This window comes from Halobacteriovorax sp. XZX-3 (genome assembly GCF_043196495.1).
GTDB lineage: Bacteria > Bdellovibrionota > Bacteriovoracia > Bacteriovoracales > Bacteriovoracaceae > Halobacteriovorax_A.
Genome location: NZ_JBEBMO010000001.1, coordinates 288,358 through 403,700 on the forward strand (window position 1 = coordinate 288,358; position 115,343 = coordinate 403,700).

Annotated in this window: 103 protein-coding genes, 1 tRNA gene and 1 riboswitch (2 of these 105 only partly in view); of the genes, 44 read left to right on the top strand and 60 right to left on the bottom strand. The window is 36.5% G+C overall.

Annotation, left to right across the window (positions count from 1 at the left end; genetic code table 11):
• The 6 genes from ABMA70_RS01325 to ABMA70_RS01350 all read right to left on the bottom strand — a co-directional run.
• Window positions 1-1,890, bottom strand: the 5' portion of a protein-coding gene (locus ABMA70_RS01325; RefSeq protein ID WP_103217193.1) for a hypothetical protein. The gene continues 969 nt to the left of window position 1, outside the view; the window shows 1,890 of its 2,859 coding nt (coding positions 1-1,890); the start codon lies at window positions 1,888-1,890; the stop codon falls past the left edge of the window.
• Window positions 1,877-3,067 carry a hypothetical protein gene (locus tag ABMA70_RS01330; RefSeq protein ID WP_392992007.1) on the bottom strand — a complete coding sequence of 397 codons (1,191 nt, stop codon included), beginning with the start codon at window positions 3,065-3,067 and terminating at the stop codon, window positions 1,877-1,879. Before ABMA70_RS01330 ends, ABMA70_RS01325 begins: the two co-directional genes overlap by 14 nt.
• A 258-nt stretch (window positions 3,068-3,325) precedes the next feature.
• Window positions 3,326-3,910 carry a hypothetical protein gene (locus tag ABMA70_RS01335; protein ID WP_392992005.1) on the bottom strand — a complete coding sequence of 195 codons (585 nt, stop codon included), beginning with the start codon at window positions 3,908-3,910 and terminating at the stop codon, window positions 3,326-3,328.
• Between the two features lie 11 nt (window positions 3,911-3,921).
• Complete coding sequence (locus ABMA70_RS01340; RefSeq protein WP_392992003.1) at window positions 3,922-4,740, bottom strand: TIGR02147 family protein; 819 nt, start codon at window positions 4,738-4,740, stop codon at window positions 3,922-3,924.
• Between the two features lie 22 nt (window positions 4,741-4,762).
• Window positions 4,763-5,356, bottom strand: coding sequence for a hypothetical protein (locus ABMA70_RS01345; RefSeq protein ID WP_392992002.1), 594 nt, complete (start codon window positions 5,354-5,356; stop codon window positions 4,763-4,765).
• Between the two features lie 320 nt (window positions 5,357-5,676).
• A tRNA-Met gene (locus tag ABMA70_RS01350) sits at window positions 5,677-5,753 on the bottom strand.
• A 91-nt stretch (window positions 5,754-5,844) separates the two neighbouring features.
• On the opposite strand from ABMA70_RS01350, the gene tilS reads away from it, so the two are divergent.
• The 6 genes from tilS (at window position 5,845) to ABMA70_RS01380 (ending at window position 12,947) form a co-directional block, all read left to right on the top strand.
• Window positions 5,845-7,002 (top strand): tRNA lysidine(34) synthetase TilS, encoded by a 1,158-nt coding sequence (gene tilS, locus ABMA70_RS01355; protein ID WP_393022087.1) that lies wholly within the window; start codon window positions 5,845-5,847, stop codon window positions 7,000-7,002.
• Window positions 7,003-7,146: 144 nt separating this feature from the next.
• Window positions 7,147-9,057 carry an ATP-dependent zinc metalloprotease FtsH gene (gene ftsH / locus ABMA70_RS01360; protein ID WP_392991998.1) on the top strand — a complete coding sequence of 637 codons (1,911 nt, stop codon included), beginning with the start codon at window positions 7,147-7,149 and terminating at the stop codon, window positions 9,055-9,057.
• Window positions 9,058-9,063: 6 nt separating this feature from the next.
• Entirely contained in the window at window positions 9,064-9,909 is an 846-nt protein-coding gene (locus ABMA70_RS01365; RefSeq protein ID WP_392991996.1) for a dihydropteroate synthase, read from the top strand.
• A gap of 61 nt (window positions 9,910-9,970) precedes the next feature.
• On the top strand, window positions 9,971-10,909 hold the full coding sequence (locus tag ABMA70_RS01370) for a trypsin-like serine peptidase (RefSeq protein WP_392991994.1): 939 nt from the start codon (window positions 9,971-9,973) through the stop codon (window positions 10,907-10,909).
• A gap of 3 nt (window positions 10,910-10,912) precedes the next feature.
• Window positions 10,913-11,305, top strand: coding sequence for a glyoxalase/bleomycin resistance/dioxygenase family protein (locus ABMA70_RS01375; RefSeq protein WP_021267033.1), 393 nt, complete (start codon window positions 10,913-10,915; stop codon window positions 11,303-11,305).
• A 241-nt stretch (window positions 11,306-11,546) separates the two neighbouring features.
• Window positions 11,547-12,947, top strand: a complete 1,401-nt coding sequence (locus ABMA70_RS01380; RefSeq protein ID WP_103217199.1) for a S8 family peptidase — start codon at window positions 11,547-11,549, stop codon at window positions 12,945-12,947.
• Here ABMA70_RS01380 and ABMA70_RS01385 read toward each other — a convergent pair.
• From ABMA70_RS01385 to ABMA70_RS01395, 3 genes are all read right to left on the bottom strand, one after another.
• A complete protein-coding gene (locus ABMA70_RS01385) occupies window positions 12,934-13,551 on the bottom strand; it encodes a response regulator (RefSeq protein WP_103217200.1) in 618 nt (205 codons plus the stop codon). The genes ABMA70_RS01380 and ABMA70_RS01385 overlap by 14 nt on opposite strands.
• Before the next feature lie 109 nt (window positions 13,552-13,660).
• Window positions 13,661-14,341, bottom strand: coding sequence for a response regulator transcription factor (locus tag ABMA70_RS01390; protein WP_158246814.1), 681 nt, complete (start codon window positions 14,339-14,341; stop codon window positions 13,661-13,663).
• 86 nt (window positions 14,342-14,427) lie between these two features.
• Window positions 14,428-15,399, bottom strand: coding sequence for a 2-hydroxyacid dehydrogenase (locus ABMA70_RS01395; protein ID WP_392991989.1), 972 nt, complete (start codon window positions 15,397-15,399; stop codon window positions 14,428-14,430).
• A gap of 153 nt (window positions 15,400-15,552) precedes the next feature.
• On the opposite strand from ABMA70_RS01395, the gene ABMA70_RS01400 reads away from it, so the two are divergent.
• Window positions 15,553-16,914: a S8 family serine peptidase gene (locus ABMA70_RS01400; protein ID WP_392991987.1), complete on the top strand. Its 1,362-nt coding sequence runs from the start codon at window positions 15,553-15,555 to the stop codon at window positions 16,912-16,914.
• A 38-nt stretch (window positions 16,915-16,952) separates the two neighbouring features.
• On the opposite strand, the gene ABMA70_RS01405 is transcribed toward ABMA70_RS01400, so the two are convergent.
• Window positions 16,953-18,557, bottom strand: a complete 1,605-nt coding sequence (locus ABMA70_RS01405) for a hypothetical protein (RefSeq protein ID WP_392991986.1) — start codon at window positions 18,555-18,557, stop codon at window positions 16,953-16,955.
• Window positions 18,558-18,632: 75 nt separating this feature from the next.
• Window positions 18,633-20,834, bottom strand: coding sequence for a penicillin acylase family protein (locus tag ABMA70_RS01410; protein ID WP_392991984.1), 2,202 nt, complete (start codon window positions 20,832-20,834; stop codon window positions 18,633-18,635).
• 83 nt (window positions 20,835-20,917) lie between these two features.
• On the opposite strand from ABMA70_RS01410, the gene ABMA70_RS01415 reads away from it, so the two are divergent.
• On the top strand, window positions 20,918-22,264 hold the full coding sequence (locus ABMA70_RS01415; protein ID WP_392991982.1) for a KamA family radical SAM protein: 1,347 nt from the start codon (window positions 20,918-20,920) through the stop codon (window positions 22,262-22,264).
• A gap of 183 nt (window positions 22,265-22,447) precedes the next feature.
• Window positions 22,448-26,707 carry a hypothetical protein gene (locus ABMA70_RS01420; protein ID WP_392991980.1) on the top strand — a complete coding sequence of 1,420 codons (4,260 nt, stop codon included), beginning with the start codon at window positions 22,448-22,450 and terminating at the stop codon, window positions 26,705-26,707.
• Between the two features lie 42 nt (window positions 26,708-26,749).
• On the opposite strand, the gene ABMA70_RS01425 is transcribed toward ABMA70_RS01420, so the two are convergent.
• The 3 genes from ABMA70_RS01425 to ABMA70_RS01435 form a co-directional block, all read right to left on the bottom strand.
• A complete protein-coding gene (locus ABMA70_RS01425) occupies window positions 26,750-28,102 on the bottom strand; it encodes a TldD/PmbA family protein (RefSeq protein ID WP_392991978.1) in 1,353 nt (450 codons plus the stop codon).
• On the bottom strand, window positions 28,102-29,487 hold the full coding sequence (locus tag ABMA70_RS01430; RefSeq protein WP_103217567.1) for a TldD/PmbA family protein: 1,386 nt from the start codon (window positions 29,485-29,487) through the stop codon (window positions 28,102-28,104). The genes ABMA70_RS01425 and ABMA70_RS01430 overlap by 1 nt, the downstream gene beginning before the upstream one ends.
• Before the next feature lie 82 nt (window positions 29,488-29,569).
• Entirely contained in the window at window positions 29,570-30,922 is a 1,353-nt protein-coding gene (locus ABMA70_RS01435) for a cyclic nucleotide-gated ion channel (RefSeq protein WP_103217209.1), read from the bottom strand.
• Window positions 30,923-31,114: 192 nt separating this feature from the next.
• Here ABMA70_RS01435 and htpX point away from each other — a divergent pair, with 192 nt between their 5' ends.
• The gene (gene htpX, locus ABMA70_RS01440; RefSeq protein WP_103217210.1) at window positions 31,115-31,999 is read left to right on the top strand and encodes a protease HtpX; all 885 of its coding nucleotides are present in this window, start codon (window positions 31,115-31,117) and stop codon (window positions 31,997-31,999) included.
• On the opposite strand, the gene ABMA70_RS01445 is transcribed toward htpX, so the two are convergent.
• Window positions 31,996-33,120 carry a succinylglutamate desuccinylase/aspartoacylase family protein gene (locus ABMA70_RS01445; RefSeq protein ID WP_392991976.1) on the bottom strand — a complete coding sequence of 375 codons (1,125 nt, stop codon included), beginning with the start codon at window positions 33,118-33,120 and terminating at the stop codon, window positions 31,996-31,998. The genes htpX and ABMA70_RS01445 overlap by 4 nt on opposite strands.
• Window positions 33,121-33,274: 154 nt before the next feature.
• Between ABMA70_RS01445 and ABMA70_RS01450 the strand changes: the two genes are divergently transcribed.
• Window positions 33,275-37,450 (top strand): hypothetical protein, encoded by a 4,176-nt coding sequence (locus ABMA70_RS01450; protein ID WP_392991975.1) that lies wholly within the window; start codon window positions 33,275-33,277, stop codon window positions 37,448-37,450.
• A gap of 9 nt (window positions 37,451-37,459) precedes the next feature.
• Here the strand turns inward: ABMA70_RS01450 and ABMA70_RS01455 are convergent, their stop codons facing one another.
• Genes ABMA70_RS01455 through lysC form a run of 5 tightly spaced genes read right to left on the bottom strand, consistent with a single transcriptional unit; the run spans window position 37,460 to window position 42,406 of the window.
• A complete protein-coding gene (locus tag ABMA70_RS01455) occupies window positions 37,460-38,656 on the bottom strand; it encodes a PLP-dependent decarboxylase (protein ID WP_103217213.1) in 1,197 nt (398 codons plus the stop codon).
• Between the two features lie 12 nt (window positions 38,657-38,668).
• Window positions 38,669-39,424, bottom strand: coding sequence for a 2,3,4,5-tetrahydropyridine-2,6-dicarboxylate N-succinyltransferase (locus ABMA70_RS01460; RefSeq protein ID WP_103217568.1), 756 nt, complete (start codon window positions 39,422-39,424; stop codon window positions 38,669-38,671).
• Window positions 39,425-39,429: 5 nt separating this feature from the next.
• The gene (gene dapA / locus ABMA70_RS01465) at window positions 39,430-40,326 is read right to left on the bottom strand and encodes a 4-hydroxy-tetrahydrodipicolinate synthase (RefSeq protein ID WP_392991973.1); all 897 of its coding nucleotides are present in this window, start codon (window positions 40,324-40,326) and stop codon (window positions 39,430-39,432) included.
• A 29-nt stretch (window positions 40,327-40,355) separates the two neighbouring features.
• Window positions 40,356-41,036, bottom strand: a complete 681-nt coding sequence (locus ABMA70_RS01470; RefSeq protein ID WP_392991972.1) for a 4-hydroxy-tetrahydrodipicolinate reductase — start codon at window positions 41,034-41,036, stop codon at window positions 40,356-40,358.
• Window positions 41,036-42,406: a lysine-sensitive aspartokinase 3 gene (lysC, locus tag ABMA70_RS01475; RefSeq protein ID WP_103217216.1), complete on the bottom strand. Its 1,371-nt coding sequence runs from the start codon at window positions 42,404-42,406 to the stop codon at window positions 41,036-41,038. The genes ABMA70_RS01470 and lysC overlap by 1 nt, the downstream gene beginning before the upstream one ends.
• 105 nt (window positions 42,407-42,511) lie before the next feature.
• A riboswitch (Lysine riboswitch) is annotated at window positions 42,512-42,724 on the bottom strand.
• A gap of 90 nt (window positions 42,725-42,814) precedes the next feature.
• On the opposite strand from lysC, the gene asd reads away from it, so the two are divergent.
• The 5 genes from asd (at window position 42,815) to ABMA70_RS01500 (ending at window position 47,386) form a co-directional block, all read left to right on the top strand.
• The gene (asd, locus tag ABMA70_RS01480) at window positions 42,815-43,912 is read left to right on the top strand and encodes an aspartate-semialdehyde dehydrogenase (RefSeq protein WP_392991971.1); all 1,098 of its coding nucleotides are present in this window, start codon (window positions 42,815-42,817) and stop codon (window positions 43,910-43,912) included.
• 7 nt (window positions 43,913-43,919) lie between these two features.
• Window positions 43,920-44,663, top strand: coding sequence for a phytanoyl-CoA dioxygenase family protein (locus ABMA70_RS01485; RefSeq protein ID WP_103217218.1), 744 nt, complete (start codon window positions 43,920-43,922; stop codon window positions 44,661-44,663).
• A 91-nt stretch (window positions 44,664-44,754) separates the two neighbouring features.
• On the top strand, window positions 44,755-46,317 hold the full coding sequence (locus tag ABMA70_RS01490; RefSeq protein WP_103217219.1) for a DUF1254 domain-containing protein: 1,563 nt from the start codon (window positions 44,755-44,757) through the stop codon (window positions 46,315-46,317).
• An 8-nt stretch (window positions 46,318-46,325) separates the two neighbouring features.
• Window positions 46,326-46,502, top strand: a complete 177-nt coding sequence (locus ABMA70_RS01495) for a hypothetical protein (RefSeq protein WP_392991969.1) — start codon at window positions 46,326-46,328, stop codon at window positions 46,500-46,502.
• A gap of 77 nt (window positions 46,503-46,579) precedes the next feature.
• Entirely contained in the window at window positions 46,580-47,386 is an 807-nt protein-coding gene (locus ABMA70_RS01500; protein ID WP_392991967.1) for a hypothetical protein, read from the top strand.
• A 10-nt stretch (window positions 47,387-47,396) separates the two neighbouring features.
• On the opposite strand, the gene ABMA70_RS01505 is transcribed toward ABMA70_RS01500, so the two are convergent.
• Window positions 47,397-48,767 (bottom strand): sodium:alanine symporter family protein, encoded by a 1,371-nt coding sequence (locus ABMA70_RS01505; protein ID WP_103217221.1) that lies wholly within the window; start codon window positions 48,765-48,767, stop codon window positions 47,397-47,399.
• A gap of 72 nt (window positions 48,768-48,839) precedes the next feature.
• On the opposite strand from ABMA70_RS01505, the gene ABMA70_RS01510 reads away from it, so the two are divergent.
• Both ABMA70_RS01510 and ABMA70_RS01515 read left to right on the top strand, forming a co-directional pair.
• Window positions 48,840-49,091, top strand: coding sequence for a hypothetical protein (locus tag ABMA70_RS01510; RefSeq protein ID WP_392991965.1), 252 nt, complete (start codon window positions 48,840-48,842; stop codon window positions 49,089-49,091).
• A gap of 134 nt (window positions 49,092-49,225) precedes the next feature.
• Entirely contained in the window at window positions 49,226-52,558 is a 3,333-nt protein-coding gene (locus ABMA70_RS01515) for a hypothetical protein (RefSeq protein WP_393022090.1), read from the top strand.
• Between the two features lie 13 nt (window positions 52,559-52,571).
• Here the strand turns inward: ABMA70_RS01515 and ABMA70_RS01520 are convergent, their stop codons facing one another.
• Together ABMA70_RS01520 and ABMA70_RS01525 are read right to left on the bottom strand one after the other, a co-directional pair.
• Window positions 52,572-53,405: a MipA/OmpV family protein gene (locus ABMA70_RS01520; protein ID WP_158246817.1), complete on the bottom strand. Its 834-nt coding sequence runs from the start codon at window positions 53,403-53,405 to the stop codon at window positions 52,572-52,574.
• A complete protein-coding gene (locus tag ABMA70_RS01525) occupies window positions 53,360-54,484 on the bottom strand; it encodes a DegT/DnrJ/EryC1/StrS family aminotransferase (RefSeq protein WP_392991962.1) in 1,125 nt (374 codons plus the stop codon). Before ABMA70_RS01525 ends, ABMA70_RS01520 begins: the two co-directional genes overlap by 46 nt.
• 225 nt (window positions 54,485-54,709) lie before the next feature.
• Here ABMA70_RS01525 and ABMA70_RS01530 point away from each other — a divergent pair, with 225 nt between their 5' ends.
• The 3 genes from ABMA70_RS01530 to ABMA70_RS01540 all read left to right on the top strand — a co-directional run bounded on the left by ABMA70_RS01530 (window position 54,710) and on the right by ABMA70_RS01540 (window position 56,891).
• Window positions 54,710-55,669, top strand: coding sequence for a hypothetical protein (locus tag ABMA70_RS01530; RefSeq protein ID WP_392991960.1), 960 nt, complete (start codon window positions 54,710-54,712; stop codon window positions 55,667-55,669).
• A gap of 78 nt (window positions 55,670-55,747) precedes the next feature.
• Window positions 55,748-56,251 carry a hypothetical protein gene (locus ABMA70_RS01535; protein ID WP_103217226.1) on the top strand — a complete coding sequence of 168 codons (504 nt, stop codon included), beginning with the start codon at window positions 55,748-55,750 and terminating at the stop codon, window positions 56,249-56,251.
• A gap of 76 nt (window positions 56,252-56,327) precedes the next feature.
• A complete protein-coding gene (locus ABMA70_RS01540; RefSeq protein WP_392991958.1) occupies window positions 56,328-56,891 on the top strand; it encodes a hypothetical protein in 564 nt (187 codons plus the stop codon).
• Between the two features lie 224 nt (window positions 56,892-57,115).
• On the opposite strand, the gene ABMA70_RS01545 is transcribed toward ABMA70_RS01540, so the two are convergent.
• From ABMA70_RS01545 to ABMA70_RS01555, 3 genes are all read right to left on the bottom strand, one after another.
• Window positions 57,116-57,754, bottom strand: a complete 639-nt coding sequence (locus tag ABMA70_RS01545) for an HNH endonuclease signature motif containing protein (RefSeq protein WP_392991956.1) — start codon at window positions 57,752-57,754, stop codon at window positions 57,116-57,118.
• Window positions 57,755-57,927: 173 nt separating this feature from the next.
• Window positions 57,928-58,815 carry a CPBP family intramembrane glutamic endopeptidase gene (locus tag ABMA70_RS01550; RefSeq protein WP_393022093.1) on the bottom strand — a complete coding sequence of 296 codons (888 nt, stop codon included), beginning with the start codon at window positions 58,813-58,815 and terminating at the stop codon, window positions 57,928-57,930.
• Complete coding sequence (locus ABMA70_RS01555) at window positions 58,788-59,582, bottom strand: hypothetical protein (protein WP_392991953.1); 795 nt, start codon at window positions 59,580-59,582, stop codon at window positions 58,788-58,790. Before ABMA70_RS01555 ends, ABMA70_RS01550 begins: the two co-directional genes overlap by 28 nt.
• 157 nt (window positions 59,583-59,739) lie before the next feature.
• Here ABMA70_RS01555 and ABMA70_RS01560 point away from each other — a divergent pair, with 157 nt between their 5' ends.
• Window positions 59,740-60,624, top strand: a complete 885-nt coding sequence (locus ABMA70_RS01560; protein ID WP_103217230.1) for a LysR family transcriptional regulator — start codon at window positions 59,740-59,742, stop codon at window positions 60,622-60,624.
• Here ABMA70_RS01560 and ABMA70_RS01565 read toward each other — a convergent pair.
• Window positions 60,613-61,035, bottom strand: coding sequence for a hypothetical protein (locus ABMA70_RS01565; protein ID WP_393022096.1), 423 nt, complete (start codon window positions 61,033-61,035; stop codon window positions 60,613-60,615). The genes ABMA70_RS01560 and ABMA70_RS01565 overlap by 12 nt on opposite strands.
• A gap of 357 nt (window positions 61,036-61,392) precedes the next feature.
• Here ABMA70_RS01565 and ABMA70_RS01570 point away from each other — a divergent pair, with 357 nt between their 5' ends.
• Window positions 61,393-61,986 (top strand): LemA family protein, encoded by a 594-nt coding sequence (locus ABMA70_RS01570; RefSeq protein ID WP_392991949.1) that lies wholly within the window; start codon window positions 61,393-61,395, stop codon window positions 61,984-61,986.
• Complete coding sequence (locus ABMA70_RS01575) at window positions 61,986-62,855, top strand: hypothetical protein (RefSeq protein ID WP_392991947.1); 870 nt, start codon at window positions 61,986-61,988, stop codon at window positions 62,853-62,855. The genes ABMA70_RS01570 and ABMA70_RS01575 overlap by 1 nt, the downstream gene beginning before the upstream one ends.
• A gap of 11 nt (window positions 62,856-62,866) precedes the next feature.
• Here the strand turns inward: ABMA70_RS01575 and ABMA70_RS01580 are convergent, their stop codons facing one another.
• On the bottom strand, window positions 62,867-63,301 hold the full coding sequence (locus ABMA70_RS01580; RefSeq protein ID WP_392991945.1) for a thioredoxin family protein: 435 nt from the start codon (window positions 63,299-63,301) through the stop codon (window positions 62,867-62,869).
• Between the two features lie 157 nt (window positions 63,302-63,458).
• Between ABMA70_RS01580 and ABMA70_RS01585 the strand changes: the two genes are divergently transcribed.
• Window positions 63,459-64,184 carry a hypothetical protein gene (locus ABMA70_RS01585; protein ID WP_392991943.1) on the top strand — a complete coding sequence of 242 codons (726 nt, stop codon included), beginning with the start codon at window positions 63,459-63,461 and terminating at the stop codon, window positions 64,182-64,184.
• A 33-nt stretch (window positions 64,185-64,217) separates the two neighbouring features.
• Here the strand turns inward: ABMA70_RS01585 and ABMA70_RS01590 are convergent, their stop codons facing one another.
• On the bottom strand, window positions 64,218-64,556 hold the full coding sequence (locus ABMA70_RS01590; RefSeq protein WP_392991941.1) for a hypothetical protein: 339 nt from the start codon (window positions 64,554-64,556) through the stop codon (window positions 64,218-64,220).
• A 197-nt stretch (window positions 64,557-64,753) separates the two neighbouring features.
• Between ABMA70_RS01590 and ABMA70_RS01595 the strand changes: the two genes are divergently transcribed.
• Window positions 64,754-65,062 carry a hypothetical protein gene (locus tag ABMA70_RS01595; RefSeq protein WP_392991940.1) on the top strand — a complete coding sequence of 103 codons (309 nt, stop codon included), beginning with the start codon at window positions 64,754-64,756 and terminating at the stop codon, window positions 65,060-65,062.
• A 32-nt stretch (window positions 65,063-65,094) separates the two neighbouring features.
• Here the strand turns inward: ABMA70_RS01595 and ABMA70_RS01600 are convergent, their stop codons facing one another.
• The 4 genes from ABMA70_RS01600 to ABMA70_RS01615 all read right to left on the bottom strand — a co-directional run bounded on the left by ABMA70_RS01600 (window position 65,095) and on the right by ABMA70_RS01615 (window position 67,729).
• Window positions 65,095-65,658 (bottom strand): hypothetical protein, encoded by a 564-nt coding sequence (locus tag ABMA70_RS01600; protein WP_392991938.1) that lies wholly within the window; start codon window positions 65,656-65,658, stop codon window positions 65,095-65,097.
• Window positions 65,639-66,199, bottom strand: coding sequence for a hypothetical protein (locus ABMA70_RS01605; RefSeq protein ID WP_392991936.1), 561 nt, complete (start codon window positions 66,197-66,199; stop codon window positions 65,639-65,641). The genes ABMA70_RS01600 and ABMA70_RS01605 overlap by 20 nt, the downstream gene beginning before the upstream one ends.
• The gene (locus tag ABMA70_RS01610) at window positions 66,189-66,965 is read right to left on the bottom strand and encodes a hypothetical protein (protein ID WP_392991935.1); all 777 of its coding nucleotides are present in this window, start codon (window positions 66,963-66,965) and stop codon (window positions 66,189-66,191) included. Before ABMA70_RS01610 ends, ABMA70_RS01605 begins: the two co-directional genes overlap by 11 nt.
• A gap of 212 nt (window positions 66,966-67,177) precedes the next feature.
• The gene (locus ABMA70_RS01615) at window positions 67,178-67,729 is read right to left on the bottom strand and encodes a hypothetical protein (protein WP_103217236.1); all 552 of its coding nucleotides are present in this window, start codon (window positions 67,727-67,729) and stop codon (window positions 67,178-67,180) included.
• A gap of 184 nt (window positions 67,730-67,913) precedes the next feature.
• On the opposite strand from ABMA70_RS01615, the gene ABMA70_RS01620 reads away from it, so the two are divergent.
• Window positions 67,914-68,576, top strand: coding sequence for a hypothetical protein (locus ABMA70_RS01620; protein ID WP_392991933.1), 663 nt, complete (start codon window positions 67,914-67,916; stop codon window positions 68,574-68,576).
• Between the two features lie 73 nt (window positions 68,577-68,649).
• On the opposite strand, the gene ABMA70_RS01625 is transcribed toward ABMA70_RS01620, so the two are convergent.
• From ABMA70_RS01625 to ABMA70_RS01690, 14 genes are all read right to left on the bottom strand, one after another.
• A complete protein-coding gene (locus tag ABMA70_RS01625) occupies window positions 68,650-69,525 on the bottom strand; it encodes a hypothetical protein (RefSeq protein WP_392991931.1) in 876 nt (291 codons plus the stop codon).
• The gene (locus ABMA70_RS01630) at window positions 69,525-70,508 is read right to left on the bottom strand and encodes a tyrosine-type recombinase/integrase (RefSeq protein ID WP_392991929.1); all 984 of its coding nucleotides are present in this window, start codon (window positions 70,506-70,508) and stop codon (window positions 69,525-69,527) included. The genes ABMA70_RS01625 and ABMA70_RS01630 overlap by 1 nt, the downstream gene beginning before the upstream one ends.
• Window positions 70,508-71,125, bottom strand: a complete 618-nt coding sequence (locus tag ABMA70_RS01635) for a hypothetical protein (RefSeq protein WP_392991927.1) — start codon at window positions 71,123-71,125, stop codon at window positions 70,508-70,510. Before ABMA70_RS01635 ends, ABMA70_RS01630 begins: the two co-directional genes overlap by 1 nt.
• 220 nt (window positions 71,126-71,345) lie before the next feature.
• Complete coding sequence (locus tag ABMA70_RS01640) at window positions 71,346-74,822, bottom strand: DUF3857 domain-containing protein (protein WP_392991925.1); 3,477 nt, start codon at window positions 74,820-74,822, stop codon at window positions 71,346-71,348.
• A gap of 107 nt (window positions 74,823-74,929) precedes the next feature.
• Window positions 74,930-75,847 (bottom strand): hypothetical protein, encoded by a 918-nt coding sequence (locus tag ABMA70_RS01645; protein WP_392991923.1) that lies wholly within the window; start codon window positions 75,845-75,847, stop codon window positions 74,930-74,932.
• Window positions 75,848-75,917: 70 nt separating this feature from the next.
• Window positions 75,918-76,487 carry a hypothetical protein gene (locus ABMA70_RS01650; RefSeq protein WP_103217242.1) on the bottom strand — a complete coding sequence of 190 codons (570 nt, stop codon included), beginning with the start codon at window positions 76,485-76,487 and terminating at the stop codon, window positions 75,918-75,920.
• A 37-nt stretch (window positions 76,488-76,524) separates the two neighbouring features.
• Window positions 76,525-77,106 (bottom strand): hypothetical protein, encoded by a 582-nt coding sequence (locus tag ABMA70_RS01655; RefSeq protein WP_392991921.1) that lies wholly within the window; start codon window positions 77,104-77,106, stop codon window positions 76,525-76,527.
• On the bottom strand, window positions 77,106-78,683 hold the full coding sequence (locus ABMA70_RS01660) for a hypothetical protein (RefSeq protein WP_392991919.1): 1,578 nt from the start codon (window positions 78,681-78,683) through the stop codon (window positions 77,106-77,108). The genes ABMA70_RS01655 and ABMA70_RS01660 overlap by 1 nt, the downstream gene beginning before the upstream one ends.
• A 25-nt stretch (window positions 78,684-78,708) precedes the next feature.
• On the bottom strand, window positions 78,709-80,049 hold the full coding sequence (locus ABMA70_RS01665; RefSeq protein WP_392991917.1) for a cytochrome P450: 1,341 nt from the start codon (window positions 80,047-80,049) through the stop codon (window positions 78,709-78,711).
• Between the two features lie 12 nt (window positions 80,050-80,061).
• Window positions 80,062-80,994 (bottom strand): hypothetical protein, encoded by a 933-nt coding sequence (locus tag ABMA70_RS01670; protein WP_392991915.1) that lies wholly within the window; start codon window positions 80,992-80,994, stop codon window positions 80,062-80,064.
• 132 nt (window positions 80,995-81,126) lie between these two features.
• The gene (locus ABMA70_RS01675) at window positions 81,127-81,702 is read right to left on the bottom strand and encodes a hypothetical protein (protein ID WP_392991913.1); all 576 of its coding nucleotides are present in this window, start codon (window positions 81,700-81,702) and stop codon (window positions 81,127-81,129) included.
• Window positions 81,703-81,776: 74 nt separating this feature from the next.
• Window positions 81,777-82,757, bottom strand: coding sequence for a PHB depolymerase family esterase (locus tag ABMA70_RS01680; RefSeq protein ID WP_103217248.1), 981 nt, complete (start codon window positions 82,755-82,757; stop codon window positions 81,777-81,779).
• 119 nt (window positions 82,758-82,876) lie between these two features.
• Window positions 82,877-83,323 (bottom strand): hypothetical protein, encoded by a 447-nt coding sequence (locus ABMA70_RS01685; RefSeq protein WP_103217249.1) that lies wholly within the window; start codon window positions 83,321-83,323, stop codon window positions 82,877-82,879.
• Window positions 83,324-83,492: 169 nt separating this feature from the next.
• A complete protein-coding gene (locus ABMA70_RS01690) occupies window positions 83,493-84,848 on the bottom strand; it encodes a hypothetical protein (protein ID WP_392991911.1) in 1,356 nt (451 codons plus the stop codon).
• Window positions 84,849-84,943: 95 nt separating this feature from the next.
• Here ABMA70_RS01690 and ABMA70_RS01695 point away from each other — a divergent pair, with 95 nt between their 5' ends.
• Together ABMA70_RS01695 and ABMA70_RS01700 are read left to right on the top strand one after the other, a co-directional pair.
• Window positions 84,944-85,417 carry a hypothetical protein gene (locus ABMA70_RS01695; protein ID WP_103217251.1) on the top strand — a complete coding sequence of 158 codons (474 nt, stop codon included), beginning with the start codon at window positions 84,944-84,946 and terminating at the stop codon, window positions 85,415-85,417.
• Between the two features lie 38 nt (window positions 85,418-85,455).
• A complete protein-coding gene (locus tag ABMA70_RS01700) occupies window positions 85,456-87,720 on the top strand; it encodes a hypothetical protein (RefSeq protein WP_393022099.1) in 2,265 nt (754 codons plus the stop codon).
• On the opposite strand, the gene ABMA70_RS01705 is transcribed toward ABMA70_RS01700, so the two are convergent.
• The gene (locus tag ABMA70_RS01705) at window positions 87,713-89,368 is read right to left on the bottom strand and encodes a S8 family serine peptidase (protein ID WP_392991906.1); all 1,656 of its coding nucleotides are present in this window, start codon (window positions 89,366-89,368) and stop codon (window positions 87,713-87,715) included. The genes ABMA70_RS01700 and ABMA70_RS01705 overlap by 8 nt on opposite strands.
• A gap of 174 nt (window positions 89,369-89,542) precedes the next feature.
• Here ABMA70_RS01705 and ABMA70_RS01710 point away from each other — a divergent pair, with 174 nt between their 5' ends.
• Window positions 89,543-89,845, top strand: coding sequence for a metal-sensitive transcriptional regulator (locus tag ABMA70_RS01710; RefSeq protein WP_158246820.1), 303 nt, complete (start codon window positions 89,543-89,545; stop codon window positions 89,843-89,845).
• Here ABMA70_RS01710 and ABMA70_RS01715 read toward each other — a convergent pair.
• Entirely contained in the window at window positions 89,842-90,117 is a 276-nt protein-coding gene (locus ABMA70_RS01715) for an acylphosphatase (RefSeq protein ID WP_103217255.1), read from the bottom strand. The two genes, ABMA70_RS01710 and ABMA70_RS01715, sit on opposite strands and share 4 nt — an antisense overlap.
• Window positions 90,118-90,187: 70 nt before the next feature.
• Here ABMA70_RS01715 and ABMA70_RS01720 point away from each other — a divergent pair, with 70 nt between their 5' ends.
• The gene (locus tag ABMA70_RS01720; RefSeq protein ID WP_103217256.1) at window positions 90,188-90,916 is read left to right on the top strand and encodes an SOS response-associated peptidase family protein; all 729 of its coding nucleotides are present in this window, start codon (window positions 90,188-90,190) and stop codon (window positions 90,914-90,916) included.
• 10 nt (window positions 90,917-90,926) lie between these two features.
• Here the strand turns inward: ABMA70_RS01720 and ABMA70_RS01725 are convergent, their stop codons facing one another.
• Window positions 90,927-91,403, bottom strand: a complete 477-nt coding sequence (locus ABMA70_RS01725; protein WP_146037798.1) for a GreA/GreB family elongation factor — start codon at window positions 91,401-91,403, stop codon at window positions 90,927-90,929.
• Between the two features lie 93 nt (window positions 91,404-91,496).
• Between ABMA70_RS01725 and ABMA70_RS01730 the strand changes: the two genes are divergently transcribed.
• The 3 genes from ABMA70_RS01730 to ABMA70_RS01740 all read left to right on the top strand — a co-directional run bounded on the left by ABMA70_RS01730 (window position 91,497) and on the right by ABMA70_RS01740 (window position 93,579).
• Window positions 91,497-92,333 carry a hypothetical protein gene (locus tag ABMA70_RS01730; protein ID WP_103217258.1) on the top strand — a complete coding sequence of 279 codons (837 nt, stop codon included), beginning with the start codon at window positions 91,497-91,499 and terminating at the stop codon, window positions 92,331-92,333.
• Window positions 92,334-92,409: 76 nt separating this feature from the next.
• The gene (locus ABMA70_RS01735; protein ID WP_103217259.1) at window positions 92,410-93,042 is read left to right on the top strand and encodes a hemolysin III family protein; all 633 of its coding nucleotides are present in this window, start codon (window positions 92,410-92,412) and stop codon (window positions 93,040-93,042) included.
• 102 nt (window positions 93,043-93,144) lie between these two features.
• The gene (locus ABMA70_RS01740; protein ID WP_103217260.1) at window positions 93,145-93,579 is read left to right on the top strand and encodes a DNA starvation/stationary phase protection protein; all 435 of its coding nucleotides are present in this window, start codon (window positions 93,145-93,147) and stop codon (window positions 93,577-93,579) included.
• 13 nt (window positions 93,580-93,592) lie between these two features.
• Here ABMA70_RS01740 and ABMA70_RS01745 read toward each other — a convergent pair whose 3' ends face one another.
• Complete coding sequence (locus ABMA70_RS01745; protein ID WP_392991902.1) at window positions 93,593-94,201, bottom strand: tRNA-uridine aminocarboxypropyltransferase; 609 nt, start codon at window positions 94,199-94,201, stop codon at window positions 93,593-93,595.
• Between the two features lie 60 nt (window positions 94,202-94,261).
• Here ABMA70_RS01745 and ABMA70_RS01750 point away from each other — a divergent pair, with 60 nt between their 5' ends.
• Window positions 94,262-96,022, top strand: a complete 1,761-nt coding sequence (locus tag ABMA70_RS01750; protein WP_392991900.1) for an acyl-CoA dehydrogenase family protein — start codon at window positions 94,262-94,264, stop codon at window positions 96,020-96,022.
• A 34-nt stretch (window positions 96,023-96,056) separates the two neighbouring features.
• Here ABMA70_RS01750 and ABMA70_RS01755 read toward each other — a convergent pair whose 3' ends face one another.
• Window positions 96,057-96,767 carry a hypothetical protein gene (locus ABMA70_RS01755; RefSeq protein ID WP_146037799.1) on the bottom strand — a complete coding sequence of 237 codons (711 nt, stop codon included), beginning with the start codon at window positions 96,765-96,767 and terminating at the stop codon, window positions 96,057-96,059.
• Window positions 96,768-96,844: 77 nt separating this feature from the next.
• Between ABMA70_RS01755 and ABMA70_RS01760 the strand changes: the two genes are divergently transcribed.
• Window positions 96,845-97,597 carry a tRNA (5-methylaminomethyl-2-thiouridine)(34)-methyltransferase MnmD gene (locus ABMA70_RS01760; RefSeq protein WP_392991898.1) on the top strand — a complete coding sequence of 251 codons (753 nt, stop codon included), beginning with the start codon at window positions 96,845-96,847 and terminating at the stop codon, window positions 97,595-97,597.
• Window positions 97,587-98,531 (top strand): NAD(P)H-dependent flavin oxidoreductase, encoded by a 945-nt coding sequence (locus ABMA70_RS01765; RefSeq protein ID WP_392991896.1) that lies wholly within the window; start codon window positions 97,587-97,589, stop codon window positions 98,529-98,531. The genes ABMA70_RS01760 and ABMA70_RS01765 overlap by 11 nt, the downstream gene beginning before the upstream one ends.
• On the opposite strand, the gene ABMA70_RS01770 is transcribed toward ABMA70_RS01765, so the two are convergent.
• Window positions 98,532-99,266, bottom strand: coding sequence for a hypothetical protein (locus tag ABMA70_RS01770; protein WP_393022102.1), 735 nt, complete (start codon window positions 99,264-99,266; stop codon window positions 98,532-98,534).
• A gap of 36 nt (window positions 99,267-99,302) precedes the next feature.
• Window positions 99,303-101,498 (bottom strand): hypothetical protein, encoded by a 2,196-nt coding sequence (locus ABMA70_RS01775; RefSeq protein ID WP_392991892.1) that lies wholly within the window; start codon window positions 101,496-101,498, stop codon window positions 99,303-99,305.
• A 293-nt stretch (window positions 101,499-101,791) separates the two neighbouring features.
• Here ABMA70_RS01775 and ABMA70_RS01780 point away from each other — a divergent pair, with 293 nt between their 5' ends.
• Window positions 101,792-102,355 carry an HNH endonuclease gene (locus ABMA70_RS01780; protein WP_103217267.1) on the top strand — a complete coding sequence of 188 codons (564 nt, stop codon included), beginning with the start codon at window positions 101,792-101,794 and terminating at the stop codon, window positions 102,353-102,355.
• A gap of 36 nt (window positions 102,356-102,391) precedes the next feature.
• Here ABMA70_RS01780 and ABMA70_RS01785 read toward each other — a convergent pair whose 3' ends face one another.
• The 3 genes from ABMA70_RS01785 to ABMA70_RS01795 form a co-directional block, all read right to left on the bottom strand.
• Window positions 102,392-102,865, bottom strand: a complete 474-nt coding sequence (locus tag ABMA70_RS01785; protein ID WP_103217268.1) for a hypothetical protein — start codon at window positions 102,863-102,865, stop codon at window positions 102,392-102,394.
• Window positions 102,866-103,000: 135 nt separating this feature from the next.
• Window positions 103,001-103,975 (bottom strand): DUF4423 domain-containing protein, encoded by a 975-nt coding sequence (locus ABMA70_RS01790; RefSeq protein WP_392991890.1) that lies wholly within the window; start codon window positions 103,973-103,975, stop codon window positions 103,001-103,003.
• An 82-nt stretch (window positions 103,976-104,057) separates the two neighbouring features.
• Complete coding sequence (locus tag ABMA70_RS01795; protein WP_392991888.1) at window positions 104,058-105,599, bottom strand: FMN-binding glutamate synthase family protein; 1,542 nt, start codon at window positions 105,597-105,599, stop codon at window positions 104,058-104,060.
• Between the two features lie 150 nt (window positions 105,600-105,749).
• Here ABMA70_RS01795 and ABMA70_RS01800 point away from each other — a divergent pair, with 150 nt between their 5' ends.
• From ABMA70_RS01800 to ABMA70_RS01820, 5 genes are all read left to right on the top strand, one after another.
• Entirely contained in the window at window positions 105,750-106,613 is an 864-nt protein-coding gene (locus ABMA70_RS01800; protein WP_392991886.1) for an acyl-CoA desaturase, read from the top strand.
• Window positions 106,614-106,713: 100 nt separating this feature from the next.
• Window positions 106,714-107,670 (top strand): tyrosine-type recombinase/integrase, encoded by a 957-nt coding sequence (locus tag ABMA70_RS01805; protein WP_103217272.1) that lies wholly within the window; start codon window positions 106,714-106,716, stop codon window positions 107,668-107,670.
• Window positions 107,671-108,110: 440 nt separating this feature from the next.
• A complete protein-coding gene (locus tag ABMA70_RS01810; RefSeq protein WP_233189698.1) occupies window positions 108,111-109,082 on the top strand; it encodes a ribonucleotide-diphosphate reductase subunit beta in 972 nt (323 codons plus the stop codon).
• A 3-nt stretch (window positions 109,083-109,085) separates the two neighbouring features.
• Window positions 109,086-111,455 carry a ribonucleoside-diphosphate reductase subunit alpha gene (locus ABMA70_RS01815; protein ID WP_392991884.1) on the top strand — a complete coding sequence of 790 codons (2,370 nt, stop codon included), beginning with the start codon at window positions 109,086-109,088 and terminating at the stop codon, window positions 111,453-111,455.
• 100 nt (window positions 111,456-111,555) lie between these two features.
• The gene (locus ABMA70_RS01820) at window positions 111,556-112,206 is read left to right on the top strand and encodes a hypothetical protein (protein WP_392991882.1); all 651 of its coding nucleotides are present in this window, start codon (window positions 111,556-111,558) and stop codon (window positions 112,204-112,206) included.
• A gap of 27 nt (window positions 112,207-112,233) precedes the next feature.
• Here ABMA70_RS01820 and ABMA70_RS01825 read toward each other — a convergent pair whose 3' ends face one another.
• The 3 genes from ABMA70_RS01825 to ABMA70_RS01835 all read right to left on the bottom strand — a co-directional run bounded on the left by ABMA70_RS01825 (window position 112,234) and on the right by ABMA70_RS01835 (window position 114,945).
• Complete coding sequence (locus ABMA70_RS01825; protein ID WP_103217275.1) at window positions 112,234-112,554, bottom strand: hypothetical protein; 321 nt, start codon at window positions 112,552-112,554, stop codon at window positions 112,234-112,236.
• Window positions 112,555-112,564: 10 nt separating this feature from the next.
• Window positions 112,565-113,983, bottom strand: a complete 1,419-nt coding sequence (locus ABMA70_RS01830) for a DUF4105 domain-containing protein (protein ID WP_392991880.1) — start codon at window positions 113,981-113,983, stop codon at window positions 112,565-112,567.
• Window positions 113,984-114,090: 107 nt separating this feature from the next.
• A complete protein-coding gene (locus ABMA70_RS01835) occupies window positions 114,091-114,945 on the bottom strand; it encodes a class I SAM-dependent methyltransferase (RefSeq protein ID WP_103217277.1) in 855 nt (284 codons plus the stop codon).
• A gap of 93 nt (window positions 114,946-115,038) precedes the next feature.
• On the opposite strand from ABMA70_RS01835, the gene ABMA70_RS01840 reads away from it, so the two are divergent.
• A protein-coding gene (locus ABMA70_RS01840; RefSeq protein WP_103217278.1) for a nucleoside triphosphate pyrophosphatase crosses the window boundary here: on the top strand, window positions 115,039-115,343 show its 5' portion. Its footprint extends 271 nt past the window's final position; only the first 305 of its 576 coding nucleotides appear in the window; it begins with the start codon at window positions 115,039-115,041; its stop codon lies beyond the right edge, outside the window.

Consider the following 115,343-nt stretch of genomic DNA (forward strand, 5'->3'; position numbering starts at 1 on the left):
TTTTTCTTGGCTAAAGAATGTCCCACATAGCTTAGCAAGTGTTGCTGAGTCGTATTGGTCTTCGTATAGCTTAGAGATTTCAGTCGTCGTAAGCTTATTTTCTTCAATAAGTTTTTTGTTCAGTCCAGTGTGATCAACTTTAATTGTCTCATCAAAAAGCTCGTGCTTCTTAAGTTCGTCAGAGAAGATCGCCTCAGAACTTTTGTTGTAACGAGGAGCTAGTTTAGCTGCAATGATATCTTTCTTTGTCACACCTTTTACATCGTTTGATAGCTTCTCTAGGTAGTTCTCAAGTTGTACCATTTCATTCATTTTCTTATCAATTTTTGTATTTGTGAAATCTTGCTCTTCAAACTTATCCGTCACTTGAAGTTGAGTGTGAAGGATTGAGTGAAAAGACTTTGATGATGCGTGGAATGTACCTGCTGCCCAAGCTGGACGAGGTGCATTTCTTGGATCATCTCCTTCTCTTAAGATCGGTGAAAGTTTAATTGCCGCATAAGTTCTCGTGTGGATATATGGCATGTCCACAAACTTGATTGGCATATCAATTCTTGCCTTTAGTAAGTTGTTTTCTACTTCTACTTCACGTGAAGCAACTGAGATAAGTTTAAACTTGTGCTTGTTCTCATTTGTTAAATCAATATCACCCTGTAGTGGCGCTAGGAAGTATACTTCTAGCTTAAGCTTTCCTTGGTAGAAAGGCTCAATTGGGTTCATGTGGTGTACGTAGTTACCGTAGTTAACTTTTGGGTACATCTTAACAATGAATGACTTCTCAATTACTAGATCAAGGTTCTTGTTAAGGTGGAAACCATTATTATTATCGTGTCCAAGGAAGCTATAGTTAACTTCATCAACAAATAGCCTTGCTCTTTGGTTGTTATTATCTTTTTCACACTTTCCAGTTCTTGAAACCTCAGCAAAAATCCAACCGTTATTTGACCATGGGTAAAGACATAGTCCACGTGTTACTTTTGCATTTTGAAGTGTTTCATTTTGAACTTCAATTTCTAGGTTAAATGGAATACGACGAGTGTTTGTGTATCTTTCGTGCTCAAGGTAGAACTTGATTTCACCACAACCTGACTCATCTAATTGACCGTCAGTAATGTCATACATTTCAGTTACTGCATGCTCTTCACCGTTTTCTTGTTTTTCAAGGTTGATTAGTCTTGCTTTAACAAATTCGTTTGATAGTGAGCTACCATTTGCCTTAAGGTTTAAACATCCATTTACAACAACTTTTTGATCAATAATTAAATTATCATTTCTTGGATCAACTTGACCAAAACCTTTAGGAGTGATTTTAACGTTCTTAACATTGATGATCTCGTCTGCACTTAGACGGTTCTTGTTAAGAGAAGTTTTCATCACATAGTTATTTCTGTGAATAATGCTATTTGTATACTGATTCATCGACAGTTTTAGGTCGTATGAAATATTAGCACTTGTTGCAAGAGTTACTACTCTTTCACCCATTGGTAGGTAAGTGTTTGGAAGAGAGTAGTCCATAGTGATTGGCTCATCCCAAAAGATACAGCTATTGTCATCAGCAGTTCTTTCTACAGTTTGAAAGTTTTCACCAGATACGTAGAAAGTTTGGTACTGTAAGCTCTTTCCAAGTTTTGAACTTAGACATGCTTTTACATGAAACGTCTTACCATAAGCGATTCTTGACTTCATTGATGCCTTATCTTCTGTTACTCCTTCTACTGTGAAGCGTGAAACAGACACAAGAGCACTTTCATTTGCAGAAGCCTTAAGCTGTCTTGCAAGTTGCTGTCTTTCGTCGTTGGAAGTGTCACTTCCACAACTAACAAGCGTTGTTAGTGCAAGCATTGAGATGCTTAGGAGAGTGATGTTCTTCATGTTCTTACAAAATGTCATATTCTTTCCTTAGGGAGATTGTATAAACTTGTTCGTCACTGTAACCATCAATTAAGTACGCTGAGTCAAGGTTTCCAAGTACAGTGCGATTAATATAATTAAATTCTGTGCTAAATCCTTTTTGTGTTTCTAATTCAAATCCTACGGCATATCCTTTGTAGTCATTTGAAAAGATTCCACCACGGTAGAAAGCTGGAGCAGTATCTGCTTGGTTTTCAAATGCTAGGGCAGAAAGAGTAATTTTCTTGTCACTCATATTTGTTTTGAAATCTGCTCTGTATGAGTAACCAGTGTTCTTATCATCTGGAACTACTGATTCAGTGTTTTTAATATATGAGCCCGAAAGCTTAAGAGAGTTATCTCCTAAAGCAATTTCAATTCCTGCATTAGCAAAGATTCCTGTAAAGTCATAAAGGTATAGACTTTGATCAATTGGTGTACCGATGCTTACAGAGTTCCCCCAGTAGTAGTCTTTGTTAGCAAGATCACCTGAAAGTTTCTTGTAGCGGTAACTACCTACAGCACCACCAATGCGTAAAGCTTTTGTAAGGTAGCTAATGTCTGCTGACTCAGAGAAGAATTGTGGATCACCTGAATCATCAATATTAAAAGTTTCTCTTAAAATTGCATTTTGTGGCTTAGCTTGTGTTGCTTGAAGGCGAAGGTAGAAGTTTCCAACCTTAGTTGCAATCACTTCTCTTGCACCAATAAACGATGTTCCACCGTTAATGAATGGAGAGATATATTGACGCTTAGTTGAGTTATCAAGAGCACCTGCACTGATCTTTACAAAACTAAGTGGCCTAAAATCAAAATAACCATAGTCATAAGTGAACTTTGGCTTGTAAGTTTTAACTCTTTCTGCTTCTTGTGAAGAAGAGTTACCTGATTGATAGCTAAAACCACCACTGAAGTTAAAGTCGATATTTTCAACAACCTCTGCTTCAAGCTCTAGGTTCATCTTTGTCTGATAAACACTTCCTTTATCAGTTCTTGAATCAAGAGCACCATAATCCGCCCCAAGCTCTAGCCCTACATTTTTGAATCCTGCTGTCTTTAGAGTAGAGCTAAGCCCTTCTGTAAAGATTTTTGCCGATTCGTTCTGTGCGAAAGCTTGTGCCTGGCTTAGTAAGGCCAGTAAAATTAAATGTTTAGTTACGTTTTTCGCTTTAATCATGTCATTCCTATTTGTTTTGATACTAGAATAGATGCATGAATGATGCCATGTGTAATGAAACAAGTTCACGGGTGTAAAAAGTTTAAACTGCTGAAATGTGGTGTAAGATACTAAATTTATTTGGTTGATTAAGTGTTAAGAACTTGCTCAGTGCCTATTATTTATACATGTACGAGATTGAGCGGGATCATTTATTAGGATGGTTTATAGAGCTAAGACTGTTTAAAGATTTGGCCTTAGCTCTTATTGAAGTGTTTTCTATAAAGAACCAGTGATATTTCTAAGGGTATCTCTTAAGGCATTGCTGTCACCGTTAAAATTATTTAGGGCATCAATAAATATCTGAATATTTAAATTGACGACGTCACCGTTTGAGACAGTTAAATTACCCGAAAACTTTATAGTGATTCGATCGCTGGTAATGAAGTTTCCATTGTCATTATTTAATTCAACAGAGTTGCCTGAAGAGCAGTGATTTTCTAAATCAAACTCGACTCTTTTATATGTTCCCGCAGGTACAGTGACACTTCCCAGGAAAGTTCCACTTGTATTTATTATTTTTTCGCCCAGGTCAAAATCGATATTATCTAGGTCATTAGTAGGATCGGCCGAGTCACTGTCGTCTAATTTAAAGCGTAGTCTTTTAAAGCAAAAACTTAAATTGTTTACACCGGCCATGGCCTTAGGGATTAGTATGTCCATAGGTGTCCAAGCGATAGGGTTGTAAGAAGAGAGTTCAATTGTAACTTTTGCTGGGTTTCCAGTTGTCGTACCTCCTTGGCCACAGTTTGATAAAGGTAGCAATAGTAAAATGAAAGTTATGGTTTTAAGTATTGTTTTCATTATAATCCTTTCTATCTTGTAACGGGGATAGTTGATAAAATAAAGTGGTAGACGTGCTCTTTGCTTTGGTCCTCGTCACCAAGTTTTTTAATTTCGTTGAGTGTATCGTTAAGTAATTCTGTCGCTTTATGAAAGTCATCTTTTGATAAAGCAACAGTATGACCAAGAATACATCGTTTGTGTGATTCAACTTCATAAATTGAATCAACAGTAATTCCCATCATTTCGTCGTGAAACTTTGAAAGAGATAGTTTGTAGATACCGCCTACGCAATCGAGTTCCTTATCTATCTTTGCAAGACCATTACTGATTTCAACGAAATCATTTCTAACAAGAAAGTCCATCGCCAATTTGATCGATTTTAGTGGTATTTTTTTAGGAAGTTTCTTTTGTATATAACGAGCGTCCCACTTAAATCCTTCTGTTGCTACTAGCTCTCTAATAACGACATTGTACCAGTCTGATAAATATTTAAAGCTTTCAAGACTCTTTGCATGGCCATCTTGATAAGCATAATTTCTCTTCATCTTTTGATAAGCTTTATACTTATCTGAGATGTTGTTTGAGTCATTCAATATGATCAAATTCAATAAGTAATTTTCTTGTTGTTTGTTAAAGTTTAATACTGAAGCAATATTTTGAGCTAATTCGTTACTTAGTTTTCTTTTCGCTTTTAATATCATTGAGAGGTTTGCGGCCGTCGTTTCTGCTTGAGATGCAATAGAGCGCAGGGAGATGTTGTTCACTTGTTTTTGGTACTTGAACATATGAGAAAGAAACTCCCTATAGTCATGATATTCAAAAATGTCTATTTGGGGTTTCTTTCTCATATCTTACTCTCTTTAATTAATCTTAAAATGTCCCACTGGCACCTTCTGCTACATCTTTCAATGTACTAACTCCATTATAAGAGTTAAGGGCCGAAGCTAAGTTTTGCGGACCAAGAACCATCACCGCGCCATCATTAGCAGTAAAAGTCCCTGAAAATTTTATCGTAATTCGATCAGTTGTGCTATAAGAACCATTGTCGTTTACAAGATCGATACTTTTTCCACCAGCACAGTCCGACTCAAGATCAAACTCAATTCTCTTGTATGTTTTACCTACTGGTAGCTCAAGTGTGCCTAAGTCGACAACGCCACCATCAATGCTAATCTCTCCAATATTGAAATCAACATTATCTTCGCCAAGAGTTGCAGCATCAGTATCGTCGAGTTTAAAACGAACCCTTTTAAAACATAGAGTCAGTGAACCAATAGCTGCATAAGCTTTTGGGAAAAACATATCTAAGAATGTGCTTTGAGCGACACTATAAGATCCCATTTGCATATTTACTCGTGCTTTTTGGGCCGCAATAAGATCGCTTTCTTCAACACAAGATACATTTAATAAAAGTAGAGTTGTTAGTGATGAAAATTGTAATGCTTTTTTTAGTGTGTTTTTCATATATCCCTCCTTTATTAGGATGACTAAATTATTCCACTATTTTTGCAGCGAGTCAATATGATACCTCAAAATTGTTAACAAAATATTCAAAAAGACCTGTGTTTATAGCAACTTATAGTTATGTCTTATTTCTATGTTCATCTATTTGTTAACATGTGTTTTGTGCGTAAGTAGGTATATTTACATGACGATAAAAATCTGAATGTAAGAGGGGAAATATTAAGAAGTCAGTTTAATCAAAACGAGTTAAGTTACATGATGTCTTTATGAAAGATGCACGTTGTAAGTTTAAATTTAATTGATATAGAGTGAAGGGAAAATGGTGCGAAAGGGCAGATTTGAACTGCCGACCTACGGGATATGAATCCGTCGCTCTAACCAACTGAGCTACATTCGCACATTTCGATTGATTAGGATATTAATGACTTGCGCCTCGTATGTCAATATTATAATTTATCAAAAAGTTAAATTTTGTGAAAATAATGGCAATGAATCTAAAACCTAAACAAAAAAAATCACATTCGCTTGAAGCTAAGATGATTTCTCATTTTAAGAAATTCAACGTTGATATGGGCCTTGATCTATCTCGAACTATGGCCGTTGCCTGTAGTGGAGGCGTTGATTCTATGGTTTTGGCGCATCTACTGGTTCAAGCAGGCGCCAAGAAACTTAGACTTCTACATATTGATCATGGCACAAGAAAAGAGATTGAAGACGAAGTTGAGCTGATATCAAGTTTTGCTAACAGACATGGCCTCGAATTTAAGACATTTAAGGTTGAACACTTATCTTTAGAGACAAGGAATTTCGAATCTATTGCACGCCAAAAAAGGTATCAACTATTATTGTCCAATCTAGCAGCGGGAGAGTTACTTCTTACTGGTCATCATCTTGATGACTGCTTTGAATGGTCACTTATGCAGCAGTTTAAATCTTCGGCAAAGCAGATTGATTTAGGTATGCCGTATCGTAATGGCAATATTTATAGGCCACTTTTTGCATTCTCTAAGAAACAGATTCTCATGTATGCTAAATTGGCCAAGCTAGAGTGGCTTGAAGATGCCTCTAATAAAGACCTACGCTACGAACGCAACTTTATAAGAAGTCTTGTTACAAATCAGATTGCTCCACGCTTTCCTGGACACCTTAAACACTATTGTAATCGCATGAATAAGCTTAAAATGATTAAAAAAGAGCTTAGTCGTGGACAAGACTTCAAGGTTATTCAGCGTCAGTGGGGGGTCGTGATTTCATATAATGGTGAAATTAGTGAGGGCATTGAGCAGGCGATTCTGTCACAATCTCATTCATCAAAAGGCCGAACTCATTCACAGTTTGATAAGCTACGCTCTCTTGTAAAGTCTTCGAGTATTGGGCCATTAAGCTTTAGCGGTGGGCTACGAGTATTTAATTTTAAAAATCATTTGGCCGTGGTCAAGAAAGGTCATAAGATTAATTTTAGCATCAATCATTCGCAGATTCCTGAAGGTGTTCCATTTCTATCAAATAACACTAATACTAAGCATTCGCTTAAGATTTGTCCGATAGCTGATAGGGATGGGAACCTAAACAAGTTCTTTTCTGAAATTAGTCTTCCAGTTCATTATTCATGGCGTAAAAGCGGTAAAGTTTTAGTTTGGCTTTAAATTACTAGGCTTGACACTCACTAAAATGATACCATTTTAATAACTATAAGGTTACAATATAGCTTTATATTTTATTAAGAATTGTAATTAGTTAGTGAATATTTGATTAATAGTTAATTTGAAAATTAATTAAAAAGGATTTTAATGAAAGGACAAAACAAAACACTCCTCCTATGGATTATCTTAATCCTTATGTTTGCGGCCATCGCTAAAATTTCTTCTGAAAGCCGCCAGGCATACAAGCCTGTGACATACCCGGACTTTGTTAGTGCAATTAAAGGCAAACATGTTGATAAAGTTGTTCTAAAGGGTAAGGACAAGATCTTAGGAAAGTTTAAGGACGGCTATGAGAATGGAGCTTGGTTTGAAGCGACAGGAACGACAGGTGCCGAAACTTTTAAAATTTTAGAAACTCACGGAATCTATCCAGAGTACGAAGCGGAAGAGAAACAAAACGTTATCACAACTTTCTTGCTGCACTGGGGACCGATGATTTTCCTATTCCTCATTGTTATTTTCTTCCTTCGCCAACTTCAATCAGGTGGTGGCAAGGCAATGAGTTTTGGAAAGTCTAAAGCACGTATGCTTTCTCCACACGATAAGAAAGTTACATTTTCTGATGTATCAGGTGTTGAAGAAGCAAAAGAAGAACTAGAAGAAGTAGTAGACTTTCTTAAGGATCCAAAGAAATACACTAGTCTTGGTGGTAAGATCCCTAAAGGTGTAATCCTCGTAGGTCCTCCTGGTACAGGTAAAACTCTTCTTGCAAGAGCTGTTGCTGGTGAAGCAGGTGTTCCATTCTTTTCAATTTCAGGTTCAGACTTCGTTGAAATGTTTGTCGGTGTTGGTGCATCTCGTGTACGTGACCTATTTGAACAAGGTAAGAAGAATGCTCCTTGTATTATCTTTATTGATGAGATCGATGCTGTTGGACGCCACCGTGGACACGGTATGGGTGGTGGACACGATGAGCGTGAACAAACACTAAATCAACTTCTTGTTGAAATGGATGGTTTTGAATCAAATGAAGGTGTTATTCTTATTGCGGCAACAAACAGAATTGACGTACTTGATAAGGCCCTTCTTAGACCTGGTCGTTTTGATAGACGTGTAACTGTTGGACCACCAGATGTTCGCGGACGTTTAGGTATCCTTAAAGTTCATACAAAGAAAACTCCACTTGATACAGCTGTTGATCTTGAAGTAATTGCAAAGGGAACTCCTGGATTCACAGGTGCAGACCTTGCAAACCTTGTTAACGAAGCTGCTCTATTTGCTGCTCGTTACGGTAAGAAGGTTCTTCAAATGATCGATTTCGAACAAGCAAAAGATAAGGTTCTAATGGGGCCTGAAAGAAAGTCGATGGTACTTTCTGATCTAGAAAAGAAAGTAACTGCATACCACGAAGCAGGACACACTCTTGTTGGTATGAATCTTCCAAAGACTGATCCTATCCATAAGGTTTCTATTATGCCTCGTGGAGGAGCTTTAGGTGTGACGCAAACTCTTCCAAACGAAGACATGCACAACTTAACACTTGAGAAAGCTGAAAACTTCATTGCTTTCCTAATGGGTGGACGTGTTGCTGAAGAAATCGTTTTTAACGAAATCTCAAATGGTGCTTCAAATGATATCGAAAGAGCAACTCAACTTGCTTCTAGTATGGTTTGTTCATGGGGGATGAGTTCTAAAATGGGACCTCGTAACTTCCATCAACCAGGTAATTCTCCATTTGGTTCAACTGCACCAAGTGAAGGTGTAGGGTACTCTGAAGAGACAGCACGTGAAATTGATACAGAAATCACACGTTTCTTAGATGAGAATTATAAAGTTGCTAAAAAGATTTTAACTGATCACCGTGATGCGCTTGATAGAATTGCTGAAGGACTAATTGTTTGGGAAACTCTTGATTCAAAACAAATTCAGTCTTTAATCGCTGGTGAAGATATTGGTGTTCCTTTAATTGAAGAGGCCAATAACCAACAAGCACCTTCTCAAAAAGCAGCAGGTGAGTCGACAATTTCTAAACCAATTGACGATCCAAAATTAGCATAATCTAAAATGACTAAAATATCTTTTTTAGGGGTAGTTAACACTACCCCTAATTCATTCTCTGATGGCCACTTAAATCTCGATCAAGACTATCAAATCAAACAATTAGAAAAGTTTAAAAACGCCAATTACGGTATCGATATTGGTGCTGAAAGTAGCGCTCCATTTAATGATCCTGTCTCCTTACAAGAAGAATGGGCCAGGCTTGATTCGTATTTGTTCCAGCACCTTAAGTATCTAAATGAATTTAAAACGATTTCAATTGATACCTATAAGCCTGAAACAATGAGGCTGTTCTTAGACAAGTATGCTAAAGAGTTTGAACGTATTATCTGGAATGATGTTTCTGGTGTTATCGACGATAAATGTATAAAACTTTTAAAGGATTATCCAACGATTGAGTACGTCCTTTGTCACACTCTCGTTCCTGGCCGCGATAAGACTCTTGAGCATATGAATTACTTGGATCCTAAGCTCAATGCTGACTCTATAAAGACTTTTTTCAAGCAGGCAATGGATAAGCTTCAAAGCTCAGGCATAGCTTCTGAGCGAATCATTTTAGATCCTTGTTTTGGCTTTTCAAAAACCACAGATCAAAATCTAAATCTATTAGATGAATTACATGAGATTCAAACAATATCTAAGCGTTGGCTCATTGGCATTTCCAAGAAGTCTTTCTTGCGTCATCTTATTAGCTTAGAGCGCCCAGAGATTCGAGATGATAAACAGGCCTTACTGGCCGCGAGTGAAGGTCCGCACTGGATGTATCTTGGCCAGTTTGCACGTGATTTCAACGAGGTAGATGATCTTATTTTCCGTGTTCACGAGGTTGGAAAAATTACAAAAATTACGTAAATACTCGTGTTTATCAGCTTTTTGGCCTATATATATGAACATTATTTTATAAAGGGCCAAAATGAACAAATTAAAAGTATTATTTTCTATTACTTCACTTTTTATTTCATTCAATGCTTTTGCATATCTTACGCCAAGTATTTCAGATTTAATTGATAATATTGATAAGGCCATTTATGGTGATCTTGATATCGTTGATGTCAATGCAGGAACGTTAATGCATTCTCCTGCAGCAAAGATAAATGCTCATTCGAGTGCTATTGTTGTTAATCGTTGGAGTTTAAACGAAGTAATTAGCGGTAGGCTATTTTCTATAACCGGTTCTGATTTCACAAAGAATGCACGTCTTTGTGAGGGGGAAGAGAAGTTTCTTGACCAGAAAGCGTATGGAAAGTGTAGCGCTGTTCTTGTTGGGCCAAAGCAGGTTCTAACGGCCGCACATTGCATTCAAAATGTTCAAATCGCTTGTGATCGTAAAAGCTTTATCTTTGATGCACGTGAGGATCTTGGAAGTAGTAATGCAACTCAATACTTTGTGAAATCTCAGGTATATAATTGCAAGAAGATTCTTGCCTATAACCAAAGTCGCGATAAGACATTTGATTACGCACTAATTGAGCTAGATCGTACAGTTGAAGGTGGTAGAAAGCCTGTGGAAGTAGAAGAAACTAAACTTGAAGTTTCAGATGAAGTCTATATGATTGGTCATCCAAACGGTTTCTTATCAAAGTATTCTTATAATGGTTTTGTCAGAGATATTGATCCTTTATTTTATATCACTAATCTAGACGCTTTTGGCGGCAATAGCGGTGGGCCAGTATTTTCAAAAGAAAGTAATAAGATGGTTGGCCTTCTTATTCGTGGCCATGATGATTTTGAGTGGGATACTAAAGCTAAATGTAACCGCGTTGTTCACTGCCAAGAAGATGGTTGTGATGGGGAATATGTATTAAAAATCAATGCCATTATTGACGATATCGAAAAGGCCCGTAATAATTAAGAGATGAAATTAGGTCACATCGTTTTATTTAGCTCAAATGCTCATTTAACTTCCACTTTTTTAAGTGAAGTTTTTGATCTTGAAGTTGAAGGAGCGTCTGACTCGGTTGTTGTCTTTAACGATGAGTTACGTTTTCTCGTGGTTGAACGTCCTAAACTTGCCCAAGTTGGTAATAATATCGTTTTTGATTTTGTTGTTGATAATTACGATGAGTTAATTGAGCTACAAAAGAAGGTTGAGTTCGTAAACTATCGACTAGAAAGCTCTGGTGAAAACCTTAATATTCTCTCTAATGAAAAGATACCTGAAATACTTGTGCATGAAGGTGTGCAATTCTTCTTTATAACTGATCCAGACAATCGTCGCTGGAAAGTTACCTTAATTGAGTCCAATTAAATCAAGCCTAATTTTTTTAAGCTAATTTAAATTTTATTTAAGTCACAATTCTGACACCTTTTACTTCGCAATTTGGCCCTAGCGTGTGTCATTTTGACAGGTAAATGCTGGGATGTAGCTGATATCGTAAGATGAACAATTGGCACGGTTTGTGCTTAGTATATAGTAGTTGCCTCAGGCAGGATGCCACAGGCCTTTCTTTATATAAGATATATAAGATCAAAGAACTCAAGGATTGAGTATGCGACTTTTAGTACTTGCTTTGGCCGCCTTCAGTGCGGCCAATATTTCGGCCGATTTTATCATTAAATACAAAGATGGAAGTGTCGAAAAATCAAAAATTAATCCAAGCTCACAATTTTCTTCATTCGCTTTAAGTGACGACGTTGAATACGTGGAAGAAGATTTAAGGCTCTTTGCTAATGGTGGAGAGTACAACGACACTTACTATCCTAGTCAGTGGCACTTCACAAATTACCTCGACAATACTTTCTATCATGCACGAGAGTATGCAACTTCTGAAACAGATACGAGAGTTAATGTAGCAGTTATTGATACGGGGATAACAGACCATTTTGATCTAAATACAAATGTGGTAGGTGGTTATGATTTTATATCCGACTCTGATAATTCAAGAGATGGAGATGGCCGTGATGCAAATCCAAATGATGAAGGGGATTATGGCTCTGCTACTACTGCATGTAATTCTGGAACAAATGCATCAACGTGGCACGGTACACACGTAGCAGGAATTATTGGAGCAAGCTCTAATAATAGTTATGGTGTCGTTGGGGCCGCCAAAAACGTTAATTTAGTGCCACTTCGAGTTTTAGGAGCATGTGGTGGTCTTACTTCAGATATTGCTGATGCTCTGAGATGGGCCGCTGGCGGTAGTGTTTCCGGAGTCCCGGCCAATCCTTATCCTGCCCGTGTTGTAAATATGTCTTTAGGTGCACGTGGTAGTTGTAGTCGTTACATGCAAGAATCAATTGATTTTGCGCGCTCTAAAGGTGTTGTGGTTGTGGTTGCAACTGGAAATTCAAATGCAGACGCTTCTTTTTATACACCATCAAATTGCCGTGGAGTTTTAAGAGTTGGTGCCGTTGCAACAACACGTGCTCGCTCTTCCTATTCAAATTATGGCCGTATTGTCGATATTGCTGCTCCAGGGGATAGTATTCTATCGACTGTTAACAGTGGACAATCAACACAAGGAACAGCTGTCTTTTCAAGAATGAATGGAACTTCAATGGCCGCTGGCTTTATATCAGCAACTGCCGCAATGATCTTTCAAGCAAATCCTTCTTTATATCCAGATCAGGTTAGAGATATCATCACAAGAACAGCTGTTGATTATTATTGCGATCGCAGCTCTTGTGCAAAAGGTGCTGTCGATGCATACGAGGCAGTATCTCTAGCATTTTCGACAACTCCTAATGCAAGTTTCCGTTATAACGATCCCGTTCTAGTAGGTGGAACAGCTGCTTTAAACGATAGCTATAGTAGTGGCAAAAGTGGTGGAGGAGCCTGCGGAACGATTGAAGATGTTAATAATAGTGGCAGCGGTGGAAATATGCTAGCTGGACTTCTTTTGATTATGGCAATTGTCGTAGCTCATCGTATTAAACTTATGAGGCCTTAACGGGACTGCATTCGACTTCAATATTATTGTCGACTATTTTACAACTATCAACTTTATAAATTTGAGCTCTCGAAGAGTGACCATCTAATTTAATAATGGCATTCCTTGGAATCTCTTCCTTTGTTAAAAGCTTTAAGTGTTTATGATCTTTTTCAACGACACGATAACCTTGAACAACATCACTTATTTCAAATACCTCTATAATATCTCGACCGAGTCTATTTTCATCATTGATTATTTTATTAATCTGGTTAATCACAACATCAAAGCCTTGTTGTTTGAGTACAAAGAGATCGATACCTTTGCGTGCGGCCTCCTCTATTACTTGGCTGTCATTTTCATTTGTTACTAAGATAAAACTCATTTCTTTATCAAGTAATGAAATCTCATCGTACAATTCAATTCCATCCATCTGTGGCATCATATAGTCGCAAATAATATAAAGCTTCTCTCCGCGATTAAGCTTAATTGTTTGTATATCTTCAATGGCCTTAAATGGATTAGTGTGAAAACGAACATGTGAGTTAAATGTGTTCTCGAGGCTAGTGGCAAGGAGCTTGGCAGTTTCGTAGCAGTCGTCAATAACCATGATATGCTTTTTCATAGGAACAGTATAATTGACTTAAGTGCTACCATAGGGATAAGTCGTCTAAATTTAGCTTAATTTAGATTAAGTAAGACGTTATTTAAACAGTCTGTAGGCCTATTAAGACCTACAGTGATACCTCTTGAATTTTGTAACCTTCACCGTAAACACTTCTGATGATAAAGTTAGAATTTTTGATCTTCTTTCTAATTGAACTTATATAAGTATCAATCATGCGATCGTTAACCTTATGATTATCAGGAGCGATATGATTGAGGATTTTCTCTCTCGCCAAAACATTTTGCTCATTTTTTAGAAGTAGATGAATTATTTTGAACTCTGAAGATGTAAAATGAATTCTTTCTCCACGTATTTTAACTTCTTGAGATGGGATATTAAGAGCAATGTCGCGGTAATTAATCACTTCAAGTGCATTCTCATTGTTAACAGACTTAAGAGTTGTGCTAATAATGCTTTTAACTTCTGAAGGCTCAAATGGTTTACTGATAAAGTTTATGCCACCAAGTTGATAACCAGTTACTCTTGTATTCACATTATTCTTTGAAGAAATGAAAACAATTGGTGTATCTTTAAGTTCATCATTCATTTTTAATTGCGAGCAAATTTCAAATCCAGATTCATTTTGTAATAGTATATCTAAGAGGATTAGGTCTGGCTTTTCTTGCCAGGCCGTCGCAATGGCCTCATCCTGATTACTTGCTTCAACGATATTATAATTACTTTCTAGTAGCGCCCTAAGCAGGTCTCTAATTTCTTGATCGTCATCGATTATTAATATTTTTTTCATGAATAACTCCTTTATATTCATGAATATAATGTATAAATATATCAAAAAATCTTCAGCTTAATTTAGGTAAACCTTATATAAAATTCTTAAACACTTGTTTTTAAATCTTCGTTATTTGCAAAGCTTTGAATATTATCAAAAATGAGCTTGGCCATATCAGAACGTGCAACATCATTTGCTGAACCAATATGTGGAAGAATGAAGATATTGGATAGTTCTCTTAAAGGAGAGTTACTACTTAGTGGCTCGTTACAAACAACGTCAAGACCTGCCTGTGCTTCTTCATTATTTTTAAAGAAGTCATACATTGCATTTTCATTTATAATTTCACCTCTTGCCGTATTAATTAGAATTAAATCTTTCTTCATTAATTTAAAGGCATCGTGACCTAAAAGCTCATGTGTTGACTGACTATATGGACAATGAATAGAGATGATATCACTTTCTTTTAAAAGTGTTTGAAGATCAACATAAGTTGCATTGCACTCATTTTCAATTTGATCTTTCTTGCTTGGGCCAGTGTAGAGAATCTCTTGGTTAAATGCGCCCTTACACATTTTTGCAAATTGAGTCCCGATTCTTCCTGCACCAATAATTCCATGTTTTAAATCAAATAAAGATTTTCCAATAAAGCCTGCTGGCTCCCATGTTTGCCATTCTTTATTAATTACATTTTGTCTTGCTGCTTCAATTTTTCGTGCACTACAAAGCATCAGTGCCATCGCAAGCTCTGCCGTGGCCTTTGTGAGAACATTGGGCGTGTTTGTGACAGCAATATTATTTTTTCTACAGTAATCAATATCTATATTATTAAAACCAACTGCATATTGAGAGATGAGTTTAAGTTTTGGAAGTTTTTCTAAAGTTTGTGCATCAAATTTATTGCTCAGCATTGAGATAATAACATCACAATCCTTTGCATTTTCGACTATGTCATCTTGAGTGATTGTTCCATGTTTTAAACGATCCCAAATTTTAACTGTATGGCCTTGTTCTTTTAAATCTTGGAATAGGGGACCTTTGATGACATCTGTCGCAAATATCGTTAAATGACGCATGACTTCCTCTGCTGTATTTGAGTTCTTTATACTATATAGTATTTGTTCTATGTAAGACGTTGTAAGCTATCTTCATTTTACATATGCAATCTACATTTTAAAATAGATAATAGAGCTTAAATTTAATCAAAATATATTTCATTGGAGGAAATTTTGAAAATATTAGCAAATATATTAGCAGTAGCACTTTTATCAAGTGCGACAAGTGCTGCAACAATCGCAATTATTGATTCTGGTACAGATATGATGCATGAGCAGATTGCTCCAAAAGCATGGATTAATGAACTAGAAATTCCTGGTAACGATCGAGATGAGGACCGTAATGGTTATCAAGATGATGTCTACGGTTGGAACTTTGCAGAAAGTAATAATCAAGTTATCGACTATAAGTACCTTGGTACTTTAAATGATGACATGGTTAAGTTCTTTGAGCTTCAAGAGAAGTCAATGAGAGGAACAATTACTGAAGAAGAGGTTACTTGGATAAGAACGATTGTAAAAGACGAAGACTTCATTAAGAGAATGACTGTGTATGGAAACTTTATGCACGGAACACACGTCGCTGGTATCTCTGCTGAAAAATCTGATGATGCTAAAATTCTTGCAGTTAAGCTTATTCCAACAGAGGTTAAGCTTCCTGGTCAAAAAATTGCTGTTTATTCATTCTTAGGTGGATTTGTTGAAAAACTAATTAAGGCAGGAATTGATCAACTTGCAAAAGCACAGACTTCAACATTTAACGAAATTGCTTACTATATCGCAGACCATGGAGCACGTGTTGCAAATGGCTCTTTTGGTACAGGTTACCCACAAGCAAAAATGATTGTTGAAACTGTAATGAAGACTTTTTCAAAGAAAGAACCAAATCCAGAAACGGTTGATATGTATGCGAAGTACTTTCTAAGTGCTCTTGTTAAAAACTCTCAATCAATGCTTCAGGCTGCTCCAAATACATTATTCGTTTTTGCAGCAGGTAATGATGGCCTTGATAATGATGTTTTCCCAACTTCACCAACAAATATTCAAGGTGATAATGAAATCTCTGTCGCTGCAACAATTGACTACGATCAACTAGCTCCATTTTCTAACTACGGTGCGAAGATGGTTGATGTTGCTGCTCCTGGTGTAGGAATTCTTTCTAGTGCTCCAGGAAATAAATACATTAAAGTATCAGGAACATCACAAGCAGCTCCATATGTTGCTGGTGTTGCAGGTAAGGTATTTGATATCAATCCTGAACTGACGCCGCTACAAGTAAAGAGAATTATTCTTGAAACAGTTGATGTAAAAGGCTTCCTTGCTGGAAAAGTAAAAACATCTGGTGTTGTGAACTCTGAGCGTGCACATCGTGCTGCTGTTTTATCTCTAACAGTTTCAGTTGATAATGCAATTGCATCAGCGAAAAATGAAGTTTTAGATATGGAGTCACCTCGTCTTGAAAAAGGTGTAAAGAAGCCTATTTATATTGAAGGCTCAATTCTTCCACTTCCATCTAACTTTGTTATGTCAAAATAATTAATAAAAAAGGCCGCTTTAAGCGGCCTTTCTTTTTCTTATAATGTTTCTTTTAATTCTTGTATTGTTCCTCTTTTGGCCGTTCCAAAATCCGGTGTCTTTCCCTTTTGCTCAAGCTCTTTTTTCTTAAGTCCTTTCATGTAGACGACAAGACTTAATTGATTTTTACGAGTAGGGTCTTCTATTTGATTGATGAATGTTTGTACTAAATCAAAGCCATACATTGCAGGCTTGCCCATCACAAGGTTTACATCCCATTCAATTCCTTGCTTGTCTTCATTAGGATTTGTTTCATAAGAGTATTGAATAAGTTCCGTACAAACGAAACGAGAATACGAATTTCCATTGAATGAATAATCATACTTCTTTCCAATACTTTTAAATGTACGCTCTAGTGCAAGCGCCTTATCTTTCTTTGTTAGGTTAGGTCGAAGAATAACCAAATTATCCCAGGCCATTGATGGACCTAGTTCCATAAAAACAACACCTGGCTTTAGTCCTTCAAGTGTTACATATGGCCTACCCTGTTTTTCACTATCTTCATATTCTTTCATAGACTCAGGATATTTCTCTTTTAAATACGACATATAGTCCTGGCATTTCATGAATTCGCTAACGCACCTTTTTGCAAAAACTTCATTTGTTTCTATATCGTCTTTAAAGTAATTATTAAATTTAGAATACTTTCCAATAAACATTAGGCCATGGGTCCAGTTACCTTTAAATACGAGATTAGATAACTTTCCATATCGTTGGATTGCACCAACGTCTCCTGGTTCAAATTCTGCCTCAGAAATTTTCTTGAGCTCATCGACTTTTATTGCATGCTTAATAGGCAGGGCAATATAGCTAAAACTTTTTAAAATAAATTCTTTAATATTGTAGAAGATTGTATAGCGGCCAGCATTCCAACTTGTTTCTCTAAGTAAGCTTTTAAATGAAGTTAGCTCTTGGCGAGATTCTTCAATATCATTTTCAATATCTTCAACAAGAAGCTTTAGGCCCTTATCGTTACCTGCAAGCTTTAACACTTCATCGTCGAGATTGTGAAAATCTGTGATTGTCGCAGCTTTAATGTATCTCAGTTGATAGCGATTATAAGGAGCTGAAATATGATTTCTGCCTGTCTGATTATTTACACGATTGGAGTCGCTTAATTGACGTTTTGTTTCTTTGAAATCTGCTTCAAAATGTTTCGACTCGTAATTTATATCTTCAAAGTCATCTGAAAAGACTGAGATAAAGTTTTCTCCTGACATCATCATGTAGTTCATAAGAGACAGCATTGCTTTGTACTTGGAAGTACGAATTCTTATAAGCTCTAGTGCCTTGGCGTTATTCTTCTTTCTTATATGATGAGTGATTTTTTCTACTGCTTCATCATGTACATGTAGTAAGTAGTCGAGTTGTTCGTAGGCCGCTATTAATTCCAGTCTCTCGTGGTAGCGAACAATATAACGTGGAGTAAAAGTTGTTTGATAGGCAATGTCTTTTGTCTCATAAACGAAGTCCATCAAAGCAGCTTGAAGCTGCTTATCATATGAGGCCGCAGACTTTTGAAAGTCTAAACTATTATATTCTTTTGCCTTAATTGTTAAAGGCAGTGACGAGGCAATTAGTAGCGATATAAATAGAGTTTTCATTCTCTCTTTATAGCAAATTTATTTGAATAGCAGCTTTGGCCTGTAAAGCTTACAGACCAAGTATTAATAGGTTAGTCACTTACCATTCGTGATGACATTGTGGCGGTAAAGCCCATTAATCCAGTTACTTACATCACTTTTGTAGTTATTTGAGAACCTGCGATCACTTAGGCCTCCTGGTAAGACTGTGTAGACGTCTGCTTGATTGTGGTCAGTAACCATTTTCCATGAAGGTACAAAAGAAGTCGTCCTACCATGGGCCTCATAGACTGCCCCTTGGGTAATGGTCGATCGGTTGCCTGGTATTTCAACATTATCAATATCAAAGCCTAGGAAAGCAGGGAGTTTTCCATCAAATAAAATATGCTTCATCTTATAACGATTCTTATCACCCCAGCGCATATTCTTTGGAGCTTGGTGCTGACTTTTTTCTAGTGCTTTTTGAATATAGTGTTCTTTTTCTTTTTTATCTTTAAACCAAATATGGTCAATATCATTTGTTAGGAAAATACGATCAAATAAACCGTAGAAGTCAGCGATAATTGACGTTTCATCCATACAATAAGTTGTGACTTGTTCTCCTAGAAGGTGATCACTAAAGAAGTCTTTAAGTAGGGTGCGATAGAAATCTTCAAATAAAGTTGCTTCACAATTGTCGACATCATAGTTGCGCTTCCAATTTATTAGGCGTTGGCCTATCTCATTCTTTTCAAAGACTGAATGAAAAACGTTAATATAAAGATCTGCTTGTCTTGAGAATGTGTCAGATTGCATCTTTTTAAACATTTCAACGTTATGATCCTTGTTGCCAATCAATAGCTCTTCAATTCTATCTTTTCGATAAGATGCCATCGGCGCATTGATGGCCGTTGGGAATTGCTCATGCTGAATTCGATTATTAGCAGTTGCAATTATTTTAATATCAGGGTTTTTGTAATGATATAGTTGATTGCCTTCATGATAACCTTGCCAGATATTTTGCTTAAAATAACCTTCAACAGGGTATAGGCCAGAATGGGCCCTCTTTGGAAGTACTCCAGATTGATGGTAACCAATATTTCCGCTTGAATCTGATAATAGCCAATTACAGCTAATGGCCACATTAGAAACACATGCGAATAAATCATCGACATTTTTTGCGTAGAGAAGATCTATGATGGCCTTTAGTGTTTTTGCGCCACCTCTTTTTCGACATGACCACGCCATCGATAAGTAGTGTCCATCAGTTATGCTCTCTAGCTCACTATTGACTTCAAGAAAGCCAGCATGAGTTTCACGCATATATATTTCGACATCTTCTTTCTTCTTTCTTTTAATGAGATCTCTTCTTATTTTGAAATCAAATAGGTTTGATTCAAATCGATACTTATTATCACGGACCTCTTCTATGAAGTGATCTACCATATCCATGAAGCCGTATGTGAATGAAAAGGCCGTATCATCACTTCTTCCCATAACAAATCCTGGTACACCAGGCATAGAAATTCCAAAAAAGTTACCAACATTTTTTATATTGGCCTTCATTTCATACCAAATTGCAGGAAGTCGATTACATTCTAAATGCGGGTCACAGGCATGTATTGCATGTCCCTGCATATTTGAAACCCAGTTATTTGAAGCTTGAATCTTTGGAATGTTTTTTAAAAATTTATAACTTTCAGGAATAAGTGGATTGTAGATTCTAACTTTATTAACAAGATTAACTTCACTATCTGTAATTGTATCAAGAGCACCTTTGGCCAGTGACTTAATTCTTTCGACCTGTGTTTGTTGATCATTTTTGTCATCTAATTTTTGCGCGTTCTGTAGTAATTGAATAATTAATTTCTCTAGATCCTGTTGCCCTTGGGCCAGTCCTAGAAAGCTCATTGCTTTAATTGTTAGGATTGTATCACTTATTGTCCACGCACTTGGTTTATGGCCAAGAATTTTGAATTCAAAGGGATAAGCTTCGTGAATGGCCTTATTTATCCCATCTACATAGTGTGTTAATAAGCTATTTGTTTCTTCATCAATATTTTGTACTTCTTCTTTAGCATAGTGATTAATACCCAACTCACGCATATACTTATCAATTGCAAAAGTTTCCTCACTATCTTTAATGCACTCACACAAACGACCTTGTGCGATTAGACGCAACATCTCCATTTGCATTAAACGATCTTTGCCGTGATAGTAACCTTGAGCGAAGAGAAAAGAGTTGACGCTCTCGCATGAAATCTGTCTAGTGACATTATCTAAAACATCTGAGGTATAATCTAAATTAGGTTTTTCCATATATTAATAATGACACGTTTAGCGTTTCCTAAAAAGGAATTTTTTAGGATATAATATGTAAAATTACATTCAAGGATTATTTTATGACGACAATTGATCAAGGCGTAGATCACTCGAAGATTCCAGATTTAGAACACAGAAATTTTAGAAATGATGACTTTTGGAAACAAATTCCTGCTTGGGAAAATGTTACTAGAGGTGAGTTCTCAGATCATATGTGGCAACTTAAGAATTCGATTCGAAAAATTGACCAAGTTAAAAAAGTTCTTGGTGATAAAATTTCAGATGAGTTTTTTGAAGACCTAAAGCAAGGTCAACATATAACTCCAATGAATATTCGTATCACTCCATATGTATTTGCATTAATTGATTGGGATGACCCTGTTAACTGTCCTTTAAGAAAGCAATTCCTTCCTATTGGATCTCAATTCCTAGAAGATCACCCTATGCATATGGCCGACTCTTTAAGTGAAGATGTCGACTCACCAGTTCCAATGCTTACTCACCGCTATCCAGATAAGGTACTTTTTCTACCTCTAACAATTTGTCCAGTTTACTGTGCTTATTGTACACGCTCTCGTGTTATTGGTGGCTCTACTGAGACTGTTGAAAAAGAATCATATGGTGCAAATCAAAAGCATTGGGATAATGTATTTGCATACCTTGCAGCTCACCCAAAAGTTGAGGATGTTGTTATCTCTGGAGGGGATGCATTCATGCTTAACCCTAAGCAGATTCAATACATTGGTGAAAACTTATTAAAGATCCCTCATATTCGTCGTATTCGTTATGCTACGAAAGGGATTGCAATTTTTCCACAAAAGATCTTAACAGATGATGCGTGGATGGAAGCGCTTATTAAGGTTAATAACCTTGCCAAGGGTTTTGGAAAACAAATGATGATTCATACTCACTTTTCTTCTCCACTTGAAATTACGAAATGGTCTCAAATGGCCATGGAACGTCTTTTTAGCGAAGGCATCCTTGTTCGTAACCAGGCCGTACTTCAAGAGGGCGTAAATAATCATGTTGATACGATGGTTCTATTAACTCGTAAGCTTGGTTATATGAATATTCAGCCGTATTATGTTTATATGCACGATATGGTACCTGGTTGTGAGCACTTCAGAACAACTCTTGCTGAAGGTGAAGAGCTAGAAAAGGCCGTTCGTGGTACGACTGCTGGTTTCAATACTCCTACTTTTGTATGTGACCTTCCTGGAGGTGGTGGAAAACGCCATGTTGCTTCTTATGAGTACTATGATCAAGAAAATGGAATCTCTGTTTGGCGAGCACCTTATGTTAAGCCAGATAAGTTATTCACTTATTTTGATCCGATTCATAAATTAGCACCAGATGCTAGGGATCGATGGAAAGATGCGGCCACTCGTAAGGCCATGATTGACGAAGCAATCGCTAAAGTTAAGTAAAAGTTAAGTAAAAGCTAAGTATCTAATATTACACTTGTGTGTGGCATTAAGTTGGCACACGCAAGTTATTGATTTTCCGAATTTTGTACCTAAAATTAAACATTTATATTCTGCTTGAGTAAATTACTCATTATTCCGATAAAATATATATAAATTTAATCTTAAGGGAATTAAGAGGGAAATATGTTTCGTCTCATAATATTATTCACATTCACTACCTTGTTCAATTTTCATACCTATGCTTCAAATGAAATGGCCAAGCTTGCTACTGAAGAAGCGAAAAAGCTAGAGGCAATTGTTGGCAAGGGAAAAGAAATCGATAAGAAAGCTTTAAAAGCTTATATGAAAGAAAACCTTGATGGCACTAGTGATGAATATATTCAATTTCTCATTGATAAAGTAAAGAAAAAGCCCGTAAACACTCGTGCTAGAGAATTATCTCTTCTAATTTATACAGAAGCAAAATTTATTCCAAAAGGTGGCCCATGTTATTCACCAACTAATCAATGTGTGAAAGGTACAGTATGTGGACTTCCTCTTTATTCAAATTCAAAACATGTTTATGAGAAGTGTCTGGTTTCAAAAAAAGAAAATCAAGCTTGTTCTCCTTTAGAAGACTTTTGTGAGTCTGGCTCATGCAAGAAGATGAAGCGTCTAACAAATATTAATACATGTAGTATTGAAAAAGACTCTTGTTCAAAAGATAGCGAATGTTGTTCAAATTCATGTGATAAGACTCGAAAAGTATGTCGTGCAAATTATAAGTGCTCAAGTTGTTTCAGTGTTGGTCAACGACCTGATAAAGGCGGTGAGTGTTGTGAGTCTCTATTTAAAAACTCAAATGGAGTTTGTGCTCCAATTCTACCAACATTCTCAAAGCTGATGAATTTATTAATTCCTAGTGCCCATGCCTTTGGCAATGCAGGTGATTCATCAGAGATTCAATTTAAGGTCTCTACACTTAAGTCAAAATTGAGTGCTTTACTATCAAATAATCAGGTCACAAGCTCTAGAGCTAGTACATATATGGCAACTGTTGATAGTGAGTACAATTCATGTTTATCAAAACCTGAAAGAGTATATGATAATGATGCTCCAACTCGTTACCCTCGTAAGGAATGTTTTGAGCAGCTATACGTTGGTGTCTCAACAGAGTACTCTCATCAACAACAAGTTGCTGCAAAAACAAGTGAGGCCACTAAATTACTAGATCACTTTAAAGAAGAGACGCAGGCAAATCCAAAGCATCCTCAAAACTCAAGTGATGCCTTTAATAAATTTGCGGCCCCATATCAAAATGCTATTGTTTCTTGTGCCAATAAGGGTGCTCCTCTCGGTTCAGACCATAGCACTCGCATGAAACTTGTTAATCAATGTATTGATAACGCTAAGATCACTATTAATGATGGAGTCGTAGAGGCAAATTATATTTCAATGATGACAGGGAAGGAGACAACTGACCCTGACTACACTCTTTATAATGGCCATCAAAATGCTTCACCTCTATTTGAAGATGTTTACGTCTCAGATATGAAGTCTTGTCGTGTAAATCTATTTGGTGACTTTTTATCTGCTCAGTCAAATGACTACTTTGAAGTTATGATGATGATGTATGCAATGGACTATACTACTGGTGGTAAGGACGAAGGTGACTTCTTTCATATTAAGTCTCAGTACAATACATATCGTCCTGCTAGTGGAAGTTATACTGGAACAGACAACCAACCGTATAATTGGAATATTCAAACGAATTCAATGCGTGGATTTAATTTTTCTCGCTTCGATCCCTCTATCGTAGGACGTGGTAAACCGCTGTGGGATGAATTTGATTACACTGTGGGTGAAGAGGCCTTAAAAGAGATCACAAATTATATTGAAGATTTACCAAAGAATGAAAAGAAAATATTCCTTCACTTATTCTATAACGGAAAGCTTACACCAGAAGCACGTAATAATATTGTAAATTACTACATGAAAGACGATGCAAAGTTTCTTGAAACTTTTGATGGCAATGATCCTAAGTCTGGTGCTGGACGCTATAATATTCGCGATGTGGTTCGTTTTGAGGCCATTAAGTATAAGCACTCTCAATTTAAGCTCTATTCTGTTTTAAAGAAAAGATCTCTTGAGATGATGTGTCGTTGTGTTGATACTGTAGGGCCGATGAGTCCAGAAGACTGGCTTCAGCCAGATGTTGAGGCCAATTACCTTGCTAATTGTAATGGGTTAGGAAAGTATGACACTTACGTTTTAAATAATGAAAAAGAAGTTTGTGATGAGACTGGTGGAAACTGTAAGAAGGTTTCTGATAAAGACTATATGCAAACAATCACAGAAAAAGAAAAGCAAGGTGTTGAGGCCCTTGGTGGTGAGTCCGCTGTTGAAGAAAACTCTCTAGGAAATGCTGTTGTTAAAAATGATGGATATTCTCTTAGAGATAGAGAACAAGACTATTTTGTGCAAACCCTAGATCAAGTAACTGCTTGTATTGGAAGTGGTGAGTGTACAAAATCTTCTCGTTACGGAGAGTTTGTTCAAAATGGTAAGGTTACTTTTACAGATGCAAGAAAAGAGACAGCAAAGGGCCATGGTATGGACTTTACTCTCTTTTTACGTGATATGGCCCTGATGAAGATTAAGGCCATTGAAGATGCAACTCTACAAAATATTAGCGCTGGTACGGCCCTTTTTGAATACACTGTGCAGTGGCTTAAGGAATACAATTGGAATTACATCAAATACAATGGAAAGAGGTACACTCTTGGTAAGAAGTGTCTCTATCCTGTATGTTGGATTATGAAGCTAATGAAGTTCTTTGGACTCCATAAAAATAGCCTTATTGGAAATCTCGTAAATATCACAACAGGTGGGATACTATTTGGTAGTGACTACGATGTTGATCTTGACCCTGAAAGAGGGCCAGAAAATATTTGTGGACCTAGAACCAGCTCGACTTGGAAGATTGCACGCGTTCCAGTCGGCCGAAAATACAAGATTAAATGTATGAGTTTTCACTCCCAGAATAATGATGTCTGTAATAAGGAACTTGCTGCAGGTGCTTGTACGAGAAATACTTATGCTAAAAAAGAGGGAAGTGTTGCACTTAAACTACTAGATCCGTTCTTACCAGATATGTCGAGCCTGTATTCGACAAATTATACTTCACGCACAAAGATTCCATTTAATGCTGGAAAGAATGATATCCACAATTACTATGTGTTTAATGATCGAATCACAAATTTCTATCGTGACCATGCAAGAGGCTATTTCTTATCGACTCTTGTTTCAGAAGATAATGGTGATGAAAAAGAAACTGAAGACCGTAGAAGAATGGCCGATGAATTTGCCCAATATGCTTATCGTTACCATTTTTATGCGCCAAAGGTGAGTCGTCTTGACTACTATATAACACCTGGTCTTATTCCGTACTTTGAAATGTTAATTGCAAAACTTAATAATTTCATGGGACAAACACTAGCAAATCTTTCTGGAACGGCAGCATATGCTTTAAAAATGCATAATTACTATCATACTGTTAACGACGGTATTAATGCTTCCACTAATGTTGAGCGCAAGCAAACACACCGTGGTATTCCAGATGTTCAATTAAATAATGGATTTGGCCAGTTTACAAATTGGTTAGGTGGTTTTAGTACTGCAGGCGTTAAATTTGCTGATGCACTTAAGGGTGAAAAGACTCTTGATTCGACAGTTAGTGGAAAACTTCAAACAGGTGGAAATTCAACTAACTCAGCTATTTCTCGTTTAAGTAATGGTATTAGAAAGCAGCTTGATCGCAATGCTAAGAGACGTAAAGATACACAACTAATGAAAGACACCCTTGCAAAACGTGGTAAGAGTGGTGAATTTGCTTCTCTTCAAAGAATTGCAGATAAAAGAAGTGCTGAGCATAACTCAAACCTTTCTTCACTTACAGATTCTTTCCTTAATTCAACTCTAGGAAGTTCAGCGGCATCTCGTATTAAAAATCGTATGGCCAATCAGGGCCGTGGTGATGGAAGTCTATCTGGTGAAGGTTATACTCAAGGGGAAATCAATCCAGATGCACTCTCTTCAAACTCTAAGAACGCACGCGCAGCAAAAGGATATGGAGCTGGAAGTGGTGGCGATGGCCTAAATGGTTCAGGTGGCGCTGGAACGGATGGTATCGGAGCTGATGGATCAATTGCTGCAATTTCATTTGATAACCTTGATGAGACTGACGGACTTTTTGATATGGATGATGGTGCGATGGTTATGCTTGGTGATCAAAAGATGACTGCAGGCCAACTTAAAAATTATATTTCAAATATTAAAGATAAGCGCCAGCGCCAAAACCTTTTTCAAAGAGATGATAAGGAGTGGGAGCGTGAAGGTGTAACCCTATTTGAACTGATTTCTCAACGCTATCAAGAATCTGCATTTCCAAAAATGCTCAAATAAAAAAGGCCGCGATAAGCGGCCTTCTTTTTTAATCTTTCAGTATTATGATCCTGCAATCATTAAATCTTTGAAAAGAATTTTTGGTGTAAAGAATGAGTGGTCACTCGATTCTTCAAGCTTGTCACCAATTAGCTCAATTTCACTTAGCATTTTAAAGAAGTTTCCACTAACTGTTACATCTTTAAAATAACCTTCAATTTCACCGTTATTCCATACACGCCCACTTACACCTAGTGAGAATTCACCACTAATTGGTCTAATCCCACTGTGAAGGCCCTGAGCTGTTAGGATTTCGACATAACGTCTAGAATTAAATTCGTCTTTTGTATTTGTACCAGCTTCAATGATGAAGTTTGAAGTCGTTGCTCCTAGTGCAGACTTCGCTCCACGAGTGGCACAGAAGTTATTGGCAAGACCTAGTTCTTTTGCTGTGGCACTATTGTGTAGAAACTGGGCAAGTTTACCATTTTCTAAAAGAGTATTTACTTGTTTCTTTTTTCCCTCTCCATCAAATGGACAAACACTATAACCACCAACGTAGAAAGGGTCGTCTTTAAATGTTAGGCGAGAGTCAGCAACTAATTCTCCTAGCTTGTCACGCCATGGATTTGACTTATCGATGGCCGCACGTGCACTAAATAGAAGCATAAAGCTTGAAAGAATATTATCAAATAAATCAATTTCAAAATTTACGTCATAGTCACCAGTTTTAATTTGTTTAGCATCGATGAAATTATTAGCTACTTCTAGCGAGCCATTGATGACCTTATCATAGTCAAGATCCCTAAAGTCTCTCTTGGTATCTGCTAGGTAGTGCATAGCATTTTTATCTCCCTTTTTAACAAGGGCCGAAGTATATGCTGTGTATGCCTTTGATTGATGAGTACAAAGAACACCTTTTGAGTTACCAATGGCAAAGTTTGAAACACCTTCTGCAATCCCGTTATAAGGAGCACTTTGGCAATTTTCATCACGACGCCTTACTTCTGATTCTAGATAGAGAGACTTTTCAATCATATCATTTGCATCTGGTGTGTGAGCGATATTCACACTAGGATTAGCGTCATCGAGAGAGATTCCTTCTTCGATTATTTGGTGCTCATCTATCTTTGAGAACTTTGAGTTTTGAGAAGCATTGTATAAGGTTGTGCGAATCGCTTCGTCACTTAAGTCCTCTGTAAAACTTAGTCCGATTCTTTGATCCTTTACAACACGTACTCCAAGAGCTCCAGTATTTGACTTCTTATATTCACTTAGTTCACCTTGTTCGGCCTTAAGTGAAAATGACTCAGATCCTGAGATGATAACGTCAACGTTATCGATTCCCATATCCTTTGCCATATTAAGGGTGCGGTTAATATAGTCTTTTTGTAGCTCTGTTTTATTCTTACTCATTATTTACCTCCACCCACAAGAATTTCATCAACTTTCAGGGCAGGTTGTCCAACTGTTGTGTTTACTCCACCTGAAATTGAACCACAAACACCGGCCGCAAAATCAAGATTATCTGAAACCATTGATATTTGCTTTAAAGCATCTGGGCCTGTTCCAATTAGAGTGGCCCCTTTTACAGGATCTCCAATCTTTCCATTCTTAATCTCGTAACCTTCGATAACAGAGAAGTTAAATTCACCTGTACCAGGACTTACTGAACCACCACCCATTTGAGCACAGTAGATACCGTGATCAATTGAAGCGATCATATCTTCAAACTTATCCTTACCCGCTTCAATATAAGTATTTCTCATACGTGAAGTTGGTGCATATTTATAGTTTTCACGACGTCCAGAACCAGTACGCTCAAAACCAGTCTTCATTGAACCCATCTTATCAACCATAAAGCTTGTAAGCTTACCGTCTTTAATAAGTTGAGTCTTTTGTGTCTTCATTCCTTCATCATCGATATTGATTGAACCCCAGTAGTTTTGATTAGTACCATCATCAACGGCACTAACTACACTAGAGGCAATCATTTGATCCATCTTATCCCAGAAAACAGAAGCTTTTTTAGCAACTGAAGTAGTTTCTAGTAAGTGACCACAAGCTTCGTGGAAGATAACGCCACCAAAACCATTATCAATAACTACTGGCATTTTCCCAGCTGGACATGGCTTTGCCTTAAGCTTAGTTAAAACTTCTTTTGCCAGTTTTTCCGAAATATACTTAGGGTCTTGACCTTGAATGAACTCCCACCCAAGCATCGCTCCTGGAGAGTATCCTGCACTATCTTGAATCGTTCCGTCTGATGCAATACAAGACGCTCTAAGGCGTACATAGTTTCTCTCATCTGTTACGTGAAGTCCTTCGGAGTTGAAAATTTCAACCTCTTGGAAGCGTTGACTTGTTCCAATTGGAACTTGTGTGATCTTATCTGTTGTCCCACGAGTCAGGCGATCAATTTCAAGTAGAAGTGGAATTTTTTGATCAAGAGAAATATTGTTTTTAAGTCCAGTTTGAACAAAGTGATTTTGAATTGGTTTCTCAAAATTAAAATTTGTTGCAGTAACGAGAGGATCACGAAGATCTTTTGCACTTAAAGATGAAACAATATCGAGTAGTTCTTCTTTATTTGTTGAATTTGTATAACCGTAGAGAACTTTTGTTCCATAAAATAAACGGATACCAATTCCGAAGTTAATTCCGTTTTCAATATTTTCAACATTCGAACTCTTAATGCTGATTGATTCAAACGTTTGGCGATCGACAAAAATTTCTGCAAAGTCAGCGCCGCGAAGAAGTGCGTAGTCGATAACTTCCTTTGCAATTGTACTATCTAACATCATTGTGTTTCCTCCAAAATATTAGAATATCTTAACAAAGAATGGGGGTGATTAAAAGGCAACAAGCGTTTTTGAGTTGAATTTAAGCTGCTTCTGGTTCGTTTTTTTCCTGATCCTTAAGCTTTTGCTGAACACGTTTCACGCTTGGACTGTGACGCTCTGAACGATCTGTGGAACGGCGAGTTGTTAAACTTGTGATACTAACGAGTAGGTCATTATGACGAGTTGTGATTTCATCAAATTGATCTTTATCAAGTCTATAAAGCTCACAATAACCAATAGCGCGAACATTAGCGTTTCGCTTGGTGTCGTGTAAAAGAGCACTCTCTCCAAAGAACTGGCCTTCGTGAAGAGTTGCAACAACATTTCCATCACTCAGGATAACCTCAACACTTCCGTGACCAATAAGGTACATTTCGTGTCCAGTTTCACCAATATTGATTATTGTTTGGCCTGGGCCATAGTATTTTTGCTCAAGGGCCGCGGCCACTTCTTTTAAGCAACTTGAACTTAGTGTTTTAAAGATAGGTAGATTACGAATAAGTTTTATATTCATATAAACTGTAAGCTCTCCTTGAAGTGCTTGAGGCAGTTCATTAATAATCTTATTATCATTTTCAGTTAATCTTTTTGTGACAAGGTGATTGTAGTAACTATAAACATTTTGCTGAAGACGTTCAGGAACGTTGTAATGCTTCATAAAACTAACTAGATCATGCATTTTTTCACGGTTTTGCTGCTTATAGCGCTCACCATCTTGGACCATCTTGTTGACTGTACCAATAACAAAACCGTAGACACCAACGCCTAAGATCATAATAACCATGGTAAAGAGACGTCCTTCATTAGTTGTTGGCGTAATATCTCCATACCCAATCGTTGTCAGTGTCGTTACTGTCCAATACATGGCAGTGATATAGTGAGTTGCACGATCTTGTACAAGAGACTGGTCAATAGGAGTGATCATAATCCAGCACAGACTAATCCAGTGTACAGCAACCATAAAGAGTGTAAGTACAGCTGTGAATTTAATCATCTTAGGAACAAAGGCCAGATTTGAAACCATCTCAAAGAGACGTGCAATTCGCACTAGGCGAAAGAGCCTAAAATAAGTAAAGGCATGAAAGCCAAATGCGTAACTTAAAATATCATAGGGTATAGAGGCGATTAAATCGATCCCTATTAGTGCATACCACTTATTCTTATGGGCCTTAGACGTAAAGCTCATATTCTGCGATCTCTTCTTACGAATTCTAATAATCAAGTCACAAACAAATAGTGAGGATACTGCAAAGTCACAAAAGAGTTGCCACTGTTGAATTTTAGTTTGAAAGATAAATGAAAACGGCGCTTCGATGGCGGTAAAGATAACTGCTGCAAAAATGATCGCATTCCATAAAATTTCTTTTCTTGTAATGTGTTTATTGTTGATCATTTTGCTCTTTTTAAATGAAAATCGTTAACAGTTCCTTATTAAATAGTCGGTTATTTATTATATTTCTTTAGGCCTTTCTGGTTTATTACTTTGAATTGTTAATTTTTTGTAAACAATAATTCGTCTTATTGACCAAATTTACGATTAATCTCTATCATATTGAGAATATTATTTTTTAGGAGTTAATCTAAAATGCTAAGAATTGGTTTATTTTTACTTACAAACATACTGGTCGTTGCCACAATCGGTATCGTTCTTAATTTACTTGGTATCCGCGGCTATATGACTGAAGCGGGGATGAATTATAATTCCCTGATCATCATCTGTGCTGTTTGGGGACTTGGTGGGTCTTTTATATCTTTGGCCCTTTCTAAATTCATGGCAAAAATGGCCTATCGCATGACTGAGATCTCTCCAAATGATCCTAATTATGGATGGGTTGCTCAAGCAGTTCATCAATATGCGCGCGCTAGTGGAATTAAGAACCCTGAAGTTTATATTTATAACTCAAATGAAGTAAATGCTTTTGCTACAGGGCCAAGCCGTAATAATTCAATGGTTGCGGTTTCTGCAGGTCTGCTTCATACAATGAGCCGTGATGAGGCAGAAGGTGTAATTGGCCACGAAGTCGCTCACATTGCAAATGGTGATATGGTGACAATGGCACTTGTTCAAGGTGTGGTAAACGCTTTTGTCATGATCTTATCGCGAATTGGGGCCATGGTTATCTCAAATGCACTTCGCTCTGATGACGAAGAGGGACCAGGACTTGGGCCTTTTGCCCATATGGCGCTTGTCTTTGTTCTCGATATTATTTTTGGCCTACTTGCTATGCCTATTACAATGTGGTTTTCACGCTTTCGTGAATATAGAGCAGATGCAGGAAGCGCGAAATTAGCTGGCCGTGAGAAAATGGTTGCAGCTCTTCAAAAACTTCAGCAGAGTACAAAAATGGTTGATAACTCAGATCCAAATCTTACAGCTTTTAAGATTTCGAGTGGGCCATCTTTTGCTGAGCTTTTTAGCTCTCACCCAAGCCTTGATAAGCGTATTCGCGCACTACAGACAGGCCTTTAAGATTCCTTTAACGTAAAATTCGTAAAAGCTTCTAATATACTCATGCCCCTTTTCACATTTGAACTTGGGGCATGATTAATGACAATACCATCACATGGTGCAATGATAGGGGAGATAACCTCTTCTAAGCTTTCAAGTTTATCAAAGTGATAGACACTCATGATCTTTTCACCCTTCTTAAACTTTTCTCCAGGAGCTTTGTGATACTCAATAAAGCCTGCACTTGGTGAAAAGAAGCCCTTGTAATTCTTTAATTCGCAGAAGTATTGTGTATTCTCTTTTGTGTTGATTTGGTCAGAAGCAATAACACCTCTCTTTACAAGGTAATTGTAAATATTGATCGCATCTATTTGGCCGGCCTTAGAATCTATAACTTCCTCACTGCCTAACTCTAGTGTGTAGGATTCAAAAGCATTTTGACTTTGATGAACCTCATGAAACTTTACCCATGGAAAAAAGCACGCCTCATCCATTGCTCCTCCAAACTCAGGAGGTATAACGAGATGGAAAGGGAAATTAAAGTCGGCCATTTTCTCTTTAAGATAATCTGGCCCGTAGATATAGCGACAACCAACACCTGCTGTGTGAAGATCGAGGACTATATCCGCATCACTTGCTAATTCTTGAAGAGTAATAAAGAGCTGCTTATTTTCATCGATTCCATAGGCCTTGTGATAACTTCTATATTCAGAAAATTTACTTTTAAGAAGTTCCTTATAAGCCTGCTTATTTTCACAGGCCTTAATTTCTTCTTCACTTATGAATCCTTGTCCCTCTTTTTGAGCAAAGAGGTTTAGATACATTCGATTCCAATTATCTCCTGTAATAGGGTTAAAGCGTCCATAAGTATAGGTTCCCATCTTTACTGATGTCGCATATGGGTTTGCATTAGGAATCATCCTAATTCTTGCATTTATCTCTTCGTCTTCTAAAAGGTTTAAGAGTTTGAATATTGCCATATTCCCTTGTAGCTCAGCTCCATGAACATTTGCTTGGATATAGATTGTTGGCACACTCTCATCAATTTTATCAGGTATTAAATCGTAGATATGAATTTGGTACTGGGCGTGGTTTGTTTCATCAATTGCAATTGTGCTTTTTTCTAGTTTCCAATTAGACATGCTCAACTCCCTAGTGCCTCATTTATAAGTCACTAAATTTTCGAAATTTGACAGATAACCATCTAATTATACATGAAAACCTGTAAGTTGTTTGAATTAATCAAAATTTAAATAATAATTAAGTAATTTCTGATGGCCAGACGATAAGGTAGCGATGATAAAAATAAGTCGACTTTTATATTCAGCTTTTCTAGTTCTAGCAGTAGTTCTATCAACAACTGCAAGTGCTAAGGTAGGTCAACGTATTTATACGCTTGATTTAACTAAACCAGAGTATAAGAACTTTATCACGCTTCAGTACTATCATAATTCAATTGTTGATTTTCATGAAAAAATTGAAAATGCAAGAAAGTATAAAAATCGTTATACATTCCAATTCTTAATTGAAGAAGCATACGCCGCTTCAAGTGAGTGCTTCCTTGCGGGACACAAGTCTACACTAGTAAATGGTAAGTGTCAGATCCCAAAAAGTATCTCATGTGAGACCAGTTTCTTTGGTAATAAAATTTTAAAGCTTAGATGTAATCCTCTACTATTTGGCCCAGGTCAAGATGGGCGTGGCGCTTGTGTTAATGCTCGTCAAAAGGGAAGTAGTAGCTCTAACTTTGGTACAAGCGCATGTAAGAATTCTGCAAGCGAATATACCACTCCTCAAATTGTGAAAGAATTATTAGACGATGAAAAGAAGATGCAGGCCTTTGATGATCTTGCTTCACAAGTTGAAGAGTTTTGTCGTGATAATATGGCCGATGCTTCTTGTTTAGAACAAAAAGATAGAATTGCTAAGATTAAAGAAAGTGTTGCTAAGGCAAAAGAGAATCAAGAAGGTATTGAAAAGGGTGTTGGCCTAGGGCTTTCTAAAGGCGTCGGTATCCTTTCACGTTGTGAAAAAGATTACCGTGCACAAGCTGAAGATAATACTCTTGGAACTTTCTTTATGAGTTCAAGAAATATTGGTGATACTCTTGTTCAAGTTGCTTGTAGTAATGACCAAGTAGTACAAAGTGTGAGTAGTTCTGAATTAAATACTCTTTCTGAGGATTTTGGACGAATTAAGAGACACTCTTCTATTAAATCTCTTCTAGATGATAGTTTAAAAATTGGAAGTGAACTTTCAATGAAGAATTATATTCTTCATAAACTTAAGTCTGATGGTGCTAGTGAGAATAATCTTGATCGTGCAATTGATAAAATTTTAAAGGAATCTCCAAGTTTCGCACAGGAGCCTTTTTTAGGTATTCTAAATAGTGCAAAAGATGAATTTAAAAAGGCCATCGCTGATGGAAAAATCAAAAAGACTAATAAGGGAGAGTTAAGATCAAAAGTTAATGATCTACTTGATGGAATCAATAATCAATGTGATAAAATTAAGACAAAATTTCCATGTGTAACTTCATCTCAGGTAGGAAACTACTACATGGGTGATACACCATATTGTACAACTGTAAGAAGTTCTCGAGCTTATAAAGACTTTATCGCGACGGAACAGAATAATTATGTTTCTAATTTAATGAGTTTTTCTAATGAAAACCCTGATTTTAGAAAGTATTACGCAACAAATGAATTTCGTTCGAAATTTCATGCACCATCAAATGACTTTGCAAAAGACTGTGCGGAGAAAACTTCTTTATTTGGGACAAGTAAGCCAGCAAGTGCAATTTCTACAAGTGATTTTGCAGATCTAGATAAGACTGTAAGTGAAAATATGCTTGAAGACTTAGAAGATCTTGAAGACAAGATTCCATCTTCGTCAAAAGATATTAACGATATGGATGACGATTTAAAGGATCTACTAAAGTATAGGCCTTATCTTGTTGCGCAAGCATTCAAGAACAATCGTGCAATTCCAGGCCTACAAGATATGCAAGCATCATTCCTATGCAGTCAGATGCGCGATATTTATGCCAATGATGAAACTTGGAAGCTAGCAAATATCACAATGGCCGGGGCAGGGATGGCGCTATCTGGCGCCCTTGTCATGACAGGAATCGGAAGCCCAGTGGGGATTGCACTTGCTTCAGCGAGTTCTGCACTAATTGTTGGTGAGGCGGCCGTAGGTGTAAGAGAAATTAATGATGCTAATAAACAGCTTGATACAACTGATACAAAACACTCTCTTGGCCTTTCTTCAACTGAAGAAAATATTGAGGCCATTGCAGCTGCTGAGTCTCAAAAACTTAGTGGTCAGATTGCCGTTGGTTTATCACTTGTTAGTGTTGCAACCGATGGTGTAGCTGTAGCAAGATATGGTGCTGATGCCCTGAGTGCAACAAGAGCTGGCCGAAGTGCAGGTTCTACGACTGGTGCAGCTATCGCTAAAACAGCTAAAGGTACACAGGTCGCGACAACAACGACAAATGTATCTCCTGCACCAATTGGAATCTTAAATACTAAAACATTGCTGAACGCACCAAAGTCTCAATCTGTTATAGCACTACCTCCACCTAAGGTTCTTGGACTTCCGGCACCAACGACGACGAGTAGGGCCGTTGCTGTTGTTGATGATCAGTCACAAGTTCCAGCGATGCTAAGAAGACTTGAAAACCAATCTGGTGGTAAATTAACTAATGCAAGATTCTTATCTGATAAGCTTATTCCAGAGGTGAGAAGCTATATTAATGGATTTGATGAAGCCGCTAACCCAAATGTTGTTTTCTATACGCGTTTAGGAAAGCGTATGGAAACTTTAAAAGAAGGAAAGCTACTTGAGGATGGAAGTGGTCTAATTATCAATAAAGGTTCTGATAATTATCAGGCCATCATTGATTCAGGACTAGGAACAGTAACTGATAAGGGTGTTGTCCTTAAGTTTGGTATTGATATTGATAATATTAAAATTCTTTCTGATGCTAAGACTGCTCAAGGCCAGGCAATGAGAGCAGAGAGACACTTTGTTTTTAAAGAAACTCAACTTCCGCAAATGAACGGAGCTGTTCGTAGTCTTGATGATGTTAAGGATAGAATCTATGATTTTTCTGGTTTAAGTGACCTTCAAAAGGCCACGACTTACCAAAATATTGAAAGTAAAATTACTCGAGGCGAGCGCCTAAGTGATATGGACTTACTTGCTTTGGCCTATCGTAAAGATGTTGCTAAAGGTGGTGAGCAAAGAGCACAGGGGATTCTTGACCTTGTTACATCAAGAGATCCATCTATCATTGATAAGTTAATTAGTGGCCCAAGTGCTGCTTCAACTGCTCGTCGTGAAGTTCTAAGACAGGCGGTAAGCTCAGGTAAGCCTACGACGCCGCAAATAGCATCAACTACCTCAAATGCTCTTATTACAAGACCAGCTCGCGCTCCACATGGGACTCCGCAAGGAGCAATTGCTGGAGAGAAGGCCCTCGGACTTCCTGCTCCGACTCAAGCTAATCTTCCTGTTCCAACAAATCCGGGAAGCCTAATAAAGGAAACAGGACAACGTATTGTTGATAAGGCCAGACAATTGGCCCATACAATTGCCAGAACAGATGATAAGATAGAGCTAATTAAGGCCGCTAATAAAAAAGCAAGTGATGCAAAGACAGCTAGTGACACTAAGACAGCTGTTAATGATGGAATTACAATTGAAGGTGAGTTTACAGATATTACGAATCAGGTAAATGCACCTAGATTAACTTCTGGTTCTAATGGATCAGTGAGACCTGGATTACTTGCAAACCCAGGTGTTAGACTGGCCGGTGTTCACGCTGCTCAAGGCTCAAGTGCGATTGAAGCGACTATTGCTACAGTAGTTGAGGAATATTTAGGTGGCGGTGAGGATACTCAGCACGAGCTAGATATTAATGAGCCAGATCCACCAGCAGCAACAGAGCCTACTGATGAAGCTCAACCTGAACCTCCAGCAGCACCGGCAAGTACAGATGCAGATATTAATATTGATTTCAATGGTTCGAAACCTGCTATTTCTGTAACTTTTGAAGCGACAAAGGTTAGTGCTTGTAAGCTTAAAAAGACATATTTTGAAGAAGATGAAGATGGTAATCGCAAAGAGAAAGTTAGCACACTTAATTCTTCACTAGAGAATGGTAAAGAATATGAGTTATCGTCTTATGACTATGCCTATATTGTCTCTGTTGAGTGTAAGGCCACAGAAGGTGACTTTAAATTAGTTACAACTGAAAACTTCAGTGATCCAAAACTATTTATTACAGGGTTAAATGAAGGTAAGGCAGAGTATGTCGTAAATGAGTGTGATGGAGAAAGTTGTGCTTCTGAAAGCTCTAATGGCCCAGGTAGAGGAGTTCCAAGACTTACTCCTGCGCAGCTTAGACAAATGGCCCCGCCTAATATTCAACTGGAAAATATTCCAATTTTAAATACTTTATAATTTGGTAGATTATTCAACCCAATCGGCACTTGTTTTAATTGTTCTGGGAATCATAACGTCTCCTTTGTATGAAACAACTTCCGCCGGTAGATTGTGACAAAGAAAAAATGGCATACTCTCAGTAAAGCCATAAGCGCCACATTGAGTGAAAACTAGCCAATCTCCGTAGTCACAATCTTGTGGTAATTCAAAGACCCCAAGCTTGTCCAGAGATGTGCACAAAGGACCGTGAACGTGAAATTCCTTAGTTTCTTTGGCCTTTTTATCTTCATTTAAAACACGGCAAGGAAAGGCCTGATCCGTAAGGGCCGGTCGTGCGATATGATTGATTCCGCCGTCAAGTACAAGAATCTCTTGGCCACGTACATTTTTTCGATCAATGACTTGGCTTAAATATAACCCGCATTCACCAACGGCAAAGCGTCCTAGTTCCATCCAAATTTTCTTAAGATTATGCTTCGCTTTCAAGCGCATAAGGGCAGCATTAATATCTTTAAAATCTATTCGCGCGTCTTGATTTTGATATGGAATACCAAGGCCACCACCAAGATCAATGACCTCTGGAGTGATATTCATCTTGCTAGCAAGAGTATTGATGCGCTCACAGGTTTTATCCCAAACCTCTTCAAGTCTTTTGGGATCAAGAATATTTCCCCATTGAAAAACATGAAAGCCAATGGCCTCTATATTTTCGTATTCATTTAAATCGATTGATGACCACGTGTCCTCATCAAGTCCAAAGGCCGTAATTTCATCTCCACCAAGAACAGACTTTTCTTGAGTGTCCCATTCAAGTTGTACCCTTAAAAGGGCACGGGCCTTAATCCCTAGCTCCTTAGCTTGTTCATTTAACCACTTTAGTTGATAGATACTTTCAACAACGACACAGTTAATTTCATGCTCGAGTAGAGTTCTAATATAGCCACGAGACTTACTTGGGCCAGTAGAGATAATGTCACAAGACTTCACACCACTGGCCACAACTTGGGTAAGTTCTCCCTTGGAAGCAACGTCGACGCCGATTCCAAGGTTTCTGATAAGTTTTAAAATCGAAGACAGGGGATTGGCCTTACAAGCATAGTAAAGCTTTATACTTTCATCCTTATTGTCTGTGATATAGCGTAGATGCTCTTCAAGGGCATCTAAATCATAGAAATAAAATGATGAATCTAATCTCTTTGTTAACTTCGTTAAAACTTTTTCCATTAAAAATTTGCCTTATCTTAAAAATGCTTCTAGCTCAAGTGAGGCATCTGATTTTTCATCACGGTATTTAACAATCATGGCACAGTTCATTGAAAGGCCCATATCTCTTGCCCATGAAAGCTTCTCGTTAACAGGTCTTGTTCCTGGAACGACAATTGCGCCTTCTGGAATTGGCTCACCTGGTTCAAGTCTTCTTTCATTAACACAATCATATACCGGAACACCTTTTGATAAGATAACCCCTGGAGCAATAACAGCGCGTTTTAAAACTTGAATTCCTTCAACGATAACTGCACCGGCACCGATAAAAGCATCATCTTCGATGATTACAGGAGCAAGGCCAATTGGCTCAAGAACGCCACCAATTTGTACTCCTGCACTTAGGTGAACATTTTTACCAATCTGTGCACATGAGCCGACAAGAGCGTGAGAATCGACCATTGTTCCTTCATCAACATAAGCACCGATATTTATATATGCAGGAGGCATGATAATAACACCACTAGAAACATACGCTCCACGACGTACACTTGATCCACCTGGAACCATACGAACACCACGGTCTACACTAAATTTTTGTGCTGGAATATTGTGTTTGTCGACAAAGCCTGGCCAGCCAAATTCAGATTGTTCAACATTTTTTCCAGCTTTAAAAACCTCAAGGATCATTTGTTTTACTTCAGTGTTCGCAACCCACTTACCATCAACTTTAGAAGCTGATCTTAAAGTTCCACTCTCAAGTCCTAAAAGGATTTCATCTACAGTCATTGTCATTATGCTTTTCTCCATTCATTAATTTTCTTATTTGCATTTAAAACATTAGCTTCTAATTTCATATCTTTGATTGAAAGTGGCGGTCGAAGACTTGCATCTTTAATTTGCCCATTCTCTTTCATAAGCCATTTTGCAGGAACTGGATTTGAAGCAACAAACATTGAGTTGCTCGATTCGACCCACATTTTAGTTTCTTCTTCACTTAATTCGCCACCTAAGCAAGCAACCGTGTATGCATGAGTTTGGGCCGGCCATGGATTTGAAGCGACTGAAACGAGACCTTTGGCCCCTAGAGGTGCAAATTCTGGAAGCATTCCATCATCACCACTATAGACTCGACCTAACTCACCAGCTGCTTCGACATATTTTGCAAATTTCTCAGGGCTTCCACTTGCTTCTTTTATTGCCCAAAATTGCTTATGCTTATTAAGGCGTTTTACGGCCTCAAATGAGAGCTCAATTCCAGCACGAGAAGGAACATTGTAAAGCATTACAGGTTTGTTTGAAACATCCATTAGGGCCTTAAACCATTCATATTGTCCTTCTGCTCCTGGCTTTGCATATAAAGGAGTAACCATCAAATAAGCATCGATTGCTAGGCCATCAAGGTATGATACCCATTCACATGTTTCAGTTAAGTTGATACCGCCAACCCCACACATTAATGGAACTTTTAAACCAAGATCAATAACGAAGTTTAGAATATTTTTTCTTTCTTCAAGATTTAGATTTAAGGCCTCACCTGTAGAGCCTAAGATTAGAATCCCATTTCCTGCTTTTTCTTGTTCTCTTAAAATAGACTCAAGTGAGTCCAGATCAATCGTTAAATCAGCGTTAAGGGGAGTGATTACTGCCGTCCAAAGGGGCGTTGAATTTATATAGTCGTGATTTGCCATTTATATAGCTCCTTAAATTAGTTTCTTTCTTAGCTATTTCTAATTACTTGTAATGCAATATCGCTAAAGTCGTGTAAACCAGGCGCAAGATTACTTACGCGTTCACAGGCCCAAAGAGCACCTGCTGCAAAAATTTTTCGATCCTTAGCTTCGTGTTTAATTGTAATATATTCATTCGGAGTATCAATCTTTATTTCATGAATTCCAATAACATCTCCAATGCGCTCACTTGTAATAGTTGAGTCTTTTTCTAACCATTCTTGCCATGAAAGGGCAGTGCCACTTGGAGCGTCCATTTTTTTTGTATGATGAACTTCATGGATTTCATATTTTAGATCACTGGCAGGAAAGAGTGCTTGGGCCTTGGCCGCAATACGGATCATTTCTTTTGCTAGATTCATCCCAAGACTAAAATTAGTTGCTTTAATCCATGGTGACTTAATTTGACTAATTAATTGCGCAGTCCAAGTGAAACCAGTAGAACCAGTTACTACGCAGATTCCTGACTCGCTTAATAATTCGAAATAGTGCTCTAAAAATACATCACCATTCAAAAAAGAGAGAACTATATCAAATCTATTAAGATCAACTTTCTTTAAAGGATTTTTTGAATCAAAAACTTCTAATTGAATATGTGAATATTCTGGTGATTCACAAAGCTCAATTACTTTTGAGCCAGTTTTTCCTTTTCCTAAAAGTGCAATTTTCATTAAATGAATTCCTTATGTAATCTTTGAATCGTTTGATCAGCATCATTCTTACCTACTAAGAAACAAAAATTATGCTTACTTGCACCCAAGCAAATCATACGAACATTAATTCCTTCAACAGCATTAAAAATTCGTGCTGCTAAATTTGGTGTGTGATTGATTTCATTTCCAATTAGACTTACTAATGTTAAGTCCTTTTCCACTTTTACGCTACAAAGCTCAGATAAACGATCAATAATCTTCTTATTTAATAAAGCACTATCATCTAAAGTCAGTGCTACAGAAATCTCTGATGTCGTAATGGAATCAATACTGACTTTAAATTCATTAAAGATCTTAAAAATTTCAAATAGAAATCCGTGTGCTTGAAGCATTTTAGGTGTGGATAATGTGACAAGGCTTTGTTCACGTCTTAGCGCCATCGCACGAATTAGTGGCGCTGACTCAGTATCATTCTTAATCCACGTTCCAGGCTCATTTGGCTCATAGCTTGATCCAACAAAGACCTTAATCCCAGCACGTAATGCCGGAGTTAAGGTCGTTGGATGAAGTATTTTTGCACCAAAAGTTGCCAACTCGGCCGCTTCAGAAAACGTTATTTCATTAAGAAGCTTTGCTTCTTTCACTATTCTTGGATCTGTTGTGGCAATACCAGCAACATCTGTCCAGATCTGTAATGTGTCAGCACCCATGGCCTCAGCAACAAGGGCCGCTGAATAATCAGAACCACCACGACCTAAAGTTGTCGTAAGCCCATCACTCGTTGCACCAATGAATCCTTGCGATACATAGACAATATCGCCATATTTTGCATTCACAAGAAACTGGTCAGCACGAGCTTTTGTCGCTTCAATATCCGGAGCTGCCTTTGTAAAATTATCATCCGTTACAAGAACTTGTCTGATATCGAATAATTCAACTTTCTTATTTGATGCTAACTGTTCATTGATGCGTGCTAGAACTTCACTGAAGACAAGGGAAGAAAGTCGCTCACCAAGGCTTACAAGTGAATCATAGGCGCGATCCGAACACTCTCTTAGCAGTAGCATTCCTTTGGCAATCATCGTTACTTCAGATAGAAGTACTGTTACATCATCTTTTAAACTTTCAGAAGCCTGCATTTCTTGAAGGATTTGGCGGTGCTTGTCTTCGATTTCATGAATAAGCTCATTAACTCGTTCTTCGTCACCAGCAGGTGCCTTTTTAGAAATTTCGACAAGTAGGTTTGTGACACCATAGACAGCTGAGACAACGACCATATTAGCGCCTTTATTAACACTAATTTGAGCACTACGAGTCATGGCCTCGAGATTTGCCATCGACGAGCCACCAAATTTCGCTACAATAACTTCATTTGTTTGAGTTGACATAAGTCTCCAAAGTAAAAACGTTTAAAGTTTTAAAATTAAGTTAATTGTATGTAGGAGAATAAAGAAATGCAAAAAAACATCTAGCCAAAAGAATAAGCTAACATTTGCATTTGAAGCTCTCCACATAACTAAATCCTAATTTCGTTAATTAAAATTTACTATATGACAGTCCTAAGGCTTCTCCCTTAGTAACCAATAAGATAAGTTGCACACTCTGATCTTATTTCGGCAATGAACCCATTGTGTTGACTGATAACGGACTAATATAGTTGTGCATCCTTATCAACACGCTCTGAACACTGCGCCTCTTCAATTGAAATTAATTGTAGTGGATAGACACATTGATGTCTATACTTTTATAATTTTAGGCGTAATTATATGAAAAGGCCTTTGCCTGTGGAGATCAAAATGAAAAAAGTTGGAATTATTGGTTGGCGTGGAATGGTAGGATCTGTTCTTTTAGAGAGAATGGAAAGCGAAGGCGACTTTGCTAAGATCGATCCGTACTTCTTTTCAACTTCTCAAGCAGGACAAAGTGGTCCACTTATTTACAATGCGACTCATACTTTGAAAGATGCAAATAATATTTCAGAACTTGCAGATATGGATATCATCATTTCTTGCCAAGGTGGAGACTACACAAAGCAAGTGCGCCCAGAGCTTGAAAAAGTTAATTGGCCAGGGTTTTGGATTGATGCTGCTTCAGCAAAGAGAATGGATGATGATTCTTTAATTATTCTTGATCCAGTAAATCGCGACATTATTGATAAGGCCCTGAATGATGGGATTAAAAATTTCGTAGGTGGTAACTGTACAGTAAGTCTAATGCTTATGGGAATTGGTAGCCTTTTTCAAGAAGGTCTTGTTGAGTGGATGAGTACAATGTCTTATCAAGCGGCTTCTGGTGGTGGTGCTCGTCATATGAAAGAACTTTTAAAACAGATGGGAGTTATCGGAAATATGGCAACGCCATTGATGGATGGGCCGATTCTACAACTTGATCAAGATATCTCAAATCTTTTGAAAAGTAATGAGCTTGATAGTGACTGCTTTGGTGTTCCATTAGCGCTAAATCTAATCCCTTGGATTGATAGCGCTGTTGAAGGTGGCCAAACACGTGAAGAATGGAAGGCATTTAGTGAAACAAATAAAATTTTAGGTCGTACACAAAACCCTATACCAATAGATGGAACGTGTGTAAGAGTTGGAGCTCTTCGCTCACACTCTCAAGCATTAACTGTAAAATTAAATAAGTCTGTTGATCTTAAAACGATTGAAGAGATGATTAAAAACTTTTCTGAATACACGGAGTTTGTTGAAAATACACCTGAAGCAACACGTGAAAAACTAAATCCACGCTATGTTTCAGGAACTCTTAAAACAACAGTAGGACGTGTACGTAAGATGAAAATGGGTGATGATTACTTGAATATTTTTACAAGTGGTGATCAACTTCTTTGGGGAGCAGCAGAGCCATTAAGAAGAATGCTTAATATCGTGCTATAGTAATTATATGGAATTAGATTTTGATAAATTAGTTAATGATTTTTATGAAAATGGTTTTTGCATTGTTGAAGGCCTTTTTGACTATAAAGAAATAAAACGCATCAAACGCTCATTTGATAACCTTTATGAGGCGTCACAAACGATCAATGAGACGCAAATGCTAAAGCTTGCTCAATTTGTTTTTGATAAGAGCGCTCTTAATCGCATTGTCTGGTGTGGTGGATATGATGAGCACTTACTTGATATTGGTGCTGATAAAAGAATTTTAAATATTGTTAGTAAGATTCTAGAATCAAATGAAATGGTTCAACTCATTAATCAGGCCCACTTCAAGTTACCAGGACAAATTGTAGAGTTTAAGTGGCATCAAGATAGTGAACACCGTCGCTACGGCACTGAACTCTGGGAAGATGTTGATGGGCGAGGAAGTTATGTACAAACTGTAATGGCCATTGATGATATGAATTCTTTAAATGGACCACTTAAGTTTATTCCTAAGTCACACTTACAAGGTCATCTTAATTACAAAGAAGATCCAAGTATTATCGACGAATTGCTAGATAAGCTTCCGTCTATCGACTTACAGCTTAAAGCTGGAGATGTTGCCTTCTTTGGCCCGTATACTTTTCACTCGTCATCTCTTAATAAAACAGATTCACCAAGAAGAGTTCTCATCAACGGATATGCACAGCCGGGAGCTAATAAGAGAGAGTATCCAGGTGCTGGATACGGCAGACATTTGACTCTTTAAATATTTAACTTTAATTCACGATTCTTAAGTCCATTGCTATTTTCCTTGCGCTATATTGTGACTAAGCACACAATAAAACAAGGAAATAGCTATGAGCAAATCAAGTTATAAGAAGTATCTTCTTCCTAGCTTAGGGGTGACTCTTGCCATTACATGGATTTTCACCGTTACCTATCTTATTCAATCTAATACACCTGAGAGTTCTCAAACACATTTAACGCGATCAGAACTTGATAAGATTTATTATGGGCAATCAACAGAAGCAGAGCGCTCGATTGCATCAGTTCCAGTTAAAGATGATCCGTTATTAAAAGAGGCTTATTCCTTAGGACTAAATGCTTACCTCTGGGGATCAACTCTTGTAAGAATGGAGAATATTGCTCGTACATATACTGATGTCGTCCAAAAACAATCTGAGACAAGTTATCGCGCACCCTTAAATGAATTTGGTCACTCAAGACGCTTACCTGGCCCTACTGATACTGATATGCCAACGGCCAATCAAGACACTCTTTATTCCAGCGCAATTTTGGACCTTAATCAATCAGCGATAGTCCTATCGACACCTGAAGTAAAAGATCGATACTATGTTATTGATGTTTTCGATATGTGGCACAACCTTATCAAATATGTTGGAACTAGGCAGACAGGTACGAGTGCTCAAAAGTATTTAATCGTCCCACCAAACTCTAAAGAAATGTACCAGAAGCAAAAAGGAGTGGAAGGTCTAACAATTATTGAATCTCCAACTTCTAAGGTTTGGTTATGGGGAAGAACCCAGATACTGAAGTCAGATGATATGGAAAAAGAATTAAATGATGTACACAAAATCCAAGACCAATACAAACTAACAGAATTAGATGAATATCTTGGTAAGAAAAATCGTGTCCGCATTTATCCTCTGTCAAAACGTGTTGGAAGTGATAGTGACCCTTTACGTTTTTTTGAAGAATTAGGAGAGTATTTAAAAACTAATCCTGTTAGTGAAAAGGAGAAGGCATTATTTGGGCAATTTAAGAAAATTGGTCTAACTAAAGAAGGATTTAAAAAAGAGATGCTCTCTCAGCAAGTACAAGATGTTCTAATACAAGCTTTAAATGATGGGCCCCAAGTGGTTGCTGCGCAAATAAGAAATCCAGCAAATACAAAATTCATTAATGGATGGAGCTATGTCTTTGATCTAGATAATTTTGGTGATGACTATGCTTTAAGATCAATGGTCTCTCATCCGTACCTAGGCGGGCAAGGGGCCAAGGAAGCTCTATATCCTTTGGCCGAAGTAGACTCTAAAGGAAATAAGCTAAGCGGTTCTAAGATGTATCGTATTCGTTTTGATCGTGAGCCAAAGGTTGGAGCATTTTGGTCTGTCACTGTTTACGATAGTGTAAGTAAAATGCTTATCGAAAATGATCTCAAACGCTACTCATTAAACAATAGTAGTAATTTAACAAAGAATTCTGATGGTAGTTTTGAGCTATACTTTTCTAACCAAGTTCCAAAAGATGAAAAGAAGAAAGCGAACTGGCTGGCCACACCGAAAGGAAACTTCTACGTTATTATGCGTTTATATATTCCGTCTCAAGAGATTTTAGACTTAAAGTGGAAGGTTCCAGGGATCGAGCAAATTGAGCCGAAGGTAATTTCAATGAAATAGGTGAAAATGTGGCAAAAAATGATTTTTCCAAATTTCGAAATATAATTCTCTCAGTCATGGCCGTCATTTTATGGGTGGCCATGATTTCATATCTTTATATTGAGCATGAAAATCGTAGCCGTATTCCAGCTTCAATGAAAGATAATGACTCAAAACAAAATCCTCATCGTCTCTATCGCAATTAGCTGACTTAGTTTTTGACACCTATGTAGATTTTTTGAAGACAATGAAAATAGGGCCATGCTTTTGCTATATTTTAGCTATGCGATTCCTATTACTTCTCATTCTTTTTTCAATTTTCAGTGTGAATTATTCATATTCTCAGGACTATGGACTTCTTGATGTGAAAGGATCAATTTATTCAAAAAGAAATGTCGACAATTATTTAAGGCCATTTCAAACAGATGGCTGCTCATCGATCTCCCCACAAGGTACTTTTAATGCTCCTAAATTATGGCAACATTGCTGTATTGAACACGATATAAGCTATTGGATGGGTGGCCCATTAATGGATAAAATTAAGGCCGATGAAGATTTAAAAAGCTGTGTATCTGATGTATTTTCAAGTATTTTTGGCAAGGCGATGCAAGTTGCAGTCTATATTGGTGGGAACCCGACTTTTCATACAGGTTATGCTTGGGGCTATGGTTGGAATCATATTCGAGGCTATCATGAATTATCGAGTTCTGATCGCTACGAGATTTCTAAAAAAATGCCACAAGATCCTTTAAATCAAGAAATCGTCGAGCTAGGTTTTGATAAAGAAACAATTCCTTTAAAGAATGACAATATCTGCTTAGAAGAAATTAATGACTTTCTTGAGAAACGCATTAAAGCAAAAGTCGATATTAAAGTTATCGAAGAAATTGATACATTCTTTTCGAAAGGATTCTTCATTGAAGCAAATAACTGTAAAGGTACCTTAAGAGCAATTATGAGACATGGTGTTGATCATAATGACTGTCGAGATATTCCTTATGAAAACAAATGGGAAAGAACGGTACGTTCACTTGAGGCAACTGGAGAGTGTGCTGAGATTTATGGAACCCAGCACTCTTTAAGAAATTAATAGTATCGAATTATGCTTTCTTAACAATATACTTTGCGAAATACTCATCTAATTTATGCTTAACTTTTGGTGCCAACCAAATTGTCGCAACCATATTTGGAATGGCCATTAGAGCAAAACCAATATCCATCGCATTTACCATATCATCAGGTGCCGAGATCGCTCCCATAAGAACCGTTGATGAATAGAAAAGTGCAAAAGTTAATCTTGCCCCAAGAATGGGGATACCCCCAAAAAGAAAATCCCAACATTTCTCACAATAGTTTGATGCACCTATTACTGTTGAAAGTGAAAAGAGAATGATTGAAAGTCCTAGTAAATGTGATCCTGCAACTCCAAAGTTTTTAACAAAGGCCATTTGAGTCATTAGAACTCCATTGGACTCTTGAAGCTCTTGTGGTGTCAGAGAGCTTAGAATTACAATTGAAGTCATCGTACATACAATGATTGTATCAATAAAAGGGCCAATCATCGCAACAAGACCTTCCGCAACGGGCTCACTTGTCTTAGCATTTCCGTGGGCCATTGGAGCAGAGCCGACACCTGCCTCATTAGAGTAAGTCGCTCTTTTAATCCCAGTCTTAAAAATGTGAACAACGGCCAGTCCAGATGCTCCACCAACTGCAGCTCGTCCATTAATGGCCTCATTAAAAATAAGAACAAAAACATCAAGAACACTTGATAGATTCATAAAAATAATAGCAATGGCACAGCCAACATATAAAAGACACATTGTTGGAACAATTTTTGAAGTTGCTTCTCCAATTCTTCTAACTCCACCCATGAGAATATAAACCATCAAGGATGCAGTGATAAAACCAGAAATGTATGTAGGTATACTGTAATTTGATTCGATGAAGGTTGCCATTTGATTTGTATTGAATACACCGAGAGAACCGATTAAGCCTGCTACAGCAAAGAAATAAGCTAGGAAGTGCATATACTTAGGTAGGGCCTCTAAGATTGTATACATTGGGCCCCCTTGAATTTCTCCATGGTGGTCATTCTTTCGATACATAACCGCAAGAGTACATTCAAAGAATTTTGTATTCATCCCAATTAGAGCACCAACCCACATCCAAAAAATAGCACCTGGGCCACCTTGCGAAATAGCAACGGCAACACCAGCAACATTTCCCATTCCAACAGTTGAGGCCAAAGCATTTGTTAGTGCCTTAAAGTGGGAAATTTGCCCCTTACTCTCATCATCGTGTTCATGGTGAAATTTACCTACGATAAGCTTTATGGCGTGAAAGAAACCTGCTAGCATTTTGAAACGTGAAACGGCCACAAGATAGAGACCTCCGCCAACGAGTAAGATTACCAAAGGTAGTCCCCAGACAATATCGACGGTTTGCGCAAGAAATGCAGAAATATTCATAAAGGTCCTTTAAAATGCGGGTAATAAAACTTATTTAAAATTTTTCCACACAATAACGTAAATGGCCAGACAATGGAATACAACCTCGATGTATTTGGAGGAAACTCAGGATCGGCGATTTATAGTATTGAGCAACAAGCTGTTATTGGTATCCATACATTTGGATCTGCTTGGTCGCTAATTGAAGATACGCATAAGGGTTGTATGCGCCACAATAGCTGCGAGCAAAGTCCACAAGATCCCTCATGTACTGGCACAGGAGGCCTTGCAGGAGGGATGCCTATTCGTGAAATACCATCTTATTTTCTTAATGATCTAAATTAATAAAGTTGGCACTCTAGTTGCATCATATATCTCTAAGAAATCATTGAGAGAGGTATATGGTGTTAAAATCTAAGTTTTTACTAGTTATTCTTTTGACAGTGACTATTTTTTCGACACAAGTGCAGGCCAAACCTATGCACAGTGGTCCAATTAATTCTCGCGCCGATGAAGAATGGGGTAATGAAGAAGCATTAGTTTCACTTAAATGGCCTCTTAAATTTCTTCGCTATGATCTTCAGGACTTACTCGTTGGAGATGGTAAAGGTAGCTTTAAAGAGATCTCCAAGATTGACCTTGATCCAATCAATAGAACTTTTCACCTTGATGCCACCGTAAATATTCCAGACTCGATGCTTTTATCGATGGAAGATAAGGCCGGCGATAAACTCTTAAATGAACACTCAATCTCTCTTGTTCTTGGCTTTCCTCCATATGTGCGTGGACAATATGTTGAGTTAACAATAGAGAAATTTGTCTTAGATGACGTTGATTATACAAATGGTATGCATATAGTAACTAATGTAACTGCGGCGCTTTTAAGAAATCGAAGCTTACTCAATTACTTCATGGCCGATGATAAGGCCCCTACAGATTATTCAGATGAAGACCTTTCTAAAACAATTAAAGATTTATTTGATAATGAAGATATCGTTTTAAAGGACAACCGAGTTCGTCTGCGTTTCAACTTTATGAAACTCTCCGGCCTAACACGTTACCGTGATCTCGAAAATCTTCAAGTTTGGTATATTGGCCCAAAGAAATTAAAAGGAACAAAGCAAGGAGCTTCATTTCTAATTGAAGGTGGAATTGGAAATCCTTCTCTTAGTTATATCAAAGGAATGAAAGAAGGAGGAAAGGTTGCTGCTGATGAGCTTAAAAAACTTCGTGAAGCGGAATATAAGACATATGGTTTTAGCGCTGATACTGAGCTAAGACTCTCCAAAATGCACTCAAGACTCCTAGAAGAGACAGGAATTTATAATTGGAATGATCGCGAAAGAATGATTATTAACGAAATTCTAAAAACGTCTATTACAAAAGCAAGAAAGGCCCTAAGCCTAAAAGACTTATATTTTATTGATGAGCCACAACTGGCAAATATCAAATTCTTTGAGCAAGCAGGCGAGTTTTTAAGAGTCTCTATTGCTGATTTAAAGCTTAGACATGCAGTTGATTGGGAAACTCGAAATGGAGGCCGTAAAGGCTCAGAGATGCCTTTTGTAAGCTCTCGCATCTCACAAAATGCGGTTTCACAATTCACAAATTTCTTTCGTGACTTCAAACTAATTGATAAGGAGCCACTATTTAAAGAATTGAATGTTGTGCTAGCTCCACATCTTCCTGGAATCATCTTAAGAGGACGTGTAAATCTTGAGCTAAACTCGCTATTTGAGATGGGCCTTGAAGGTGAAGGAATTGATTTTAACAATCCAGATATTCGCCTTGATAGTAAGACTTATGGTAACTCTGTTCCATTTGAAATTTCTTTATATACATATATGAGAGATAAGGGTGTTTTAGAGCTAGATATTAAAGATGCGACACTTGGTAGTGGAAAAAATAGCGTTCTTCTTACTCCTAAAACTGACAAAGGATACTTTCTTGAAGAGTTCACAAAGCTTGCAACAGCAAATATTTTAAAGACGTACCTAATTAGTGATCCTCTTGCGACAAAAGAAGATGAAGTTGTAGTTGATGAGGCAGAAGTAAAAAGAAAGCTTATCGAAAAACTTGAAAACTTCAAAAATAACTTTCAACTTGCACAAACTGTTAAGACAGAAGAAGAAATCATAGCGGTTAAAAAGCTTGATCTTCAAAGTCCATTTAATTCGATCCCTGAAGAGATGACAGAAGAAAACTTAGTTGAGTTCTTCAATAATATCCTTGGAATTGATCGCCGTACAGGTAGACTTCAGATCAATCTTGATCCGACTATTTTAAGTGAAAAGATTCTCTATGCTCAAAATAATGTACAAGTTTGGAATATAGAGCCAATCTTCGATAAATTAATGGATAAGACCTATATCGATCTAGCAATTGGTCACGGTGTAAGAACAAAAGACTTCTTATCAAATATTTATAATCGTCCAGAAAAGAAAGATAGCTTAAATTTTGTAGGTACTTCTGGTGATTTTAATAATGAAGGACCTACTGATTACTCATTTAAGATAAATCTTAGAGAATTCGAATCAATGGTTAACTCAATTCTTACGGCCTCTATTGCTCCTCAAGTAAAGGATGCAAAGGCACAGCTTGCCAAGCTTGAAGAAGGCAGTGTTAATATCCTTGAGGATCTTACTGTAAGGTCACAAGGTGATAACCAGCTATACTTATCAATTGCCCTAAATCAAGTTGAAAAGAAGAAGCGCTGGTTTGGAGCAAGAATTGTTAACAATATCTTTGGCAACGAAGACAAGAATTATGTTATTGAGAATAATCGCTCATCAATAAGTGCAAGAATTAAGCTGCATGCTGTGCCTTTAAAAGACTATAAGAGTGATCTAATTGCAAAGAATCAGGATGAAATCTTTTTAGGAAATACTCTTCTAAAGATTGAATTAGAATCAATTGGTCGCACGGCAAAGAATCCCGGACTATTCGGATCGGTTTTAAACGCCATGATAGGGGATGTTAACCTTAAAAATGGCATCGTAGGCTCTAACCTTAAAAAGCTAGTCCTTAAGATTGCAGGGCCAATGCTAAACCCTACAGATGAGAGAAATGGTAATGCAACTCTAGCGGGATTTGCACTCAATAATTACTTAAAAGTATTTACGACTAAAAAAGATATCTTATTACAGCTTAATCCACGTCTTGCAGGCCCAGTATGGGATCTACTACTTGTCCAAGACCAGGACTTTAAGGGACGCAAGATTGGAATTGGTGTGGATTATCCAAGTGAGACAATTAACTTTGACTTTAAGATGGTCTTTAATCCATCGACAGTTGATAAGCATGAGCTTTATTTAATTATGAAGGAAGCAAGTGAGATTTCCCAATCAGTAAAAGATGGTAAGATTAAATCGACTGCAGACTTCTTAAAAGTTTATGATCGTCTTTTCTATAATAGTGACATCACAAAGCTTTCACTTAAGCATCGACTGATTAAAGTAATTGATAGCTACAATGCGCTTTCTGTTTTAAATGAAGAAGAGACTCATGCTGATAATTACTCAACAACTGGAGCAGAGCTTATGCAAATTGCCACAGCGGCAAAGGTTTTAAGAGATGCCTTAACAAGAGTAAGTGATCTTAAGCAACCAAAAGGTATTAGCACATATGCTAATAATGCACATAGAGTTTTAGCTGAGCTTGATGAAAGATTTATTGGGCCTTATTATCGACTTTATAATAAGCGCTACAAAGAGAACAATCTTAAGATCATAAATGCACAGATTACGGATTGGACGCTTTACATCCTTCCTGATGCACTCTTTGCACAGAAGGCCTTTGAGTTTCTTGACTAGATTTCACAAAAATCTAGCGAGTTGACTCTCCAAGAATATAATTTAGACCGAGAAAAATACTTTCGCGATAGCCTCTTTTAGTTAAGGGGCTATCTTCTACCGCTCCGGAATACTTCGTATACGAATAGAAGCTATTTAAAACGTATTTCTTTCCAATAGGGTAATTAACAATAAGCCTAGCACTTAGCTGATGAGAGGCCCCTGGAGTGTATTCAGGACGATCTGCACGAGCTTCAGCACTTGAGACACCAAAATAGTAGCGACTCCAATTGTCGCTATACTGAGAGTATGTGATACCTGGAATAAGAACGATCTTTTCACCCTTCCAAGGCTCAATTGGGAATGCCTTAGAGACTGAAACATAGTATTTGCTAGCTTCAGAGCGGCCACTAATATCGTGCGTATAACTAAATCTCGTCATAAACCACTTAGATGGCAGAATAAAGGTTAGCCCTAAATCAAGGGAGCGATCTCGCTCACGAAGTCCGTCATTATATGTACCAGCTTCGGCTTCGACTTTGTTAAAGTCTGGAGTAAGAGTTAGGCTTGTGAGAGGAAATAAGCGAAAGCTTGCTGCAATCCCACGAAATGAAAATCTCTTATAATTGTAGTTAATTGAGGGAACAACTGGGATATCGAATTGATCCCCAACTTTATAGAGAGAAGACGAGAAACTTGTTCCTAAACCAACTTGATTTGTTGGCGGCGGTCTCTTATCTCTTTGTCTTTCTAACTCGTTGATCCTCTCGGTTCTACCATTAGAAAAAACAGGGGCCGAAATAATAACGGCCCCTAATGTGATTATTTTGAAAAATAATTTTTTACGACTTGGCAAACGTACTCGCATTCTTCTTCCGTGATATAGGCGAAACATGGCAGGTTTAAAACTGCTTTACTAATATAATCAGCATTTCCGTGATCAATTGATCCAACACTATGGGCAGGAGCACCTTCTTGCTTGCTCATTGCACCTGGATAAATTGTTCCGAAACCTACATTTGCTTCTTTTAAAGCAGCTGAAAGCCCATCTCTAAGCTCTGGCTCAATTAAAGCAACACTACAGTATCCATTTTCTCCTACGTGAGCTGGAACATCTTGAATCTTAAGAGGAAGACCCTGAAGATTCTTGCGATAGTATTCAACAGCTTTACGTCTTGAATCTAGTCTTGCATCGATATGCTCAAGAGATAGGTTTAGAAATAGTGATTCATAAGCACCAATTCTTGAGTTCCAACCAATTAGGCCGTGGCTATAGTGACTTGTACGTCCGTGGTTAATTAGAGTCTTACAAGTGTTAATTAGCGTTTCATCGTTTGAGAAGATTGCACCTGCATCCCCAGAAGCTCCAAGAACTTTTGCTGGATAAAAGCTTGTCGTTGAGATCTTAGCTGTTCCTAGAATCGACTCTCCATTGATTGTCGTTCCAAAACACTGAGCACCGTCTTCAATAAGCATTACGCCATTATCTTCAGCGATCTTTCTGATTTCCATTGTATCTGGACATGCCCAACCATATAGGTGAACAAGAATAGCTGCCTTAGGATTGAATTTTTCAACGGCCTCTTTAAAAGTATCTTTATCCCAGTGTAGAGTTTCACGGCTAACATCAACAGTTGCAGGGTTTGCACCTACGTTAACAACTGCCTCAAAAGTCGCCCAGAAAGTCATATCTGGAACTAATACAACGTCGTTTTTTTCAACGCCACTTGCTCTTAGAGCAATCTGGATTGCATCTGTACCGTTGGCACAACCAACTGCGTATTTTGCACCAGTCTTAGCTGCTAGCTTCTCCTCAAGCATATTAACCTGAGGTCCACCAATAAATTGTGTGTTATCAAAAAGTGTTTCAACGCCTGAAAGGAATTCATCACGAAACCCGTCTTCAAAGCGATTTAATGTAATAAATGGTACGCCGTTAACTGACATATTTCCTCGCATTTTTAAGTAATTACAAACATTATAGGGGAAAGAATATGACTTAGGAATAGCGAATATTGTTAAATTTGGGTCAAAAATAGGGGATTTCAAAGGCGATTTCAAGCTGAATTTTCAAGGCCTTACGGCCAAACTTTAATCAACAAAATCTATACACCACTATATATAGATTTCAACATCACTCATTACGTTCAGATTATCTGTTATATAAATAAAATGAAAACAATCTCATTAGCTATTATTTCTCTAATATCAACTAATATCATGGCCTCTAGTGCGATCACGACGGAAAGTGAGTTTCGTGAAGTCATTGAGAGCGTCCTAAGTATCTACGACCAGAAGTTACCACAAGGCAATCAGCGCCAAGTTGATATTAACTGGGAATCTAAGACATTAAATGCGTCAGTTGGTTACAAGAGAAATTCAGAATCTGTGCGCTTTAGCTTTCACGGAGAGTTTGTTCGAAAAAACCAATTAACAAAAGATGCCTTTGCTCTTGTTGCTTGTCATGAAGTTGGCCATATCATTGGTGGTTATCCGAAGGTTATGCCGACCCAAAAGTATTCAAGTGAGGCGCAGTCTGATTACTTTGCTACTAATGAATGTTTAAAGAAATACTTTGCTTTAAATAACTCTGATAGCTTTGAGCTAAATGGTATTAGCGCTGAGAATCTTTTAGAGTGCAAGCAAGATAAATCATGCCTAAGAGGCCTTGGTGCCATTAGAGATGCTTCAGTCATTTATCCTGGAAGTAATATCAACGCGAAGTCAGATCATGTCTCAAAAGTGACAATCTTTAATGATTACCCACAAAGTCAGTGTCGTGTGGACACGCTAAAGGCAGGCCTTTTAAATCAGCCAAGGCCAACTTGTTGGTTTAAGTCTTATCAAGCTGAGCGCTATGAATATCAGTACGACTATGAATATGAAGAGGCCCAAGGTGTCGCAGAGATTACCGAAGTAACAGCAACAGATTTCGGCTGTCATATTCGTACGAAATACCCCGATGTATGGATGGGAAGTTACTTAAACCCGCTGTCAGAAAGCGAATTATTACTTAGAGGCGTGCGCTACGTAGGTACTAATTGCAAGTATCAAGTAGGGGATACACTTAGTGGTGCCATGACCCTATTTCGTGGGAATTTATACCTAAATCTAAATCCAACGGATAAGTAAATCTTAAGTTTTCTTAACTATTAAGATCGCCCCCATTTGCATAATAATTGTTAAATATTATTTACAGTTGGGGGACAAATGAAGATTTTAACTAAAATCTCTATTGCATTAACATTAATTTCAGCAGTATCAACAATCGCAGCAACCGTAGACTTTGGGACAACGAATCACATTGCATTCCGTTGCCAAGTGGATATCTTTGAGAAGGTTGTTAATCCAGTCTCATACCGTGCATATGCCGGAAGACTTATTAATTCAGTATTTCACGAACAGTACAATAATATCACAGGCCCAGACCTAAAAATGCTTATGGATTATGGCAATGGGCGCGCACTTTTTTCTAATGTAATTATTGGTGGAAATGGCTATTTCAAATGGTCTGTTGTGGAAACCGATGATCATGCAATTGATATATTAGATGCAAAATGGCCTATTTCGGCCCGTGTTCTATACAGTCCGAGACACTTTGATCGTGCCAAAAATGGAAAAGCAATAGGAGAGTCAAACGACCATCTCTATCGTGTTGAATGTTTTGAAGTAAAACAAGCACCTGGTGACGACGATATCGTTATTGGTGTCTAAAATAGTGATTGAAAAATCCCCTTCTTTTATGAAATAATTTTTGCTTACTTATTGTTTTATAAAAGAAGGATTTTTCATGAAACTTTCCCTGGTCATTTTAGCAGCTATTTTTAGCTGTTACTCATACGGCTTAAATTTTCAAAATACACAGCAAAATACCTATGAAGCTGCGACTTTAATTGGTGGTGTTGGCATCAAATGCGACAACGGCTCAAATCAGGCCGTAAAGGCGTTTGGATGTAAAACGCGACATCTATATCCCGTAAGATTTGAAGACTTCATTGTGGGGCAAAATTTAGAGGCCGATAAAATCGTCGTGTCATACACGGACGAAAAAGGCCGAAATAAATCGAAAACTCTCCGTTACGATATGACTAGTCAGCGCACGAAAACTTCAGTCAATCTATGGGCCAAAAACCTTCGAAAAAAACCTGTGCTACACACGGGTAAAAATATCATAAAAATGAGCGCATATTTCAAAGGCAAATTAGTTGAAGAAAAAACACACGAAATCTTTGTTGAGGACCTAGGTCAAATTTCATGTGGATCACAGATGTTTATCTCACGTGATATGTCAGATTGTTTCTCAGCGGCCAGAGCATGTGAGAAGCTATATCAACTGACAAATTACTGTCGCTAGAAATAATACGAAAAAAGTGACGTTCTAAAATGGATTCTAAGAGATTCAAATAAATTACGCGACCAAGTTGTCGCGTTTTTTGTGCTAAAAATTGCCTAGGTGAACACAGCAAAAATTGGGGTTATAATCATTATTATAAGTTACAATATGGCCTTACCCCATATAACTGATATTATATGATATAAAATATTTTCCCCTATAACACTTAAGCCCGTCTGAAAAAGTCACTCTCTAAATGCTTTATATCCATAAATTATTCTATGTAATTCATTATATTTTTTATCTGCGTCTTTTTGTTTCTTAAAAGAGCCTCCATGTATTTGTAAACAAGCCTTCCACTTTTTTTGTTTTGTACAAAAATTACTTCCAAAAGTATCGCCAGAATTTCGCTGACTTCTTTTTAAATGATTTTGCTTATGTGATACCCATTCTAGATTCTCGTAGAAATTATTGGCCCTGTTACCATCAATGTGATTTACACTATCAAAGTAACCAGAGTTTTCTACATGAAATAAAGCAACTAGTCGATGTACATACATGGTCTTACTTTGATTATTTGTTAGACTTAGGGAACACTGCTCATATCCAGCTCTTGTTATCCACGAGCTCAAGAGCTTAGACCTTCTTTTACTAAATATAGTCCCATCTCTATTTACAATATATTTAGAGGAAATTTCTTCTTTTAAATTATTTAAATTTTCAGTAGCAGCTGAGTAATTTTTCTTTTGTTTTCTTAATCTAAGAATATATTCGGCTACACTGAAAATTTCAGCACAGAAGTCTTTCTCATCTGTAAACATAAGTTTATGTTCTTCGTATAAGCATGTTAGTTTTTTGTATAGGATGTCCTTTGAGTCATCCATATCACCTCTCTTGATTGTATGAATAATGAAAGAATACCAACGCTTTTTAAGAGATTCAAAAACTAAGAGTATAATTTAGTTTATATTTCGCCTTGAAAATTTGCTTTAGGGGCGCACCCTAAATAAGCAGATTGAATACAACAACCCATACCACAGAATCTCTATAACTGAACTCATTGGCCTTGCCTATGTTGTTTGCTTGACTTCTTATTTTGCAAAATTGTTATAACTATAAATGTTAGCCCAACCAAAATGCTAAATATCATTTCAATGTACTCACCTGTTTTTGGATTAGATGGCCTTATTAGATAAATACCTGAGACCGTATTGTTTATTCCGTGTAAAACAGCACAAACCCAAATTGAATTAGACTTTATTTTAAACCACCCCAGGGCAAAGCTCATAAAAATAATAATTAAAGGGAAAGTAATAAAAGTAGTCAGAAAAACGTTCTCTGCACCATTTACACCTCCTAGGTTTGCAGGAATATGCCAATATGCCCAAATCAATCCAACGAGAAGCGTTCCCTTTAAAAAGCCGTACTTAGTAGTTAAAGTATCTTGTAAATACCCTCTCCATCCAATCTCTTCTCCAAGAGTGGCCATAATTGTTGTTGGAATAGTTCCAATTAGAATTGTTATAAATAGATTCAAAGCAAGGAATGAATATGACTGCTCACCTGTCCCTAGCATTAAACCAATCTTTTTAACTTCAGCTATTCTGGAAAAATCGGGACTCAAAACAAAGCTTTCGCTATTCCATGCCCCTAAATCAAGCATATAAAAACTTAGCTGTGACAGGATGTATGGCGTCAGTGCAACGATAGGCGTGAGTGCCATATATTTAAAAGAAAAAACTCTTAGATTTTTAATAACGTCTTTAGCTTCTTCACCAAGTCCCAGTAGGCCAATCGCAGGAGTCCACATCGCAATAATTAGGAATAAACTATTCTTGTAATAAAGAAATAATCCCTGACAAAGAAAACCACTAATAAAAGTAATTAACAAAAATTTAAAAAGCTTCTTATCTTTAATCATAGAACCTGAGTAACCATATTGCATTGAACAAACCCTTTCTTCAGATTCTCTTTCAATCTTGTTGTACTAATTAAATCTGTTACTGAAGAATTATCTTCAGCATATTTAACTGCACAGCGGGTAACTTTCTCACCTTGTGATTTACAAAGAGCTGCAGTATCAAAAAATTGAGTAATAAGTTTTCCAAATGATGATTCATTAGAGATATTTCCGACACACTTCACTGTTTCATAATCATACTCATGGCATAACATTAGATTGTAATTAAAACCGTAAGTCGAAAGAAGTGAGCTCGTACCAACGGCGCACTCAATTGTTTCACCTGAATACTTCTTACAAGTCGTTAAGTTGTCCTTAAATGAATTAGGTATCCACATTGAGTTATTATCAGATAAATCTAATGAGCAGTTTATATCTTTTTGGCTCTCGCTTGCACAGTAGCTTACAGCTTCTTTGATATTTAAACTTGAAACTTTTTTATTCAGGTCTTTCCCGCACTCTAGTTGATCGCGTGTGTAGCTTATACATAACTCAATACCCGCTTTAATATCTCGTGGTGAAAGATCTACCCCACACATTATATTTTCAATATCTAGTGAATATTCTCGGCAAAGATTAAGCGCCTTTACTTGGGAAAGTTTCGTGTTACTTGCTGTGTTTTTAAGGATTTCAATTGAGCAATCAAATTGTTCCTGTGTTACCTCGTTTACACTTGAACAACTGTCTTGTGCCACGATACGCATCGAAAATAGTAATGAAATTGTAACTACAGAAAATTGCATAATTTTCATGAAACACTCTCCTAATGATAAACATTTAGAGAGTGATACTATTTTTATTGAACTAGATAAATACGACCTATAATAATTACTGAATTCAATCTTGCTATATAGATATATTATATAATAAACATAATTATCATTCTTAATATGAATAATAGGAAATCTTATGGAATTAGGTCACTTAAAACATTTCTACTATGTCGCCAAGTACGGAGGCTTCACAAAGGCATCTAAGAAGCTCTACGTCCAGCAACCATCGATTAGTAAAACAGTGGCCCTATTAGAAGATCAGCTTGGTGTGAAACTCTTAAATCGTGAAAAGAGGAAGACGACTCTCACTGATATTGGCCAAGAGATCTATGCCAAATGTGACCTTATTTTTAAAACAGTTGAAGATATCGAAAATATCGTAAGTGACGGAAAATTTGAATGCTCAGGCCCTTTAAAGTTTTGTGCTAGTGAGCCGATTTCTGCATACTTTGTTCCTCGAATCTTAAAAGAATTCCTTAGTGAATATCCGCAAGTACAACCAGCGTGTTTTACAAGTTTCTCATCTGACTTATTTAATAGGATCGAAGATGGAGAGTTTGAATTTGGTCTCTTCTTTCATACGCCAGAGATGGCCAAATACGCCCACAAACTTGATCTAGAAGAAGTTGCATCTATCCCCTATGATTTAGTCATTAAGGCCTCTGAGCACAAGAATTTGGACGTTATACGATCATTCATTGGCTCACGCGAGGTTGATGATGTGACAACGAAAAAATACCCGACAATTTCTAAGATGAATAAGGATTATAAGAACGTTAAGATTACAATCTCATCAAATAGCTTAACGTCACACAAAGAAATGGTCTTACAAGGCCTTGGGGTTTCAATCCTGCCGTCAATTATGGTCGAAAAAGAAACCAAGGCAAAAGAGCTTAAAAGATTATATCCAAAGGGGACGTTTCACTTCCCTCTTAAGCTTGTCACAAAGAAGAATCACTTTCTTTCACGAAATGCACAGGCGTGGATTAAGTGCTTAAAAGAGCAATTATCAATCATTTAAACAGCTTGAAATAACTTGGTAGCCAGCAAGAATGATATCAAGTCTCCAGGCCGATGCTCTGACAATTTTTATAACCTGCTTCTTATCTTCTTTGCTAAGCTCACAGTAGCCTGCACTCAGATAACAAGGAACGTGGTGAGAGATGGCAGTTTTCTTAAACTCTCGACAACTAGACTCAGAAGAAATGTCATTCATGCCAGAGATTAGGCAGGCCTTAACATCCTGAATCCATTTCCGACCGTCTACAGAAAACTTCTCAACCCTAGAATCGAATTTATTGCAATATTTTTGACCAAAGGCCAAGGGATAACCACGCTTTCCACATACTCGCTCTTTTTCTATACAGCTGTAATACGCACAGTCGTCACTTAGATCAGCACAATCATTTGCAGCAAACGAATGCGTGGCCAAAAAAATGGAGAAAAAGGTGAAAATGATAGATTTCATAAGCAATAAGTAGCAAACTTCTCGTTGCTTAGTAAACTTAATGAAAAGTTTATAAAGGTAATACTAATCAAGCGCCTTCCTTTATTGCTAGGCAGACAGGAATATAATTCCGCAGCATTTATAATTATCTAACAATACTTGTCTATAGGATATTAAGAGATTCATTAACTTTGGCCCATAACTAATCGTAATTTCACCTATCGCTTAAAATCCAATACTTCTAACGCATTTATTGTGAGTTATCTTCTTAAACCACCTCTTAAAAAATACATTATTTGAGATAAGATATAAGAAATTTTATTGTTTTCAATGGAGATTATAATGAGCGAATCGCTTACAATTTCACTTTATTTAACTACTGCTGTTACAGTTTTTTTGCTCCTATTCATGTCTGTCTCTGTCTACAACAACCTAATTGAAGTTTCTAAAGAGGTTAAGAAGTCCTGGGCAAATATTGATGTCATTTTAAAGCAGCGATACGATGAGATCCCAAAGCTTATCGAAATTTGTAATCAGTATATAGAGCATGAAGTTGCAATGATAGACAGGATTATGGAATCTCGAGAGAAGTTGGTGGGAGCAGAAAATAGTCGCAAAGAAAAGATGAAGGCATCTGAAGAGGTTTCAAAGTCATTAAAAGGCCTTCTGGCCTTGAGTGAGGGCTATCCTGAAATTAAAGCAAATAATAATTTCATACAAATTCAAAACAAAATCTCAAAACTTGAAGATACACTTGCAGACAGACGTGAATACTACAATAGTTCTGTAACTATATATAATACACGAATTGAGCAAATTCCTTATGTATTCTTCACGCCAATACTAGGCTACAAAGAAGAGGTTCTTTTTAAAGTCAGTGAAGAAGAAAAGGCTTATCCAGAACTAAAGATTGATACACTTAAAAGGAATGCTTAATGTCAAAACCAGATAAGTATTCGACCTCTCTGATAGCATTCATGATGGGAGGAAAGCTAATATATGATTCTTTAAAAAGCTTTAATGAATATTTAAAAATTAAAAGTATCCCTACCTCGAAAATTCGATCAGCAGCGATCGGTGAAAACGTTGAAATCCAAGGTAAAGTATATGGACAAAATTCATTAATTTCACCCATAAATGGCATCGAGTGCGTAGCATATTACATAATAGTTGAAGAATATATTTCATATGGAAGATACGGACATTGGAAAGAAAGAGCACACATAAGCTCTAGTGCATTTTTACAGATAAAGAATGAGGGGGAAGAAGATCTCGCCCTAATTGATCTATACAGAAGTAATGGGCTTAAACATATCAATACCGACCATGTTTTTGTTAAAAGCGGAAATCTAGAATTATGTGAAAGGCAAAGGATTGTAGACCATCTTGATAATTTGAATCTTATTAATACAAAAAATCTCTACTTCAAAGAAGTTGTCTTTCTAAGTGGACAAAAGGTTTATGCGATTGGTTCATGTCAACCTCCCACTAGTTACAACTTACCATATGCTGAGCATTCACTACTTTGTACAAAAGTTTGGCCATCATCTGACAACCCCAAGCTTTTTGAGTATCGAAATCTAATTAATGACATATCGGAAGAATACCTACAGGAACAAATAAAAGAGAGTACTATATTACTAACTAAAGCAAAAGGCGGTAATCAAGTATTTGACATCGGTTATGTTATTGTAGCAAAAGATCAAGAAGAGAATTTTGCCAAAAGGGTCAACCGTAGTTTTTACTTGAAAAATATTGGCGCTATTGCTTGCATAATCGTTGGTATTTATATCCTCTTTTCATAAGAACAACTGTTTTACACAAAAAAGATGGCCAGAGCAAAGACTGCTAGCAAACTAATGACGATTGCTTCAAAGAAGTAGTTCTTCTTTGTCTCCGGTGCCTTAAACTCACCTGTTAAACGAAAGTGTGAGTCGTTGATATTGTTTATCACGTATTGAATTTCCCCTAGAGGTGTAATTCCTGTGAAGTCATAAAGAACTTCTCGGTTTTCACAAATGGCCGTGTATGGAACTCCACGAACACCAAAGTGATCCGCAATCTCAGGACTCTCCATGGTATTTACTTCATATACATTCACGTCTGGATTATTCTCATTTAAGGCATCAAAGACAGGTGCCATTGTTTTACATGGGCCACAAGTGTCAGAATAAAACTTGATAACGAAAACGCCTCTTTCACTAGATACAACAGATTCAAAGTTTTCATTATTTATTCTTTTTATATTCATAAAAGCACCACCCTGATAAATTCAATCTTACTATAACCATTCACATTAAAATTTACAACAAACTTAATTGGATATAACAATTTGTATTCAGGTGGCGTCTACCTTTTATTTACAGTAGAATAGTATTTTTAACCTACATAAAGAAAAGGCATATATTATGAGAGGGACTTTCTTCTTAAAACCATTAGAGTTGAATTTAGAGCTTGCTGGCGAGAGCTGGCCCCAGGGCGAGCAGATAAACGGATATCTTACGATTAAGGCCCATGGTGAAGCCGATCTATCAAAAATAGGCATTCACCTGTGTGAAGTGAATATAAAGAAGTTTAAGGCCAAGGACGAAGCGGCATTTAAAGTTATTGAAACAGTTGAAGCAAGCGGTGAGCAGACAAGCTTTAGTTTTAAACTAGCTGAAAACTGCCTTATTACTGAGAAGGCCACTTCCCTTTATGTTATCTGTGGAGATATTGATACACCATTTGAGTGTGGGCATCTTCAACTTGATATCCTTCCAAATAAGAATATTTTGAGCTTCATTGAAATCTTTGAAAATTTTCTTAAATTCAAATTTAAGCCCCTTAAAAATAAGGCCGGAATGATTCAAGCAAAAATCACTCCACCAGATATAAAAGACTGGACAAGTATTCAGACCATGAATCTTGGAATGTCTTGTATTGATAATATTCTTTCACTCGATTTCGCTTTTAAAGTGAAGAAGATGTCATACGAAGGCGGCGCTGTGGAGACGAAAGAAGTTAAGATTAACAATAAAGTTGAATTTAAACCTAAGGATTACATCCTTTTTGAAAGTACACTAAACCAAGATTTCATTACTGGAGAGTTAAACAAAGTTCTTGATGAGGTAAGGTTTAAGCCGGTTATCTAATAAATGAAATATGGCCACTGACGTGGCCCTTTTTTATTTCGAAGAAACCTTCATACAGTTCTTACTTTCATAATTCTTTTTAACGGCTATAATCTGACCTCTAACACTAGCAAGTTCAAAGGCTTCAACGCCATCGCCTTTTCCTATGCCTCCAAACATGAGTGCCTGGCTATAGCTATCATCAACCCTTCTTCGTTGAGCATCAACAAGAACCTTCTCATGCTGCTTTAATCCGCCATACTCACTTACAAGCATCTTGCAATCAAAGTTTGCGTATTTTTGTGGTGAAACATAACTTGCTTTTACATGCTCTGGTTCAGTCGACATATTTGCACAGCTTGTAAGCAGAAAAAATAGAACGATCTTTTTCATAACTCTCCCTATTGAATTCTTTTGTTTTATATCGGTGTAAAGTCACCAATTAGTGAACGATTTCAACACCTTAAGAATTATTCGAGAATTACTTGGTAAGCATACGAATTTATTATTTTGTGATTTGTACCCTTGCTTACTCTTTACATAGTTCAACTAACTATAGAGAATTAGAACAACACAATTACACAAGATTTATGAGACAATTACTATTACTAATTTTTATTTCACTATTTATTCAGCAAGCTCTTTACGCATGTGAAATAAGTGTAGAAAACTTTAGCTTCGACTATGTCGAAGATGTTTCACTTACTAGTGATGAATGTCGCCTTATTAATAATAGAGTCATTCAGCTAAAGCAGGAATTTCAACTGACAAATAAAGCCCAAAAACAAAATCAAGAAAAGTATATCAGTAACACTGAAACCATCAGCCTTCAGATTCAACAACTTCGAATTAATGGCCAGGTTTACGGACAAGTCTTGATCGGTAAGTTTTTACTCTAGGGCGCCCCTTTTATTCTTTTAATAGAACTTCTTTATCCTTTAAAGTAATCCCATAGCTTCACAGCAGGCACAGAGTTTACCGCTACGAGAAGAATACTTGAAACAGATAAGAGCGTTCCAATTAATAACCAAATCGTTGAAACAAGAAAAACACGAATAGGTTTAAATTCAATTTTCTTTGTTAAGTAGTGATATGAAAGGATCAATAAAATAGTCCCATATGATAGGAGCATCACATAATATAATTTTTTTGCGAAGTACATATTTAGCCCCATAGAGACGCATGGGAAAAGAGCAAAAACCAAGTGGTGGAAAATCTCAGTATTTTTAAAACTTGTATCAATACGTTCTAATAACTTGCAAAATAAGAAGAGAACAAATAAGGCAAATATTACAGAAGAAAGGTTAATCCACAAATTAAATGCGACTGCAAAGAAAATATAAGCTAAATTTGCGACAAAGCTTCTCTCGCTAATTATTGCTTGTGTTACCATAAATGTGCCTGGACTTGCGCCAGCAGCAAATATTAATAGCCCAATAAAACTGAAGAAGAACTTCTTTTTCTTATACATGTCTCTAAATAAGCTTCTTATCATACGCAATCTTTAGACTGCGCTCGACTAGATTGTTCACAACCTCACCAGACGGGTTAATTTGAAACGGCATAGCGAAAGCGAAGAACAGCTGAAAATAAGTTTCGAGTCCGTCGGCAACACTAAAGCGATCAATTTCATTTCCCTTAGCATCTTCAACGATTGTAGTGGCCCTAAGCCATGTGGTTTCCTTAGCCGGTATAACTGTTAAAGTCATAGCAGATAAGAATGAAGCAGGACCGGCTTCTTGATAGACCTCTATTGTGATCTTAAGCCTGCGACTTTCCTTTCTATTCTTACAACTTTTTAAACTACAGATTTCAAAGTCCTTAAGCTCGACCGGATTAAGTCCTAGCGAAACACCAAGAGGCTTCGAACTACGTTTCCCATCAGCATTGCCATTATAATAGCGTGGGATGACCAAAATCTTTGCATAGCGACTCTTATCGCGTTTATAGCGGGCCTCATTTTCAGCGCTCAGCTTCTTTGTTGCACAAGATAGTGATGAAAATAATATGATTAAAAGTAGCAGCTTAGACTTCATTTCTTTGTCCCTTTTTCTTATATTCATCCATGTCAGTTATGATCGTATCAATTAAAACCTTCTTGTAGAGTTTAAACTCTGGACCTTCATAGATTTTGATAATTTTCTCTATGTCTTCATCTTTGATATTTTTGATGACAAGAAAGTAATATGGTAACGAAATTTCTCTTGAAACCTTCATCATGCTAGAGAAGTTGATCTTTAGAAATGTTTTTGTTTCGTATTTAGGAATTTTGTCGGTCATTCTTTTTAAAACTTCATCGGCAACACTAAAAGAAAGCTCTAGTTCAAGAATTTTTTTGGCATATGCAATTTTCTTCTTGTTTGCTTTTTGGTCAAATTTCTTGAAGCTGTTAACAATCTCATTCGTATTCACGCTATTATAGAAGTTTCGTTTATGATCATAATTCTTCCAAGCGGGGGAATCACTTAGCTTATAAGCGAAACTATAAGTCTCATCCCTTTTCGTTTTTGACTTGAGATTTTGCTTATACTTTGCATATAATTTATCGGCATCCAAAGTACTATAATATAAATAGGCCGGATTATTTTTAAGCTCGGGGTATTTTGATACAGGGATTTGAGAATACTGATATTTCACATTGGCCAACATTCTAAAATATTCAATAGAAAAAGATCGATAAGCTGTTACATTGATAAGTCTTTCGTGATCTAAAACTTCAAGTGGCCTACGAGACGGATTTGAGCATGAGCTAAGTCCTAAGATAATAATCGCAACAAATACAAATAATCTTGTATATTTCAAGAACTCCCCCTTAAGAAAACAATAACTTAATCTTAACCTCGTTTAGAGCTCTAGAGTATCAATTCATAATGATAATAAGACTGCTTTAGCTTCTTTTAAAGTTACCAAGCTAAGTAACTGGAATATTTTATTGGCCTTAAATCTTGTAATACAGGAGAGTTATCTTTGATTGCTTCTAAAGCGGAAAAAGGTGCCAATTTTCTAAGTTTCGCTCATGGGATAAGCCCAATCTTTCGCTCTAGGCTTCTGTCATGTTGAAAAAACTTAACTTGGCTACGATAGAAGTCCACCACAGTTTTCTCCATTTCTGGATACACACTCTCCGCTAAGAAGCTTTCTAACTCTTGGGACTTGATCTGCATATCAGGCTTGTCTTGCACATACTTAAAGAGAATTGCGTCTTTGCCTTTCTTGTAGCTAAAATCAAACTTAATATTTTCTGCTGGCTGCAAACTCTTATTACCATCCATGTGAAGTCTAAGTAGGATTGAAAAAATCCAATAACCATTTTCAGCAAGCTTTACGGCCCCGTGAGGTGTATAGGAGACGTCCTCATCAATAGGTGAAAAATATTCTCCTTCATCTTCTTCACTAAACTGAATGGTTGGAACGAGCTTAATAAGATCGTACTCACTCTCTGCAATACCCAAATGACTTTTAAAACCTTTAAACAAAGTTGCTGCAAAATTTGAGGCATCATCATGGGTTTTAAAGAAGAGCTCTCGAGATTTCTTATATTCGCTACATAGATCCAAGTATGACATGAAGGGTTTATCGGGATCGTTTAAACATCTAAGTACTTAAATATTCTTAAAAAAGTGTAAAGCTTACACACTTTTTGAAAACGTCACCTGATGTAAATGAGAGAAATTCAGCTATCGATTATCTTGTCCTCACAGAAAAACAATCAAACAAACAAAACATGATTATGAAAACGAGGAGAAAAACATGAAAAAATTATTATTAGCACTAGCATTAGTATCAACACTTTCAGCATCTGTTTCAGCTAATTGTGTAGGAATTTATGAAAATACAACAATCCAGCACAATGAGAAAGCTTCTAAGAATGTCTTAGCAGTTATGGGCAGTGAGTATAAAGATATGTTCGAATTTCTATTGGCAAGTGGAGATGCATACTCAATTATTGTATCGCCACTTGCTGCAGTATTGGTATCACCAATTGTTCTTTACAAGTCGATTCATTACAAAGGAACTTATAAGTTCTATAAGAGATTTGTATCAACAATGAATGAAAATAGTGAAGACCATAAAAAAGACTTTAAAAAATTTAAACGCTCAGTTGCAAAACGTTTTAAAATTTCGAATGAAGAGTTTCTTGATGTATTAAAAGACCTAAATGATAGCAGGTCACTTTGTGAAGGGTATAAGAGAAATACAGTTTTAACAGAAGAAGGTATCGCTTACTTAGAGTCAAGAGGATATAAGACATTTCTTCAAGCAGCTCTAAACGGAAAAAGAGATCCTGTAACATTTAGAGAGTTACAATTAAATCCAAGATACTTCACAGTTGTTTACGGCGGAGTAATTGATGCATATGATTTTAAAAAGATCGTAAGAGCAGAAATTGAAGCTCGCGGTTACGAAAAATAATTAATAAATTAAATGGCCTCGAATTTAGTTCGAGGCTCTTTACAAATTATACAAAAAGTATCGACGTACCTAATTAGAGCTTTATACCAATAAACCAATTTGTATCACCTCCGCCTTTAAAACCAACACCATCGAGATCAAAACCTGGGTTTTGATAGTGTGAAACCCCAAAGGTTAAATAGTAATACGGATTAAAGATAGAGTAATCTGCTTTATATAATAAATAGTCGATAGAAATTTTGATTAGCCCACCTACTTTTGTTGTAGATTTATCGGACTCCTCCTTAGATATAAAGTTTGATACAAATGTCGGGGAAATTTCAACATTCGCATTCAGTTTAGATTCTAAGAATTGAGCTCTAAATGAATACCCATATGATAGTACATTCTGATGTAAGTCGTATTCTTGATTAAATTTTAATTTTTTAGTTTTTAAAAAAGATAATCCAATCAATAAGGCATGAGAGTACTTAGCATTTTCATGTGAAGTATAGAAAAAAGAATAATGCTGAGTTTTATCGCTGTTACTTATAGCTTTGTATGAGCTACTTCTTAGAAAGGATTGTCCAAATGAAAATTCATATAAACCAATTTTTTTCTTAGGATTTATTTTTCCTCTATTTTCATCTAAGTGTCTTTTTACATCTGAGGTCCTATAATTAGGATATTTCCTTGAAAGTTCCGACCAGCACAGGTAATTATTTTGATAATATATTTTTCTGGTGTTTTGCTGATTTTCACATATAAGATAATCAATTTCTTCTAGGCGAGCGCTATCAGGATTTTCTATTTTGTATATTTGAGCAAAGGCCGTAGAAATATTTAATCGTCCTGACTTTTTTAAATCTAAAACTCTATTATAACTAATCTCTTCTTCACTGGCCCCTCTCTTTGGCGGTAGAGAGCAAGAAGCACACACTAGAAGTAGTGCAATTAAAACTAATCTCATCAACTATCCTTTTCTAAGTAATTCACTATATTTGCAATTTCATTAATCTTTTCTTTTCGACGCTTATTATACAAAAAAGTCATACGCGGGTCTGAGTGCCTCGCATACGTTGCCTGATCCTCAAGGCTTGCTCCGTTCTCATAGAGATTACCAATGCCTGTAGCACGTGATGAGTGGGGAGATATCTTATGCTTAATCCCAGCAAGCTTTGCGTATTTTTGAAAGATCTGATCGATGGTATTTCGATTAAGAGGTTTAAGTTCCTGAGACTTACGGCCAGAGGTAAATAAAGGCTCATTTTCAAGAAATTCACGGCGAGCGCTAAAGACTTCCATATAGTGTTTAATGTCACTGAAGGTTTCATCAGAGATGTAGACCTTTTGTTTCTTGCCACCCTTACTTCGTACATGAAGGTAATTGCCAATATTATCACTAGCAAAGTCCCCTACTTTTAGCGCAATTAATTCCGACTTTCTAAGTAAGGTATAGAACATCACACGTAGAATCGTATAGTGAAGGACACCACTTAGATTATTGCTTCCATCGCGGTTCTTTTGATTTACACTCTCAAAGAGGTCCATAACTTCAGGTGCACTAAGATCATTGGTTTTAACTTCCATGACAACTTTAGGGCGAAAGACTCCAGTTGCTGGATTCTTATAGCAAAGCTCTTTTTCAACTAAGAAGTCAAAGAAGCGCTTTATGGACGACAGATGTCTTGCCACCGTGGCATCTTTTAGTTCTTCGTTTTTTAGAAGATGGTCTCGGTAGGCCGAGATATGCCTCTGGGAAACATCAGATAGGCTTGAAAAGGTCTCAAATCCTTTTAGAAACGTTAGAAACTTCTTAAGGTCTCGTCTATAGGCATCTCTGGTATGAGCAGAATTAGACTTGGTCAGGAAGTCCTCAAAGATATCGTTAATTTTTGCATTCGATCTAGCAGGCCTTATGGCCCTTGACCTAGAATAGCTTACTCCAACCATTACTGAAACGATCCTTCATCAACTGTATGCTTATAACTCTTAGACCATGACTCGAGTGCTTCTAGAAGGTTTTCCTTAGGCGAGATAACCCATGTATTAATTTGGGCCAATTCTTTCTTTGTAAAGGCCTCTAAAAGGTCATCTTCATCAAACATATATTCGAAGTGAAGTCTCTTAAAAATATGGCGTCCTTTAAGCACACGCTCTTGGTAGTGCTGGGCCTGTGAGATACGACCATGTTTCTTATTAGAGATTAAAAGCTCTGTATCATCAATGATTAGATCAAAAAGGTTTCTAAGCTTTGTTAGGAGTCTCTTCTTACGAATAAGCTCCTTATCATATTGCTCAACTAATGCCTTTAGAATTGTCCCAAGTCCTGGTTTCTTTCTTGTAATCTTTGAGGCCACAAGATCGTAGGCCCAAGAAATATACTTAGACTTAATCATGAGAGTCTTATGGATAACTTCATCATTATTATGCTTTTGAGCAAATTCACTCTGATTGCTTCCACTAGATAGAACAATCATATCGTATTCATCATATGTCGGTTTTGTATTATCGATTAAAGGTGTCGATGCTTGAGACGTCCTTCCAGACAGAGATCTAAGCTGTTTCATAAGCGCTCCTTGCTTATTTTAATTTTATCATTCACATGGGTCATATATCAATTTTTCCCCACGTCGATTTCTATTTTTTTATATCTAGGCATAACTCCAATTATGCCTAGATACATGACATGTTACTTTAAACCTAAAAACATGTCATGTTTTTGAGGTCAAAATTTGTCACGGTAAATATTTTTAAACGACATTAAAATTATAGCAATAGACAATATTGTTACGATGCAATCTTGTCTTTAGTCGATTTAGTTAGTGCTTTTCTTTTTTTCTTCCTTCTTTTTCTACGCCTTTCTTTTTCGGCCATGATTCTTTTGTGTCTTTTATGTAACACTAGAATTAAAAGTAAAACGCAAATCAAAGAAAATTCTTTTTTGTAATGTAAAATAATATTTATTACCAAATTTAGATTTTGATTATCACCATCACCGAGAACTGATGCGATATTTCGTCTTTGCTTTTCTTGCTCTATACGTTCTGGAGTAAACATAGCAAATCGATCACGATATTGTTGTGTAAGACTTTTTTGCGCATCAGATTTTGATAGCTTTGATAGTGTACCTAGTACATTATTTCCATATTGAATTGCGGCTTTATCAAAGCTCATGAAGGCATAGTTATAAACAACACTTAGAATAAAGTTTACTGACTCGTAATCCTCCTTAACTTCCTTAACTTTAAAGAGCATTTTCATTTTTTTGTAGAAAACCGAGATTTCTTCTTTTTGATTATTTTTAGCGAAGTAATGAGCAGCAGTGGCCATCAAATATGTTTGATAAACAGGATCATTCTCTTCTGGATTCATCTCTTGTGAAAACTCTAATAACTCCTTATCCTTCTTTAGAGCTATTAAAGTATCTACCATCTGTTTATTAAAAGCATTTACATAGTAAGTATATTCAGGATTCTTGAAAGCGAGGTTTAAGTTCTCATATGCCTCATTATATCTTTTAAGTTTATTTAATGACTTGATCAGGCCGAGGTATGCTTTACCAGTTTGCCTTATTTTCAAACTCTTCTTGTACTGAGTAATTGCCAATTCATACTTCTTCTCTCTTCTTAGATGCGCTCCATAGTCAATGTGAGCATAAGTATACGCATCAACTCCATATCCGTTCTGTTTTATCTCATAGGCCTTCTTTCCCCACTTTATAGCATTTTCAAAGTCCTTTTCATCAGCATAGCTATACTTCATACTTATAGCGCATCTCTGGTAGTTGGGTCTTAGGCTTAAACATTGTTTAAGCTTCTCTCTAGCAAGTTCAAACTTTTTCAAGTAAACGTAATTAATACCAATATCACTATAGGCTTTATAAAGCTTTTCATATCGAACTTCATCGACAATGCTCTTTTCGAAGTAGTCAATCGACTTCTGATAATCCTTCTTATCCTTATAAATCTTTCCGATGAGTGCATAGAACTTATTCCTATCTTTCGGATACTTTTCAATCATCTGTTTAGCAACAGGTATCATATCTGCTTTTGGTGTTAAACGATGTGTTAACCAAATCTTCTCAACAATTGCATCAGTATAATCAGGATCAATCTTAATGGCCTTGCTAATAAGGGCGTCGGCATATCTAATTTTTGCCACATCAGCTGGCCCTCGAACAACAGAAAATGATTCATTTATTTTAGCTGCATGATAAAAGGCCTCCTTATTATTTGGATCATCATTTATGATACCCATTAACAATTCTAATTCCTTAAACCCACCACCATCTTTTTCAGCTATTTTACTTTTAACGTATTTTAAACGTTCATCGACATTCATTTTTGCAACTTCAACGAGATCACTTTTTTTAATTTCTCTATTCATTGATGTAAACTTGGCAATATCTCCAAAGAAGCAATTATCTATTTCAGTATTAAGCTTATTGTGTTCTTCACTTTTAATATCAGCTCTGCTGATCACATTTTTTTTAACTGTATAACTTTCAAAAAGACTAAGAGTATTGTTTTTATAATTAATCTTGCTTTCGTAATCGATCCATTTCGATCTAATTAAACAGTTAGACTTGTTGAATTCTCCGAGTTTTGCATTATTTATTGTAATATTTCTTTCAAATGAAATTTTTGGACCAAGATACCGTGCAAAACTATGCTTACTCCAAAATGCCTTAGATAATGTCGTCAGTGGCTTCGCTTCCTTAGTGCTAACAGGGACACCATCCTTATCACTATCAGTTAACACATCTTTATATGAAAAACTTGCTTCTACATCTTTATTGAAACTATACTTATCGACATCTAGGCCTTTAAAATCAATCTCATTTACTGTATCGATATCACGCATAATACCGACAAGAAATTTATTCACCAAAGTGTCTCCACCTTGTTTTTTTATCTCACTAAGTAGAAGTTTATTTGAACCAGTAAACTTAACTTTTCCATTTACAGCAAAGTTTAGGTCATCAAAAAGGTCGTAGTTCTTATCAATACTAATAAGATTATCCTTGCCATTAATCTCAGGAATACTGTGAATAACATCTTTTTTGTCCCAAAGAACTAGTGCTTTTCTATCTGCTATATCATCACGAATAGATAGGCCGAAAGAGCTAGGGTTAGTTGGATCAACCCAATAAGATTGACCTTTATCTTTTATGTGAACTATTGCATGGTTAAATGCACTACTTCTTGGAAGAGTCATGTCTATATATTCACTGTGACCGCTGGCACCACGCTTTACAAAAGCTGTATGTGCTTCGTAACCTAATTCTCGTAATATTTTAATGACACTAATTGAGAAGTCTTTACAGTCACCGTAGCCAGAAGAAGCGATATCTTTGAGTGATCGTGGTACATATCCACTCCCAATAGCACGCCAATCACCAATGTAATTGAATTTCTTAGCAATTTCGGCAAGAATATAATCAACTTGTTTTTCCAGTCCATTAATCTTACTTGCGTTATCCTTTATTAATTTTAGATTTTTTGGTAACTCATCTTTTAAACGATCCTCATACTTTTTATAATAAATTTGAGAATACTTAGACCAATTATCAATAGAGCTTAAGACCACCCAATGAACATCCTTATATTCCATTATTGCACCATACTCGTTAACTGGAACTGTAAGTAATGGTTTCAACTGAACAATCTTTACTTTGTAGATCCCGTCTAATTCAGTCGTTTCAACTAATACAGAGTCTGAAGGATCATTTTCTTTAATGTGAATGGGAACCTGTGAGCTTATTTCAACAACTGAGTTTTGTTCTAATATATTCATTCCATAGGTAAATACATTATCGAAAAAGTTACGAGGAATTTTTGTTTGTTTTGTATAAACAACCTTTAGCTTTGAATTCACCTGAAGATTAGGAATAGGAATAGCATAGTAGAAATTAGAATTTAGGCCATCATTTGATTGTGATGCAGGTGTTCTTTGTGCCTTAGAGAGGTCTACTGAAACCTCTTTGCCCTTGTTCGTAACAGTTATAGAATGAACATCAAGATTTACACTTAGTTTATTATATGGAAGTTTAAATATTTTAAAATTTTCGATCCCATGAGTATTTAAGATCTCATAAACAAGAGTATGTTTCTCTTTTTGATGACCTGAACTTTTAATATTGTAATCTGAGTGACTATCAAGGATCTGATAACTTAAATCTTTTTTTATGGCATATCTAGCAAATGAGCTAAACCCAAAACATGATATAAATACAATAATAACTATGTAAACTCTGAGTTTCAAACCGTCACCTCTCTGTAATTACTACTACTTATCGGTGAAACAACAATAATTATTAAAAATATTTTATATTTAGGGAAACAATAGAATAACTAGATAAGTTCATGATTTTAGCGACACTCACCATAAATAAGATACTTGCTAAAGGCCGCATACTTTTCTCCCATAGCTAGGCAGCGATCAACTGCAACTGGACAAGACATGGATATTTGATCCATGGCCTTCTTGATATTTTTACGCATAAATTTCGATGTATAGGAATTACAATTTATCCCTTCATCCATTCCTTCATCAACAAAATCGGCCATATCGATATCACGAGTTGCTTTAAACTTCCCGTCTATACATTTTATCACACCGGTTCCAGTGAGGTCTTCATTAGTAAGAGGATCAATTCCTTTACCAAAGAGTTTCTGATAAAAGCGCATCCCTTGAAAGTTAGCGACAAGATCACCATTTGAAACAATGCCATTAAAGAATCCTCCCCACATGATATTTTCTGCATTCTTACCATAGTGAATTATCTCTTTAATTGATAGGCCATGTTCTAACTTTCGATAATAGAGGTAGCCGACATTAAATAGATGGCTAAATTTGTCACTTCCAACGAGAGCATCATTTACTTTTAGTAATGGAGAGTAAGGAGTTAGATTCAAAATTGGTTTATAGATAAGTGGAATATAGCGAAAGATGGACTCACTCTTTTTTGTCTTTACCAGATATTCTTTTCCAATTCTTCCCTTGTCGATATAGCGTTGAAGAGGAGCGCTGACAAAGAAACCTTTAAAACTTGCAACTAATTTCTTTTTAACTTTTCGACGTATTGTATATTCGCTACATGATTGTCCAAATATCTCATCCGAATGATTTGCTTCAGCAACGGCCGATCTAATTTTTCCATTAACGTACTTATTAACTTCATCTAAAGCATCATCCTTAACAATGGCCTTATCACGATGTGTGAAGCTATCAACTTCCAAGGCATACGAACTAAAATTGAAACAAATAATTACAATAAGAAATTTCATGAAACGATGCTAGCCCACTGGTAACAATCAAAATATTTAAAAAATCTTAATTTTCTAACTGCGTATATTATTAAATGTCCTTGCCCTCTGTCGTAACTGAAAGTACTCCTGACTCAAAAGGATCATTTATATTAATAAAGTAATAGCATTTTGAATTATCTATCATAAAACCATTAGGTGTTTTAGAAGACATTTGCATACGCCAACCTCTAGCAAGAATTGGTACATCCACCTTTATCAGCGCACCTTTAGTGTCATAGTAGAAATTAACCATAGTCATTTTTAAAAAAGATGGGTCATCTCTAAGCTCACTACCGTGTAAGATATTAAATGTATAAACCATACCAGAAGATTGCTTGGCCTTTAGCACATAGGCATGCTCAGGTATTGCAAAGTAATAAAAAGCTCGCTCAAAATCCTTGATACACATATCTTGTTGGCCAAAACGATTTTCAATCATACCAAGGTTATCTCGGGCCTCAATTCCCCTGTCACGCCAATTCTGATCGAGGCGTTCATAATCACTTAGTTCCTCTGAACTAGGCTTTCGCTCATCATCTTTCTTATTACTAGAACAAGAGAAAGCCGAGACTAAGATAAAGCAAATTATAAATATAAGGAGAGTGAGATACTTAATCATAAGAAGCTCATCGGGCATAAGTGTATTTAAACAACCATCAAAGTACTTTTTTAAGAATATTTAACTTATGAAATAGGCCCTTAAAGCTATCGGTATTCCTACTAGGTTCCGCTCGTTGCTTAGAAGCTAGGCCTTGTTCAAAACAAAACTGATTATTGATCTTTGCCGCAACACCAATTTTTCCAATTTTCTTTTGTAAGAAAGTCTTTGAGGTATTTTTTGGATATTGAATTTCATCCCAAGATTTCTTTAACGGCATAAGTTTGTAAATATCTAACTGAAATTCTTTTTGCGTGTACATTAACTCTCTATAGAAACAGCGTAAAATCTTGACTGACATGATATTACTTTGCTTATCATCGCTAGTGTATAGGTTCTCAATTGCGGCAACAACCTTATGAAGTGAATCGGTCATCGTTTTCTTAGCTTCAGCAGAAATTTGTAATGTTGATATGCCCTTATTAAGATCAGCAATTGGCCTTTGTGCATATCCATCAAAGAGACTCTTATCAAGTAATTGAGAATCAACATATTCTTTATACTTTCCAAAGCCAATGGCCGCGATAATTGTCGTGACAAATATTAGTATTAAAATTACCAGAACTTTCTTTTGTGACATTAGTAAAAATCATCCTCTTTTAAGCTATTTCGTATTTCCTGTAGCTCAAGAGTGTGTCCTGTCCCGAGACCGAGGTGATCATTTAAGTAGAGATCATCAATCACAATACTTAACGAATCTTTAACACTAGATGCATAATAGTCGTTATACATATCAGTATCTTTCATTCTCTTATTTAAATTATCCTTTATCGCAGATATATTATTTTTAAGTAGCTCTAAGGTTTTTACAGGATCTTGCTTAATATAGGCTTCATGAAATACTGAAGCAACAATTCGAGCTGAAGGGTAGGCCGCATAATCAGCAGAACTCTCTTCTTCAATTTTATCAATCAGTTCATTGGCCATTTCATTATCATACATTTTTGGTCCCCAATCAGAGACAATTAAAGTCGATAAGTGCAATCCTATCGGATTAAAATATTCACCTTGAGCACGAGCAAGAAGCGCTTGTGCTTCAATGCTTCCTGGATTTTCCTTTATATAGTTTATTGTGGCACGCATTCCATTACTTGATAGATAAGCATGTTTTGAATAATCTAAGAAATCTCTTACATAACGAACGTCACCTTCATTATTATAATCTCCCCGACATACTCGACAAGCAGCTTCAACTCGTGCCTTTTCATCGTCACTATTATAAGACAAGCAACAGTCCTCACAAGCGTAAGAAAACTCAAATCCCTCGCCATGAGAATAGCCTAGGTTATGAAGTTGCTCATGGAAGAGAGTTTTTCTAAGTTCATTTCTTTCTGCATCACCTTCAGGAGTAAACTCTAGAGATGTGGGTTGACCAGGATTGATGGCCATATAAGGGTGTTTAACTTTCCCACCATATGCGTCCTGTGTTTTTTCTGAAACAGAAGCATAGGCCAGAGTTCCTTCCCAGTACTTCATGTCATCGGCACGATCTGTACACATTACAGTAACTTCATTTTTACTTAGAAGTTGTTCTAAATCATATGCAATGCGAGTTGAACCCACGGGATTTTTAATATCTTTTCCTAGCTCCTTTAAGCATGCAATACCGTCGTGAATAGAGCTCTTTAAGAAGTTTGGAAAATCCTGTCCCCATTTAGAAAGACAAGCATTTTCAATGCGATAACCAAAATCAGTAGGTAGGAATCCATCATCAAAGCTTGCACTGACTTTATTAACAAGAGCAGATAGCTCGCCAATTACAGACTTCGATTGTGGTAAATGACATTCTTGTTTCTGAATTAAGCTTTGAGTGTTTTTGTATTTTATTTCGAAGACGCCATCAAAATCCTTATCAACTTCAATTGTTGCCTGAAATTGAGAATCATTTAGTTTTCGATAACTAACCCTACGATCAATTTTCCCATCACCGTTGGTATCTTGTAATGTTTGTTTGTATATCTCTTTTAGGTTGAACTTCGTGATAAACTCAAATTTTCCATCGCCATTTCGATCTTCTTGAATTTCAACAATTTTCTTTCCAAGACTTATTTCGATGCGATCGATCTTACCATCTTTATTGATATCAATTTTCTTATGGCGTAATTTTTGAGCTGCATAAGTATTAAAAAATAAGGAAAGGACTATAATAAATCTCATTCCTAAATTTTAACATAAATTGGATTTATCGACGTATAAATTCTAAAGAAATTTCACGATCACTACTGAAAACAAATTTTTGCTTTGGTTTTACTTGCGCTAAATCACATGCTGGCCTGATATGATAACTTCTTAATATATGGGCAAGAATGAGCTTTACTTCAATACTTGCCATTTCACGCCCTAGACAAGTACGTGTTCCTGTTGAGTAAGGAATATATGCTTTCTTCTGCTCACTTGTTAAATGATTAAAACGCTTTGGATTAAATTTATCGTGATCTTCACCCCAAATTTCTTGATTATTGAGGATTTTACCCAGAAGTGAAAAGACGATTGTCCCCTTCTTAACTTTGAATGTAATATCTTCGCTTGTTAACTCTTCATCTTCTGCTGCTTCTCTAAACAAGATAGGGAAGGCCGGCCTTAAGCGAAGGGTTTCTGCAACATAATTTTCCAATATTTCATTTTTAATTATTGAATTTGAATCGTTAAGATCTAGTGTAGCTAACTCTTGATATAATTCATTTTGTAATTCTTGATTTTGAGCTAGAAAGTAAAGGGCCCATGTTAGAGAGACAGCTGTTGATTCAAAAGAAGCTCCTACTAGGCCATATATTTGACCAATAATTGCTTCAGTATCTAGGCCTTGATTTTTTAAGTGAGTAATTAATGTATAACTAGTTGTCCCTTTCTCAACTTTTTCACGAACAAATTGTTTTCCTTCCTTAATAAATTTAGAAAATCGTAGGTTGCTAAGCGTTGGTAAGTATTTCCACATTGGGCCATAGTTCATTCGCTTAGTAAGTTCGGCAATAAGAAATTTTTGAAAGTAATAGAAACTATCGCTATCTGCATTTGAATTTGTAATTTCCTCTTTATTAATTTGAAAATTATGTTCAATAAAGAACTCACTTGTGATGGCCAAAGCAATTTTTCCCATCAATACTTCAACATCATCAACAATTGAATGATCATCAAATAGTGGAAGTGACTTTTCAAGTCGCTTGCTTGTAATATCATATAGGTTTTCTAATACTTTAGGTGTAAAGAAATGGACTAACTCCCCTCTTAAATCCTGCCACGTTTTACCATCGGCATCTAGAATTGAGGGCCTCCCTTTATTGATGTGTTTAATCTCATTAAGGGTACTTCCTTTTAAAAAAGTATTTCTTTTTTTAACAATTACTTCTTTATAGAGATCATAATTTCCGATTACCACAATATCTTTATGAAAAATTTTAAAACGATATGAATCTCCAAGCACCTTGCTTTTCTCATTAAGCTGATCAAATAGACACTTTTTGAAGTCTAACTCTCCAATACTGCCGATTACAGGTAATGTTTTTAAGCTTGGAATTGTACTCATATTAACCTTCTTTTATAGTCCTAAAATATCGCCAATTCGATCAAAGATTCCTCTTGCTGTATCAGCAACAGGCTTCTTTAGGCCGTATTCAACTGTTCTTGGCGAAGTAACAAATCCAAGTGCCTCATATTCTCTTGCATCTAGTTCAACTAGAGAGTCTTTAATACAAGATTTTTCAACTTCATCTATTTTAAGTGTGCCTGTTTTTAAGTAATTCTCAACACAATTTTTCTCTTCTTTCGTATTAATTGCAGCAGTAAGAAGAACAGCTGAAACTGTTGGTGCAGGATATTTCATATCAAGCTCACCTTTTCCAACATAGTTTCTAAGAACAGATAATCCGTAATTGGCCCCCTCTTCATCATTTGACTCATAAGCAGAACAGGCAGCAATACTAGCAACCTTAAAAGACGAATAACTTGTTGAGTAGCTAACACAAGTAAACTGTTGCTTTGAAGAAATTTGATTACAATATTCAACGACTTTATCATCAATATTAAAGTCTTCTTTTAAGTAATCCACACAAGCAGGCGAAGCATCAAGTAGTCCGGCCTTTACTTTTTGAATAATAAGTTCCTTTTTGTTGACGCCTATACACTCAACATCTGCATCAACAGAACAATAGGCCATATCACCTGCGATATAACAGTCTGAATTACTAAAATCTATTTTTTCATTATTGTCACAAATTCTTTTTATACTAAAAGTAGCATTGGCCTTTGCTTGTTTCGTTGCCGCCAGTTTTGCCTTAGTTTCAGCAAAAAACTTTCCTTCAACTTTTGATTCACCTTGTGAGCGAAGACTTAGATCTGCACGATCACCATATTCATGCAGGCGAATCTCTTGGTACTCAACACTATCCATTGCCTGATCAGCAATTGAGATCGCTCCATGGGCCATAGAATTTAGCAAGAAGTATGCAAGTAGTGATAGTGTTTTTTTCATAAGTCATTACCTTTAAAAATTGTACACCTATAGGCCAGCTGTCCAAAAATGAAACAGGCATAGTCCTCTAAAGTGCTAAATTCTTTAACAAATTAAGTATTCAAGGTAATAAGTTGCAAGGGATGGGCCAATTTAGAAATTTGTTTCGTAACCGCTTTCTTTAAACTCTAATTCACGCCATACACTTTTCCAGTCATCCTTAAGTAGAGTTGACGGCGTAAGTCTTGCTTGATTAGGTGTATCTTCTTTGAGCTCGATTTTCTCAAGGCCAGAGATGAGAAACATTTTATCTTTATCGAATTCAATATAAAAATCAGATTGGAACAAATGTCCCTTTAATGTCTTTCCCTTTAGGAGTACGAGGAGATAATCACTTGTTTTACATTTCTTATCAAGACGATATAGAAGCTCGCTTTTTGCGTTGTAATAGGTTTTGCGCAAGTCACCCAAGTTTAAGCGCTTCTTACCAATCATAGGAAAAGCGATATTCTCTTTAAGTAAATAAGAAACTGTAGTCGGGGTATCTGGATAGTTAGAATAATATTCTTTGAAGCATTCTTTGTTAAAGAAGCTACCTCTGGTTGTAGCAGCAAGTTGAGACCTTACTTCATAGACCTGGTCAACAATGTGATCGTTGGAATAAGTTGAATATTCATAGAAATCGACAACGACTTCGCCTGCTATTACAGGAATCGAAATAGTTATCAAAATAAATATTAACTTAGCAAAACATCTCACAATACAGTTTATTTACCATAAAAATATAGTGTTTCAATAAACACTTAAGGTTTTTGTAAAATATCTAAGACCACGGCCTTGATTATACGCATTTGTTGGCCATCTTTCAGGTGATAATTAGCTCCTGAATGTCCCCACCAGTCCCAACAACCGTGTGGATTTCTTCCAGGAATTACTGATTTCTTTGCTTGAGGAAAAAGAACAACAACATCAAGCTTATCAGCAGCTTCTTTTATTCCAGTATCATTAATATAACTCATGCCAATATGATCTACAGTTTGCTTACAGCCATGAAAAGCTACATGCAGGTCACACTTTCTGTCACCTTTACAACGCGAAGGAATATAGAGATATGCCTTGTCTTGTAATAGTGGCGTGAATGCTCCAACATCAAAAGCTGTAAAATGCTTGGCCTGATCAACTTCAACTGTTTTTCCTTTGAAAGTAAAACGTCTTTGCTTCTTTTCAGGATAGAGCGCACTAAGCGACTTCAAAGCACCATTGTAATTACAATTTCCAATATATGGAACTTCTGAAAGCTCACACTCAACTCCTTTATTTTCAGTAGGATAAGTATGGCCAGCTGCTAATGTACCCTCGTACTCGAGATTTTTAACACCAAAGAAAGCATACAAGTCTCTAAGTTCTTCACTTACGCTAGAAACGACTGTTTTATCGTTTTGCCCAGAGAAAATATAAACCTTATCATCTTTTAAATTTGTCGTAGGATCAATAAGGCCCATCATGGCCAATCCACTGGCAAATACATACGACTGATAAGCACTGCCCCAGGCACCATTTCCCTTCATACATGTATTTGTCGCCAAGGCCACAGAGCCCTTTGCACAGTAATAAGGGCCTGCTGCAAATATAGCTGCACCTTCTACTAGGTTGCTATTGGCAATGTGAAACTGATGAGCAAAGAAGCCTCCTGAGGAGATCCCTGATACAGTAATTTTCTCACTCAGGTTAAGAGCGAATACATTTGAAACTAAGATTATATAAATAGCTAAGATTATTTTCATTTTTGCTTTATAGAACAAAATCTATCGAATTTAAATGAGCGTGAAATAAGTAAAGGGGGGCCTCCTCACAAAGCCCCCAATTATGCTAGAACAATCAGCAAACCCCTAAGAATTCTTGATTATTCGACAACAATAAAGTTGAATTCACATACGTATTTTCCGCCACCGAACATACCTTTTTTGTAGAAATCAACATCTCCAAAAACATATCCGATAGTTGTATTGATGATTCTGTTTCTCATTTTCATACACTCAGTATATGACTTATCGTAGTTATTAGTGATTTTCTGTTTAATTTGCTTCTTAGATAGTACTTGCTCGTAACTATCAAGAGTTGTTCTGATTTCACAAATGTGATGGCTACCACTTTTTCTAGTGATAAATTCAAATTCAATACCTTCAACTTTGATATCTTTGATTTCATCATACTCAACTTCTGCGTCAAGACATGCTTTCTTGGCCTGCTCCTCTGTGTCATAACGATCTATTTCGATGCTTGATGATTGAAGCTTTGCAAAAGATGATAAAGAAAATACTGCACATAAAATTAAAAGTAGGTGTTTCATAAGTTTCCCCTCTGTTTTTCAATTGTTAAAAAATAATGTTTTTTCTTGAGAAACTTATAGCCAATGAGACTACTCAGGTCAGTTTAAGAAAGGTAAAGTTAAAAGTGAAAATGTATAAACTCTCTTAACTTTACATTATCTCTGGAATTTTGTTGGTAATTTCGGATATTTAGCTAATTCGTCGTTGAAAACCTAGTACAACAAGGGAAAAACCGAAGATGACAAGCCCCATAACTTTATAAATACGAGTTGGATCAAAAGAGATATTTAACTTAACCTTCTTCGGTGTATGTGGGCTTAGTGGATCTAGAGAAATTAACCAGCCACTTATATTAGCTTTTGAATTCTTCGAGTTTAAAATGTATTTTTGATCTGAAATTGAAAGTTCATAACTACTTTCATTATTTTGTTTTGAGATTTTGTCTAAACGAATATCAAAAGGAAGTTTAAATTCCTTATTATGAAATTTAAGATCATAGAATCTTCCTTCACTATCAATAATCTCTCTCGTTTCACCTAATTTCATTTGATAAATTTTTTGAGTATTTCCCTTCTCATAAAACTTAAGAATGTCACTATCATGCTTTTTAAAATTACTGCTATAGCGATATTCTAGTTTTAGGCCAGTATCCTCTAGAAAGTTATTTAATCGGTACTTATAACTATCACCAACAACTTCTAACTTAACTTTTTGCATTTTACATTCGTTACCTAAAGAATAAAAACCATCTTCTTTAAGAGCATATTTATTAGTTAAACAGTATTCTTTTTTGAGCAATGATATTGACTTTCTTCTTGTGAACACTGAACAAGCAGGGTTCACATTTGATAAATTTTCCAAGCAATTGAGCATTGATTGATTAAAAAGAACGATCTCCAAATTACCATCCTTTATACTAGTTGGATGATCAAGTCGACTTGAAGAAAGATAAATCAACTCACTATTGACTCCCGAAAGATAGCGAGACTCCTTCAAAACGACAGCACTATTATCTCCTGTACTTTTAAAGTTTGCGTGAAATTTTTCGCTATAAGGTAGGTATGAAATTAGATAAACCGGACCAAAATCGAGATTAAGGCCTTGAGGTCTTACTGAAAAATTTAGATCAATATATAAAGTTTTTCCGCTAGATCGCTCTCTTAATTGAGCTTGGTACTGATCGAGCATAGCAGTTTTAACTTCCGACTTCTCTAAGAGTTCTATATGACCCTTAATTGATGTGAAAGTTGAGACTATCGTCGAGACACAAATAGTAATTAAACCAATATGTGTTAAATGAATACCTAGTAACCTAGTTCTTATTGGTAACTTTTTAAGAAAACTTACGACTAATGATAATGTTACAAGTGAAAGTAAGAAGATAAAAAATGGACCATTAAAAATTAGGGAATTTGAAATCTTCGGGCCATATAAATAATCGACAAGCGCACCTATGACCAAATAAAGGACAAAAATGATGACTAAAGTGATAGCACTATAAACACTACTAAAAGAATGATTTAGTTTTGATAAGACTTGTCTCATGACAATAGAATAACTTGGGTCAAAATATCTGTCTACGTGCTAAAAAAGCGCTAAAAGACGTAAAGCACTTCATTAACCAACCGATAATATAAGGTATGAGAAGAGCTATTATAATTACACTTTTACTACTATTTAATTTCACGGGCCAAGCTAATAAAAATCAAGATTTAGAATGGGAACATGACTTCAGTTTTGACAACATTCAGGTCTGGAAGAATTCTCATAAGAGACTAACAGTCGAGGATAAGAATTCATCGAATAAAATTGAGAATTATAATAAAGAAAAAATAAGAAAATACTTAGATCAAAGAAACAAAATACTCAAGTATAGCGATTTCTCACAATTTAAAACAGAGTCCTTAGACTTCACGAAAAAGAAAAACTATATTCAAGTCTATAAGCTTGGTAGCTATAAAAACTCAAGATCCAAAACAATCTACTTAGCTGAGATACATCGTCTTTATAAAAATCGCACGATTATCACAATGCTAAGCTCTGAAAAAAAGATATCAAAATCAGATATAAAAGACTTAAATGAAAAATTCAAATTTGTTACGGAGCAAAGATAATGAGAAAACTTTGTACCGTACTTACTCTAATTATAAATATGTCAATTCACGCATTTGTCCCAATGAGTAATTATGAATTGGATCTTAGTGTTGCACAGACTCAATGCTTAGAAATTGGAAACCTTAATATTCTTGATGAGGCAAATTCACAACAATTATGTGAAATTGTTGTAAACTCACCTGCCTGCGAAGATGTTGAAGCAATAGATAAAAGAAAATGTGATCCGGGCCTTATAGTCGAGAGCAATGTTGCTGTTGATTTTATCTCTTGCCTACAGGGTCTTTGGGGTTCTGCGGTTGAGTTTATGAAGTTCATTGGTTCAGTCGTCGATTATATTATTGATGATGAGTATCGTGGAGAAAAGAATGAAGAGCTCCTTAATACCCTTCAAAGCGCCAAACACATGCTCGCTATGGAATGGTCGCGCTCACTAAGTGAAACTGATGGTATAGGGCCTTTGCATTATATCAATGCAGCAAAGCACTTCTCAAAAACAATGGGAACAATTATTTTTAATATGCTCCAAGATGCTTATTATTCGACGCAAGCAAACTACGCTTGTCTTTCACCAGAGGCAAGAACAAAAGCAATATGTCAATTTGCGGGTTCTTATGTTATTCCACCAACAATTGTGATAGCAAAGGTTGCGAAATTTCTATTAAAGTCAAAAACTGGTATAAATCGCTATACTCGCGAAGACTTTGCAAAAGAAGAACTCGAAAATAATATTCACGAGAAAAAAGATATTGATGATGAAGATGTCGTTGAAACAAAAGGGCCTTATTCAGAAGAATCAAGCTTTTTAGCAAGACTCGATTTATCACTGGCCAAAAGAGCGTTTGAAAAACCTGAGCAGATCACAGAGATTTCAAATGCGCAGACAGAAGGAATATTAAAGGTAATCAATAAAATTGAGCTTCCACATCGAATAGATATTATTGAAATTCAAGGAAAGAAAACAAAACGAATTGTTCTTTATGAAGGTGATCTTGTAGCAGCAAAATCAGATGCGGCCAAAGAACTACTTGCATACATGAAACAAACGGGAAGAAGTCAGATCGTTATCTCACCTCAAGAGATGTATCAAAGAAGTAGTGCTCTTCTTGCATCAGATAAAACAACATTCGTCTCAGGTACAGGTCTTGCAAATATCCTACGCCTTAATGAGAAGAATAGTCTGAATCAGAACAGGGCCTCTGCAGCAATTGAGGCAACGATGATTGATTCATCAGATGAAAACATAATTAGACTTGCAAAAGAGTTAAATGATCAAGGCTTCTCAGTTCGTGTTATAGAAAGAAAGGCCGTTAATAAAGAGACGAATCAGAATGTAACTAAAAAGGCCCTACAATTTAATAAATTTGCTGCAGATCAAGACAACCCAGCAGTAATTAGACTAAATAGATTCAGAAATGAAGATTTCAGACAAAAGATAGTCTTTTATCCAGATGACCTAAAGAAAGCGCAAGGCTCTTCAAATAGAGGTACTAGAACTGTCTCATTTAATTTTTCAAACTTAAGAGAGCTAATTAATGGAGGCCATGCCAATACTCTGCCTCATGAGTTTAGACATGCTAAGTTTGAATATAATCGCTCAATCGGAAAAGAATCTGCTTACGATCTACGTGTTCAACACTTAAAACCAGACGGCAAGCTTCATGATGGAAGAACTTATACAAATTATTTTTCAATGGAAGAGCTTTATAACCACGCACAAGATATTCAAAGTGTGACAAGAAAGATTCAGAAAGACCCTCAAATAGGTTTCACACTAGAAAAGGTCGCTGCAAAGGCAGATACGATAATCAATATTGCGAAAGGATTCAAAGTACAAAACGACTCTCTTAACTTGAACTTAATGTCGAGAATTCTTCCCTCGCAACTTAGTAGGCCTATTAGAGATCAGGGCACGTATAAGATAAATGTTGGGAGTGATAGTTATGTTAAAATAATAAAAGATAATAATAACTATTTCTCGATTGTTTTAAAAGATGATGATGTCGAACACACGGTACCAATGACATCAGAAAACTCAAAAAATGTGCTTAGAAACTTCATCAGAAATGCAGATGATGCAGCTCAAACAAATGATATGAATACTATTGCGAGTGAGTTAAAAACTGTTCTAAGAGATGTGGTTGCTAAAAACAATGAAAGAAGAAATCTCATTCGTTCAATTGAGCCAAGAGCAAAGGCATTAAAAGAAGCAGTTAAAAATACTGATTACTCTAACAAAAGCTTAGAAGAAATTAGAGAGCTGTCACGCCAGCTCTCGCAAGCTACAAAAGGTCGTGTTAATTAGACTTTGTTTTTAACACGGCCTTGTAAAAGGCTTCAGGATCAACGATCCCACCACTTTCACATGGAAGCCTTCCGCTTTTTGGAATATAGGCAGTTGATAGAAGCAGCTCTTTTAATTTTAAAGGAGAAAGCTCTGGATTAATTTTGTGTCCTTTTAACAGTACGTTTGTCACAAAAGGAGCGGCCATAGAAGTTCCATTTAATGGAATTGTTCCACCACCTGACTGAGCAGAGACAACACCTTGCCCCGGGGCGAAGATTTGTACTTTCTTGTTTCCAAACTTTGAAAAGCTAGCAGGTTTATATGTGTCCATCTTCTCCTTTTCAAGTGTTGCCGTATTTAGTGCTCCAACTTTAATCATATTATTGTAATCATAGCTTGCTGGGTAATTGTCGTTTCCTTTTAAATCGAGATCAAGATTTCCACGAGCGTTCCCTGCTGCCACAACAAAGATAGTCTCTGGATTTTCAACGAATGTATTTTCTAGATAATAGAATGATTCACGTGGTGCCGACATTGGTGCACCAGGATAACCAATAGCAAAGCTCATATTAACAAATTTAACATTCTTCTCTTTAATATATTCTGCAGCTTTCTCTAAGTGATCAGAGATGGCCACATCTCCAGCAAAACCAACAAGGCCGTACATATCTAAATCTTTTAAAGCAAGAGCCGCTACGTGGGTTCCATGAGAAACAGGATATGGAGTATGAATAAGGGAATGCGTTTCACGAATATTGTTATTGTCTAACAGGAGGCTTAGGCCAGCATCATCTTGTCTTTGCCAACCCCAAGAATCATCGACTCTCCCATTTCCATCATTATCAATACCATCACCTACTAAATCAAATGGCGAGTTATATAATTTATGAGTTAATGAAGGGTGCATAATATCAAAGCCTGTATCAATAATAACAACAGGCTCACGAGTCTTGTCTTCAAAGATACTTAATCTACGCTCGTATTCTTCATTTGAAAGATTAAATTTTTTAAGCTGATCACTAACATTAAAAGGTGCAACTTCATTATACTGGCCGATCAATTCCCCAGATGGTGTGAATGCCTTAAACTCTGAAACGAGATTAGCAAGAGGCGCTTTCATATTATAAACAACTTCGTAGTATTTTGAGACCTCGCCATCTTTACCAAGAACATCAATTCGATAAGGCTTTACAACAAAGAAGTCATCATCATTAGTTTCATCGTAACGGTAATGTTTAATTCCAATTTGCTTATATGAGCTTTGTGAGATTACCCATTGTTTTAAAATTGTAGGATCTTCGGCATCACCTTTCATAAGAATCTTTTCTTTTATTTTGTCTGAGACAATGCCATTTTCATCAATAACGTAAACACTTTTTAAGCGCTCTCCATTGTCAAAATATTCAAACTCAGCATGATATGTATAGATACCATCAGAACTCCAGGAGTCATTTGTTAGCATACGCCCTTGTTCATCGTATGTGCTAGCTCCCGTTTTTGAGCCCGTCTTTAAATATGTTTCAAAAGAAGACGTCAGTTTATTATTTTCACATTGGTAGGTCGTTTTCCAATTTCCATCGATTACGATTTTATTCGTTGGACAAGGAGCGGCCATAAGTGAAAGTTGAGATAAAATAAGAGTTGTTGCTGTTGTGATATATTTCATGCCACGGTTTTTACCACACATAGACGCACCGCAAACAATGCTTGAATAGATTACATGAAAAATTTTTAAGACCATATAGTTTCAATGAGTTAAATGTCTTTTTAATACCCCATCACCTATATTTCTGATCACTTTATATGGACGGATTCTGGCCTCTTCGCTAGTATGGCGCTCATGAACGAAATAGAGTTAGAGAAATTTATCAATACACCAGGGGCAGATCACCGCTCGCACCTTAATCGTCTTAAAAGAATTCAGGGACAACTTGAATCCCTCATAAATCTGGTTGAAGATGGAAAGTATTGTATCAATATCGTTCACCGCTCAAAAACAATTCGCGGCGCCCTTCGAGGTTTTGAAAGTTCAGTCATGGAAAATCACTTAAGAGGTTGTGTTGCAAAAGCGATCCAATCACAAGATACGAAACTGATTGATGAAAAGATTGATCAACTTTGTACAATTATCAGAAAGGACTAACCAATCTGAAATTCTGTAAAATTTGAGACTGGCAGCTCTTCAATAATTGTCACATTCGTAACCTTGGCCGTCTCTGGGCCGACCTTTAAAAATTCTTCGAGATTGGTTATATCGTCTAATTCGCCACTGGCCATAACCTCAACGCTTCCATCTTTGAGATTTTTTACATAACCAGTAATTGTAGGTGTATGTTTAAGAACATACTCGTATGTACTTCTTCGAAACCAAACACCCTGAACGACGCCTTCAACGCGGTATCTTCTGTTAATCATAAATCCATCCTAGCATGTTCATACATCTTGAAGATGTAATTTTTCTTAATTTATATGTTAAGATATTACCATGTGTTTTTCGATACAAGCGCAAACAAACTTGAAAGTGCTTTCACAAAAGCTTAATACTCCTTTAAACACGAAGGCTTATGAGTCATTTCGTCTGTTGCAAGAATTAGAAGCTTCTCTTGATCCGCAAGAATTAAAGAAAATACTGGGCCTAAAGAGAAAACCAAGTAGTGATATCTTTAAGTCAGCTGATAAAGAAGGGCGAATTTTTCCAAATTATTTTGCAAATGTTATGACGCAAGAATACGAAGAGAGAAGCATTTCACCAATGCGCTACCGTGTTCGCCCAAGAGGATCGCAAGAAGAAATTCCGACCAAATTCAATGTCTTTAATGCCAGACTTGATTCACTCGAAAAGAGACAAACATGGGCACCACTTTTTATGAAAAACCATGGAGTCATTGCCTTTGAAGCATTTTACGAATGGGTTGAAAGAAACGGCAAGAAAACTCTTATTAAATTTCTTCCACAAGATGGAAAGCTCATTCTTGCACCTTGTTTGTGGGATGAGTGGACATCAAATGATAAGCAAATAAGCTTTAAATCATTTGCTATCATAACAACTGATCCACCAAAGGAAATTGAAGAGATGGGACATGATCGCTGCCCTATCTTTTTAAAAGAAGAGTATTTAAACGACTGGCTTAACCCAAAAGGCTTAAGCAAAAATGATACATATGAGATTCTTACCCATCCGTACCAAGAGCATTATGATTACGAATGGGCCTAATGATTTTATTTTAAGAAATTGAAATAACTTCGTATTCACGAGTAATATCACCCGTTTCAACATCAAAGAAATCTCCAACTTCCATCCCTAAGGCTTCATTTCCAATGGGAGAGAAAACTGAAATAACAAGAAGTGGTGTTCCATCAAGATTTAGCATTGTTCCACCTGCAGTTGGTGTGATGAAGTAATGCCTTGTCTGATCATTGAATTTAAGTTCAACAAGTGAGCCTAGTGCGATTTTATCTCCCTTGGGAAGATCTTCAGAAAGCTCTTTAATCATGTTGATATCGATTTCTAGCTCATCAACACGCTTCTTTTGGGCCCCTGCAAGATAGCCTGCCTCAATAGCGCGAGTATCGTACTTACCTTCTTGGGCCATATCAGGCTCTTGAGACATCACTCGAGTCGTCTCAAATGCAGCTTTGGCCTTTGTCAGTTCTGTTTCTAAATTTTCAATAAGTGTAGAGATGATAGATTCTTTATTCATAATAAATAATTTCGCTAGATTACCTTTAAGAAATGGTTGTATTATTTTCAACAATATACCTCAAAATCCCCTTTTGTACTATAAATTGGGCATATGAAAATCTTGCTTACCTTGCTATGTGCACTATTAACTTTTTCGGCCCTTGCTACAACTAGTGAGAGAAATCCTCATGAGTATCAGATTCTTGCTCATGAAGACCTTGGTTCAGAAGTAAAAGAACAAGATTTTTACTTTGTCGTTGTTGAAGCCTTGAGGCTGTATCAAGACGAAGCGATAAAACAAAAGCGTGGTATTTCAGTGAAAACCCTCGACTGGCAAACTCCGTATTTTAGTGCTTGGGCCTTATACGATGACAAGGCAGATCACTTTAATATTAATTTCTGGGGAGGCTTTGCTCGCATGCCTAATATGACAAAAAGAGCATACGCCTTTACTGCCTGTCATGAGATAGGACATGTTCTTGGAAAAGCACCGCGTATGGAAAATAAGCATTTTTCACAAATGAGTACAGAAGGGCAATCGGACTTCTTTGCAGCAGCAAGTTGTTATAAGAAATTTGTCATTAATAATCCAAACTACTTTGACTCTCCAATAGAGCTTGACCCATATGCGGCCTCACTGTGTCTAGAGAAGTTTTCTTCTGATAATTTTAACCAAGAGCTTTGTTTTGAGACAATGCAGGTTGCTCAAGACTTCCCTAAGGCCATTGCTCATATGAGTTCTGACCCAAATAAGCACGCTAAAATAACGAACTCAGATCCTACGACTGTTACCAAGACCCTTGATAGCTATCCAACATTACAGTGCCGTATGGACATCATCAAAAACGGGGCACTTCTTGAATTTAGCGGGGACGAAATATCAATAAAAAACCTCGAATCACGCTTGCCATGCTGGTTTGCAAATTCAGCTACTTCCCATATCCATTGACATAAAATAGCTCTAACGAGTTAAGAGAAAGTTTGCCGTATCTATATAATTTCTTAACTTCTGATATAATTTCAATATGCACGAACGTAACGGCGAACTCTATTCTAAGTTTGAAGAAATCATCAACTCAACAACACATAGCTTGGGTATTATCCTAGGAATAGTTGGAACAATTATGATGGTTTTGAAGGCCAAGTCTGGCATTCACACTTTCGCCTATACTGTATTTGGACTTTCAATCACTTTCCTTTATACAATGTCCACTCTCTATCATGGGACGGCCCATAAGAAGCTTAAGAATATTTTTCGTAAAATGGATCATATTGGCATCTATCTTTTGATTGCCGGCTCATATACGCCATTTCTTATGCTGGCCATTAAAGGTGAAACAGGAATGTGGATGATGATCAATATTTGGGCCTTGGCCTTTATTGGGATTCTGATTAAGCTTTTTGCCTTTAATCGTTCTGAAGTTCTTACGATAATTCTGTGTCTGATTATGGGGTGGATGGTTCTTGCTATTCGCACAGAAATGATCGCAAATCTAAGCTTTGATTGCCTCAAATGGATTGTCATTGGTGGCGCCTGCTATATGACAGGAGTTCTCTTCTACCTGCGTGAAAGTCTATACTTGGGTCATGCAATTTGGCATATTTGTGTCCTTTTAGGCACTACTTCTCACTTTTACGCAGTGTATGCATACGTCTAATCTTTCATAAACTTCAATAGATTTTTACTATGAGCTGACATAGATTCTTTATTGGATTCGTATAATTATTATTGTTATACTTTAGAAAATAAAGGAGAACGTATGAACACGATTAACCAATTAAAACTAATTCAAGCTGATGCACAAGTATACTTTATGAAACTTCACAACATTCACTGGAATGTAACAGGAATGATGTTTCAACCAATTCACGCGCTAACTGAAGCTCTATACAACGAATTTGCGATCGTTTTTGATGACCTTGCAGAAAGACAATTACAACTTCATCAGAAACCTGTTTTAACGATGTCAGGCGCACTAGAAATAAGCCGCATAAAAGAGACGAATGAGTCATCTTTTACAAGTACGCAAGCACTAGAGCTAATACTAAAAGACAATCAATACTTCCTAGAAGCCTTCAAAGAGTTATCGGCAACAGCTGGTGATGAAAACGATGCTACAACAGTCGCTTACGCAGACGAAAAAGTTGCTTGGCTAGAAAAAGAAAATTGGCAATTAAGAGCAATGCTAGAATAGTCTAAAATATCATTTAAAGCCGAAAGTCACCCTTTCGGCTTTTTTTTATTCTTTCCACTATCACCTTAAAAGCTTCAATCATATGATCCTTAACCGCAGATCCCTCTAGAACCTCTAGAGCGTGTGCAATGGCCTCATATGTACACAGAAAATTCTCACCAGGAGACTTTCTTAATTCGTAGATACTGTGTCCCACATCGATTAAGTGATATTTAGGCATACGCCCAAGCACTTCTTCACGCTTGTGAAATTTCTTGGCCTTTGACCAAGAACCGTCAGGCACAACAAGACAAGTCTGCTTACCTTCTTCGGCCTTATAATCCTGCAAAGGAAGTGAGTCTTGTGTTGGAAAAAGATAGATATAATCAAATGTATCAAAGTCGAAAAGCTGGGGCCCAAAAGGCTCATGAACATTTCCTCTTTCGAAAATTTCACATTTCTTAAGTACCTTGGTCGCGAAATAGGCCGTATTACTCGTCAGCCATCTCTCAGTATAATGCATAGGGATGATGACTTTAGTTTGGTTAGCAAACGGTTTAAGCACGTCACAAAAGCACCAATGAGTATTGATGCGACAATTTGGACAGCGGGAATCTCTTGTATCTCGGCGTGACTTTGACATAGGTTTGATTTATCATAATTAGTGCATTTATTCGATTTTAAAATAAAGGAAAGGTAAAAAATGAATTATTTTAGTGATGAAAGTGAATGGAAGTGGATGCTTAGAAACGCAATTGATTGGAAAACTATTATTCCAATGTACTATCCTAACTTCCCTACTGAAGACGGCTTTAATAATGAAGAAGAAATCCTAAGCTTTATGGAAGAGCTTCTTACTCAAACAGGTAGCTGGGCAGCTGATGCAGTCTATGCCAGAGCAGAGGCCATTGATCAAAATGGTGCTGGAGAAGTTAAAGATGGTAGAACGATTCCTGGCCCAGAATTAAATGCATTCTATCAAGAGGCAACTGAGCTGGGAGCATTTGGAGTAAGTCTTCCTACTGATTTTGGGGGAATGGGACTTCCTGCTGTTGCACTAATGGTTTTACTAGAACAACTATCACGAGCGTGTAACTCTCAATGTACACAGCTTGCTTTCTTTACTTCAATCGCAGATATGGTTCACCGTTTTTGTGACCACGAAACAGCACAAAGAATTGTTCCTAAAATTATCTCAGGAGAACTTTCAGGATCAATGAATTTAACAGAGCCTGGCTGTGGTTCAGATCTTGGTATGATTAAAACTTCCGCAACTCCAGTTGGAGATGGCACATATAAGCTAAATGGTTCGAAGATATTTATCACTAATGGTGGTGGCGGTATTGGCTTTGTATTGGCCAGAGTAAAAGGTGCACCAGAAGGACTTTCAGGTTTATCACTCTTTCTATGTGAGCAAGATGAGCCAGGTGTTGAAGGCCCTAATTTTATCGTTGCCAAAAACGAACATAAGATGGGAATGCATGGATCATTTACTTGTGAAATCGTTTATGAAAATTCTATTGCTCGCCTAATTGGTGAAGAAGGTCAAGGATTCAAGTATATGCTTCACCTCATGAATGAAGCTCGTATCGCTGTAGGTATGCAGGCACTTGGTGGAATTGAAGGCTGTATTGGCTATGCTAGAAAATATGCTGATGAACGTATGCAATTTGATAAGCCAATTTCAGAATTACCACTTATGAAAAGAAATCTTGAAGACTTTGAAACTGAAAGAGATGCAATTAGAGCACTACTTGTTGATACGATTTCTTCATATGATATTTTTCAAAAGTTAGATCTAAAAAAGAAAATAACAGGAGAGCTTACAAGCGAAGAAGAAGCTCAATTTAAGAATGCTTCAATTTGGACAAGAAAACGCACTCCTCTTGTTAAGTACTATTCATGTGAAGCTTATACATACCTCTCAACTAAGGCCATTCAAGTTCTTGGTGGTTATGGATTTATGGAAGAGTATCCTATGAGTCGCTATCACCGTGATTCGTTTGGTCCACTTCTATACGAAGGAACAAGTCAAATTCAAGCGCTCATGGCCCTTAAAGACATGATTAAATATATTGCAAAGAACCCTGACAAATACTTTAAGAATCTCTTTATTAAGCACCCTGCATTTAGTTGGGTTAGTGCGGAAAGCAAAGAACAAAAAGAGCTTACTTCAACACAATATACTTTTAAGAAAAGTCTTGTGAAATTAATCATCAAATGTCTCAAGCCAGATAGCCTTTCAGATCTTGCAAACCCAAAGGCATGGATGAATGAAGAAAATGTCGACAAACTAATGATCCACGCTGAAACGATCTGCCAAGGACTTTCATATCTTGAAACATTAAGAGTTCTTGCAAATCACGCTTCAATCGATAAACAGAGATATGATTTATTCTCTCGCTACTTAAGACTTGTTACACCAAGACTAACAGCAATTTATAATGATTGGGATTTAAGATAATGAATGAAGCCTCTTATTAAAAGTGAGAGGCTTCTTATTTTAAAGTATATTCTTCAATATTTTGATAATCATACTTAACATTGTTATTTGAGCATTGTGTTTCATATTCAATTTTTTCGATCATTGCATTTCGAGAAGCAGCTGAATTGGCTTCAATTGTATAAGTATACTTTTGCGACAAGACCTTTTCGTTTGCAGATCGATCAGTAACGATACTTCTTACAAAGATATTTGAATTTGGAAATGAATAAACAATTCCAATTCCTGCAAAATTTGCGTAAACCTGATTAGGATTTCCATTATTGAAGAAGGCCTGACAAAATAATTGCATAAATCCATCTTCATCTGTTTGCACTTGAGTCTCTAAGAGCTCACCAGGTACATCGAAGGCACCAGATACAACTTGTAGGCTTATTTTATTATTATAAACAGCATCAATACTTGCCCTTACATTTCTAACACTCGGGTTAGCACTACAAGAACCTTTTCTAACTTCAAACTTAACAGTCTCGATATCATCAGTACTTGCTAAATTCATACGCATTGCTCTTAAACGAGAACAAGCAGAGCGAGCATTAGATAAAGAAAGTTCATCTAAAGACGGCTGAACTTCAACTATACTACCAACTTGAGAACTAGAAATAGGTGCAGGACCACCACCGTACTCACCACATGACGACATCACAAATGTGCCGGTGATGGCCAATAAAATATGAAAGAATTTAGATTTTAAAACCGTATTCATCAACTAACTATTCGGATTCGGTTAACTAAACTTAAATTTTCATGGCCGTGAAATAGCTCAAGTGTTAAATTTTACCTATGAAATTCAAAACAAAATTAGGCGAATACCAAGCAGTAGAAACCGCTGATGGACATCTAACACTACACAGTGGCCTCTACGATGAGAATTGTCATTCAACTGCTGGTGCCTATGAAGAGACCCTTCATAACTACGTCTATGGCTGCAGCATCATTGACCGAGCAAACAACTCACCTATAATAATTTTAGAGATTGGCCTTGGGGTAGGCCTAGGAGTTCTTGCAACATTCAATGAAGCAAAAAACTGTCAAAATAAGATCAAATTTATCTCAACAGAAATTGACCCTGAACTAGCTCAATGGGTTTGTCGACAACATGGTTTTTCAAATGGCGAAATTTCAAATGATAAAATCAAGTTTAATATAGACGATAAATTTGAAGTTGAAATTCTAATTGGTGATGCCAGAGAAACTATAAAGAAACTTATTCTAGAAGAAATTAAAGTGGATTGTATTTTTCAAGATGCTTTTTCGCCTACAAAAAATCCCTCTTTATGGACAAAAGAATGGTTCAGGAATCTGCGTAGTTTATGTGGTAATAATTCCGTAATGACAACGTATAGCGCATCAGTCAAAATTAGAAAGGCCATGCTCGAAGCAGATTTTCACGTTACCAATATGAAAGGTTTTGGCAATAAACGAACGGCCACTCGTGCTTTTACTGACGGCCTATTCAAAGACGAGAAATTAGAGGGAGAGCTCAGTCGATCAAAGACTCCCCCTTTTTCAGATAAGGATTTAAATGAAATTTGATATGTTTAACTTAAAAGATAATGTGATTTGTAAGCTCTTCAACATTGAATACCCTATCATTCAAGGTGGGATGGTTTGGGTCTCTGGCTCAAAATTAGCGGCAGCAGTAAGCAATGCCGGAGGCTTAGGCCTTATTGGTGCAGGTTCAATGAAGCCGGATCTTTTAAGGGAGCATTTAAGAAAAGCTAATTCACTTTTAGATGATGGTAAGCATATTGGAGTCAATGTCCCTCTTCTCTATCGTCTTGCAGAGGAACAAATCCAAACTTGTCTTGATGAAGGCATTAAAATCTTTTTTACATCAGCAGGCTCACCTAAGAAATATACAAAGTTTTTAAAAGATCAGGGATGTACAGTTGTCCATGTCACTTCAAGTCCTGCCCTTGCAAAAAAGTGTGAAGATGCGGGCGTTGATGCAGTTGTCGCAGAAGGATTTGAGGCCGGTGGCCACAATGGACGAGACGAAATTACAACAATGTGTCTTATCCCACAAGTTTGTGACACAGTTAATATTCCTGTTATTGCGGCCGGTGGCATCTTTGATGAGCGCACAATTGCCGCAGGCTTTTGTCTTGGAGCAAGCGGTGTCCAACTTGGAACTCGCTTTCTTATGACCAAAGAAAGTAGCGCCCACCAAAATTATAAAGATCTTATTTTAAAAGCAGGCCCTGGAGACACTCGCCTTCAGATGAAACCATACGTTCCCGTAAGACTTTTAAAAAATAAATTTGCCATGGAGTCACTTAAACTAGAACTCGAATGTGCACCAGTTGAAAAGCTCGTTGAACATTTAGGAAAAGGCCGCGCCAAGCTTGGAATGCTTGATGGCGATATTGATGAAGGTGAATTAGAAGTTGGCCAGGCCTCGGGGGCCATTGACGATCTTCCAAGTGTGGACGAGGTTATGTTAAAACTATCATCGGTTTTTAATTAATTACCAACCTTTAAAATCTTGAAATTGGCCGGCCCTATAACGACGATCTAATTCTTTATAGAAGATTTTCATATATTGAAAATCTTCTACTTTTATACGAGCATCCATAAGCTCTGTGTAAGTTAATTGCGTAAAGCGCTTTGCCTTGGTTAGATCATTATCGAAGTATTCACGATACAACTCGAATTGATATGGAAATAAATCAACTCCTTTAAAACCAGAGCAATATTTAAAATATGCAGTAAATTTAAAACGATCATACTCAGGACTTTTAAACCTATTTCTAAGACTAGAAAAGAAATTATTATAATAATTTTTTCTTTGTGGAGTATTAAAGTAGAGCGATAACAATTTTCGTTTAAAATAATAATCATCAAACTTAAGATTATTATCAATACAAAACTCTAAATTATTATAGAGCTGAATCTCACGCTCAATCTGAGTATGGTACATATTCTCTAATTCAAATATTCTTTCAAAGGTCCTCAAATACAAAGAAGCTATCTTCCTCTCCTCTTCAGTATCATTCTTTAAATTTGCCATTACATAATCAAACACATCGTCTCTAATTCCATCACCATTTTTATCAACTCCTCTAAGCGTATCACTTAGATCCTGCTTTAATAGTACATGTATTGGTGGAGTTGATCTCATTTTCTCAATGATCCCATAGAGTAATAAACCTATCGCATTGGCCTGAGTAGCAAAAATGAAACAAACCAAAATTTTTAACATTAAACTATTAGTTATTTTTTTCATTTATGAAATCCGTTATTGTACCATTATCATGTTATGTCCACGATCTTTATCAGAATAAAATATTGCTGTGACAAAAGTTTTAGTCCACGATTCAGATGTAGGGTATTGCAAATTAAACATCCTATACCTAGGATATACTCTAACAACAATATCTTCGATACCATCATTATTGATATCACCATAGGAAGTAACGAATACTCTCCTGTCACATATAACATAGTCATCACTTAAAGAAGATTTTTCACATTCGTAAAAAATATAATCTAGTTCCTCACTCCCATGTTTTTTTGTATAGATTACTGCCTTATTTGAATCCTTAAGCTTGATACCAATCTCTGAATTATCTTTATTATAAAGTGTAATCTTCTTCTTATCTTTAAGAGTATACTCTTTTTCATACTCACCTGCATTTAACTGAGCTAGGTTATACAGAGTTTGAATTTCTGAAACTTTGAGAAGATATACACATGAATCTGTAGAAATATTATTTACGAGTGATTTATAGGAAATTAAATCTGTGGCCACAACATGATCCCCCTTTGGCTCAACAGATGCAATGAATAAATCAATAGGTTTTAAACGATCATCAAGGCATGCCAAATCAAATGGTTTTTTTAAATCATTTTCATTATCTAAAGGACGAAAACTATATTTCTTATTTCTTGTAGAGACTATATCCACCACCTCTTTATTGAGACTAAACCTAATTTTATCATTTCTTAGAATCTTTCTATTTTTTATAAAAGTAGATAATTTAGCATAAGCATCGCTAACACTTTTCTCATAGACACGGGATTGTTTCATTATCTTGCCAAGTGTTACATCTTGATTCCGGTTATATTTAAATTCTTTATTGAATCTTTTCTTATATTCATCTTCAAGATTCAAAAATTCTTTATAAATAAAGTTCGAAAATTCATAATATTTTTCGAAGCGAACAAAATCACCACAAGACTTTAGAAACTGAGAAATCAAAATAGGTAATTCTTCATCTTCAATTTTTCTTTGCTGAATTCTTTGAGAAGGAATCATGCCACTAGAAAGAGCGAAGAATGCATTATATAAACGATTCTCCCATGCGTACTCAATAGCTGTAACTCCACTTGCTAGTTTCGTTAATGAATTAATACCAAAATTATTATAATCCTTAATATTTGGATTCTTTAAAGCGGCTTTGATAATCTTATCATTAAGATCTGTGTTTTTAATTTTAGCAATAAATGGAGCAAGCTCATAAAGATATTCACCAATATCCTTGCGATTAGAAAACTCCAGGATATAAAGAAGAGGTATGACATCTTCTCCATTAGAGTTTTCAAATCTCTCTACAAATGAATATCCTGATTTATATAAATCACTAATGCTATTTTTATCTAAGTAAAAGCTAGTCTTATAAGTATTCGTAACAAGCATTAGAGACTCATTAACACTAAAACCAGCTTTAGCAAGTGCCTTAGCTTTATCAAACAACTTCTGATCTTCTTTGATCATGGTAAAGATATTATTGTATTTATTTTTTCTTTTGAATGGTTCTATATTCATCAAATCAGTCATGTATGACTTTCTTGCCATGTCGCTAAATTTATATTTCGATAAAATTGGAAAAAAGTAGTCATCATACATTGATGCCTTTAATAAGGTATCATTTCCAACAACGTTCGTTATTTCATCGACATTTCCATTATAAAAATAACTTAAGCGTAACGCCAAAAACTTTAAAAAGTCTGAATTGTAATGATTAAATAGTATTTTTAAATTTTCGAAATTATGACTACGAACCGCTTCTAAAACATATGCAAAAGAAGAAGAATAGTGATTTACATCCTGCTTATTTCTATAGCTTACGAAATTACTTTTGTAAGCTATAAGACGAGAATACAATGCAAAAAAATATTCATCTGAGGGTATTTTTATATTTGTAAAAGTGACTTCGCCAACTTTCAACTCAGGCTTGTCTATTATAAGTTTTTCAAATAATTTCTTATTTGTTTCCAACCTTTCTTTTAATAACTTTTGGCTTTCTTTGTTTCTGACAAGCTTCAAAACGTCCTTATCTTCACAAAGAAAAAATTCGTCGGCATATAAACCGTATGTCACCTTACATGTATATACTATTTCTTCTTTTTTTATATAAATAGATTTGTATGCAAAAACTGAGTAACTACACAATAAGAAGACAACAAAGTATTTCATAATATTTTTTTTCAATTAAAACTTCCCAATTATTAATTTATCTATTTATCGACAAATAAAACCTGTTCATTAAACATATATTACTGTTTAATAATCTATATTTGTGGCGCCGCTCTGATCCTGACTATTTTTAACAGTTACTTTGTGTCACCTGTTCAATCTTTTTTTTAGATAATAACCATCTAATATTGTTATGTTTTTTGGCATGGCCCTTGCTTTATATAAAGCAAGGAGGTGAAAAAAAGTCCTAACACTAGGCACACACAACACACGCACATTACACAGACATTTTGACGGAGGAAAACGCAATGAATGCAATCGCGATGAATGGATTATCGTTTGGTTTCTATCGTGAATTGGCCATGACACTAGTATGGTATATTGGCTCACTCTCGTTGATGTTATCGCTATTTGTTTTTGTTATCAGACCAAAATTTGGTCTAGCGCAAGCGCAGCAAGCTGAATTTAGAACACAGATGGAGATTGCAAAATTTATTCACACAAGAAAGTCCCAAGTAGCATTTGGGAATGAAAAAAACTGGAAGTATCTACGTAAGCAAGTCTTTCGTATCCAAGGCACAAAGTGTCTAAAGTGTGGAATCGAGCACGACAATATGCACATTGATCATATAAAACCTAAATCGATTCACCCACACTTAGAGTTTATGATTGATAACCTTCAGGTTCTTTGTCCAAGTTGTAACCGTGAAAAGTCGAATAAAGAAGAAGTCGACTATCGCAAGGGACATCATTTAATGGCATTAGTAAATACCATTAAGGAGAATAAGTTATTAAGAGAAAGGTATACTTATGACTTTGACAAGCTAACGGGCCTTACTAAAGAAAAAATGCAATTTGAATTAGCAGCATAATCAAATGAAAGAAGGGAGCACAGGCTCCCTTTTCAATTATAGATATTCGATTTTAGTTACTGAAAATAAAAAGACGTCCTCTTCAGTTTCGACCATTGTCTCTACTGAGGAAATTGAAGGCCTACGGCCCTTATAGTACACATCGATCATACCAGCGTTTGTAATCGCATAATCAAGTTTTGAATATTTAAAAAGTTGAGTTACAAGTCCACCAGACCCACTTAAGTAATAATTTGTATACGCAGATGATCTTGTATAGTCGTAGCCAAGATCATGAGAAACATTCTTAATAAGAAAGTTATCACCTTCTCCAACATTGCAATTGAAAACATTCAAACTATTGTTCCATTCAAGAACTTGTGTAACTTCACATTCAGCTGAAATAACAATTTCATTTGTCAGCATATTTGTAATTTCAAAGTCAAATTGAAATCTTGCCGTAGACTTGGCACTTGCATTCGAACTAATAAAAATAAATGATAAAAGTAGCGTCAAAATTATTCTATTCATAAAAACTCCCTAATGAAAATTTAAAGATAGGTTATAAATTTTGAAATGAATAGAATATATTCAGGATATGAAAGTTGGAAAAACTCTCCCCGATTTTGTCACTCGAGTAACAAATTTAGACACAATTAAATAAAATCAGTCATTTATATCATCACTACCAGGATTAAATAGATTGAAATTGAGCACTAAAGTAACAACATCTTCATCAGTATCTTCAGAAACTATCTTTTTAAAATCTTCAAAAAATCTCAAGTAAAGAGCAATGATTTGTTGTCTTGCAGATTGGCTTGCATTAAAAACCATAGAACCGTAAGCATCTTTTTCTGACTTATCCTTTATATTTGCGATGGCCTTTTCAAGCCAGAACTTACGAATATCATTCATTTGCTGACGGCTACCTCGATCACTAATTTTAATTTTTCCAGCACGATAGATTCCATCGACTTTTTCAATCAATTTATTATTTTCACAAATAACTAGAATATCATTAACTTCTTTTATACTAAGGCCTGTGGCCTTTGCTAGAAACGAATCCTGATGAAAGCTAAGTTTTTTATATGCAGGTAAATCCAAACAAATAAGAACAATTCCAATATTTGGGTTATCAAAATAGTGTTTAGTAATCTCAAGGCGCATCTTATTATAATTATCAAGGAGTGGAATTGACTTGTGTGAAGTTAATTCGAAGACAAGGGCCATCGATTCCATCTCATCAAGTCCAAATACGATTTGTAAGAAATCATTTAAACACAGTCCTGTCTCGCCACTTTTTAAACGTCTTAATTTTGATGTAGTAATGCCACATGAGCTAGAGATGTCATTTAAGGATTTATTACTAAAAATAAAATCAAGTAATTTAGATGGCTCTTGTAAGGTATCTTGATAGCGTAAATAGGACAAAAGAATATTTTTAAGATCAATCTTAAATATGTCACACAAAGATAAAAAGTCTTCCCATGAAGTCTTTGAATGACCTTTTTCCCAACGATGGACAATATTAGAGCTGGCGCCTAATTTCTGATTAACCCATTCTTGGCTTTTGTCACCACGAATTGATCTTATTAACTGTTGTGATAATTCATCAAAATCAAAATCTGTCGTAATACTCATAATCTCTTATCGACAAATTTCATTCATATTTAAGTGAAATATTGGATAAAAAAATGCTAGGGCCTAAGCTCTAGCATTTCCTTTATAACGTCTTATATGAAGGATAGATATCTTCGTAAGAGTTTACACCGTGATTACTATCGCGTTTAAAGATATCCTTACGCTTTAGATCCTTAACATTTTCATAGCCAGCAGCTGCGACAATTTCTCTAACGGCCTCAACTGTTGCGTGGTGAAAGTTTGCAACACGCTTACCTTTTTGATCCACATTAAGACCTTTAACGAGATCAGGGTTTTGCGTTGTGATACCAACTGGACACTTATTTGAATTACAAGTAAGAGCTTGAATGCAGCCAATTGCAAGCATCATTGAGCGCGCGCCATAACATGCATCAGCACCAAGTGCGATGGCCTTTACAATGTCAAAAGCTGTAAAAATCTTTCCAGCGGCAATGACTTTGATTTCATCCTTTAGGCCGTATTCAGTTAAAATATTAACGACAGCTGTTAGACCTTCAATTAAAGGTGTTCCAATTGAGTCAGAAAACTCTAAAGGGGCAGCACCTGTTCCTCCCTCGGCACCATCAACTGCTATATAATCAGGATAGTTTCCAAGCTCTTTAAAGGCCTCAACCATTTCGACAAACTCGTCTCTACGCCCAAAACATAATTTAATACCTACTGGCTTGCCTCCACTTAACTCCCTTAAGCGTTGAATGAAAGCAACCATCTCTGTCGCATCTCTAAACTCTTTGTGAGATGGAGGTGAGTCAACCTCAGTGCCCTGTTTAACTCCACGAATACGTGCAATTTCAGCAGTATTCTTTCTGGCCGGTAAAATCCCCCCATGCCCAGGCTTTGCACCTTGAGAAAGTTTTAACTCAATCATCTTCACCTGATCCAATGTGGCCTTCTCTTTAAAGCTCTTATCACAAAAGCCACCTTCTGGAGTTCGTGCCCCGAAGTAGCCTGTTCCAATTTGCCAAATAAGATCACCTCCACCCTTTAGATGATAGTCACTAATTCCACCTTCTCCTGTATTGTGAGCAAAGTTATTAAGCTTAGCACCAAGGTTTAATGCTTCAACTGCACGCGAACTTAGAGAACCAAAACTCATTGCAGAAATATTGAATATTGAAAGATTGTATTTCTGATCACAATGCTTGCTCCCAACCATGACTCTGAGATCTTTTTGAACTTCGTAAAATTCTTTAGGATACATTGAATGATTGATCCATTCATAACCTGTTTCATAAACGTCTTTTTGAGTTCCAAAAGGTTTTGTACTAAGTGCTAGCTTTGCTCTTTGATAGATAACGTTTCTAGTTGTTCGTGGGATGGGTGTTCCATCTTCATCTGATTCAATAAAGTATTGATAGATCTTAGGCCTTAAATCTTCCATAACATAACGAAAGCGTCCAACAACAGGATAGTTGCTCTTTAGTGTATGCTCACTTTGCACTAAATCGTAAAAACCCAGTAAATAGATTGGGACTAAGATTAAGTACTGATAGTAGAAGAACTCATTAAAAAAGACCCCAGCAAATATCGTTGCCACGTTTGTAATAAGAAAAAACAACCAAAATAATTTACGTGGACTAACCCCGCGACCAAGATAGGCCATAGATACCTCATTCGTAGTGAACAAATTATGTTTTAATTTGTCAGTTTTTTACTATTTATGACTTACTTATCGTCAACATTTACATTTGTTTTACAATGAAATTGCTCGTGAATTGTTAAGATTAGTTAAACACAAACACGAGAGACACCTATGTGCAAAAAGACTTATTCATTAAAAAATCTAAATAAAACAAATACACTCTTTCTTTTAATAACACCACTAATTGCTATTGCAGGAACAATTGCATGGCTTAAAATTGATGGTTTTGATTGGAGAATTTTAGCGTTATCGTTAATTTTCTATATCGCAACAGGACTAGGAATAACGGCCGGATATCACCGACTATTTGCTCACAGGTCCTACCAAGCGAGTTGGCCAGTAAGACTTTTACTACTGATATTTGGAGCTGCGGCAGTACAAAACTCTGCACTTAAATGGTGTAATGACCACAGAGTTCACCATGGAAAAGTAGATACCGAACTGGATCCATACAATATCAATGAAGGATTTTTCTACGCTCATATGGGCTGGATTCTACTCTTAGAAGATCAAAATGAGTACAAGTACTCTAAAGACCTTCTAAAGGATCCAATGGTTATGTTTCAACATAAATTCTATCTTGGCTTTGTTGCACTTTTTAGCTTTGCCCTGCCAGCACTCATTGGATACCTATGGGTAGGATCTTGGCTAGGTGGCCTATTTGTGGCCGGTGTTGCTAGAATTGTTTTTGTTCACCACTGTACATTCTTTATCAATTCACTATGTCACGTTGTTGGGACTCGCCCTTACGATAAAGGACAAACAGCACGTGATAGCTGGATTATGGCGCTTTTCACATATGGTGAAGGTTATCATAATTTCCACCACACATTTCAAACTGACTACAGAAATGGAATTAAATGGTATCACTTTGATCCAACAAAGTGGCTCATTCGATCTTTAAACTTCGTAGGGCTTACGTGGAATCTTAAGAGGACACGTCCTGAGTTAATTCAAGCCAAAATTCAGGCCTAAACGAAGCTTATATACCTGTTAAAGGCACACCAGAATAGAAATGGTGTGCCTTTTTTTTCCTCCACCATACCCCAGATAAAAACCTTGCTAAAATTGATATATGTTCGATTTAAAGCAAGAAGATATTGGTCATGACTTTATTCTCGATGAAGAGTTTTTTGAAAACTTTACTTCATCTCATACAAGAAAATCTTATCTAAATGATATTAACCAATTCTTATGCTGGATTAGTGATTACTATAAGCTTAATGACTACGATTCAATTGAGCGTATACATATCATCAAATTTAGAAATTACCTCTCTGAATTTGGAGGTCATAATCAAAACCCTTCAACACCAAAGACGATCAATCGAAAGCTTGCGAGTTTAAGTGCATTCTTTAAGTATCTCGTCGAGAAAAATCAACTTAAGGCCAATCCTGTCTCAAGTGTTAGAAGACCAAGAAGTGAAGTTAAATCCCCTACTAATGCCCTTAACAAGCAACAGGTTTTAGAGCTATTTTATCATATGGGACAAAATGAAAAGAGCAAGTATCTTCACTTAGCACTCTTTACAACGTTCTTTACAACGGGACTTAGAAAGAGTGAAATTTTAAATCTACGTTTTAAAGATTATCAAATACAAGGCGCTAATAAGATTCTTCAATATCGTGCAAAAGGTGGAAAGCTTGGTAAGAAAGTTTTGAATCCTATCGCGATAAAGGCCCTTGATGAATATATTGAATGGATGAATGAGAATGAACGAGACACAGCAGAAAATGACTGGCTTTTTCAACCAACTAGAAATCCAAGTGATCCAACAAATTTAAACAAACCTATAAACCCGAGAACAATTAATGAGCTTTTAGACAAGTATGCTCTTAAAGCAGGTATCGGATTTAAAATTACTCCCCATTCGGCCAGGGCCACTTTTATCGGAGAGCTCCTAGAAATTGGTGTCGATATCTACACAATTGCAATTGAAGTAGGTCACGCATCAGTGAAAACAACTGGTGAATACGATAAGAGAAGAAACAAAATTAAAGAATCTCCTACACTAAAATTAAACTGGGAATAAGTTAGTTTTTTTATTTCGCACCCCATTGTTCGTATATTTTAACAAGATATAGTAGTGTCAAAAATATTACGGCCACAATATATGGTATAAGCACATCGTGTCAAAGACTCCCCTTGCTAATAAAAATTAGATGACAGAATTTTTAAGACAGTATTTTTTTTCTAAAAATAAGACTTGAAAAAGTGCCGAAACCCCTTGTTTAATGGGTCTAGAAAGACACATCAACCTGATCAAGTATAAAAATTAGCGGCCCTTAAAAAAAAAGAAATATCTATTGAGTCTTGTGTATTGAAATAGAAAGTAGGCAGTCATACACTGAATAAGAACAACACAACACGATCTTATTAAATAACATTTAAGAGATTTTATATTTTTTTTACTAAATATAAGTTGCATGTATTTAGCACACACACGCTATTGCAAAAGTTAAGGAGGAACTTGTGACTTCACCAATTCTAGCACAGAATGACGATAGATTCGTCCTTTTCCCAATCGAGTACAATTCAATCTGGGAAATGTACAAAAGACACATGGCAGTTTTCTGGACTGCTGAAGAAATCGACTTGGCCCAAGATATTACTGACTGGGAAAAGTTAAATGACAATGAGAGACACTTCATTACTCACGTACTTGCATTTTTTGCAGCAAGTGATGGGATTGTTAATGAAAACCTAGCTGTACGTTTCTACAATGATGTACAAAACCCTGAAGCTAGATGTTTCTATGGTTTTCAAATTGCAATGGAAAACATTCACTCTGAAACTTACTCTCTACTAATTGATACATATGTAAAAGACGCTAAAGAAAAAGATCGTCTTTTCCACGCTGTTGATCACTTTGAGCCAGTTAAGAAAAAAGCTGACTGGGCAATGAAGTGGTTATACTCAAAAAATACATTTGCTGAAAGATTAGTTGCATTTGCTGCCATCGAAGGAATCTTCTTCTCTGGTTCATTTTGTGCAATCTTCTGGCTAAAGAAAAGAGGCCTAATGCCAGGTCTATGTACTTCTAACGAGTTTATTTCTCGTGACGAAGGTCTACACTGTGAATTTGCAGTTCTTCTACACTCACTACTTGATAAAGAAGAACAATGTAGCAAAGAAAAGATCAAAGAGATCCTTACTGAAGCAGTTGAAATTGAAAAAGAATTCATCACTGATGCAATTCCAGTTTCTCTAATTGGTATGAATGCAGACCTGATGAAGCAATATATTGAATTTGTAGCTGACTTCTGGATGCAACAATTTGGTCTAGAGACTCACTATGGTGCAGCGAACCCATTTGACTGGATGGAGCTAATTTCTCTTGAAGGTAAAACAAACTTCTTTGAGAAGAGAGTTTCTGAATACCAAAGACCAGGTATTCTTTCTGAAAAATCAGAAAACACATTCACACTAGACGCGGAGTTTTAAGAAATGTACGTACAGACAAGAAGTGGCGAGAGAGAGCCAATTAAATTCGATAAAATTACAGACAGAATCAATACACTTGCCTTTGGACTAGAAGGTAATGTTGACGCAACAATGATTACTCAAAAAGTAATCGAAGGTATCTACGACGGTATTACAACAACTGAACTAGATGGACTTGCGGCCGAAACAGCTGCATACCTTGCAACAAAGCACCCAGACTATAACGTACTTGCTGGACGTGTTGCAGTTTCTAACCTTCACAAAGAAACAAAAGGTTGTTTCTCTGAGAACGTTAAGGAAATGTACCACTATGTTAACAAGGCAACTGGTGAGCACGCTCCTCTTGTTTCAAAAGAACTATATGAAACAGTAATGGCGAATGCTGAATTACTAGATAAGACAATCGTAGATAAGCGTGACTTCAACTACGACTACTTTGGATTCAAAACTCTTGAGAAGTCTTACCTTCTTAGAATGGATGGTAAAATTGTTGAAAGACCAGGCCAAATGCTTCTTAGAGTTTCTGTTGGTATTCATATGAATGATATGGAAGCCGCAATTGAAACATATAATCTAATGAGTCAGAAGTTCTTCACTCATGCAACTCCTACTCTATTTAACTCGGGAACAACTAAGCCACAGCTTTCTTCTTGTTTCCTACTAACAATGAAAGATGATTCAATTGATGGAATCTATGACACTCTTAAGCAAACTGCACTGATTTCTCAGTCTGCTGGTGGTATCGGTCTATCAATCCACAATATCCGCGCAAAAGGTTCATTCATCAAGGGAACTAATGGTACGTCGAACGGAATCGTTCCAATGCTAAAAGTTTTCAATGATACTGCTCGCTACGTAGATCAAGGTGGTGGAAAGCGTAAAGGTTCATTTGCAATTTATCTTGAGCCATGGCACGCAGATATCTTCGAATTCCTAGAAATGAAGAAGAACACTGGTAAGGATGAGCAAAGAGCGCGTGACCTTTTCTACGCACTTTGGACGCCAGACTTATTCATGAAGCGTGTTGAAGAAGATGGACAGTGGTCACTATTTTGCCCACATGAGTGTCCAGGTCTAGCTGAATGTTATGGTGCAGAATTTGAAGCTCTTTACACTCGCTACGAGGCAGAAGGTAAAGCTAAGAAAACAATCCGTGCACAAGACCTTTGGTTTGCAGTACTTGAATCACAAACAGAGACTGGTTCTCCGTACATGCTTTACAAAGATGCAGCTAACGAAAAATCAAACCAAAAGAACCTAGGTACAATCAAGTCGTCAAACCTTTGTACTGAAATTCTTGAATATACAGCACCTGATGAAGTTGCTGTTTGTAACCTTGCTTCAGTTGCTCTTAACAAATTCGTTAAGACTGACAAAGATGGAAATGTAACATACGACCACAAACACCTTTATGAAGTTGTTTACCGTATGACGAAGAACCTTAACAGAATCATCGACATCAACTACTACCCAGTAATTGAAGCGAAGAATTCTAACATGAGACACCGTCCAATCGGTCTTGGTGTTCAAGGTCTTCAAGATACTTTCTTTATGATGAGACTACCATTTGAGTCTGAAGCTGCACTTCAGCTTAACAATGACATCTTTGAGACAATCTACTTTGCAGCTGTAACTGCTTCAAAAGATGATGCAATCATTGATGGGCCATACTCAACTTACGAAGGTTCTCCAATGTCACAAGGTCAATTCCAATTTGACATGTGGGGACATACTGCTCACTCAGGAAACTGGGACTGGGATGGACTAAAAGCAGAAGTTGCAAAGCACGGTGTAAGAAACTCTCTTCTAGTTGCTCCAATGCCAACGGCATCAACTTCACAAATCCTTGGTAACAACGAGTGTTTTGAGCCAATCACTTCAAATATCTACGTAAGACGTGTTCTTTCTGGAGAATTTGCAGTTGTTAATAAATTCTTAGTTCGCGACCTAATTGATCGTGGCCTATGGGATGATACTTTAAGAAATGAAATCATTGCTAACAATGGTTCAATTCAATCAATTGAAAGAATCCCAGAGGATTTAAAAGCTCTATACAAAACTGTTTGGGAAGTTAAGCAAAAAGCAGTTATTGATATGTCTGCTGGACGTGGGCCTTATATTGACCAAGGTCAGTCACTTAATATCCACCTTGAAAACCCTAACTTCGGGAAACTTTCTTCAATGCACTTTTACGCTTGGAAGAAAGGGCTTAAGACAGGTATGTACTACCTACGTTCACGTGCTGCAGTTAACGCTGTTCAGTTCACAGTAAAGAATGAAGGTAAGAAAACTCCTGAGCAACTTGAGCAAGAAGCGGCAGCAATGGTTTGTTCAATCGACAATCCAGAAGATTGCCAAATGTGTGGAAGCTAGAAGTTACATTAAAATTAAATTTGATCCAACTCCGGTTGAATCGAAGTGCTAGAAAGAGGGGCCAAGGGATTTGGCCCCTCACTACATTTAGAGCGATAATATGAAAATTGAAACAAATCAAAAACAAGATAACGCAAAATTTTGGCAAGAGGGATGGGATAAAGGCTTCACAGGCTTTCATCAGAGTGAATACAATCAGGCCATGATTGATTACTTCGGCGATCTTGATCTTGATGGAAAAACGGTACTCATCCCCCTATGTGGTAAATCACTAGATATGATCTATCTTGCAAATAAGGGGGCAAAAGTAATTGGCGTTGAAGTCGTTAAAGATCCTGTTGAACAGTTTTTTAACGAGAATGAAATTGAGTTTAAAAATAATGATCAAGTCTATTCTTCTAAAGATGGAAAGATCGAAATTCATAACAAGGATTTCTTCAAGATCGAAGACTTAGGTAAAATTGATTTTCTCTACGACCGAGCTTCAAATGTAGCACTTCCAAAGTGCATGAGAGAAGAGAAGTACTACCCTACAATCAAGAGACTAATCCAAGAAGAGACCAAAATTCTATTGATTACAATGGATCACGATGGATCTCGTGACTTTGGTCCTCCTTATGCAATAAATAAAGAAGAAACAAAAGAGCACTACCCATTGATTGAGCTGACTAATGAAGATAGTTCTAAGGCAATGGAGCGATTCCAAGAAGAAGGAATCAAGAAAGTAAGACGCTATATTTGGGCCAACTAAAAAAGCGGGCCCAAAGTATAAGCTAAATTAGTAATCGTAGCTTGCAAGAAGTTTTAGACAGTCAGTTTCTGGAGATTCAAACTCAGCTCCGTCTGACTCAATACACTCTTCTAGCCTTCCTTTAAGTTCAATCGACATCTCTTGACGTTCTTCTTCTGTCACAACACCATCAGCAATAATGTGTCCAGCTTCTTCAAACTCATCAGTTGTTAATGCATCATTAATTGATTCAGTCGTCGTAACAAATGGTGAAATAGTTAAAATAGTTGAAAGCTCTCTCTCAGAAACACCATCTGAATGAGCATTTAGACTTAAAAGTGTCATAACAATTAGTGCGATATTTTTCATAAACTCTCCTTTATAAACGTTTTCGTTTGTTGATATCTTTAATTAATTCTTTCGTTGTTTTTATATTCAAAGCGACTTCTTTAATTCGCTCAATTCTGTGCATAAAGTGAATACGATAGAATTGATCAATTCTATTTGTGACATCATTTGCCTTAGGCTTCTTTCCTTGTCTTAAGAGTAAATTGCTCTGTCGATACCAATCCTTATACTCGCTAGCAAGAGCTTCAAATTCATTGGCAATAGAAGCGTTCTCATTTTTTGAAGCAAGCTCGAGTAAATTCATATTTTCTGTCGAAAAGGCCATTGTTTCTAGAAACACAAATGCATGTAAAACTGAGGTATCATTAGAATCTTGACGAGAATGACGATGATGAAACATCTGCGCTTTAGCGGCCCTTAAACTAGGTTCAAGTAAGAGATAATCTTCAAAGCTTTTAACATCAAGTAATGCAAGACTCTCTAAAACCTTTTTCGATTTCTCTTTTAAAGTACGACTCTTATTAGTACTTACATATCCACTCTCTTGTAATTCTTCTAAAAGACCCTTTGGAGTAGAAATATTTGAGCGCAATTTAGTGTGGCCAAAAGCTGCTCTTATGAGCTTGTATGATTCTGTCGCACAATTTGCAGAAAAGAACTTGTAGCGTCCCATATCTTTGTTCTTATATAGATTAAGCGCATGAGAGATAAATCGTCTCTTATCACGTCCTGTTACATTCAAGTCGTATTGGTAGAGGTCTCTAAATTCTTCATAATTATATTTTTGTTTAACTTGGGCAAGTGACATGAAATCAATCTTTGCAGCATAACCACCAAAGATACCTTTGAAAAAACCAGGAGATAAATCATCAACATCGGCCGCAACACCAAGAACAAATTCGACCTGATCTCTTGTTGGACAATTCTCTATATCTAGCTTACATGCAGAAACATAGAACATACTGTGGCCAAAGCGGCTCATTGCACTCTTTCCATTAGAGGCCATAAGGTATGAAATCTTAGTTATACGATTCGTATAAAAACTAATTTCAACAAGGCCCATTTGATTAAAAATAAATGTTGAAAAATGATTATCACACTTACTTGATGTGGGCCTTATACCTGTAACATCGGCGATGAATTCATAAATAGCAAAACGCTCACATTTAAAATTTTCATCGAGATAAAAACTTTCTAAGACTGAAGAAAACTCTTTAGCTGGTGATTTGAAATCTGATTCTAGATTAAGAGACTTGTAAATAACTTGCCTCTTTCTTACGCCCCCATGATGAATCGTACGTATACTTCTTTTCCAATTTGTCAGTGAAAGGAATTGATCCCTATGGGCCTCACTTAACTTACGAAACTCTAGTTCTCCAGCAATAGCTGGCACTATCACTAGGCACATGATGAGTGTCGTAAATAATTTGGAAGTTAGACGTAATTTCATAATTACTATAATTACGCTAAATTAAGGCCATTCAGTTAAGAAATGAAAGAATGTTAGAGGCCGTCTACTCTCTAGACGGCCATTAAATATATGAAATTATAGAATTTTTAGTTCGCGTTAGCGCTTGCTTGAACAAAGCTATAGTAGAAAACCGCGTTTGGATCATTAGAGACTTTCTTTAGCTCAATTCTCATCTCATCAACTGTCTCTTGATCCACACGTCCTTCTTTTACAAGTTGAGGGGCCGCAGACAAGAGAAGCTCACACCAATAATCGATGAATTCCTTTCTCTTATCGGGACGTCGATTATCAAGGTGCCACGTCTTTGATTCCACCTTAATATTTCTAAAACCTTGTTGCATAAGAAGGTTTCCAAGCTTTGCACCAATAAACGGGTCACCGCCCATATCGTATTGATAGTCATTAAAGGCCTGCCAATACTTCCAAGTATTTGGAGAATATGGATCAAGAAGAAAACTAGAATTCATAACTTCAGTAATATAAATACGCCCGCCTGGTCTAAGAACTCTTCTTGCTTCTGAGAGAACCTTTGCTGGTTCAGGCACATGCTCAAGAATCCAACACAGAAATGCTCCATCAAACTTACGTGAATCAAAAGTTAAATTTGTTGCATCCATCTGATGCAGTTCAAAACGATCCTTAAAAGCACCATTAAGAGTGCTCCCGAGAAACTCTTTTGCAGAGGCAAGCTGATGTTCACTTCGGTCGACGCAAGTAATGTGCATATCAGGAAATCTTCTTAAAAGTATTTCCGTTTGAGCACCAACGCCACATCCAATCTCAATTAATTCCTTTACCCTCGAAAGATTTACATCCTTATAAACAGTTTGTTCTGCAAAACGGGCCTGAGCACGTAAGCGATCCTGTTCAGTTTGGTCAAAACCATGAAGATATGGAAACTCGCTAGGATTTACATTATTATTTTCATTATTATCAGACATAGATTACCTCAATAAAGTTTGGGTTATTATATCATGAATGGCCCAAGCGTGATAGATTTGCTAAGTTATGAGAAATCGTTTTCGGAGTAAATTATGCAGTTAATATTAGGAAGTTCATCACAGTTTCGCCAAGCACAATTAAAACAGCTAGGCCTAGAATTCACATGTATTTCACCAAATATTGATGAAGAGGCCATAAAAACACAAGGCCTTACTCCACTTGAGGTTTCTCGTGAATTATCTCTACAAAAAGCACAAGAGGTTCTCAAAACTAATCCTGAATCAATTATCATCGGTGGAGACCAAGTCCTAAACTTCAATGGAGAGATTTTTAATAAGCCAGAAACACCAGAAAATGCTTTTAATCACTTAAAGCGCCTACAGGGTAGTACGCATGA

Coding starts and splice junctions, on each gene's coding strand:
- ABMA70_RS01330 (WP_392992007.1), bottom strand. CDS start 3,067: ATGATTAAAGCGAAAAACGTAACTAAACATTTAATTTTACTGGCCTTA.
- ABMA70_RS01335 (WP_392992005.1), bottom strand. CDS start 3,910: ATGAAAACAATACTTAAAACCATAACTTTCATTTTACTATTGCTACCT.
- ABMA70_RS01340 (WP_392992003.1), bottom strand. CDS start 4,740: ATGAGAAAGAAACCCCAAATAGACATTTTTGAATATCATGACTATAGG.
- ABMA70_RS01345 (WP_392992002.1), bottom strand. CDS start 5,356: ATGAAAAACACACTAAAAAAAGCATTACAATTTTCATCACTAACAACT.
- tilS (WP_393022087.1), top strand. CDS start 5,845: ATGAATCTAAAACCTAAACAAAAAAAATCACATTCGCTTGAAGCTAAG.
- ftsH (WP_392991998.1), top strand. CDS start 7,147: ATGAAAGGACAAAACAAAACACTCCTCCTATGGATTATCTTAATCCTT.
- ABMA70_RS01365 (WP_392991996.1), top strand. CDS start 9,064: ATGACTAAAATATCTTTTTTAGGGGTAGTTAACACTACCCCTAATTCA.
- ABMA70_RS01370 (WP_392991994.1), top strand. CDS start 9,971: ATGAACAAATTAAAAGTATTATTTTCTATTACTTCACTTTTTATTTCA.
- ABMA70_RS01375 (WP_021267033.1), top strand. CDS start 10,913: ATGAAATTAGGTCACATCGTTTTATTTAGCTCAAATGCTCATTTAACT.
- ABMA70_RS01380 (WP_103217199.1), top strand. CDS start 11,547: ATGCGACTTTTAGTACTTGCTTTGGCCGCCTTCAGTGCGGCCAATATT.
- ABMA70_RS01385 (WP_103217200.1), bottom strand. CDS start 13,551: ATGAAAAAGCATATCATGGTTATTGACGACTGCTACGAAACTGCCAAG.
- ABMA70_RS01390 (WP_158246814.1), bottom strand. CDS start 14,341: ATGAAAAAAATATTAATAATCGATGACGATCAAGAAATTAGAGACCTG.
- ABMA70_RS01395 (WP_392991989.1), bottom strand. CDS start 15,399: ATGCGTCATTTAACGATATTTGCGACAGATGTCATCAAAGGTCCCCTA.
- ABMA70_RS01405 (WP_392991986.1), bottom strand. CDS start 18,557: ATGAAAACTCTATTTATATCGCTACTAATTGCCTCGTCACTGCCTTTA.
- ABMA70_RS01410 (WP_392991984.1), bottom strand. CDS start 20,834: ATGGAAAAACCTAATTTAGATTATACCTCAGATGTTTTAGATAATGTC.
- ABMA70_RS01415 (WP_392991982.1), top strand. CDS start 20,918: ATGACGACAATTGATCAAGGCGTAGATCACTCGAAGATTCCAGATTTA.
- ABMA70_RS01420 (WP_392991980.1), top strand. CDS start 22,448: ATGTTTCGTCTCATAATATTATTCACATTCACTACCTTGTTCAATTTT.
- ABMA70_RS01425 (WP_392991978.1), bottom strand. CDS start 28,102: ATGAGTAAGAATAAAACAGAGCTACAAAAAGACTATATTAACCGCACC.
- ABMA70_RS01430 (WP_103217567.1), bottom strand. CDS start 29,487: ATGTTAGATAGTACAATTGCAAAGGAAGTTATCGACTACGCACTTCTT.
- ABMA70_RS01435 (WP_103217209.1), bottom strand. CDS start 30,922: ATGATCAACAATAAACACATTACAAGAAAAGAAATTTTATGGAATGCG.
- htpX (WP_103217210.1), top strand. CDS start 31,115: ATGCTAAGAATTGGTTTATTTTTACTTACAAACATACTGGTCGTTGCC.
- ABMA70_RS01445 (WP_392991976.1), bottom strand. CDS start 33,120: ATGTCTAATTGGAAACTAGAAAAAAGCACAATTGCAATTGATGAAACA.
- ABMA70_RS01450 (WP_392991975.1), top strand. CDS start 33,275: ATGATAAAAATAAGTCGACTTTTATATTCAGCTTTTCTAGTTCTAGCA.
- ABMA70_RS01455 (WP_103217213.1), bottom strand. CDS start 38,656: ATGGAAAAAGTTTTAACGAAGTTAACAAAGAGATTAGATTCATCATTT.
- ABMA70_RS01460 (WP_103217568.1), bottom strand. CDS start 39,424: ATGACTGTAGATGAAATCCTTTTAGGACTTGAGAGTGGAACTTTAAGA.
- dapA (WP_392991973.1), bottom strand. CDS start 40,326: ATGGCAAATCACGACTATATAAATTCAACGCCCCTTTGGACGGCAGTA.
- ABMA70_RS01470 (WP_392991972.1), bottom strand. CDS start 41,036: ATGAAAATTGCACTTTTAGGAAAAGGAAAAACTGGCTCAAAAGTAATT.
- lysC (WP_103217216.1), bottom strand. CDS start 42,406: ATGTCAACTCAAACAAATGAAGTTATTGTAGCGAAATTTGGTGGCTCG.
- asd (WP_392991971.1), top strand. CDS start 42,815: ATGAAAAAAGTTGGAATTATTGGTTGGCGTGGAATGGTAGGATCTGTT.
- ABMA70_RS01485 (WP_103217218.1), top strand. CDS start 43,920: ATGGAATTAGATTTTGATAAATTAGTTAATGATTTTTATGAAAATGGT.
- ABMA70_RS01490 (WP_103217219.1), top strand. CDS start 44,755: ATGAGCAAATCAAGTTATAAGAAGTATCTTCTTCCTAGCTTAGGGGTG.
- ABMA70_RS01500 (WP_392991967.1), top strand. CDS start 46,580: ATGCGATTCCTATTACTTCTCATTCTTTTTTCAATTTTCAGTGTGAAT.
- ABMA70_RS01505 (WP_103217221.1), bottom strand. CDS start 48,767: ATGAATATTTCTGCATTTCTTGCGCAAACCGTCGATATTGTCTGGGGA.
- ABMA70_RS01510 (WP_392991965.1), top strand. CDS start 48,840: ATGGAATACAACCTCGATGTATTTGGAGGAAACTCAGGATCGGCGATT.
- ABMA70_RS01515 (WP_393022090.1), top strand. CDS start 49,226: ATGCACAGTGGTCCAATTAATTCTCGCGCCGATGAAGAATGGGGTAAT.
- ABMA70_RS01520 (WP_158246817.1), bottom strand. CDS start 53,405: ATGCGAGTACGTTTGCCAAGTCGTAAAAAATTATTTTTCAAAATAATC.
- ABMA70_RS01525 (WP_392991962.1), bottom strand. CDS start 54,484: ATGTCAGTTAACGGCGTACCATTTATTACATTAAATCGCTTTGAAGAC.
- ABMA70_RS01530 (WP_392991960.1), top strand. CDS start 54,710: ATGAAAACAATCTCATTAGCTATTATTTCTCTAATATCAACTAATATC.
- ABMA70_RS01535 (WP_103217226.1), top strand. CDS start 55,748: ATGAAGATTTTAACTAAAATCTCTATTGCATTAACATTAATTTCAGCA.
- ABMA70_RS01540 (WP_392991958.1), top strand. CDS start 56,328: ATGAAACTTTCCCTGGTCATTTTAGCAGCTATTTTTAGCTGTTACTCA.
- ABMA70_RS01545 (WP_392991956.1), bottom strand. CDS start 57,754: ATGGATGACTCAAAGGACATCCTATACAAAAAACTAACATGCTTATAC.
- ABMA70_RS01550 (WP_393022093.1), bottom strand. CDS start 58,815: ATGCAATATGGTTACTCAGGTTCTATGATTAAAGATAAGAAGCTTTTT.
- ABMA70_RS01555 (WP_392991953.1), bottom strand. CDS start 59,582: ATGAAAATTATGCAATTTTCTGTAGTTACAATTTCATTACTATTTTCG.
- ABMA70_RS01560 (WP_103217230.1), top strand. CDS start 59,740: ATGGAATTAGGTCACTTAAAACATTTCTACTATGTCGCCAAGTACGGA.
- ABMA70_RS01570 (WP_392991949.1), top strand. CDS start 61,393: ATGAGCGAATCGCTTACAATTTCACTTTATTTAACTACTGCTGTTACA.
- ABMA70_RS01575 (WP_392991947.1), top strand. CDS start 61,986: ATGTCAAAACCAGATAAGTATTCGACCTCTCTGATAGCATTCATGATG.
- ABMA70_RS01580 (WP_392991945.1), bottom strand. CDS start 63,301: ATGAATATAAAAAGAATAAATAATGAAAACTTTGAATCTGTTGTATCT.
- ABMA70_RS01585 (WP_392991943.1), top strand. CDS start 63,459: ATGAGAGGGACTTTCTTCTTAAAACCATTAGAGTTGAATTTAGAGCTT.
- ABMA70_RS01590 (WP_392991941.1), bottom strand. CDS start 64,556: ATGAAAAAGATCGTTCTATTTTTTCTGCTTACAAGCTGTGCAAATATG.
- ABMA70_RS01595 (WP_392991940.1), top strand. CDS start 64,754: ATGAGACAATTACTATTACTAATTTTTATTTCACTATTTATTCAGCAA.
- ABMA70_RS01600 (WP_392991938.1), bottom strand. CDS start 65,658: ATGATAAGAAGCTTATTTAGAGACATGTATAAGAAAAAGAAGTTCTTC.
- ABMA70_RS01605 (WP_392991936.1), bottom strand. CDS start 66,199: ATGAAGTCTAAGCTGCTACTTTTAATCATATTATTTTCATCACTATCT.
- ABMA70_RS01615 (WP_103217236.1), bottom strand. CDS start 67,729: ATGTCATACTTGGATCTATGTAGCGAATATAAGAAATCTCGAGAGCTC.
- ABMA70_RS01620 (WP_392991933.1), top strand. CDS start 67,914: ATGAAAAAATTATTATTAGCACTAGCATTAGTATCAACACTTTCAGCA.
- ABMA70_RS01625 (WP_392991931.1), bottom strand. CDS start 69,525: ATGAGATTAGTTTTAATTGCACTACTTCTAGTGTGTGCTTCTTGCTCT.
- ABMA70_RS01630 (WP_392991929.1), bottom strand. CDS start 70,508: ATGGTTGGAGTAAGCTATTCTAGGTCAAGGGCCATAAGGCCTGCTAGA.
- ABMA70_RS01635 (WP_392991927.1), bottom strand. CDS start 71,125: ATGAAACAGCTTAGATCTCTGTCTGGAAGGACGTCTCAAGCATCGACA.
- ABMA70_RS01645 (WP_392991923.1), bottom strand. CDS start 75,847: ATGAAATTTCTTATTGTAATTATTTGTTTCAATTTTAGTTCGTATGCC.
- ABMA70_RS01650 (WP_103217242.1), bottom strand. CDS start 76,487: ATGATTAAGTATCTCACTCTCCTTATATTTATAATTTGCTTTATCTTA.
- ABMA70_RS01655 (WP_392991921.1), bottom strand. CDS start 77,106: ATGTCACAAAAGAAAGTTCTGGTAATTTTAATACTAATATTTGTCACG.
- ABMA70_RS01660 (WP_392991919.1), bottom strand. CDS start 78,683: ATGAGATTTATTATAGTCCTTTCCTTATTTTTTAATACTTATGCAGCT.
- ABMA70_RS01665 (WP_392991917.1), bottom strand. CDS start 80,049: ATGAGTACAATTCCAAGCTTAAAAACATTACCTGTAATCGGCAGTATT.
- ABMA70_RS01670 (WP_392991915.1), bottom strand. CDS start 80,994: ATGAAAAAAACACTATCACTACTTGCATACTTCTTGCTAAATTCTATG.
- ABMA70_RS01680 (WP_103217248.1), bottom strand. CDS start 82,757: ATGAAAATAATCTTAGCTATTTATATAATCTTAGTTTCAAATGTATTC.
- ABMA70_RS01685 (WP_103217249.1), bottom strand. CDS start 83,323: ATGAAACACCTACTTTTAATTTTATGTGCAGTATTTTCTTTATCATCT.
- ABMA70_RS01690 (WP_392991911.1), bottom strand. CDS start 84,848: ATGAGACAAGTCTTATCAAAACTAAATCATTCTTTTAGTAGTGTTTAT.
- ABMA70_RS01695 (WP_103217251.1), top strand. CDS start 84,944: ATGAGAAGAGCTATTATAATTACACTTTTACTACTATTTAATTTCACG.
- ABMA70_RS01700 (WP_393022099.1), top strand. CDS start 85,456: ATGTCAATTCACGCATTTGTCCCAATGAGTAATTATGAATTGGATCTT.
- ABMA70_RS01705 (WP_392991906.1), bottom strand. CDS start 89,368: ATGAAATATATCACAACAGCAACAACTCTTATTTTATCTCAACTTTCA.
- ABMA70_RS01710 (WP_158246820.1), top strand. CDS start 89,543: ATGAACGAAATAGAGTTAGAGAAATTTATCAATACACCAGGGGCAGAT.
- ABMA70_RS01715 (WP_103217255.1), bottom strand. CDS start 90,117: ATGATTAACAGAAGATACCGCGTTGAAGGCGTCGTTCAGGGTGTTTGG.
- ABMA70_RS01720 (WP_103217256.1), top strand. CDS start 90,188: ATGTGTTTTTCGATACAAGCGCAAACAAACTTGAAAGTGCTTTCACAA.
- ABMA70_RS01725 (WP_146037798.1), bottom strand. CDS start 91,403: ATGAATAAAGAATCTATCATCTCTACACTTATTGAAAATTTAGAAACA.
- ABMA70_RS01730 (WP_103217258.1), top strand. CDS start 91,497: ATGAAAATCTTGCTTACCTTGCTATGTGCACTATTAACTTTTTCGGCC.
- ABMA70_RS01735 (WP_103217259.1), top strand. CDS start 92,410: ATGCACGAACGTAACGGCGAACTCTATTCTAAGTTTGAAGAAATCATC.
- ABMA70_RS01740 (WP_103217260.1), top strand. CDS start 93,145: ATGAACACGATTAACCAATTAAAACTAATTCAAGCTGATGCACAAGTA.
- ABMA70_RS01745 (WP_392991902.1), bottom strand. CDS start 94,201: ATGTCAAAGTCACGCCGAGATACAAGAGATTCCCGCTGTCCAAATTGT.
- ABMA70_RS01750 (WP_392991900.1), top strand. CDS start 94,262: ATGAATTATTTTAGTGATGAAAGTGAATGGAAGTGGATGCTTAGAAAC.
- ABMA70_RS01755 (WP_146037799.1), bottom strand. CDS start 96,767: ATGAATACGGTTTTAAAATCTAAATTCTTTCATATTTTATTGGCCATC.
- ABMA70_RS01760 (WP_392991898.1), top strand. CDS start 96,845: ATGAAATTCAAAACAAAATTAGGCGAATACCAAGCAGTAGAAACCGCT.
- ABMA70_RS01765 (WP_392991896.1), top strand. CDS start 97,587: ATGAAATTTGATATGTTTAACTTAAAAGATAATGTGATTTGTAAGCTC.
- ABMA70_RS01770 (WP_393022102.1), bottom strand. CDS start 99,266: ATGTTAAAAATTTTGGTTTGTTTCATTTTTGCTACTCAGGCCAATGCG.
- ABMA70_RS01780 (WP_103217267.1), top strand. CDS start 101,792: ATGAATGCAATCGCGATGAATGGATTATCGTTTGGTTTCTATCGTGAA.
- ABMA70_RS01785 (WP_103217268.1), bottom strand. CDS start 102,865: ATGAATAGAATAATTTTGACGCTACTTTTATCATTTATTTTTATTAGT.
- ABMA70_RS01790 (WP_392991890.1), bottom strand. CDS start 103,975: ATGAGTATTACGACAGATTTTGATTTTGATGAATTATCACAACAGTTA.
- ABMA70_RS01795 (WP_392991888.1), bottom strand. CDS start 105,599: ATGGCCTATCTTGGTCGCGGGGTTAGTCCACGTAAATTATTTTGGTTG.
- ABMA70_RS01800 (WP_392991886.1), top strand. CDS start 105,750: ATGTGCAAAAAGACTTATTCATTAAAAAATCTAAATAAAACAAATACA.
- ABMA70_RS01805 (WP_103217272.1), top strand. CDS start 106,714: ATGTTCGATTTAAAGCAAGAAGATATTGGTCATGACTTTATTCTCGAT.
- ABMA70_RS01815 (WP_392991884.1), top strand. CDS start 109,086: ATGTACGTACAGACAAGAAGTGGCGAGAGAGAGCCAATTAAATTCGAT.
- ABMA70_RS01820 (WP_392991882.1), top strand. CDS start 111,556: ATGAAAATTGAAACAAATCAAAAACAAGATAACGCAAAATTTTGGCAA.
- ABMA70_RS01825 (WP_103217275.1), bottom strand. CDS start 112,554: ATGAAAAATATCGCACTAATTGTTATGACACTTTTAAGTCTAAATGCT.
- ABMA70_RS01830 (WP_392991880.1), bottom strand. CDS start 113,983: ATGAAATTACGTCTAACTTCCAAATTATTTACGACACTCATCATGTGC.
- ABMA70_RS01835 (WP_103217277.1), bottom strand. CDS start 114,945: ATGTCTGATAATAATGAAAATAATAATGTAAATCCTAGCGAGTTTCCA.